At 64.8% G+C, this 115,343-nt stretch carries 93 protein-coding genes and 1 other RNA gene (2 of these 94 running past the window's edge); 43 read left to right on the top strand and 51 right to left on the bottom strand.

What is annotated here, in order from left to right:
* From LL964_RS02820 to LL964_RS02830, 3 genes are all read left to right on the top strand, one after another.
* Window positions 1-944, top strand: the 3' portion of a protein-coding gene (locus LL964_RS02820) for a TonB-dependent receptor (protein WP_146092303.1). Its footprint begins 1,255 nt before the window's first position; 944 of the gene's 2,199 nt are visible here — the last part of the coding sequence; its start codon lies off the left edge, out of view; it ends in the stop codon at window positions 942-944.
* A gap of 109 nt (window positions 945-1,053) precedes the next feature.
* Window positions 1,054-1,629 carry a nicotinamide riboside transporter PnuC gene (gene pnuC / locus LL964_RS02825; RefSeq protein WP_104584990.1) on the top strand — a complete coding sequence of 192 codons (576 nt, stop codon included), beginning with the start codon at window positions 1,054-1,056 and terminating at the stop codon, window positions 1,627-1,629.
* Window positions 1,630-1,733: 104 nt separating this feature from the next.
* Window positions 1,734-2,462, top strand: a complete 729-nt coding sequence (locus LL964_RS02830) for a UTRA domain-containing protein (protein WP_104584992.1) — start codon at window positions 1,734-1,736, stop codon at window positions 2,460-2,462.
* A 74-nt stretch (window positions 2,463-2,536) separates the two neighbouring features.
* On the opposite strand, the gene LL964_RS02835 is transcribed toward LL964_RS02830, so the two are convergent.
* The 19 genes from LL964_RS02835 to xerD all read right to left on the bottom strand — a co-directional run bounded on the left by LL964_RS02835 (window position 2,537) and on the right by xerD (window position 31,719).
* A complete protein-coding gene (locus LL964_RS02835; protein ID WP_104584994.1) occupies window positions 2,537-3,376 on the bottom strand; it encodes a glycosyltransferase family 2 protein in 840 nt (279 codons plus the stop codon).
* A complete protein-coding gene (gene gspD, locus LL964_RS02840) occupies window positions 3,373-5,685 on the bottom strand; it encodes a type II secretion system secretin GspD (RefSeq protein ID WP_104584996.1) in 2,313 nt (770 codons plus the stop codon). Before gspD ends, LL964_RS02835 begins: the two co-directional genes overlap by 4 nt.
* Window positions 5,682-6,488 carry a type II secretion system protein XpsN gene (gene xpsN, locus LL964_RS02845; RefSeq protein WP_104584998.1) on the bottom strand — a complete coding sequence of 269 codons (807 nt, stop codon included), beginning with the start codon at window positions 6,486-6,488 and terminating at the stop codon, window positions 5,682-5,684. Before xpsN ends, gspD begins: the two co-directional genes overlap by 4 nt.
* On the bottom strand, window positions 6,478-7,131 hold the full coding sequence (gene gspM, locus LL964_RS02850; protein WP_104585000.1) for a type II secretion system protein GspM: 654 nt from the start codon (window positions 7,129-7,131) through the stop codon (window positions 6,478-6,480). The genes xpsN and gspM overlap by 11 nt, the downstream gene beginning before the upstream one ends.
* Complete coding sequence (locus LL964_RS02855; protein ID WP_104585002.1) at window positions 7,115-8,236, bottom strand: PilN domain-containing protein; 1,122 nt, start codon at window positions 8,234-8,236, stop codon at window positions 7,115-7,117. Before LL964_RS02855 ends, gspM begins: the two co-directional genes overlap by 17 nt.
* A complete protein-coding gene (locus tag LL964_RS02860) occupies window positions 8,233-9,084 on the bottom strand; it encodes a type II secretion system minor pseudopilin (protein WP_104585004.1) in 852 nt (283 codons plus the stop codon). The genes LL964_RS02855 and LL964_RS02860 overlap by 4 nt, the downstream gene beginning before the upstream one ends.
* Window positions 9,081-9,716 (bottom strand): type II secretion system protein J, encoded by a 636-nt coding sequence (locus tag LL964_RS02865; RefSeq protein ID WP_104585006.1) that lies wholly within the window; start codon window positions 9,714-9,716, stop codon window positions 9,081-9,083. Before LL964_RS02865 ends, LL964_RS02860 begins: the two co-directional genes overlap by 4 nt.
* Entirely contained in the window at window positions 9,713-10,129 is a 417-nt protein-coding gene (gene xpsI, locus LL964_RS02870) for a type II secretion system protein XpsI (protein ID WP_104585008.1), read from the bottom strand. The genes LL964_RS02865 and xpsI overlap by 4 nt, the downstream gene beginning before the upstream one ends.
* Window positions 10,126-10,635, bottom strand: coding sequence for a type II secretion system protein XpsH (gene xpsH / locus LL964_RS02875; protein WP_104585010.1), 510 nt, complete (start codon window positions 10,633-10,635; stop codon window positions 10,126-10,128). Before xpsH ends, xpsI begins: the two co-directional genes overlap by 4 nt.
* Window positions 10,636-10,644: 9 nt before the next feature.
* Window positions 10,645-11,076, bottom strand: coding sequence for a type II secretion system major pseudopilin GspG (gspG, locus tag LL964_RS02880; RefSeq protein WP_104536305.1), 432 nt, complete (start codon window positions 11,074-11,076; stop codon window positions 10,645-10,647).
* A 243-nt stretch (window positions 11,077-11,319) separates the two neighbouring features.
* Window positions 11,320-12,537: a type II secretion system protein XpsF gene (xpsF, locus tag LL964_RS02885; RefSeq protein ID WP_104585014.1), complete on the bottom strand. Its 1,218-nt coding sequence runs from the start codon at window positions 12,535-12,537 to the stop codon at window positions 11,320-11,322.
* 169 nt (window positions 12,538-12,706) lie between these two features.
* The gene (gene gspE, locus LL964_RS02890; RefSeq protein WP_167395175.1) at window positions 12,707-14,434 is read right to left on the bottom strand and encodes a type II secretion system ATPase GspE; all 1,728 of its coding nucleotides are present in this window, start codon (window positions 14,432-14,434) and stop codon (window positions 12,707-12,709) included.
* 130 nt (window positions 14,435-14,564) lie between these two features.
* Window positions 14,565-16,448 (bottom strand): S8 family peptidase, encoded by a 1,884-nt coding sequence (locus LL964_RS02895; protein WP_104585584.1) that lies wholly within the window; start codon window positions 16,446-16,448, stop codon window positions 14,565-14,567.
* Between the two features lie 221 nt (window positions 16,449-16,669).
* Window positions 16,670-23,242, bottom strand: a complete 6,573-nt coding sequence (locus LL964_RS02900; protein ID WP_104585018.1) for an ESPR-type extended signal peptide-containing protein — start codon at window positions 23,240-23,242, stop codon at window positions 16,670-16,672.
* A 1,096-nt stretch (window positions 23,243-24,338) separates the two neighbouring features.
* On the bottom strand, window positions 24,339-24,482 hold the full coding sequence (locus LL964_RS02905; RefSeq protein ID WP_167395176.1) for a hypothetical protein: 144 nt from the start codon (window positions 24,480-24,482) through the stop codon (window positions 24,339-24,341).
* A gap of 7 nt (window positions 24,483-24,489) precedes the next feature.
* Window positions 24,490-24,565, bottom strand: a non-coding RNA gene (locus LL964_RS02910) — sX9 sRNA.
* A 375-nt stretch (window positions 24,566-24,940) separates the two neighbouring features.
* Window positions 24,941-29,107, bottom strand: coding sequence for a phosphoribosylformylglycinamidine synthase (gene purL / locus LL964_RS02915; RefSeq protein ID WP_104585020.1), 4,167 nt, complete (start codon window positions 29,105-29,107; stop codon window positions 24,941-24,943).
* A gap of 425 nt (window positions 29,108-29,532) precedes the next feature.
* Window positions 29,533-30,339, bottom strand: a complete 807-nt coding sequence (locus LL964_RS02920; protein ID WP_104585022.1) for a DsbC family protein — start codon at window positions 30,337-30,339, stop codon at window positions 29,533-29,535.
* A gap of 408 nt (window positions 30,340-30,747) precedes the next feature.
* Window positions 30,748-31,719 (bottom strand): site-specific tyrosine recombinase XerD, encoded by a 972-nt coding sequence (xerD, locus tag LL964_RS02925; protein WP_104585586.1) that lies wholly within the window; start codon window positions 31,717-31,719, stop codon window positions 30,748-30,750.
* A gap of 176 nt (window positions 31,720-31,895) precedes the next feature.
* Here xerD and LL964_RS02930 point away from each other — a divergent pair, with 176 nt between their 5' ends.
* The gene (locus LL964_RS02930) at window positions 31,896-32,396 is read left to right on the top strand and encodes an RDD family protein (RefSeq protein ID WP_104585024.1); all 501 of its coding nucleotides are present in this window, start codon (window positions 31,896-31,898) and stop codon (window positions 32,394-32,396) included.
* Window positions 32,397-32,452: 56 nt separating this feature from the next.
* Here the strand turns inward: LL964_RS02930 and LL964_RS02935 are convergent, their stop codons facing one another.
* The 3 genes from LL964_RS02935 to lptF are packed head-to-tail and all read right to left on the bottom strand — an operon-like array spanning window position 32,453 to window position 34,955.
* Window positions 32,453-32,764, bottom strand: coding sequence for a hypothetical protein (locus tag LL964_RS02935; protein ID WP_104585026.1), 312 nt, complete (start codon window positions 32,762-32,764; stop codon window positions 32,453-32,455).
* Window positions 32,765-32,769: 5 nt separating this feature from the next.
* A complete protein-coding gene (gene lptG / locus LL964_RS02940) occupies window positions 32,770-33,876 on the bottom strand; it encodes an LPS export ABC transporter permease LptG (protein ID WP_104585028.1) in 1,107 nt (368 codons plus the stop codon).
* Window positions 33,873-34,955, bottom strand: a complete 1,083-nt coding sequence (gene lptF, locus LL964_RS02945; protein WP_104585030.1) for an LPS export ABC transporter permease LptF — start codon at window positions 34,953-34,955, stop codon at window positions 33,873-33,875. Before lptF ends, lptG begins: the two co-directional genes overlap by 4 nt.
* A 107-nt stretch (window positions 34,956-35,062) precedes the next feature.
* Between lptF and LL964_RS02950 the strand changes: the two genes are divergently transcribed.
* From LL964_RS02950 to LL964_RS02960, 3 genes are all read left to right on the top strand, one after another.
* Window positions 35,063-36,547 (top strand): leucyl aminopeptidase, encoded by a 1,485-nt coding sequence (locus LL964_RS02950; protein WP_104585032.1) that lies wholly within the window; start codon window positions 35,063-35,065, stop codon window positions 36,545-36,547.
* 121 nt (window positions 36,548-36,668) lie between these two features.
* Window positions 36,669-37,094, top strand: coding sequence for a DNA polymerase III subunit chi (locus LL964_RS02955; protein ID WP_104585034.1), 426 nt, complete (start codon window positions 36,669-36,671; stop codon window positions 37,092-37,094).
* 198 nt (window positions 37,095-37,292) lie between these two features.
* Window positions 37,293-40,133 (top strand): valine--tRNA ligase, encoded by a 2,841-nt coding sequence (locus tag LL964_RS02960; RefSeq protein ID WP_104585036.1) that lies wholly within the window; start codon window positions 37,293-37,295, stop codon window positions 40,131-40,133.
* A 121-nt stretch (window positions 40,134-40,254) separates the two neighbouring features.
* On the opposite strand, the gene LL964_RS02965 is transcribed toward LL964_RS02960, so the two are convergent.
* The 4 genes from LL964_RS02965 to pssA all read right to left on the bottom strand — a co-directional run bounded on the left by LL964_RS02965 (window position 40,255) and on the right by pssA (window position 43,510).
* On the bottom strand, window positions 40,255-41,388 hold the full coding sequence (locus tag LL964_RS02965) for a pectate lyase family protein (RefSeq protein ID WP_104585038.1): 1,134 nt from the start codon (window positions 41,386-41,388) through the stop codon (window positions 40,255-40,257).
* Window positions 41,389-41,802: 414 nt separating this feature from the next.
* Window positions 41,803-42,285 (bottom strand): ribosomal protein S18-alanine N-acetyltransferase, encoded by a 483-nt coding sequence (gene rimI, locus LL964_RS02970; protein ID WP_208621380.1) that lies wholly within the window; start codon window positions 42,283-42,285, stop codon window positions 41,803-41,805.
* Complete coding sequence (locus tag LL964_RS02975) at window positions 42,282-42,740, bottom strand: alanine acetyltransferase (RefSeq protein ID WP_104585042.1); 459 nt, start codon at window positions 42,738-42,740, stop codon at window positions 42,282-42,284. Before LL964_RS02975 ends, rimI begins: the two co-directional genes overlap by 4 nt.
* On the bottom strand, window positions 42,737-43,510 hold the full coding sequence (gene pssA / locus LL964_RS02980; RefSeq protein WP_104585044.1) for a CDP-diacylglycerol--serine O-phosphatidyltransferase: 774 nt from the start codon (window positions 43,508-43,510) through the stop codon (window positions 42,737-42,739). The genes LL964_RS02975 and pssA overlap by 4 nt, the downstream gene beginning before the upstream one ends.
* Window positions 43,511-43,629: 119 nt before the next feature.
* On the opposite strand from pssA, the gene LL964_RS02985 reads away from it, so the two are divergent.
* The 3 genes from LL964_RS02985 (at window position 43,630) to LL964_RS02995 (ending at window position 46,510) form a co-directional block, all read left to right on the top strand.
* Window positions 43,630-44,031, top strand: a complete 402-nt coding sequence (locus LL964_RS02985) for a DUF4124 domain-containing protein (protein ID WP_146092304.1) — start codon at window positions 43,630-43,632, stop codon at window positions 44,029-44,031.
* Window positions 44,032-44,208: 177 nt separating this feature from the next.
* Window positions 44,209-45,903 (top strand): proline--tRNA ligase, encoded by a 1,695-nt coding sequence (locus LL964_RS02990; RefSeq protein WP_104585046.1) that lies wholly within the window; start codon window positions 44,209-44,211, stop codon window positions 45,901-45,903.
* A gap of 142 nt (window positions 45,904-46,045) precedes the next feature.
* Complete coding sequence (locus LL964_RS02995) at window positions 46,046-46,510, top strand: H-NS histone family protein (RefSeq protein ID WP_104585048.1); 465 nt, start codon at window positions 46,046-46,048, stop codon at window positions 46,508-46,510.
* Window positions 46,511-46,569: 59 nt separating this feature from the next.
* Here the strand turns inward: LL964_RS02995 and LL964_RS03000 are convergent, their stop codons facing one another.
* Entirely contained in the window at window positions 46,570-47,829 is a 1,260-nt protein-coding gene (locus tag LL964_RS03000; RefSeq protein ID WP_104585050.1) for a threonine/serine exporter family protein, read from the bottom strand.
* 155 nt (window positions 47,830-47,984) lie between these two features.
* Here LL964_RS03000 and LL964_RS03005 point away from each other — a divergent pair, with 155 nt between their 5' ends.
* The 4 genes from LL964_RS03005 to LL964_RS03020 all read left to right on the top strand — a co-directional run bounded on the left by LL964_RS03005 (window position 47,985) and on the right by LL964_RS03020 (window position 51,589).
* A complete protein-coding gene (locus tag LL964_RS03005) occupies window positions 47,985-49,097 on the top strand; it encodes an MlaE family ABC transporter permease (protein WP_104585052.1) in 1,113 nt (370 codons plus the stop codon).
* An 85-nt stretch (window positions 49,098-49,182) separates the two neighbouring features.
* On the top strand, window positions 49,183-50,019 hold the full coding sequence (locus tag LL964_RS03010; protein ID WP_104585054.1) for an ABC transporter ATP-binding protein: 837 nt from the start codon (window positions 49,183-49,185) through the stop codon (window positions 50,017-50,019).
* 2 nt (window positions 50,020-50,021) lie between these two features.
* Window positions 50,022-50,948, top strand: a complete 927-nt coding sequence (locus LL964_RS03015; protein WP_104585056.1) for an MlaD family protein — start codon at window positions 50,022-50,024, stop codon at window positions 50,946-50,948.
* A complete protein-coding gene (locus LL964_RS03020; RefSeq protein WP_104585058.1) occupies window positions 50,945-51,589 on the top strand; it encodes an ABC-type transport auxiliary lipoprotein family protein in 645 nt (214 codons plus the stop codon). The genes LL964_RS03015 and LL964_RS03020 overlap by 4 nt, the downstream gene beginning before the upstream one ends.
* Before the next feature lie 452 nt (window positions 51,590-52,041).
* On the opposite strand, the gene LL964_RS03025 is transcribed toward LL964_RS03020, so the two are convergent.
* On the bottom strand, window positions 52,042-52,638 hold the full coding sequence (locus tag LL964_RS03025; RefSeq protein ID WP_104585590.1) for an alpha-ketoglutarate-dependent dioxygenase AlkB family protein: 597 nt from the start codon (window positions 52,636-52,638) through the stop codon (window positions 52,042-52,044).
* Window positions 52,639-52,763: 125 nt separating this feature from the next.
* On the opposite strand from LL964_RS03025, the gene LL964_RS03030 reads away from it, so the two are divergent.
* Window positions 52,764-54,413 carry an electron transfer flavoprotein-ubiquinone oxidoreductase gene (locus LL964_RS03030; RefSeq protein WP_104585060.1) on the top strand — a complete coding sequence of 550 codons (1,650 nt, stop codon included), beginning with the start codon at window positions 52,764-52,766 and terminating at the stop codon, window positions 54,411-54,413.
* A 17-nt stretch (window positions 54,414-54,430) separates the two neighbouring features.
* On the top strand, window positions 54,431-56,497 hold the full coding sequence (locus tag LL964_RS03035; protein ID WP_267190321.1) for a glycoside hydrolase family 99-like domain-containing protein: 2,067 nt from the start codon (window positions 54,431-54,433) through the stop codon (window positions 56,495-56,497).
* Window positions 56,498-56,538: 41 nt separating this feature from the next.
* On the opposite strand, the gene LL964_RS03040 is transcribed toward LL964_RS03035, so the two are convergent.
* Both LL964_RS03040 and LL964_RS03045 read right to left on the bottom strand, forming a co-directional pair.
* Window positions 56,539-57,168, bottom strand: coding sequence for a CoA transferase subunit B (locus LL964_RS03040; protein ID WP_104585064.1), 630 nt, complete (start codon window positions 57,166-57,168; stop codon window positions 56,539-56,541).
* On the bottom strand, window positions 57,168-57,899 hold the full coding sequence (locus tag LL964_RS03045; RefSeq protein ID WP_104585066.1) for a CoA transferase subunit A: 732 nt from the start codon (window positions 57,897-57,899) through the stop codon (window positions 57,168-57,170). The genes LL964_RS03040 and LL964_RS03045 overlap by 1 nt, the downstream gene beginning before the upstream one ends.
* 134 nt (window positions 57,900-58,033) lie before the next feature.
* On the opposite strand from LL964_RS03045, the gene LL964_RS03050 reads away from it, so the two are divergent.
* Complete coding sequence (locus tag LL964_RS03050) at window positions 58,034-59,380, top strand: phosphohexomutase domain-containing protein (RefSeq protein WP_104585068.1); 1,347 nt, start codon at window positions 58,034-58,036, stop codon at window positions 59,378-59,380.
* A gap of 47 nt (window positions 59,381-59,427) precedes the next feature.
* On the top strand, window positions 59,428-60,831 hold the full coding sequence (locus LL964_RS03055; RefSeq protein WP_104585070.1) for a mannose-1-phosphate guanylyltransferase/mannose-6-phosphate isomerase: 1,404 nt from the start codon (window positions 59,428-59,430) through the stop codon (window positions 60,829-60,831).
* Between the two features lie 298 nt (window positions 60,832-61,129).
* Here the strand turns inward: LL964_RS03055 and LL964_RS03060 are convergent, their stop codons facing one another.
* The 5 genes from LL964_RS03060 to rfbB form a co-directional block, all read right to left on the bottom strand.
* A complete protein-coding gene (locus tag LL964_RS03060) occupies window positions 61,130-62,296 on the bottom strand; it encodes a nucleotide sugar dehydrogenase (RefSeq protein ID WP_104585073.1) in 1,167 nt (388 codons plus the stop codon).
* 340 nt (window positions 62,297-62,636) lie between these two features.
* Window positions 62,637-63,536, bottom strand: coding sequence for a dTDP-4-dehydrorhamnose reductase (rfbD, locus tag LL964_RS03065; protein WP_104585075.1), 900 nt, complete (start codon window positions 63,534-63,536; stop codon window positions 62,637-62,639).
* Entirely contained in the window at window positions 63,533-64,090 is a 558-nt protein-coding gene (gene rfbC / locus LL964_RS03070; RefSeq protein ID WP_104585077.1) for a dTDP-4-dehydrorhamnose 3,5-epimerase, read from the bottom strand. Before rfbC ends, rfbD begins: the two co-directional genes overlap by 4 nt.
* Window positions 64,087-64,974 carry a glucose-1-phosphate thymidylyltransferase RfbA gene (gene rfbA / locus LL964_RS03075; protein WP_104585079.1) on the bottom strand — a complete coding sequence of 296 codons (888 nt, stop codon included), beginning with the start codon at window positions 64,972-64,974 and terminating at the stop codon, window positions 64,087-64,089. The genes rfbC and rfbA overlap by 4 nt, the downstream gene beginning before the upstream one ends.
* A gap of 63 nt (window positions 64,975-65,037) precedes the next feature.
* The gene (gene rfbB / locus LL964_RS03080) at window positions 65,038-66,093 is read right to left on the bottom strand and encodes a dTDP-glucose 4,6-dehydratase (RefSeq protein WP_104585081.1); all 1,056 of its coding nucleotides are present in this window, start codon (window positions 66,091-66,093) and stop codon (window positions 65,038-65,040) included.
* Between the two features lie 227 nt (window positions 66,094-66,320).
* Here rfbB and LL964_RS03085 point away from each other — a divergent pair, with 227 nt between their 5' ends.
* The 11 genes from LL964_RS03085 to LL964_RS03135 all read left to right on the top strand — a co-directional run bounded on the left by LL964_RS03085 (window position 66,321) and on the right by LL964_RS03135 (window position 79,628).
* Window positions 66,321-67,067, top strand: a complete 747-nt coding sequence (locus tag LL964_RS03085) for an electron transfer flavoprotein subunit beta/FixA family protein (protein ID WP_104585083.1) — start codon at window positions 66,321-66,323, stop codon at window positions 67,065-67,067.
* A complete protein-coding gene (locus LL964_RS03090; RefSeq protein ID WP_104585085.1) occupies window positions 67,067-68,011 on the top strand; it encodes an electron transfer flavoprotein subunit alpha/FixB family protein in 945 nt (314 codons plus the stop codon). Before LL964_RS03085 ends, LL964_RS03090 begins: the two co-directional genes overlap by 1 nt.
* Before the next feature lie 15 nt (window positions 68,012-68,026).
* Window positions 68,027-69,013, top strand: coding sequence for a lysylphosphatidylglycerol synthase transmembrane domain-containing protein (locus LL964_RS03095; protein ID WP_104585087.1), 987 nt, complete (start codon window positions 68,027-68,029; stop codon window positions 69,011-69,013).
* Between the two features lie 103 nt (window positions 69,014-69,116).
* On the top strand, window positions 69,117-70,505 hold the full coding sequence (locus tag LL964_RS03100) for a UbiA family prenyltransferase (RefSeq protein ID WP_104585089.1): 1,389 nt from the start codon (window positions 69,117-69,119) through the stop codon (window positions 70,503-70,505).
* Window positions 70,505-71,806, top strand: coding sequence for an FAD-binding oxidoreductase (locus tag LL964_RS03105; protein ID WP_104585090.1), 1,302 nt, complete (start codon window positions 70,505-70,507; stop codon window positions 71,804-71,806). The genes LL964_RS03100 and LL964_RS03105 overlap by 1 nt, the downstream gene beginning before the upstream one ends.
* Window positions 71,807-71,808: 2 nt before the next feature.
* Window positions 71,809-72,537 carry an SDR family oxidoreductase gene (locus LL964_RS03110; protein ID WP_104585092.1) on the top strand — a complete coding sequence of 243 codons (729 nt, stop codon included), beginning with the start codon at window positions 71,809-71,811 and terminating at the stop codon, window positions 72,535-72,537.
* Between the two features lies 1 nt (window position 72,538).
* A complete protein-coding gene (locus LL964_RS03115; protein WP_104585093.1) occupies window positions 72,539-73,483 on the top strand; it encodes an NAD-dependent epimerase/dehydratase family protein in 945 nt (314 codons plus the stop codon).
* 22 nt (window positions 73,484-73,505) lie between these two features.
* On the top strand, window positions 73,506-74,813 hold the full coding sequence (locus tag LL964_RS03120; protein ID WP_104585095.1) for an NAD(P)/FAD-dependent oxidoreductase: 1,308 nt from the start codon (window positions 73,506-73,508) through the stop codon (window positions 74,811-74,813).
* The gene (locus LL964_RS03125) at window positions 74,810-75,220 is read left to right on the top strand and encodes a GtrA family protein (RefSeq protein ID WP_104585096.1); all 411 of its coding nucleotides are present in this window, start codon (window positions 74,810-74,812) and stop codon (window positions 75,218-75,220) included. The genes LL964_RS03120 and LL964_RS03125 overlap by 4 nt, the downstream gene beginning before the upstream one ends.
* A 516-nt stretch (window positions 75,221-75,736) precedes the next feature.
* The gene (locus LL964_RS03130; protein ID WP_228329368.1) at window positions 75,737-77,029 is read left to right on the top strand and encodes a hypothetical protein; all 1,293 of its coding nucleotides are present in this window, start codon (window positions 75,737-75,739) and stop codon (window positions 77,027-77,029) included.
* Between the two features lie 640 nt (window positions 77,030-77,669).
* Entirely contained in the window at window positions 77,670-79,628 is a 1,959-nt protein-coding gene (locus tag LL964_RS03135; protein WP_146092306.1) for a hypothetical protein, read from the top strand.
* A 49-nt stretch (window positions 79,629-79,677) separates the two neighbouring features.
* Here the strand turns inward: LL964_RS03135 and LL964_RS03140 are convergent, their stop codons facing one another.
* From LL964_RS03140 to LL964_RS03175, 8 genes are all read right to left on the bottom strand, one after another.
* Window positions 79,678-84,177, bottom strand: coding sequence for a glycoside hydrolase family 99-like domain-containing protein (locus LL964_RS03140; RefSeq protein ID WP_228329369.1), 4,500 nt, complete (start codon window positions 84,175-84,177; stop codon window positions 79,678-79,680).
* Window positions 84,177-85,514 (bottom strand): ABC transporter ATP-binding protein, encoded by a 1,338-nt coding sequence (locus LL964_RS03145; protein ID WP_167395177.1) that lies wholly within the window; start codon window positions 85,512-85,514, stop codon window positions 84,177-84,179. The genes LL964_RS03140 and LL964_RS03145 overlap by 1 nt, the downstream gene beginning before the upstream one ends.
* The gene (locus LL964_RS03150) at window positions 85,504-86,343 is read right to left on the bottom strand and encodes an ABC transporter permease (RefSeq protein ID WP_425478129.1); all 840 of its coding nucleotides are present in this window, start codon (window positions 86,341-86,343) and stop codon (window positions 85,504-85,506) included. Before LL964_RS03150 ends, LL964_RS03145 begins: the two co-directional genes overlap by 11 nt.
* On the bottom strand, window positions 86,343-87,539 hold the full coding sequence (locus tag LL964_RS03155; RefSeq protein WP_104585102.1) for a cystathionine gamma-synthase: 1,197 nt from the start codon (window positions 87,537-87,539) through the stop codon (window positions 86,343-86,345). Before LL964_RS03155 ends, LL964_RS03150 begins: the two co-directional genes overlap by 1 nt.
* Before the next feature lie 90 nt (window positions 87,540-87,629).
* On the bottom strand, window positions 87,630-89,000 hold the full coding sequence (locus LL964_RS03160) for a pyridoxal-phosphate dependent enzyme (RefSeq protein WP_104585103.1): 1,371 nt from the start codon (window positions 88,998-89,000) through the stop codon (window positions 87,630-87,632).
* A 235-nt stretch (window positions 89,001-89,235) separates the two neighbouring features.
* Window positions 89,236-89,454: an HP1242/YdcH family protein gene (locus LL964_RS03165; RefSeq protein WP_019237985.1), complete on the bottom strand. Its 219-nt coding sequence runs from the start codon at window positions 89,452-89,454 to the stop codon at window positions 89,236-89,238.
* 339 nt (window positions 89,455-89,793) lie between these two features.
* Complete coding sequence (locus tag LL964_RS03170; RefSeq protein WP_104585106.1) at window positions 89,794-90,684, bottom strand: coiled-coil domain-containing protein; 891 nt, start codon at window positions 90,682-90,684, stop codon at window positions 89,794-89,796.
* Complete coding sequence (locus LL964_RS03175) at window positions 90,681-91,064, bottom strand: DUF4398 domain-containing protein (protein WP_104585108.1); 384 nt, start codon at window positions 91,062-91,064, stop codon at window positions 90,681-90,683. The genes LL964_RS03170 and LL964_RS03175 overlap by 4 nt, the downstream gene beginning before the upstream one ends.
* Before the next feature lie 98 nt (window positions 91,065-91,162).
* Here LL964_RS03175 and LL964_RS03180 point away from each other — a divergent pair, with 98 nt between their 5' ends.
* Entirely contained in the window at window positions 91,163-92,296 is a 1,134-nt protein-coding gene (locus LL964_RS03180; protein ID WP_003484093.1) for a PilT/PilU family type 4a pilus ATPase, read from the top strand.
* Window positions 92,297-92,946: 650 nt separating this feature from the next.
* Here the strand turns inward: LL964_RS03180 and maiA are convergent.
* Both maiA and LL964_RS03190 read right to left on the bottom strand, forming a co-directional pair.
* Window positions 92,947-93,609 (bottom strand): maleylacetoacetate isomerase, encoded by a 663-nt coding sequence (gene maiA / locus LL964_RS03185; RefSeq protein WP_104585109.1) that lies wholly within the window; start codon window positions 93,607-93,609, stop codon window positions 92,947-92,949.
* 31 nt (window positions 93,610-93,640) lie between these two features.
* The gene (locus LL964_RS03190) at window positions 93,641-94,630 is read right to left on the bottom strand and encodes a fumarylacetoacetate hydrolase family protein (RefSeq protein ID WP_104585111.1); all 990 of its coding nucleotides are present in this window, start codon (window positions 94,628-94,630) and stop codon (window positions 93,641-93,643) included.
* A gap of 375 nt (window positions 94,631-95,005) precedes the next feature.
* Between LL964_RS03190 and LL964_RS03195 the strand changes: the two genes are divergently transcribed.
* The 3 genes from LL964_RS03195 to LL964_RS03205 all read left to right on the top strand — a co-directional run bounded on the left by LL964_RS03195 (window position 95,006) and on the right by LL964_RS03205 (window position 97,404).
* Window positions 95,006-96,388 carry a DEAD/DEAH box helicase gene (locus tag LL964_RS03195; RefSeq protein WP_104585113.1) on the top strand — a complete coding sequence of 461 codons (1,383 nt, stop codon included), beginning with the start codon at window positions 95,006-95,008 and terminating at the stop codon, window positions 96,386-96,388.
* A 135-nt stretch (window positions 96,389-96,523) separates the two neighbouring features.
* Window positions 96,524-96,877 carry a 6-carboxytetrahydropterin synthase QueD gene (gene queD, locus LL964_RS03200; protein WP_104575655.1) on the top strand — a complete coding sequence of 118 codons (354 nt, stop codon included), beginning with the start codon at window positions 96,524-96,526 and terminating at the stop codon, window positions 96,875-96,877.
* A 191-nt stretch (window positions 96,878-97,068) separates the two neighbouring features.
* The gene (locus LL964_RS03205) at window positions 97,069-97,404 is read left to right on the top strand and encodes a phasin family protein (protein WP_104585115.1); all 336 of its coding nucleotides are present in this window, start codon (window positions 97,069-97,071) and stop codon (window positions 97,402-97,404) included.
* A gap of 297 nt (window positions 97,405-97,701) precedes the next feature.
* Here LL964_RS03205 and bioD read toward each other — a convergent pair whose 3' ends face one another.
* Window positions 97,702-98,376: a dethiobiotin synthase gene (gene bioD / locus LL964_RS03210; RefSeq protein WP_104585117.1), complete on the bottom strand. Its 675-nt coding sequence runs from the start codon at window positions 98,374-98,376 to the stop codon at window positions 97,702-97,704.
* A gap of 314 nt (window positions 98,377-98,690) precedes the next feature.
* Here bioD and LL964_RS03215 point away from each other — a divergent pair, with 314 nt between their 5' ends.
* Both LL964_RS03215 and LL964_RS03220 read left to right on the top strand, forming a co-directional pair.
* Entirely contained in the window at window positions 98,691-99,173 is a 483-nt protein-coding gene (locus LL964_RS03215; protein ID WP_104585119.1) for a GAF domain-containing protein, read from the top strand.
* Window positions 99,170-99,562, top strand: coding sequence for a TfoX/Sxy family protein (locus tag LL964_RS03220; RefSeq protein WP_104585121.1), 393 nt, complete (start codon window positions 99,170-99,172; stop codon window positions 99,560-99,562). The genes LL964_RS03215 and LL964_RS03220 overlap by 4 nt, the downstream gene beginning before the upstream one ends.
* A 101-nt stretch (window positions 99,563-99,663) precedes the next feature.
* Here the strand turns inward: LL964_RS03220 and gph are convergent, their stop codons facing one another.
* Window positions 99,664-100,314 (bottom strand): phosphoglycolate phosphatase, encoded by a 651-nt coding sequence (gene gph, locus LL964_RS03225; protein ID WP_104585123.1) that lies wholly within the window; start codon window positions 100,312-100,314, stop codon window positions 99,664-99,666.
* 175 nt (window positions 100,315-100,489) lie between these two features.
* A complete protein-coding gene (dinB, locus tag LL964_RS03230; protein ID WP_104585125.1) occupies window positions 100,490-101,566 on the bottom strand; it encodes a DNA polymerase IV in 1,077 nt (358 codons plus the stop codon).
* 333 nt (window positions 101,567-101,899) lie between these two features.
* Between dinB and fabA the strand changes: the two genes are divergently transcribed.
* Window positions 101,900-102,415, top strand: a complete 516-nt coding sequence (gene fabA / locus LL964_RS03235) for a 3-hydroxyacyl-[acyl-carrier-protein] dehydratase FabA (RefSeq protein ID WP_104585127.1) — start codon at window positions 101,900-101,902, stop codon at window positions 102,413-102,415.
* Window positions 102,415-103,623, top strand: coding sequence for a beta-ketoacyl-ACP synthase I (fabB, locus tag LL964_RS03240; protein WP_104585129.1), 1,209 nt, complete (start codon window positions 102,415-102,417; stop codon window positions 103,621-103,623). Before fabA ends, fabB begins: the two co-directional genes overlap by 1 nt.
* 87 nt (window positions 103,624-103,710) lie before the next feature.
* Here the strand turns inward: fabB and LL964_RS03245 are convergent, their stop codons facing one another.
* The 3 genes from LL964_RS03245 to LL964_RS03255 all read right to left on the bottom strand — a co-directional run bounded on the left by LL964_RS03245 (window position 103,711) and on the right by LL964_RS03255 (window position 107,713).
* On the bottom strand, window positions 103,711-104,367 hold the full coding sequence (locus LL964_RS03245; RefSeq protein ID WP_228329370.1) for an SH3 domain-containing protein: 657 nt from the start codon (window positions 104,365-104,367) through the stop codon (window positions 103,711-103,713).
* A 127-nt stretch (window positions 104,368-104,494) separates the two neighbouring features.
* Window positions 104,495-106,519, bottom strand: a complete 2,025-nt coding sequence (locus LL964_RS03250; protein WP_104585131.1) for a M3 family metallopeptidase — start codon at window positions 106,517-106,519, stop codon at window positions 104,495-104,497.
* A 90-nt stretch (window positions 106,520-106,609) separates the two neighbouring features.
* A complete protein-coding gene (locus LL964_RS03255) occupies window positions 106,610-107,713 on the bottom strand; it encodes a PLP-dependent cysteine synthase family protein (RefSeq protein ID WP_104585133.1) in 1,104 nt (367 codons plus the stop codon).
* Between the two features lie 91 nt (window positions 107,714-107,804).
* Here LL964_RS03255 and LL964_RS03260 point away from each other — a divergent pair, with 91 nt between their 5' ends.
* The 6 genes from LL964_RS03260 to LL964_RS03285 form a co-directional block, all read left to right on the top strand.
* Window positions 107,805-108,254: a CopL family metal-binding regulatory protein gene (locus tag LL964_RS03260; protein WP_104585135.1), complete on the top strand. Its 450-nt coding sequence runs from the start codon at window positions 107,805-107,807 to the stop codon at window positions 108,252-108,254.
* 222 nt (window positions 108,255-108,476) lie between these two features.
* Window positions 108,477-110,252, top strand: a complete 1,776-nt coding sequence (locus tag LL964_RS03265; RefSeq protein ID WP_104585137.1) for a copper resistance system multicopper oxidase — start codon at window positions 108,477-108,479, stop codon at window positions 110,250-110,252.
* 2 nt (window positions 110,253-110,254) lie between these two features.
* Window positions 110,255-111,685 (top strand): copper resistance protein B, encoded by a 1,431-nt coding sequence (locus LL964_RS03270; protein ID WP_104585596.1) that lies wholly within the window; start codon window positions 110,255-110,257, stop codon window positions 111,683-111,685.
* Window positions 111,686-111,927: 242 nt separating this feature from the next.
* Entirely contained in the window at window positions 111,928-112,452 is a 525-nt protein-coding gene (gloA, locus tag LL964_RS03275; RefSeq protein ID WP_104585139.1) for a lactoylglutathione lyase, read from the top strand.
* Window positions 112,453-112,777: 325 nt separating this feature from the next.
* Window positions 112,778-113,536 carry a hypothetical protein gene (locus LL964_RS03280; protein WP_104585141.1) on the top strand — a complete coding sequence of 253 codons (759 nt, stop codon included), beginning with the start codon at window positions 112,778-112,780 and terminating at the stop codon, window positions 113,534-113,536.
* Window positions 113,537-113,643: 107 nt separating this feature from the next.
* Window positions 113,644-115,343: the 5' portion of a peptidoglycan-binding protein gene (locus LL964_RS03285; RefSeq protein WP_104585598.1), read on the top strand. It continues 172 nt past the right edge of the window; only the first 1,700 of its 1,872 coding nucleotides appear in the window; its start codon is at window positions 113,644-113,646; its stop codon lies beyond the right edge, outside the window.

Consider the following 115,343-nt stretch of genomic DNA (forward strand, 5'->3'; position numbering starts at 1 on the left):
ACCGCGATCCGGACGTCTTCGCGCAGACCGAGGTGCCGTTGGACCCCAAGCAACGCCGCCTGGACAGCCGGCAACGCGCGCTGGTGCTGGCCGACCGCATCGGTCTGGGCACCCGTTGGGAACTGTCGCTGGGCGCACGTGCGGTTCGCCTGGACGAACGCAGCTTCGACCGCGATGGCGTGCTGGAACGGCGCACGCGCAAGGACACCGTGCTGCCGCAGGCCGCGCTGCTGTTCAAGCCGCAGCAGAACGTGTCGCTGTATGCCAGCTACGCCAAGAGCCTGGCCGCGGGCGGCACCGCACCGTGGTTCGCCGACAACGCCGATGAGATCCTGCCGCCCACCAACGCCTACCAGCTGGAAACCGGCGCCAAGATCGCGTTGGCGGGAGTACGCCTGGGCGCGGCGCTGTTCGACATCCGCCAGGCCTATCAGTTCACCCAGCCGCAGGCCGATGGCGGACTGCTGTTCGTGCAGCAGGGCCGGCTGCACAACCGCGGCCTGGAACTGTCGGCCGACGGCGCGGCGACCGAGCAGCTGCGCCTGTTCGCCAGCATCGCCGCGATCCGCGCGCGCGCCGAGGACACCGCCATTGCCGATTACGAAGGGCATCAGGCCATCAACGTGCCCAAGTTGCGCGCCAGCGTGCAGGCCGACTACCGCGTCCCCGGCGTGGAGGGCCTGGCGCTGCTGGCAGGGGTGCAGTACAGCGGACGCAAGTTCGCCGACCGGCTCGGCAATGCCAGCGTGCCGGCCTACGCCGTCGCCAACCTGGGGGCACGCTATGCGGCGCCCATCGGCGGCCTGGCCACCACCTGGCGCGTGAACGTGGACAACGTGTTCGACAAGCGCTACTGGCGCGATTCCGGCGAGTATCAGGGCGATGCCTACCTGTTCCCCGGCGCACCGCGAACCGCACGCCTGACGGTGCAGGTGGATTTTTGAGGCCTGCTGCCCCCATCCGCCCTTCGGGCACCTTCCTCCGCAGGCGGGGGAAGGATGTTTGCACGGGGTGCGCCTCTCCCACCGCTGTCCACTTTCCATCAGGCATTGCATGTCGTTGCTCGAATCCATCGCCGTCGTGATCAATCTGCTGGGCGTGTGGCTGACCGCCCGACGCATCCGATGGTGCTGGCCGGTCGGCATCGTCGCAGTGGCGCTGTATGCGTGGTTGTTCTATCAGTGGAAGCTGTACTCGGACATGTTGCTGCAGGGAGTGTATGTGCTCACCCAGCTGTATGGCTGGTGGCGCTGGCAGGACCGCGGCACCGCCGATACGCGCATTCGCCCGTTGCCGATACCGCAACGGGAGTTGTGGCTCTCGCTGGGCATCGGCGCGGCTTTCGCGGCGGCGCTGGGCGCATACATGCACCATCGCACCGACGCGGTGCTGCCGTGGCTGGATGCGGCGCTGGCCAGCTTCAGCCTGGTCGCCAGCGTCTGGGCCGCGCGCAAGCGCATCGCCAACTGGGTGTTGTGGATCGCGCTCGACTGCATCTACGTGGGAGTGTTCCTCAGCAAAGGGCTATACCCCACTGCCCTGCTCTACGCCGGCTTCGTTGCGCTGGCCGTGTATGGTTGGCGCAGCTGGAACGCGCAACGCGCATCGCAGCCGATCCTCGCACCGTGAGGCAAGGCCGGTTCGCGGCCGCTTTCTTTCTTTACCATCGTCGCCTTCGGGTTCCTGGTCATCGCCTTGCACATGCTGTGTGTCATCCCGCGGCCGAGCGCCGCATGAGCGTCTCGCGCCAAGCCACCATCACCGATGCCATCAGCGCTCAGATCGCTGCCGGCGCCTGGGGCCCGGATCACCGCCTGCCGGTGGAACGCGAGCTGGCCGAGCGCTTTGGCTGCACCCGGATCACCTTGCGTGAGGCCCTGCAGCAACTGGAAGCCGAGGGCCGCATCTATCGCGAGAACCGCCGTGGCTGGTTCGTCAGCGCCCCGCGCGTGCGCTACGACCCCACCAGCATCGCCGGGTTCATGCAGTACGTGGCCGCGCAGGGGCGCAAACCGCGTACCGAACTGTTGAGCGCGACCCGCCAGCCCGCCGGTGCCGCCTTCGCGGCAGCGCTCAGGCTGCAGTCGCGCTACGAGGATGTCTTCGTGCTGCAACGCCGGCGCTGGATCGACCGCCGCGCGGTGCTGTTGGAAACCAACGTGGTGCTCGCCGCCTGGGCACCCGGATTGCTCGAACACGACCTGGCCGGCTCGCTCTCGGCCGTGTTCAACCAGAAGCTGGGGCTGTTCCTGAGCCGCGCGCAGCTGTCGATGCATCCGGCCGGGCTGGATGCCACGCAGGCCACGCTGTTGCAGTCCACCACCGGCACGCCGTGCTTCCGCCTGCAGCGCGTAAGCTTTGCCGAGGACGGCCAGGCGGTGGAACTGGACATCGAATCCTGGCGCCACGATGCGCTGGATGTGGTGGTGCGCACCGAAGCGCCGATGCGCGTGGCGCTGTAGCGCCGGGATTCGGGATTCGGGATTCGGGATTCGAGGGCGAGCGTGCTCGTGCTGCCATCTTTTCTGCGGGACGATTACGCGTCGAACAGCGTGCGCTGCGGATCCGGCGGCGGCAGGTCGGCCAGCAACTGGCTCAGCTGCTCGCGCTGGGCGCGTAGCGGGTCGTGCATGAGGAAGCTGGCCAGGCGCGCGTGCCAGGCCGGCCAGCGCGTGGCCAGCGCTTCCATGTCGCCGTCGGCCGGGAGGGCTTCGTGCGGCGAAGCCACGAAGGCCGTGTCGCACAGCACGTTGCGCCAGCCCAGGCCGCCCATGCGCAGGCTCAGGTCCACCAGCGCGGCATACCAGGAACCGTAGCTGCTGGCATCCAGGCCGCCGGCCTTGCGCCGTGCACTGCCACGCAACAGCACCGCATGGCCAACCGCCGAGGGCAGTTCCGGGTGCAGCGGCGGCATCGCCGCGCAGGCGGCGGCGAGCCGTTCCGGTGCGTCGGGCGGCGCATTGAGTTCGCCCAGCCGCGGCCAGCTGCAGGCTTCGCCCACATTGCTCCAGGGCGTAGCGGTGGCGATGGCGGCGTCGCGTGCGAAACACGCGCTCAGCAGGCCCAGCCAGCCCGGCAGCGGGCAGGCATCCACGCCCAGCACCGCCACATCGGCATCGCCGCAGGCGCTGAGCATTTCGTCCAGATGCGCCACCGCGCCGAGCATGCGCTGGCGGCGGGTGTGATGTGCCTGCAACTGGGTGCGCGCCAGCCAGTGTTCGATCACCGCGCGCCCGCGCGGACCGGCCTGCGCATCGTCGGCCAGCCACACCCGCGTGCCGGCGGGCGTGGCGGCATCCAGCGCGCCCAGGCAGGCATCCAACGCCTCGTCGTCGGTGCCCACCGGCACCAGCACGACGGGCAGTGCTGCACTCATTGCGCCTTCTGGCTGGGTTTCAACGGCTCCATGGCCTTGAATTTCTGGCCGTACTCGTCGGTGAGATTGCGCGCTTCCTGCGGGTTGCGCACGATCGACGGGGTGATCAGCACGATGACTTCGCGGCGGTCGGTGTCTCTGGTCTTCCGACCGAACAAGGCGCCGACGACCGGCAGCTTGCTCAAGAACGGGACGCCGGCGCTGCCATCGTTCGTACTGTCGTTGATCAGGCCTGCCAGCATCATGGTGTCGCCGCTCTGCACGGCTGCTTCGGTCTTAACTCGACGCGTGTTGATATCGACGTTGCATGCAGCACTGTTGACAGTGGTGGTGGTCGCCGCAGTACACGCATCGGGGCGCGGACCTGGCGAGCTGACTTCCTGCACGATATCCAGGAACACCATGCCGTCCTTGGTCACACGTGGACGCACTTTCAGGATCACGCCGGTGTCGATGTATTGCACCGACGAAAAGCTGCTGTCGCTGCCCAGCCCGGTATTGATCGACGTTGAATTGATCGGAATACGCGAGCCAACATTCAGCGTGGCCTCGGCGTTGTTTCGCACGAAGACCGAAGGTGTCTGTAGCAAACGCACGTTGGTGACGGTATCCAGCGCAGTAATGACTGCCGCAGCATTCTTGCCAAGGAACGTCCAGGCAGCGCCGCCGTTGGTTACTCGACCGGCGATGTCACCCCATATGTTGCGCCCTGCCGCACTGGGAAGCCCCGCGCCACCGAACCCATTGGTGATCGAATCTGGAGCCGCATTCACCGCATTCTCGAAAAACCAGTTCACGCCGTACTGCAGCCGTCCGGTCAGCGTCACCTCCGCCACCTGCGCCTCGATATGCACCTGCATCGGCATCACATCGAGCTTTTCGATGACGTCGCGAATGGAATTCCAGGACTGCGGGGTGGAGCGCACCAGCAGGGTGTTGGTTTCGGCCACGGCCGAGACGCCGACCTTGTCGCCCTCCACCTCCAGCGTCACCGCGCCATTGCCGTTGCTGCGCGGCGACAGTTGCAGGCTGCCGTTGCCCAGGCCGCCGCCAGTACTGCCGCTGCCCATGCCGCTGCCGCCACCGAACTCACCGCCAACCGTGCTACCGCCATTTTCGCCGATGCTGCCACCGGTCAGGCCGGAGCTGCCGCCCATGCTGCTGTCGCGATTGCCCAGCTGCCCGCCCAGCACGCTGGTCTCTGCACCCGGTGCCAGCGAGGCGCTGGAGTCGCCGCCGTTGCCGCGCCCGCCGCCGAACACTTCCGCCAGGCGATCGGCCAGGTCCTTGGCCTTGATGTATTTCAGCTCGTAGGAGAACAGCCGCACGCCGCCGCCAGCGCTGTCGATGCGGTCCAGCCATTGCTGGATCTGGTCCAGGTAGCGCGGCTGCGGGGTGATCACCAGCACCGCATTGGCGTTCTCCAGCGGCATGAAGCGGAACATGCCGGCGCTGGGTGTCTTGCTCTGTTCGCCGAATACCTTTTCCAGATCGGCGGCGACCTTCTCGGCCTTGCCGGACTGGATCGGGAACACGCCCACCGACATGCCCGACAGCCAGTCCACGTCGAAGATCTGCACCGTACGCAGATAGTTTTCCAGCTCGGCGCGGGTGCCGCCCAGGGTGATCACGTTGCGCGCCGGGTCGGTGCCGACGATGGCGTTCGGGCGCGCGTAGGGCTCGAGCACCTTCTTCATTTCGCTGGCCGAGATGTACTTCAGCGGCACCACGCGCACCTCGAAACCGCGCGCGGCCGAGGGCGAGGCGGTGCTGGGCGCCACCGTGCCGGCCAGCGCCTGATCGGCCGGCACGATGTTGTAGCGGCCACCGTTGAACACCATGCGGGCGTTGTTCCAGCCCAGCACCATCTCCAGCAGGTTCAGCGCCTGCGCGGGCGACACCGGATTGGGCGTGGCCAGGGTCACGGTGCCCTGCACGCCGGGGGCGATGACGTAGTTCTGCCCGAGCATGTCGCCCAGGATCGCCTTGACCACGGCCTGCAGCGATTCGCCTTCGAAGTTGAAGGTGGCGCTGCCGCTGCTGGCCATGCCCAGCGTGGGCGCCGGCGCCGACGCGGCGCTCTGGTTGATCATGGCGCCGCTGCCGCGGCGGATCACCGGGCCGGGCCTGGCGCTGGCATTGCCGTCGGCACGCTGCTCGGCGGGGGTCTGGGTGGCGCCGGCGGCGCCGACCTGCGGATCCAGGCGCGCATTGCGGCGCACGTCCGGCGGCGGAGTGGTGGCGCAACCGGCCAGCAGGCCAATCAGCAGGGACACGGGAAACAGGCGCGGCGTCATGCGTTCACTCATTGGGTCTGACCGGGGGTAGAGCCGCTCTGGCGCTGCTGTTGCAGCTGGCGGCGTCGGGCTTCGATGCGTTCGCGGATGGCCCGCATCTGATCGTCGGAGGGGCGTGGAGCTTCCTGTGCGCCATCGCTGCGCTGCGGCGGCACGGTCGGCGGGGGCTGGCCGCCGGGCTGTTGCTCGGGCGGCGCGGCCGGTTGTGGCTGCGGCTGCGGCATCGTCGCGGCGGCATCGGCGGGCGCGCCTACGCCGGGCGCCGGCAACGGCGGGGTGCCAGCGGGCGCACCTCGCGCGGACGCGTTGGCGGTCGGCGGCTGCCCGCCCTGGCCGTTGAACACGTGCAGTTCCAGGGTCTGGGTGCCGCCCGGGCCCTCGATGGTGGCGCTGCGCGGTTGCAGGGCGAGCAGGCGCCAGCCCTTGACCGCCTCGCCGCCGAGCTGCACGCGCACCGAATCCTGCGGGTCCAGGGTCAGTGTGGCCATCTTGAAGTTGTCGGTCAGCAGCACACCGGTCAGGCGCACCGTCGAGGCGGCGCCGCTGCCGTCGTTGCCGGACAGGAAGAACGGATGCGGCAGACGATCTTCGGCGAACACCGGATGCGCGGCGATCTCCGAGTATTTCCCGAACTGCCCCAGTCGCTCGGGCGCCGGTGCCGGCAGCGTGGGCAGGCGCTGCACCAGTGCCGGATCGTCCGGCAGCAGCTCCACGCGCTTGCCCAGGCCGGCCACGGCCAGGATGCACACCAGCAAGGCCCAGCCCACCACGGTGGCCAGCAGCCAGGTCCTCAGACCGATCAGGTCAAGACGCATCGCTGGCCTCCGTAGTCTCGGCGGCAGCCGGCGCGGCCTCGGTGTTCAACGGCGCAGCGCTGGCGCCCGGGCGCAGATAGCCGGCCAGTTCGAACGCGATATCCAGGCCGTTGCCGCTTTCGTTGGGCGAGAGCTGGTAGCGCTGCGCCATCACGTTGAGATTGTCCACGAACAGGCGCGGGCTGCCGTTCTCCAGGCTGTACAGCACCGAGGCCAGCTCCGGTGTGCCGCAGCGCAGGCGCACCTGCACCGCCACGCGGGTGAAGCGGCCCTTGCTTTCCGGCTGCAGCGGCGAACGGTTGCTGATGGCGCAACTGCGGTTGCCGGGGCTGGCTTCCACCACGGCGCGCTCCAGCCGTTGCACCAGCCCGGCCGAGGCCAGCTCGGCGGAGGTTTCCGGCAGGAACCCCGGCCGGCTCTCCAGGGTCTGGCGTGCCTGTTGCAAGCGCTGGCTGACCTGCGGCGCCTGCTGCAATTGCACGCGCACACGCAGCTCGCGTTCGCGTAGTGCCTGCAGTTCGTCCTGTGCGGCGATCATCGGCTGGGTGAACCACGGATGCACCAGCACCAGATAGGCCACGCCGAGGACCAGCAGCAGCAGGCCCAGAGCGATCCAGCGATCGCGCTTAACGCTGCGCGGCATCGGCGGCCTCCTTCGCATCCGGGCCGACCAGTTCGGCGGTGATGGTGAAACGATCGACGTTGCGGCCGGCATCGCTCTGCAGCACGCCGGTCAACGACGGCGTGCGCCACAACGGCGAGCCTTCCAGCCGCCGTACCAGCGAGGAAGCCTCGTTGCTCAGGCCGATCAACTGCAGTTGCCCGCCTTCGACCGAGAATTTCTCCAGATAGGTGCCGCCCGGCAACCGCCGGCTCAGTTCGTCCCAGATCTCCACCGAGGTCGGGCGCGTGGCGCGTTGCTGCTGGAAGAACGTGGCGCCCTCCACCAGGTCCATCAGTTGCTGGCGTTCGGCAGCCACCTGCCGCGCGCGCGCAGCGTTGGACTGCACCTTGGCGCGCAGCTCGTCGGCGGCCTGCCGGCGGTTGTCCAGCAGCAGCCAGCCGGCCACCGCCAACAGCACCAGCGCGGTGGCCGAGAGCAGCAGGTTCCAGCGCTGCATCGGGTCGCTGCGGCGCAGCCGGCGCGCCGGCGGCAGCAGGTTCACCCCCAGCGGCGCGCCCTGCGCATCGGCCACGTCGATGCCGGACAACGCGGTCGCCCAGGCATCGGGCACGCCGGCCTCGCCATCGATCATGCGCCGCGGCACCACCACCAGTTCGGCATCGAGCTGGCCGTCTTCGCGCACATCGAGCACGCGCGCATCGAAATACACCTGATCGGCAGTGAACGGGGTCTGCCGGTCGATCTCGAAGCGCGCCACATCCTGCAGGCGCGCCGCAGCCGCAGCCGGCAACCGCAGTGGACGCCGCAACGCCTGCGCCGCCGGCAGCAGCCAATGCCGCGGCAGGCCGTCCAGCGCGGTCGGCAGCACGCTGTTGACCTCGTGCGGCTGCACCGGCCACGGCAGGCTGGCGATCGTCTCGCGGCTCTGATCGCGCTGACGCAGCAGCTGCAGACTGTCGCCGTCGAGCTGCAACAGCAGGCGCGCCTGCGACAGACCCAGCTGCCACTGCCAGCGCTGCGGCAGCCACGCCAGCAGCGATTGCTGCCACCAACGCCAGAAGCCGCCGGCGCCCGGCATGGCGCGTACGCCGATACGACCCAAGGTGTCCCGCCATGCGGTCATTGCACTGCTGCTCCCTCTTCCCAACGCAACACGGTATAGGCCGACCCCGGTAACGCGGACGCGCTGATGGACACGACCGCCCGCAACACTGCCTCGCGTCCCTGACTCAGTCGCGCCCGGCTCTCGATACTATAAGTGTCAGAGCCACCGACCGTCGCCTCGCTACCCGGCAAACCCAGCGGCGCGTCACGCTGCGCCAGCAGCTGCCGTGCGTCCAGGCCCATCGCCGTCAACACCGGGCCCGGCGCGAAGCGCGCTTCCGGACGCGAGCGACCGCTGTACAAGGTGAGGTTCGGCAGCAGCTTGCGATACAGCTCGCCATCCATGCCCAGCACCAACCGCAATTCGCCCAGGGTTTCGAACGGGCTGTCCTTGGCGCCATAGGGTAGGCCCGCATCGGCGTAGTCGCGATCTTCCGCGCCGCCGCCGGGCTGGCTCAACGAATCGCCATCGCGCCAATCGACGATGGCGCCGGCGATGCGCGTGTCGCGGCCTTGCTCGCCATCCACCGCACGCACCAGCGCGGCGAGCAATGCCGGCTCGGCCATGTTCAGATCCACCTTGCCGCTTTCGTCGACGATGCGGATCTCCACGCTGGCCTGGTCCATCTGCCAACGATAACGCCGGCCGTCTGCGCGCCAGCGCGCCTGGGTATCGGCGCTGCGCAAGCGGAACAGCGCGTACTCCAGGCCGGCGCGCGCGTATTCCTGCGCCTGCGCGCCATTGCGCAGCATGTTGCCCTGCAGCGCTTCCACGCGTGCGGTCAGCGCGAACGCACCGATCATCGCGGTGAGCAACGCGATCAACCACAGCACCAGCACCAGCGCTGCACCGCGCATCGCGCTCATTGCCCGGCTCCCGGGTTGCTGGATTGCGGCAACGCCACCACCAGCGGCGGCCAGGCCGTATCGTCGCTGCGGATCTCGATGCGCACCAGCAGGGGAAGACGGTCGTGCCATTCCCATTGCGGCAACCAGGCGCTCAGGCGTCCGTTCTGCGGATCCATGCCGCGATAGCGAAAGCTCACCTGCTGCACGCCATCGGTCAGTGTCTCCGGCGGCAATGCCTTGCCTTCTTCGATCGACTTGCCCGATTGCAACATGGTCAGCGCAATCTGCAGGCTGCGCCGCTGCCCGTCACCGGCCACCGACAGATCGTGCAGGTAGGGGCCGCCGCGGCCCAGGTAGTCCGGCACGTCGGCGGCAAACCGCATGCGCTGCGGTTCGCCGACGAACAGCATCGGCTGCTGGCTTTGCGGATCGATGCTCATCGCCAGCGGCAACGCGGCGGCCAGCCGCCGGCGCAGGAACTCCTCGACCGCGCGCATGCGCTCGCTGCGTTGGGCGATGGCTTCGCCGCGCTGGCTCACCGCGCTGGCCGAGCGCAAGGTGGCGAAGGCCAGCGCCAGCCCGCCGACCAGCAGCATGGTGGCCAGCAGCACTTCGATCAGGGTGAAGCCGGCGCTGCGCGCACGCGTCATAGCGCGCTGTCCTGCGCGGTGGGCGCAACCAGCCGCAAGGTGCGCCACTGCAGCTTCTGGCTGGGCGCCTCGCCCCAACGCACCACCAGGGTCAGTTGCAGCAGCCGGTTCGCGCCGGGGGCCACCGGCGCCTGCGGGTTGCGGCGCGGCTCCTCGTACGGGCGCACGTCCATCGACCAACGGAAATGCCCGTTCTCGAAGCTGCCCTGCTGCTGTTCGGGCACCAATGGCTTCTCCATGCCTTGCGCAGCCAGCAGCGATTGCGCGTGCAGCGTGGCGCGCGTGCCTTCGTCGGCCGCACGCACCTGACGTGCGGCACCGGACAACGATCCCAGCAACAGACTCAGCGCCAGCGCGAGCAAGGCGAAGGCCACGATCACCTCGATCAGGGAGTAGCCGCGTTGTCGCCTCATGGCGCGGGCGTCCGCAACGGACCGGAACGCACTTCACCGGTGATCCAGCCCACGTCCACGCGCCAGCGCGCGTCCTTGACCTGCAGATCGATCCGCCCGCCGGTGGAAGCGCCATCGGGAAAGAACTGGATCGCTCCCTGATCCTGCCGCGACTGCACCTGGCGCGCACCGGTGAAGCGCACGTCCAGCGAAGACGGCAGATCGCCATGATGACCGCCGGGCGCTTCCCAGCGGCGTTGCATCGGATCGATCAGAAACCGCTGCGGAGTGCCGGTGGCGATGGCCTGGGTGCGCGTGTAACGCAACTGCGAGGCGATCGCCTTGCCGGCGGTGCGCAGGCGCATGCCGTCGATGCCGCCGTTCAGGGCGGCCGCCGCCAGCACGCCGGCCATGGCGACCAGCGCGATCACCAGCAGCATTTCCAGCAACGAGGTGCCGCGCGCGCGTCTGCGGCCGGGGCCGAACACTGCGGGAGGGCAACGCAACGGCGGACGCGCACGGCACATGGACGCGGCTTATTGGTACTTGATGTCCGCGTCGTAGCTGCTGCCGCCGGGGCGCCCGTCCTTGCCCAGGCTGATCAGGTCGAACGGCTGCCCATCGCCCGGCACGCGGTATTCGATGGTGTGGCCCCACGGATCGTTGAGTTCGACCGGCTTGGCGTACGGGCCCAGCCAGCCGCTGCTGCCGCCGGGCTGGGTGACCAGATCGTCGAGCTTGCTCGGCAGCTTGCCGGTGTCCAGCTGGAAGTTTTCGATCTTGCCGGCCAGGGTCTGGATCTGCGACTTGGCCAGATTGGCCTTGCCGCGATCGGCACCGCCGAGCACGCGACTGCCGACCAGGGTGAGCACCGCACCGATCAGCACGATGACGATGATGATTTCCAGCAGGCTCATACCGGCCTGGCCTGCACGCGACGGACTGCGGGTGATGGAACGCTTGATCATGAACGATTTCCTTGCACGTCGATGAAGAATGCTGCCGCCAATACAAGACAGGGCGACCAGAGCAATGGTTCCCGCCCATGCACAGGACGGTCGCCGAAAAAATGGGGCACCATCGTCGGCCGCTGCCTGTGGCCGGCGCGGCGCAGCGCACGCGCGCCAGCATGCCGCATGGCGATCGCGCTGCCCACAGCGACATCGCAGCCGCGCACTGCGCGTGCCTGCAGGTCGGCCGCGCCGCCGCGACTAGCCGATGGCATTGGTGAGGTCATACAGCGGTACCAGCACCGAAATGATGACCAGGCCCACCACCGAGGCCAGCACCAGGGTGATCAGCGGCACCAGCGCGGCCAGCGCGCGATCGATGGCCTGCGCGGTTTCCAGTTCGAACGTGTCAGCGGTCTTGAGCAGCATGGTATCCAGCGCGCCGGATTCCTCGCCGACCTGGATCATCTGCAGCGCCAGCCGCGGAAAGCGCTTGCCGCGCGCCAGCGACATCGACAGGCCATGGCCGTTCTTGACGTCGTCGGCAGCGGCAGCAACGTCGTCGACCAGGGCGGTATTGGACATCACGTTGCGCGCGATGCCGATCGCCGCCAGCAACGGCACACCATTGCGCAGCAAGGTCCCCAGGGTGCGCGTGAGGCGTGCGGTTTCCAGCCGCGCGATCAGGCTGCCGACCACCTTCTGGCGCAACAGCCATTCGTCCAGCGCCGCCCGAAACGCCGCATTGCGTCGCTTGCGATCCAGCCACAGTCCCAGCATGCCCGGCACCACCACCAGCACGATCCACCAGTCGCGCACCAGCAGCCCCACGCTCAGCACCGCCTGGGTGAACCAGGGCAACGCCACATCCAGGCTTTCGTACATCTGCGCGAACTGCGGCACCACGTAACCGAGCAGGAACAGCAGCGCGCAACCCACCACCGCCAGCAGGATCGCCGGATAGATCAAGGCGTTGATGACCTTGCCCTTGAGCGCGCGACTGCGTTCCAGGTAATCGGCCAGCCGCTGCAAGGTGTCCTGCATGCTGCCGCCGGCCTCGCCCGCGCGCACCATGTTGATGTAGAGCTTGGAAAACAGCCCGTGCTGGCGTTCCAGCGCCGAGGACAGCGGCGCACCGCCGCGCACGGTGTCGCGGATGTCGCCGATCACCCGCCGGCTCTTGTCGTCCTCGGGCAGGTCCATCAGGATCGACAGGGCGCGGTCCAACGGCTGCCCGGCACCGATCAGCGTCGCCAGTTGTTGGGTGAACTGCACCAGCGCAGCATTGTCGAATGGCTTCTTGCGCAGCAGCATGCGCAGCGAGGGCGAATCGTTTTCGCCGGTGGCCAGGCGGGTTTCCACCGGCAGGTGGCCCTGTTCCTGCAGGCGCAGCGCCACCTCGGCATCGCTGGCCGCTTCCATCTGGCCATCGAGCATTTCGCCGTGCGCGTCCAGCGCTTTGTAGCGGTAGAGGGGCATCAGGGCGAGCCGGGACCGGGGACCGGGGACCGGGGACCCGGGAAAAGCTGTTCACTGCCGCACTGAAACTTGGCAGCGCGATGGTCAGCGAATACAACGTACCCCGCAGCGCCATTGCCTCGGCTGTTCCCGGGTCCCCGGTCCCCGGTCCCCGGTCCCGGCACCATCCTCACGCATCCTCCGTGACGCGCAGTACTTCCTCGATGGTGGTTTCGCCGCGCAGGGCCTTGGCCAAGCCGTCTTCGTACATGGTGCGCATGCCCGCCTGGCGGGCGAGTTGTTCGATCTCGCCCATGCCGGCGCGACGCATCACCGCACGGCGCAGTTCGTCGTTCATCACCAGGAATTCGACGATGGTGGTGCGGCCCAGATAACCGGTCGGCGCGGCGGCCGACGGGCGCGGGCGATACAGGAAGATCTCGCCCTCCGGCTGCAGGCGGCGCAGATCGAACTTCTCGATCTCCTCCGGCGCGGCGGCGTAGCGTTCGGCATTGGCCAGATCCAGCTTGCGTACCAGCCGCTGCGCCAGGATGCCATTGATGGTGGAGGTCAGCAGGTAATCCTCCACCCCCATGTCCAACAGGCGGGTGATGCCGCCGGCGGCGTTGTTGGTGTGCAGCGTCGAGAGCACCAGGTGGCCGGTGAGCGCGGACTGGATGGCGATGCGCGCGGTTTCCAGATCGCGCATTTCGCCGATCATGATGATGTCCGGATCCTGGCGCACGATGCTGCGCAACGCATTGGCGAAATCCAGCCCGATCTGCGGCTTGGCCTGGATCTGGTTGATGCCTTCGATCTGGTATTCCACCGGATCTTCGACGGTGATGATCTTGACGTCGGCGGTATTGAGCTGGCTCAGTGCGGTATACAGCGTGGTGGTCTTGCCCGAGCCGGTGGGGCCGGTGACCAGCATGATGCCGTGCGGCTGCTCCAGCACCTTGCGGAACTGCGGCAGGAATTCTTCGGTGAAGCCGAGCTTGTAGAAGTCGAACACCACCGTTTCGCGGTCGAGCAGACGCATCACCACGCTTTCGCCATGCGCGGTCGGCACGGTGCTGACGCGCAGGTCCAGTTCCTTGCCCTGTACGCGCAACATGATGCGTCCGTCCTGCGGCAGGCGGCGCTCGGCGATATTGAGCTTGGCCATGATCTTGATGCGGCTGATCACCGCGGCGGTCAGCTTGGCGGGCGGGCTTTCGCCCTCCACCAGCACCCCATCCACGCGGTAACGCACCTTGAGCCGGCTTTCGAACGGTTCGATGTGGATGTCGGAGGCGCGCAGCTCCACCGCGTGCTGGATCACCAGGTTCACCAGGCGGATCACCGGCGCTTCGGAGGCCAGATCGCGCAAGGCTTCGATATCGTCGCTGCTGTTGGCATCGCCATCGGCGGTTTCCACGATGGTGCCCATCGCGCTGCGGCCCTGGCCATACCAGCGCTCGATCAGGTCGTCGATTTCCGAACGCAGACCGACCTGCAGGAACAGTGCACAGCCGGTGGCCAGACGCACTGCGTCGACGGCGTAATCGTCGTATGGGTCGGCGATCCACAGATCCAGCCGGCCATCGCGTTCGCCCACCGGGCACAGGTGGAATTGCTTGAGGAAGCGCAGCGACAGCCCCTGCACTTCGGGCAGCATCTCCGGCGGGGTATCGCCGAGTTGGCGCGCATCCATCAGCGGCAGGCCAAGCACATCGGCGCAGGTTTCCGCATGATCGCGCTCGGACACCAGGCCCAGGCGGCCCAGCAAGGCCAGCAGCCCCATCCCCGATTCGGCCTGCAGCTGACGCGCGCGCAACAGATCGGTGTCCTTCAGACGACGGCGTTCAAGCAGCGCTTCGACGATGCGCGTCTCCGCGCTTCGATGCTCAATTGGATCGACGGCAACCGCGTTCACACTCGTCTCCACTGGTCCGGCGCCGACTGTAGCAGTTTGCCGCGACGATCAAGCGCGCGTCGTTCGATCACCCTGAAAAACGATGCCCCCGGTGATTGGCCGGGGGCATCGGTCACACTATTGCTCGAGCTTACTGTCGCGCGACGAGCGTCACCTTCGCATAGTCCATCGCGCCGACCAGCTTGATGTAGTAGGTCCCTGCCTTGGGCGCAGTGAAACGGACGGTTTCGCTGTTGCCGGGACGGGTCGACTTGGCATCGAAGCTGGTGTTGCTGGGCTCGGCTTCATGGCTGACATAGACCGACACGTCGCCGGTGCCGCCATAGGTCATGAAACTCAGCACCGCACCGGCCTTGGCTTCGAAACTGTATAGCGTGGAACTGGCGTAGTCGCCGCTCAGGCCGGTCAGCGGCACCTTGTTGGTCAGGGCGATGGCGGTCGGTGCGCAGCTCTCGGTCTCCGGATCGCAGGGCTCTTCCAGTACCGCTTCCAGTGCGGCCTTGGCATCGACGATGCCGCTGCCGATCGGCGTTGCGCTGGGCGGGGTCACCGGAAAACGGCGGCTGGTCTGCTTGAGCAGGGCTTCCACCGCGGCCGGCGTCAACGGACCTTCGCCCAGACCGATCGCTGCGCTCTGCACCAGGGCCACGATGCCGGCCACGTGCGGCGATGCCATCGAGGTGCCCCCCAGCCCCAGGTAGGTGTAGGAACCGGACGTCGGCGTGGTGGCGCCGGTGTAGCCTGCCTGCCAGACATAGCCGCCCGGATTGCCGTCCACGCTGCCGCCGCCGCCAGGACCGGACAGATCGACCTTGCTGCCGTAGTTGGAGTAGTAGGCGATGCCGCCAGTGATACGGGTCGCACCCACCGTGATGGTGTTGTTGCAGCTGGCCGGCGAGTAGTCAGCCGCGTCGTCGCTGCTGTTGCCGGCCGCCACCACCACGGTGGTGCCGCGCGCGACCGCGCCATTGATCGCCAGCTGGGTGGCCGCATCGCAGGCCCCGCCACCGCCCAGGCTCAGGTTGATCACTTCGGCCGGATTGGTGTTGGCCGGGATCCCCTGCACCGTGCCGCCGGAGGCCCACACGATGGCATCGGCGATATCGGAGGTGTAACCGCCGCAGCGGCCGAGCACGCGCACCGGCAGCACGGTCGCCCTGGGCGCCACGCCGGCCATACCGACGCTGTTGTTGGTCGCCTCGGCCACGGTGCCGGAGACGTGGGTACCGTGCCAGGAGCTTTCCTGTGCCACCGAACCGGGGTAGCAGACATTGTCGGCCTCTTCCCAATCGCCGTAGTCCAGCGCGCCGGGAACCCGGGCATCGGTCGGACGGCGCGAGATTTCGGCATCGGAGATGAAATCGTAGCCTTGCAGCAGATTGCCGGCGAAGTCCGGATGGCCCGGCAGGATGCCGGTATCCAGCACCGCCACCACCACGCCCGCACCCTGCGACAGATCCCATGCCGCCGGCGCATTGATGCCGCCGGTGGGGTTGCTCAGGTGCCACTGGTACTGCGCGTACAACGGGTCGTTGGGAACCAGCTGCGGGCTCACGTCGGTGGCGGCCACGCTCTTCCGAATTTCCACCGGACGCAGCATGCGATCGATCTGCACATCGGCCACGACAGGATCGTTCTTCAGCTCCACCACCACCTTGTCCACCTGCGCGGGGGTCAGGGTACTGGACAGCTTGATCAGGTCCGAACCGATTCCCAGCTTGCGCACATAGGTCGCCTTCGCGGCGGCAGCGGCGCTGCGTGCGCCCGATGCGGCACCGACGCGGCCGACGGCGGCCTGCACGGCACTCAGCTTGCTGTTGCGATCGGTCGCGGCGGCCGAATCGTCCTTGTAGCGCACGATCAGGCGGCTGCTGAAGGCGGCACCGGCAGGGGCTGCCTGGGCCGGTTCCTTGACCAGCAGCTTGGGCGCCGCGGCCAAGGTGCCGGAAGCACCGAGGGCCATCATCAGAATGGCGCCGGTCAGCGGAGTGAGGCGGAAAGTCTTGTCGATCACGGTGAAGTCCTCTTCGTGTTTTTCGTCAATCAGGCTTGGAGCAGCGTCGAAAACGCAGCGCAGCCGTGGTACGGCCCGCTGCCTCTTGTCGATCGCTCCTGATACGGCCATCCCTGCATGCGGATCCGTTGGCTGGCCTAGCCACGGTCCCTGCCCGCCCCCTCAGGCCCTGCCCTGCCGCGACGGCGCGCAACCGCGCCGTCGCGTTGATGCAACCGCGCTTACCAACCGAAACCGGCACCCACGCCGATGGAACGGTCATCGCCACTGAGCGCACCGCCCACGGTCAGGGTGGCGCGCGGGCTGATCGCACGCTGGTAGCCCACCGACAGCGCCGATTCGCCGTTCTGGAAGCCGACGCCGGCACCGATGCGGTTCTGCGATGCGATGCCCGCCACGCTGGCGGACATGTTCAACATCGCCGAGCTCATCGCGCCCTGGCGGTCCAGACGACGGTTCTGCCGACGCAGACGGTCTTCGATATCGCCCTGGTAGCTCTGGAAGCTGTCGGCCATCGCGCTGTAGCGGCTGTCGGTGTAGCTGTTGGCCGCGGCGACCCCGCTGTCCAGTTGCCCCTTGTTCACCGCATCGGTGGCGCGCGTTCCGGCGGCCACATTGGCCACCTGACGCTCGCCGCCCACACTCCCCACCGACACCGTGTTGGCGCGGTCGGCGACCGAACCCTGGCCCAGCGCCACTGCACCCTGCGCGGTGGCGCGCGCGCCCTGGCCGATGGCCGTGCCCGATGCCGCTGCGACCTGCGCGCCTTCGCCCAGCGCCACCGCATTGGTCGCCGCTGCCGCGATCTGCGTGTTGGCGCCCACCGCGGTGCTGCCATCGGCGTTGACGCGCGCATTGCTGCCGATCGCCGTGTCGTTGGGACCATGCGCGTAGGCGTTGTTGCCGATGGCGGTGCCGGTGACGTGATTGGCGACCGCCGCGTTCCCCACCACCGTGGGCGTGGCGGCCGGCGTGATCGCACCCACCACCGCCGCAGTCGGCGTGCCCTGCACGCCGGCCGAGACATTGCTGACCGGGGTGGAGACAGGCGCAACCGGCACGCCCGTATTGCTCGGCGGCGTCGGGCGCGGCGCCATGGCGACAGACCGCCCATCGAGTTCGCTGACCCTGCTGTCCAGCGCAGTCAGCGCCGCACCCACGTTGTTGTAGCTGGCACCCTGGATCACGTAGGTCGGCGCCACGAAGACGCCTTGCGCACCGATCGCCGCACCGCCGCCGAGGAAGCTGGCCGCATTGCTCAGCGACTGGAACAACTGGCCGCCGTTGATCGCATCGGTACTGGCATCGGCGATCGCACCGGCGCCAACGTTGACGATACGCCGCGTCGCCGGGCCACCGCGGCCATTGCCGCTACCGACCGACACCGTATTGGCATCATAGGTCCGCGACCCCGAGCCCAGGGCCACCGAATCGGCGCCGCTGGCACCGGCATTTGCGCCTAGGGCCACGGCATTGCTGCCGCTTTCGCGCACGAACGAGTTGTAACCCAGCGCAACGCCGTTCTCGCCGATCGAATTGGTCTGGCGGCCCATCGCGGTGCTGTTGATGCCGCTGGCGCTGCTGTCCACGCCCATCGCACTGGCACCGGTGGCCGAAGCCCGGCTGCCGGACGCGATGGCCACGCTGCGTGCGCCGGTCGCTGCAGCCCCGGAACCTGCGGCCGTGCTGCGCTCGCCGTTGGCGGTGGCCACGGCATCGCCGGTGGTCTTGAACATGCTGCTGGTGGTCTGCACATCGGCCGACAAGGCATCCAGCTGGCCCTTGTTGACCGCATCGGTCGCCGCCTGGCCATCGCTGACGTTGACGATGCGGCGCGTCGCCGGACCGCCGCGCCCATTGCCGCTGCCGATCGACACCGTGTCGGCCTCGTAGGTCCGCGAACCCGCACCCAGCGCCACCGAATTGGCACCGGTGGCACCGGCGTTGGCGCCCAGGGCCACGCCATTGACCGCGCTCTGGCGCACGAACGAGTTGTAGCCTACCGAGACCGCGTTCTCGCCGATCACGTTGACCTGCCGGCCGACGCCCGTGCTGTTGATACCGGTGGCCGATCCGTCCACACCGATCACGCTCGCACCGACCGCGTCGGCGCGGCTGCCTCCGCCGACTGCCAGCGTGTTGTCGGCCAGCGCGGCCGCGCTCTGTCCCAGCGCGCTTGCGTTGGCGCCATCGGCGTACGAGTTCCAGCCGATCGCCGTGGTGTAGTCGTCGGTGGCCCAGGCGCCCGCGCCGAACGCAGCGGCGCCGGTGCCGGAGGCACGCGCAGGAATGAAACCGCCGAACGTGCTGCCGCCCACCGCCACGCTTTCCGCACCGGTCGCTTCGCTGAACTCGCCCACGGCCACGGCGCTGACGCCTGCCGCCCGCGCCGAGGCACCCACCGCAGTGCTGTAATCGCTCAATGCCTCCGCGCCGTAACCCAGTGCCGAGGAAAGCCTGCCGGTGGATTGGCTGTAACCGCCGAACGCGGCGCTGGCCACGCCCGACGCGGTACCGCGGAAGCCCACCGCCGTGGCCTGGTTGTCGGACGCCACCGCCTCGCTGCCCAGCGCCGTGGTGTAGGTGGACACGGCCTGTGCACCGGCACCATTGGCGGTGGCGCCGATGTCGCTGGCCTGCGCGTTGCTGCCGACGGCGCTGCTGTTCTCGCCCAGGGCCTGGGCATTGCTGCCCACCGCCGCGCTGCCGGCACCATTGGCCAGTGCGCTCACGCCCAAGGCGGTACTCGCATCGGCCACTGCCTGGGCACCGGAGCCCAGTGCGGTGCTGCGGTCGCCGATCGCGTTGGCACCCTCGCCTGCCGCCAGTGCGTTGTCGCCCTCGACATAGGCGCCGGCATCGCTGTCGTCGCTGCCGCTGGCCTGGAAGTACTTGCTGGTGGCCTGGCCGGCTTCGGCCACGGCATTGAGCTGATCCAGGTTCACCGCATCGGTACCCTGCGTGCCGGCGGCCACGTTGGTGATCTGACGCTCGTTGCCGGCACTGCCCACCGACACCGCGAAGTCGCGATCGGCCACCGAATCGGCGCCCAGGGCCACGCTGCCTTCGCCCGAGGACTCGGCGAAATTACCCAGTGCGGTGCTGTTGAGGCCCGGCGCCCACGCCGCGCCACCGACTGCGGTGGAGAAATCGCCGGAGGCTTCGGTCGGCAACAGGCCGAGCAAGGCGCCGCCGACCGACACGCTGTTGTAGCCACTGGCCACGCTGCCCTGGCCTGCCGCGATGCTGTAGGCGCCGGTGGCGCTGGCATCGCCGCCCACGGCGACCGCGCTGGAGCCGCTGGCAGTGCTGAAGTTACCCAGGGCCGTGCTGTTGAAACCGCTGGCGGTGGAGTAGCCGCCCAGTGCGGTGGAATAGTTGGCGGTGGCCTCGGCGCCGAAACCGAATGCAGCAGCGCTGGTGCCGTTGGCGACGCTTTCCGCACCGACCGCAGTGGCCGATTCGCCATTGGCGCTGGCGAAATACCCCACCGCGGTGGATTCGCTGCCCTCGGCCTCGCTCAACGCGCCGGCAGCCAGCGAACCGTCGCCATAGGCGCCGGCCGCCGCACCCAGCGCGGTGCTCTGCGCACCGGCCGCTTCGCTTTCCCCGCCCACCGCCACGGCGTAGTCGCCGCCGGCCTGGCTGAGCGCGCCGTTGGACACGCTGCTGAAACCGCTGGCAACGGCGTTGTAGCCGGCCGCGCTGGCGTATTGCGCACTGGCGCTGGCACCGCTACCGATCGCCACCGCACCGATGGCAGTGGCCTGGCTGCTGGCGCCGAAGGCGCTGCTGTAATCGCCGTCCGCCGTCGCGTCGGAACCGGACGCCGTCGCATCCTCGCCCTGCGCCACGGCCGTGCCTGCGCCGGTGCCGGCATACAGGCGCGCGGTATTTTCGGCAGCGCCAGCCACGGCATTGAGCTGGTCCAGGTTCACCGCATCGGTACCTTCGGTACCGGCCGCCACGTTGGTGATCTGACGCTCGCCGCCGACCGTGCCCACCGACACCGTGTTGGCGCGATCGGCGAGCGAGCCTGCGCCCAGCGCGACGCTGTTGTCGGCAGGGGTGTACGCATCGCTGCCGAGGCTGACGCTCTGCGCGCCCGAAGCGTTGGATTGCCAGCCCAGCGCGACGCTCTCGTCGCCACCCGCGTAGGATTGGCCGCCAAGCGACGTGGCGGCCTGGCCAGCCGCGACTGCATAGGTGCCCACAGCGATCGACGCGAGGTTGGTTGCAGACGCATTCGCGCCCAGCGCCGTGCTGTCATCGCCGTAGGCGACACTTTCGGTACCGATGGCGGTGCCACCGTTACCCCACGCCACACTGGCAAGGCCCAGCGCGGTCGACGCGGTCCCGTTGCCGATGCTGTCGTAGCCGATCGCCGTTGCACCGCGCTCATTTGCGACGCTGTAGCCGCCGACGGCAGTGCTGGAAGCTCCCAGTGCCCTGCTGTCGGCACCGAGCGCGGTAGCGTGGATACCGCTGGCGCTGCTGTAGGCCCCCACCGCCGTGGCGTAGACGTCGCTGGCGCTAGCGTAGCTGCCAACGGCTGCGGCACCCGTCGCAGCGGCCTGACTGCTTGCACCGAATGCAATGCTTTCGTCGCCCGACACGTTGCTGGAGGCGCCCAGCGCAACGCTGTCGGTGCCGCCGGCATTGCTCTGCGCACCGATCGCGATCGCACGTTCGCCGCCACTGAAGGTGGTGTTACCGATCGCAATGGAGCCCGTACCACCGGCACCCGTACTGAAGCCCAGCGCCACGCTGCCCTCGCCGTACGCGGTACTCTCCGCACCGACCGAGGTGCTGGTGTCGCCCCATGCCACGCTGGCGAAGCCCAACGCGGTGGATTCGAGCCCGTTGCCGATGCTTTCGAAACCGATCGCGGTGGCGCCGCGGCCTTCGGCCACGCTGGTGCTGCCGACCGCCGTGCCATAGAAGCCCGACGCCGTGCTGTCCGCGCCCAGCGCGGTGGCGTAGCGATCGCTGGCGATGCTGTTGAAGCCCACCGCGGTGGCATTGTTGAAATTGGCCACCGCACCGCTGCCGACGGCGGTGGTGTTGATGTCCGATGCAATGCTGCTGGAACCCAGCGCAGTGCTGTAATCGCTCAGCGCCGACGCGTTGGAACCGGCCGCCACGCTGTCGACACCTTCGGCAAGCGCACTGCCGTCGCCGGTGGCAGCGAAGCTGCGGGCCGTGGCCGAGGCCACATCGGACACCGCGGTGAGCTGCTGCAGGTTCACCGCGTCGGTGTCCTCGGTACCGGCAGCGACGTTGGTGATCTGACGCTCGGCGCCGGCTGCGCCCACCGACACCGTATCGGCGCGGGTGGCCACCGAATTGGCGCCCAGCGCCACCGAGTTTGCGCCGCGCGCGGTGCTGTAGCTGCCCAGTGCGGTACTCAAGTCGCCGCTGGCCCAGGATTCCGGGCCTATCGCCGTGGCCTGCTCACCCGGCGCGTAGGCGAAGTAACCCACGGCGGTGGCGTTGGTCCCCGACGCTTCGCTCAGCGTACCGGTCGCCGTCGTGTTGGTGCCCGAAGCGATCGCGCCGGCGCCCAGCGCCGTCGACGCTTCGCCGCTGGCCTGGGTCTGCACGAAGAAGCCCAGCCCTGGAATCAGATCAACCGGACCGCCCACTGCGGTGCTGCTGGTACCGCTGGCGCTGGTCTGGGTGCCGACGGCAGTGGCGTAGTCGCCGCCGGCATTGGCCACCGCACCGAAGGCGGAGGCTTGCGCGCCAGCGGCATAGGCGCCGACACCAAAGGACGATGCTGCAAAACCGTCGGCGCTGGCGCTGGCACCGACCGCAGTGCCGCCTACCCCGGCGCTAGTGGCACCGGTGGTCACGGGCACGCCGCCGTTGGTGACCAACGGCTCGCCGTCTGCATTCACCGCCGCGCCGCCAACGGCCACGCTGGCCGGGCCGTTGGCCTGTGCGTTGTGGCCGAACGCCGCGCTGTTCTGTCCGGCCGCCAGCGCGTTGGCGCCCACGGCGGTGGCATTTTCCGCCACGGCATTGGCACCGGTTCCCAAGGCGACGGTCGCCGTGCCGATCGCATTGGCAGCATCGCCTGCAGCCAGCGCGCTGTCGCCTTCGACATAGGCGCCAACGCTGTCCTGACCCGCGCTTGCCTTGAAGAACGTAGCGGTGTCTTCAGCCACATCGGCCACGCCCTGCAACTGCGCGACATTCACCGCGTCGGTCGCATTGACACCGGCGGCCAGGTTGGTGATGCGGCGCGTCGCGGGGCCGCCGCGGCCATTGCCACTGCCGATCGACACCACGTCGTCTTCGTGGGTACGCGAGCCTGCGCCCAGCGCGACCGAATTGGCGCCAGTGACGCCGGCATTGGCGCCCAGCGCCACGCCGTTCTCGCCAGCCTGGCGGACGAAGCTGTTGTAGCCGATGGCCACGGCGTTTTCACCAATGGCGTTGGTCTGGCGACCGATCGCGCTGCTGTTCACACCGGTGGCGCTGCTGTCGGCGCCAGTTGCGACCGCGCCGGTGGCGCTGGCACGGCTGCCGGCACCGATGGCGGTGGCCTTGCCGGCAGGTGCAGAGGCGCCACGGCCGACTTCGACCGATTGCGCAGCGGCATCGATGGGGGCGACGAGTCCTGCGCTACCCAGCGCCAGGGCGATTGCGGCAGTCAGTGCCAGGCTGTGCCGGCGGTCGATGAGCGAGGCCTGAGCGACTGCTCCAGGGCTGTCGCCGCTGGCCAATTCCGAGGCCACGGTCCACACGCCCAACGATTTGTTCCAGACCTTGCGATAAATCCGATTCATCGACTACGACTCCTGAGTTGTTGGGACTGGTTAGTGACAAACCCCCACCATCGAGCGGCCGACCGCACCGTGCGATTCCCCGTGGTTGCTGGCGCTATGGACCTGCCGGCGGGTGGAAGTTGTACCTGCACCCTGGATAGTCAAAAAGTGAACGCTACCCAACCATAGAGCTGCGCGAAGTGTTAACAGCCGCCAAATCAGGCGTCAAGTTTTTGACAGGAAGCGAAGATAAGCGTGCTTTTTGTCACACTTCGGCTTGCTTTTATTATTTTTTTGATAATTCTTTGGAAAACAGAGACCTACGTCGTGTCTCATGAGACATTTTCGGACTGAATAGCTGTGCCCGCTGCGGACAAAAAGAGTCCGCCGACAGGACGCCAGCAGGCTGGGTTGCGCAAAACCTTGGTCGGCCGCGGCCGCGTCCAGCGCCACCGTCTTCACGCGTCTGAACTGCCGTCGCCGTATCGCGGGGCGCAGACCCGCGCCAGAGAATCGGCGCGACCCGTGCACAACGTCACGGGCGACGGATCCCTGACGCCATCGGAGCTTCCCCTGCAACGCACCCTGGGCGACCGCTCGACACTGCTGGGGCTCGAGTGAAACGATGAAACGCCGGTGCCGGAACGCCTCGAGGCGCCGCTATGTCCACTGAGGCTGGATTGGCGCGACCACCCGACGTACCGCAACACCTGGCCGCTCGCGTCGAAATCGACACCGCTTAAAATGCGGTGTCGGTAGTGGCATCGAGAGCGACTGACTGCGCGCGCCAGCGGCATTCGTGGCCCCTCCTTCGCGCATTCCATTGCGCAGCGGATCCCGTGTCCAGGTCGCTGCGCACCAACGATCATGGCGCTATCGCTGCAATAGGCACCGCACGTCCCGGGGAGTGCCACTGATTCCTGCCAGCATTGCGCTGCGCACTTGCAGAGTTCCATTCCACCTCTGCGTAGTACGATCGCGCTCGGTGCGATATCGACGCGCCTGCCCAGGCGCCCGGCACCGGCGCTTCGCGATGCGATGCCGGCTCGGATAGTGCCAAGTCCGACAACTCACGTACGCACAGCGGTTTCCAAGGGCGCCTGCACGCTTTCCGCGCTCATTCCAGGGCTTTGCGGCGCACGGGAAGGCCCGGATCGAAGCATTCGATGCGTGATGAATCGAGGCGCCCATCATGCGACACGATCCACTGCCTTGCTTCATCCAGACGCTGGATCGCACGGAAGCCGGCGACCAGAGTCATTAAGAGCGGCTAACAGAACGTAGCGAGCAGTCGTCAGGTGGGTGCAGACGGCGCGGAGCAACCGGAGTGTACAAGTGGTACATGCCGATTCCGAACACCGGCCGCGCCCGCCTGACGGCTGCACAGTAGCTTTGTTAGCTTCTCTAACTTTCATTTGCCATGGATCGCAGACGTAGCCACGCGAGATGATCGCCGCAATATCGCTTTCGTCGCGCTAATTCACGACACCCCCGCGTGCCGGAAGGCACTACTCAGGGACTGCGTGCCGAGCTCGCAAACCGCTTCCTTGTTTCACTGCCGGGGCGTTGGCAGGCCCATGCATGCTGCGCCCTCTCGCGCCATGGCGCCTGCAGGCCGCGGCGCTCGCCAGCGTCCGCAAACGACAACGGCCGGAAGGACGCCCACCCGGCCGTTGCGATCACCATTGTCCGTGCGGCATGTGCGTTCGGATCGCCCGGTCAGCCGCACCACACCCGCGCGTTGCGGAACATGCGCAACCACGGGGATTCTTCCCCCCACTCCGCCGGATGCCAGCTCAGGTTCACCGTGCGCGGCGTGCGCTCGGGGTGCGGCATCAGGATGGTGGCGCGGCCGTCGGTACTGGTCAGGCCGGTGATGCCGTCGGGCGAGCCGTTCGGATTGAGCGGATAGCGCGACGCGACGACACCGTCGCCATCGATATAGCGCAAGGCCACGCGTGCGGCGGCCTGGTCCACGGCGGTATCGAATTCCGCGCGCCCTTCGCCATGCGCCACCGCCACCGGAATCCGCGAGCTGGCCATTCCGCGCAGGAAGATCGACGGCGACTCCACCACTTCCAGCAGCGCGGTGCGCGCTTCGAACTGTTCGCTGCGGTTACGCAGGAAACGCGGCCAATGCTCGGCACCGGGGATGATGTCCTTGAGCTGGCTGAGCATCTGGCAGCCGTTGCACACGCCCAGCGCAAACGTGTCGCTGCGCGCAAAGAACGCGGCGAAGGCGTCACGCAAGGCCGAGCGTTCCAGGATCGAGGTGGCCCACCCGCGGCCGGCGCCCAGCACGTCGCCGTAGCTGAAACCGCCGCACGCAGCGAAGCCGGAAAACTGCGCCAGATCCAAGCGCCCTGCGATCAGGTCGCTCATGTGCACATCGAACGCACGGAATCCCGCACGCTCGAAGTTGTAGGCCATTTCGATCTGCCCGTTGACGCCCTGCTCGCGCAGGATCGCCACCTTGGGCCGCGCGCCGGTGGCCACGAACGGCGCGGCCACATCCTCGGATGGATCGAAGGACAGCGTCGGCCGCAGGCCGGGAGCCTTGAAATCGCGTGCCAGCGCGCGCTCTTCGTCGGCGCTGTCGGGGTTGTCGCGCAACTTCTGCATGGCATGGGTCACCGACCACCACGCGTCGAACAATTCCTCCCAGCGCCATTCGGCCAGCACCCTGCCCTGACCGCTCACCCGCACGCGCGGCGTGCCGGTGGGGCGCGCGATGCGCTGGGCGCATTCGGTCAGCGCATGCCGCTCGACCAGGTCCGCGAACACCGCGCGGTCTTCGCTGGCGATCTGCACGACCGCACCGAGTTCTTCGTTGAACAGGCTGCGGAACGCATCCTCGCCCCAGGCATCGAGCGTGATGTCCAGGCCCTGCCGTGAAGCGAACGCCATTTCGCACAGCGCAGCGAACGCACCGCCGTCGCTGCGATCGTGATACGCCAGCAGCAACCCGCTCTGGCGCGCATCGCGGATCAGCTCGAAGAAGCTGCGCAGCCGCTGCGCATCGTCCAGGTCCGGCACCTCGCCACCGAATGCCGGCAGCGCCGCGTCGTCGGCGTACACCTGTGCCAGCACCGACCCGCCCAGGCGCTGCTTGCCGCCACCGAGCCCGATCAACCACAGCTCGCTCTGTTCGTCGTTGCGCAACAGCGGCGTCAGCTGGGTACGGACATCGCTTACCGGCGCAAACGCACTGATGATCAGCGAGACGGGGGAAACGCTCTTGTGGGTGGTGACGGGACCCGGGTCCCGGGACCCGGGACCCGGAACAGCAGGATCGACGGCGACGGAGGCGCCATCGGCGAGCGACGCAGAATCACGCTCTTGCGTTTGCGGTTGCTTTTCCCGAGTCCCGGGTCCCGGGTCCCGGGTCCCGCCTGTCACCCACTGCGCCTGCATCGACAGCGAATCCTTGCCCACCGGAATGCTCAGCTCCAGCGCCGGGCACAGCTCCATGCCGATGGCGCGCACCGCGTCGTACAGCAGCGCGTCTTCGCCGGCATGACCGGCGGCGGCCATCCAGTTGGCCGAGAGCTTGATGCTGTCCAGCGCCTGCACCGGGGCGGCGCACAGGTTGGTGATCGCCTCGCCGACCGCCATGCGTGCCGATGCCGCCGCATTCAACAACGCCAGCGGCGCGCGCTCGCCGATCGACATCGCCTCGCCTTCGAGGGTCTCGAAACCAGCCAGCGTGATCGCGCAATCGGCCAGCGGCAGCTGCCACGGTCCGATCATCTGTTCGCGTGCGGTCAGCCCCCCCACGCTGCGGTCGCCGATGGTGACCAGAAAACTCTTCGACGCCACGGTGGGATGCGCCAGCACACGCAGGCCGGCCTCGTGCAAATCCAGCCCAGCGGTCTGCAGCACCGGCCACTGCGGCGCGGCCGGATGCACCGTGTCGCGATGCAGCTTCGGCGGCTTGCCGAACAGCACGTCCATCGGCAGGTCGATGGGAAGGCCGGGACCGGGGACCCGGGACCCGGGTCCCGGGACAGCAGGATCGGCGGCGACGGACGCACCACCGGCGGACGAAGCAGAATCACGCTCTTGCGTTTGCTCTTCCCGGGTCCCGGGTCCCGGGTCCCGGGTCCCGAGAGATCCCGTGTCCCGAGTCCCGGCGTCCAACGTCCCATACCCCACCACCAGCCGCTCCTCGGCCGTGGCCACACCCACTGCGGCGAACGGGCAGCGTTCGCGGGCGCAGATGGCGGCGAATTCGTCCAGGCGCGCCTGCGGCACGCCGAGCACATAGCGTTCCTGCGATTCGTTGCACCACAATTCCAGCGGCGACAGCGACGGATCGTCGCTGAGCACGCGGCCCAGGTCGATGATGCCGCCCACCCCCGAATCGTGCAGCAGCTCCGGAATGGCGTTGGACAGGCCGCCCGCACCCACGTCGTGGAACCAGCGGATCGGGTTGTCGCCCCCTAGCGCAACGCAGCGGTCGATCACCTCCTGGCAGCGGCGTTCCATTTCCGGGTTCTCGCGCTGCACGCTGGCGAAATCCAGCGCCTCGGCGCTGTCGCCGGCGGCCACCGAACTGGCCGCACCGCCACCCAGCCCGATCAGCATCGCCGGGCCGCCCAACACGATCACCGCATCGCCCGGCTGCAGGCGCAGCTTCTCGACCTGGCGACGATCGATCGCGCCCAGCCCGCCGGCCAGCATGATCGGCTTGTCGTAGGCGCGGGTCAGGCCCTGCCCTTCGGCCAACTCGAAACTGCGGAAATAGCCCAGCAGGTTCGGCCGGCCGAATTCGTTGTTGAACGCGGCGCCGCCGAGCGGACCTTCGAGCATGATGTCCAGTGCCGGCGCCATGCGCGGGTTCAGCGCGCGCGGTGCTTCCCACGGCTGCGGCAGCGTCGGGATGCGCAGGTGCGAAACCGAAAAACCGGTCAGGCCGGCCTTGGGCTTGCCGCCGCGGCCGGTGGCGCCTTCGTCGCGGATTTCGCCGCCGGCGCCGGTGGCCGCGCCGGGGAACGGTGCGATCGCAGTCGGATGGTTATGCGTTTCGACCTTGATCGCGAACGCCGACGGCAGCACCGCTTCGCTGCGGTATTCGCCGGTGGCAGGATCCGGGCGGTAGCGCGCGGCCGGCACGCCTTCGACCACCGCCGCATTGTCGCTGTAGGCCGACAAGGTGTGCTGCGGGGTCTGCTGGTGGGTGTGCTTGATCATGCGGAACAGCGAGCGCTCCTGCGGCTTGCCGTCGATGGTCCAGCTGGCATTGAAGATCTTGTGCCGGCAATGCTCGGAGTTGGCCTGCGCGAACATCATCAGTTCGACGTCGGCCGGGTCGCGACCCAGCGCGGCAAAACGCTCGCGCAGGTAGTCGATCTCGTCCTGCGCCAGCGCCAGGCCCAGGTCGCGGTTGGCCTGTTCCAGCCCATCCAGCGGTACGCGCTGCAGCTGGCCCGGGTCCGGCACGTTGAACAGCGCCTCGGCGGCGGCGGCCGACCCCAGCAAGGACTGCGTCATCGGGTCGTGCAGCAGCTTGGCCACGGAGGCCTGCGCTGCGGCATCGTGCGGCCAGCCCGCCAGATCGATGCGGGTACCGCGTTCCACCCGCTGGATCGGCTGCCCGGCTCCGCGCACCAGTTCGGTGGCCTTGCTCGACCACGGCGACAACGTGCCCAGGCGCGGCACCACGTAACGCGAGGAGGCGTCCTCGGCACGCGGCGCCGGGTCGGCTGCGGCCTGCAGGATCCGCTGCAAGGTGGCCTGGTCGGGCGATTGCCCGGCCTCGGCGCGGATGAAGTAGACGTGCCAGGCGCCAGTGATGCGCAGCGCGGGAACGAGGGTTTGCAGGCGGGTTTCGAGCCGAGCGCGGCGGAACGGCGAAAGGGCGGAAGCGCCCTCGAGGACCATCATGTCCGGGGAACCGTGTCAGAAACGGGGCCGATCATTGTAACGGAGGTTGGTCGGAGCCGGCCGGCTGGCTGGCCGGGATTCGGGATTGGCGGCTCACGGGCTCGACCACTGGCGTATCGCTGGCTGCATTACGGTGCGCCGTCCAAGGGCGGCAGCGTGGCGCACGCCACCGCCACGACGCCGATGCTGCCCGTGTAGACGACGCAGTGGGAGCAGGCTCCGCCGCAACTCCTCGCTGCATTTCCGCGCCTGCCCATGCCCGGCCACCCTGTTGGCCGCCACACGCTGCCCGCAGGCCATCCGTGCAACTGCGCTCCCGTCAACGACAAAGGCCGGGACGCAGATGCACCCGGCCTCCTTTGTCTGTGACAACCACCGCGGCACATCTGCCAGCGGCGCACCGCCAGCCCGAACTGCGCCAGACCTTAGCGGCTGCCACCGGCGGTGGTCACCGCACGCTTTTCCAGCGCCTCGCGCAACTGCGCCGGCGGCAGGTAGCCGCCGAGCTGGGTGCCGTCGGGTGCGAAGATCGCCGGGGTGCCGTTGACGCCCAGCCGCTGGCCCAGCGTGTATTCCATCGATACCGGGTTCTTGCAGTCCTTGGAGGCGACCGGCTGGCCGGACTTGGCAGCGGTCAATGCCTGCTTGCGATCGGCCGCGCACCACACCGCGATCATTTCCTTGTGGTCCTGGCTGCCCAGTCCCATGCGCGGAAACGCCAGATATTCCACCGCGATGCCCTGCTTGTTGAGCTCGCCGATCTCGCTGTGCAGCTTGCGGCAGTAGCCGCATTCCACGTCGGTGAAGACCGTCACGGTGTACTTGGGATTGGCCGGCGCGAACACGATGCGATCGGCCTTGGGCACGGTCTCCAGTTGCTTGCGGCGATACGCCAGCAAGCCAGGGCTGGCGGCGAACTGCTTGTTCTGGATATCGAAGGGCTGCGCCTGGATCAGGTAACGCCCGTCATCGCTGACGTACAGCACCTGACCGCCGACCACCACCTCACGGAATCCGGGGAACGGCGCGGCACCGATGTAATCGGGCTTGAAGTCAGGGTCCAGCGCCTTCAGCGCGCTGCCCACGCGTTGGTCGACATTCCCGGCGGCGGCGGCGGCGGCGGTGGGGGCGGCGGCTGGCTTGGCGGCATTGCTTGCCGCAGGCTGCGAGGATTGCGCGCAAGCGGTGAGGCTGATTGCGCCTAGCAGCGCGGCGATGGCAAGACGATACATTCACGCATCCAGTGGAATGGGGTGGCTCGATTCTCGCACAGCGCAGATGAAGCCTGGCAGCGGGCGCGACAGTGGGTTCGCTCCCGGCGCGATACCTTCACGACGCCCGGCCCGTCGTCCCTGCCGCAGCACGGACCGCGTTGCCGCAGCTCTGGCGAGCATCCCCTGCGGCCGGAGCGCATGCTGCCCACCCAGGCCGGAGCGGATGCAGGGTCGGCCCGGCCTGATACGTTCCAGAGGATTCACACCAATGGCGACCGCGATCACGGCATGCCGGGTCCGGAGCAGGCCCCGGGAGTCGAACGGGGCGCACGTGCGACCTACGCCGGCGTCAGGCGCCCGATGCCAGACCATCCTCCAGCCTGTGACCGTTCGTCGCGGCACGATCCCGTGCCCAAGGGGTACTTGCTAGCCGCGCGGATGGTGCCGGGCATGCAGTGTCTGCAGGTGCGCGCGTGCCACCAGCGTGTAGATCTGGGTCGTCGAGAGCGAGCTGTGGCCCAGCAGCATCTGCAGCGCGCGCAGGTCTGCGCCACGGTTGAGCAGATGCGTGGCGAAACTATGCCGCAAGCCATGCGGGCTCACCGTGGCAGGGTCGATGCCGGCCAGCGCCGCGTAGCGTTTGACCAGCGACCAGAAGTGCTGGCGGCTGGGCGGCTGGCGGGCCGCGTCGATGAACAAGGGGACTTGCCCGTCCACTGCGGGCACCGCCTTGCCGGCGGCCAGCAGCGGGCGCGCATCGCGCAGGTAGCGCTCCAGCCAATGCTGGGATTCTTCGCCCAACGGTACCAGGCGCTCCTTGCTGCCCTTGCCGGTGACCCGCAGCACGCCCTGACGCAGGTTGACGCCCACTGCCGGCAGCGTGACCAACTCGCTCACGCGCAGCCCGGCCGCATACATCAGCTCGAGCATGGCGCGGTCGCGCAACCCCAGCGGCGCCTGGAGGTCGGGGGCCGCCAGCAGGGCGTCGATCTGGGTTTCGGTCAACGCCTTGGGCAGCGAGCGTGGCAGGTGGGGCGGGTCCAACAACGCGGTCGGGTCGTCGCCGCGCACGCCATCGCGCAGCAGCAGCCCGTAGAACGCGCGCAAGGTGGACAACAGCCGGGCGTTGCTGCGCGGCGAGTAGCGCGCCTCGGTGCGCCAGCGCAGATAGTCGAACAGCGCCGACCGATCCACCCCGTGCAAGCCGCCGGCCGCGCCGTTGCGCCAGCGCGCCAGCCCTTCCAGGTCGCGCCGATAGCTGTCCAGCGTCTGCCGTGCCACGCCGTTTTCGGCCCAGAAACGGTCCAGAAACCGCTCGATGGCGGCGGCATCGGCGGCCTGCAGCGGCGGTAGCTGCTGGGTGAGCTGACGGCGTTCGGCGGGGGTGCTGGCGGACATCGCGACAGCATAGAGCGCAGGACGCCGGACGCGCGAGGCACCGCATGCCATGCGTGACATGCCGCGACGCACCGCCGGCCCGATGCGCCGCCACTGGGGCACGGCATGCCGAGCGGGAGGTAGGTGCTGCCGCAGCGCGGCGTTGTTGCAGCGCCGGCGCCGGCTATGCTCGTGCCATGACATCGAATCCCGCGCCCCACGTCGCCCGCCCACCTGCCCTGCTGGGTTGGCGGATACTGGCCCTGTGTTACGACCTGTGGCCGGCGCTGGCGCTGTGGATGCTGGTGTCCACCGGTTTCACGCTGGGTTTTACCCTGGCAGGACACCCCGCACGCCAGAACATCGCTCCCTTCAGCGCATGGCAGTGGCTGCTGTGGCTGTGCTGCTGGATCGTGGCCGGCACGTACGCCACGGTCAGCTGGCGCCGCGGCGGGCAGACCCTGGGCATGCGCCCGTGGCGGCTGCGACTGCAGGAGCCACGCCCCACCTGGCGACAGGCCTGGACGCGCTATGCGGTAGGCACGCTGTCGCTGGCCCTGGGCGGCGCCGGATTCTGGTGGGCCTGGCTGGACCGCGACCGCCTCACCTGGCACGACCGGGCGAGCGGCACCCGGCTACACCGCACGTCCAAGTCGTTGGATGGCGGTGCACATCGCGTGCGGACAGCACCTGATTGACGCTGCCATCGGGTCAGTTGTGGCGCCATCGAGCGATCGCGGCCTGGATCATTCGATCAGTGTCGTCTACCGTGAAAACGCGGAAGGGCGCGCGCGATCCATGCCTGCACCAGACTGCCCAACAGATACAGCACCACCAGGAAGGGCGGCACCAGGACGAGGTAACTCGTCAGCCAGGACAGACCACCTAGCCAGGCATCCGCGCCGATCGCATCCAGCAGCGCGAGCTGCGGGGTGAGCGGCAGCTGCAGCATCACAAATCGTCCCTTATCGTCGCCATCGGCCTGCTGAGCGATCCACAGGCACAGCGACATGGGCATCGCATACAGCACACACAGTGCGACGCCGAACACACTGGGGCGCCACACCCGGCTCAACTACTTCGCCGCCGGAACAACCAGGCCGACACCCCCAGCATCACCATCGGTGGAATCGCATAGGCGATGCGGTAGTCCAGCTTGAGCGCGCCGGCCATGCGGCCGAAGAACAACTGCAGCAGCCAGAAGCCGAGGGCGAACAGAATGCCCAGGAAGAGCCGCTTGCCCAGGCCGCCGCTGCGCAGCGAACCGAACGAGAACGGGATGGCCGCCATGCACAACGCCAGCACGTTCACCGGGTAGAACCAGCGGCTCCAGTACTGATCTTCGTAATCGCGCGCATCCAGCCCGTTGCGGCGGCGGTACTCGATGCTCTGCGACAGATCGTGCGCGGACAGATTGCGCGGCTTGGCCAGCCCGGCCGCCAGCGCAGCCGGACTGAGTTGCGATTGCCACGGCAACTGGGCGAAGGTCTCGCGTTGCACCGAGCGTTCCTGGAAGGTGTCGCGACGCACATTGCTCAAGGTCCAGGCACCATCGCGATGCTCGGCCACCGCGGCATGCGTCAGCTGCCGCACCCGGCCGCTCGCGTCCAGCTGGTAGAGCCGTACATCGTGCAGGGCCAGCGCGGTGCCGCCTCCGTCGAGCAACTTCTCTTCGCCGCTCATCGCATTGAAGAAGGTGTCGCCCTCGCGTGCCCATAATCCGGAGTAGCGCGCCATTGCCATATTGCTGTTGTAGCGGGCGCTGGTTTTGAGCGTGTCTGCTTGGTTCTGCGCCCACGGCCCCACGGTTTCGCCGCTGATCACCATGCTGGCGGTCAGCAGCGCCATGGCGGCCACCACCGAGGCGGACATGCGCTTGCGCGACACGCCCAGAGCCCGCAATGCGGTCAGTTCGGAGGTGGCCGCCAGTTGCCCCAGCCCCATCAGCGCACCGATCACCGCGGCGGTGGGGAACAAGGTGTAGGCGCGACGCGGCACGGTGTAAGCCACATAGGCCACCGCGTGCCCGAAACTGTAACTGCCCTGGCCGATATTCTTGGCCTCGCTGGCAAACGCATTGACCAGGTCCAGACCCAGCAGCACCGCCCAGGTCAGCAGCACGGTGAACAGCACCGCACGGCCGACGTACCAATCGTGCACCCGCGGCATCAGCCTCATGCGCCCGCCCTCGGCCGGCGCACCCGGCCATCGCGGGAATAGGTCCAGATCGCGACCGCCAGCAGGGGCAGCGTCAACCACCACAGGCCCAGCGCCGCCGGGGTCTTGCCGTTGGCGATCCACTGGGTGCCCACGATCATCAGATTGGTACCCACCATGTACGCCAGGAAGGCCAGCATGATCCGGCCGTAGCGCTGCTGCCGCGGCGCACTGCGCGATAGCGGCAGGGTCAGCAGCGCGAAAGCCAGCGCCATCAGCGGCGGGGCCAGCCGCTCATGCAGTTGCGCGCGCGCCGCCGGACGTTCATCCGACAGCAGTTGCGTGGTCCACATCACCTCCGGATCGTTGGCGTCGCGGACCTGGGTGCGATCGGGCAGGGCCACGTCGTTGCTGGCGAACTTCATCAAACGGTAGTCCAGGGTGTGGCCGGCGGCCGGGCCTTCGATGCGGTAGCCGTCCTCCAGCCGCAGATAGCGGTCGGTCTTGCCTTCGAAGAACATCGCGCCGCGCTGGGCGGTCACCACGTCGATGCGGTCGTCCTTCTGACGCTGCAGAAAGACCTTGCCCAGACCCTTGCCATCGGCGGAGATGGTGGTCAGGTAGACCACGCCGCCGCCAGAGAGCGGGGTGAACTTGCCCGACTCCAGCCCGGCCATCAGCACGCTGCGATTGGCGTCTTCCAGCATGCGTTCGGCGGTACGGCTGGCCCAGGGGCCCAGCCACAGCGAACACAGCCCGATGATGGCCACCACCGGCAGCACCAGCATCAGCATGGGCCGCAGCATGCGCCTGGGGCCGACGCCAATGGCGGTGATCACCGCCATTTCCGAATCACGGTACAGCCGCGCCAGCGCCAGCAGCAGGCCCAGCATCAGCGCCAGCGGCAGGATGATGGGCAGGTAGGCGACGAATTGCAGGCCCACCTGCGACAGCAGCAGGCGCGCCGGGATGCGGCCGTCGGCGATATTGCCCAGGATATCCACCAGCACGCCGCCAACGCTGACGACCAGCAGCACGATCAGGGTGGCCAGGAAGCTCTGGGTGAAATCGCTGAGCAGGTATCGATCGAGCTTCGGCATGGGGTGGGCTTGTTTTAAACTCTCGGATTCGTTCGCGGCACCGCCAGCCTATCCAGGCCGGCGTAAACGGCTCGCGATTGTACGGATTTGCCTACGGAATCTGATCAATGGCCCTGCAATTCACCCTGAACCAAGACGCGCCGGCGAGCGCTGACGTCGACTGCATCGTGGTTGGCGTGTTCGCCGACAAGACCCTCTCGCCCGCCGCCCAGGCGCTGGATAGCGCCAGCCAGGGCCGTCTCACGGCCTTGGTGGCACGCGGCGATGTGGCCACCAAGACCGGCGCCACCACCCTGCTGCACGACCTGCCCGGCGTTACCGCCCCGCGCGTGCTGGCGGTGGGCCTGGGCGATGCAGGCAAGTTCGGCGTGGCGCCGTACCTCAAAGCAGTCGGCGATGCCACCCGTGCGCTCAAGACCGGGCCGGTGGGCAGCGCCCTGCTGACCCTGACCGAACTTCCGATCAAGGCCCGCGACGCGGCCTGGAACATCCGCCAGGCGGTGGTGGTCAGCGACCATGCCGCCTATCGCTACACCGCCACGCTGGGCAAGAAGAAGGCCGACGAGCGTGGCCTGACCACCCTGGCGATCGCCGGCGACGACGCCCGCGCGCTGGCAGTGGGCATTGCCACCGCCGAAGGCGTGGAGTTCGCCCGCGAGCTGGGCAACCTGCCGCCGAACTACTGCACCCCGGCCTACCTGGCCGAGACCGCTGCCGCCTTCGCCGACAAGGTGCCCGGGGCCGAGTCCGAGATCCTGGACGAGCAGCAGATGGAAGCGCTGGGCATGGGCTCGCTGCTGTCGGTGGCACGCGGCTCGGCCAACCGCCCGCAGCTGATCGTGCTGAAGTGGAACGGTGGCGGCGACGCGCGTCCGTACGTACTGGTCGGCAAGGGCATCACCTTCGATACCGGCGGCGTCAATCTCAAGACGCAGGGCGGCATCGAGGAAATGAAGTACGACATGTGCGGTGGCGCCAACGTCATCGGCACCTTCGTGGCCACGGTCAGGGCCGAGCTGCCGATCAACCTGGTGGTGGTGGTGCCGGCGGTGGAGAACGCCATCGACGGCAATGCCTATCGCCCGTCGGACGTGATCACCAGCATGTCGGGCAAGACCATCGAGGTCGGCAATACCGACGCCGAAGGCCGCCTGATCCTGTGCGATGCGTTGACCTACGCCGAGCGCTTCAACCCCGAAGCGCTGGTGGACGTGGCCACCCTGACCGGCGCCTGCATGGTGGCGCTGGGGCACCAGACCGCCGGCCTGATGAGCAAGCACGACGACCTGGCCAATGAACTGCTGACCGCTGGCGAGCACGTGTTCGACCGCGCCTGGCGCCTGCCGCTGTGGGACGAGTACCAGGGCCTGCTCGACTCCACCTTTGCCGACGTCTACAACATCGGCGGCCGCTGGGGCGGTGCCATCACCGCCGGCTGCTTCCTGTCGCGCTTCACCGAGAACCAGCGCTGGGCGCACCTGGACATTGCCGGCGTGGCCAGCGACGAAGGCAAGCGCGGCATGGCCACCGGCCGTCCGGTCGGGCTGCTGACCCAGTGGCTGCTGGATCGCGCCGCCAGCGGCGCGGCGTGACTGGGGAATGGAGATTCGGGATGCGTGCAAAGCGCACGCATCCCGCCGTCCGTAGCAGTGTGCTCACGGCCATGACCCGCCGTTGCCAATCCCGAATCCCTCTCAACGAATCCCCGCCCTGATGCCCCGTGCCGATTTCTACCTGATCGCCAAGCCGCGCTTCCTCAACGAACCGCTGCGGCTGGTGTGCGAGCTGGCGCGCAAGGCCAACGACGCCAACCTGTCCACGCTGATCCTGGCGCGCGACGCGGAGCAGGCCGAAGCGCTGGACGACCTGCTGTGGGCATTCGACGACGAGGCCTACGTGCCGCACCAGATCGCCGGCACCGACGACGAGGACGAATTGGCCCCGGTGCTGATCGCCGCGCCGGAATTCGCCGCCCCTTCCCGACCGCTGGTGATCAACCTGCGCGACGACCCGTACCTGGGCGCCTGCGACCGCGTGCTCGAAGTGGTCCCCGCCGACCCCGCCGCCCGCGAACCGCTGCGCGAGCGCTGGAAACAGTACAAGGCCCTGGGCCTGGAGCTGACCAAGTACGACATGTGAGTGCGGCGGGGATTGGGGAGTTGGGATTGGGGATTCGTAAAGCAGATCTCGCGTCTCCAACGACTGCATCCAACCTCAAACGGCCGATCTTCGCTCCGCAGCACGAACACCGACGTTGATGAGTGGATTGCCGGTGACTCTCGCCGGCCCCATGACGCAACCGATCCCGACTCCCGAATCACGAATCCCAGCCCCTCTATGACCACCCTCGCCCCCAGCTACGACCCCGCTACCTTCGAATCGCGCCTGTATGCGCAGTGGGAGGCGGCCGGCTACTTCGCACCGTCCGGCACGGGTGAGCCCTACACCGTGTTGCTGCCGCCGCCCAATGTCACCGGCACGCTGCACATGGGCCATGCGTTCCAGCAGACGCTGATGGATGCGCTGGTGCGCTATCACCGCATGCGCGGCTGCGACACGCTGTGGCAGGTGGGCACCGACCATGCCGGCATCGCCACCGAGATGGTGGTGTCGCGCAACCTGGCGCTGGAAGGCAAGGGCGAAACACGCGATTCGCTGGGGCGCGAGGGCTTCATCGCCAAGGTGTGGGAATGGAAAGCGCAGTCCGGCGATACCATCGAACGCCAGATGCGCCGGCTGGGCACCTCCAGCGACTGGTCGCGCAGTACCTTCACCATGGACCCGCAGCCGTCGGCCGCAGTCAACGAAGCGTTCGTGCGCTGGTACGAACAGGGCCTGATCTATCGCGGCCAGCGCTTGGTCAACTGGGACCCGGTGCTGAAGACCGCGATCTCCGATCTGGAAGTGGAAAACGTCGAGGAAGACGGCTTCCTGTGGTCGATCCGCTACCCGCTGGCCGATGGCGTGAGCTACGAACACGTCGAGTACGATGCCGACGGCAACGAGACCCTGCGCGAGATGCGCGACTATCTGGTGGTAGCCACCACGCGCCCGGAAACCATGCTCGGCGATACCGCGGTGATGGTGCATCCGGAAGATCCGCGCTACCGCAGCTTGCACAGCGCACGCATCGTGTTGCCTCTGACCGGGCGGCACGTGCCGGTGATCACCGACGATTATGTCGACCGCGCCTTCGGCACCGGCGTGGTCAAGGTCACGCCTGCGCATGACTTCAACGATTACCAGGTCGGTGTGCGACATTCGCTGCCGATGATCAACCTGTTCACCGTAACCGCGACCATCAACGAGCAGGCGCCGGAGCGCTATCGCGGCCTCGACCGCTACGACGCACGCAAGCTGGTGCTGTCCGAGCTGGAAGACCTGGGCGTGTTGGTGGAAACCAAGCCGCACAAGCTGCAGGTGCCGCGCGGCGATCGCACCGGCCAGGTGATCGAGCCCTATCTCACCGATCAGTGGTTCGTGAAGATGGACGCGCTGGCCAGGCGCGGGCTGGAACTGGTCGAAAGCGGCCAGATTCAGTTCGTGCCGCCGAACTGGATCAACACCTATCGCCACTGGATGGAGAACATCCAGGACTGGTGCATCAGCCGCCAGCTGTGGTGGGGCCATCGCATCCCGGCCTGGTTAGACGCCGCTGGCACGTGCTATGTGGGCCATGACGAGGCCGAAGTGCGCGCGAAACACGGCCTGGGTGCCGACGTCGCGCTGCATCAGGACAGCGACGTGCTGGAAACCTGGTTCTCTTCGCAGCTGTGGCCGTTCTCCACGCTGGGCTGGCCGGATGCGAACGCGATGGCCGAGCGCGGATTCGACCGCTACCTGCCCTCGTCGGTACTGGTCACCGGCTTCGACATCATCTTCTTCTGGGTGGCGCGCATGATCATGGCCACCGACAGCTTCACCGGCCAGGTGCCGTTCCGCGATGTCTACATCACTGGCCTGATCCGCGATGCGCAGGGCCAGAAGATGTCCAAGTCCAAGGGCAACGTGCTCGACCCGCTGGACATCATCGACGGCATCAGCATCGAGGACCTGGTGGCCAAGCGCACCAGCGGACTGATGCAGCCACGCATGGCCGAGAAGATCGAGAAAGCCACCCGCAAGGAATTCCCGGACGGCATCATCGCCCACGGTGCCGACGCGCTGCGCTTCACCATCGCCGCACTCGCCACGCATGGCCGCGACATCAAGTTCGACCTGGGACGTGCAGAGGGCTACAAGAACTTCTGCAACAAGCTGTGGAATGCCACGCGCTTCGTGCTGATGAATAGTGAGGGCGCGCACTTTGCCGGCGTGCCGCAACCGCGCACCGAAACGGAAAAGTGGATTCTGGCGCGCCTGGACCAGGTCACTGCGGACACCCACGCGCATTACGCCAACTACCGCTTCGACCTGCTCACGCAGGCGTTGTACGAGTTTGCCTGGAATGCGTTCTGCGACTGGTTCGTCGAGCTGTCCAAGCCGGCGCTCAGCGATGCCATGCAGGACAGCGAAGCTGCCGCCAGCACGCGCCACACCCTGCTCTACGTGCTCGAAGCCCTGCTGCGCCTGCTGCATCCGCTGACCCCGTTCGTCACCGAAGAACTGTGGCAGCAGGTCGCCCCGCGCCTGGGCATTACCGACGCCACCATTTCCCTGCAGGCATTCCCGCAGGCCGGTGACCTCGACACCAGCGCGTATGCCGGTGCGGAAGCCGATGTCGAATGGCTGAAGTCGATGGTCTCGGCGCTGCGCCGCGTGCGCAGCGAATTGAACGTGCCGCCGTCCAGGCAGGTCCGCCTGCTGCTGCAGTCCGGCAACGGCGACGACCATGCGCGCATTGCCCGCTTCGCGTCGCAGCTGTCCTTCCTGCTCAAGCTCGAAGCGATCGACTGGCTGCAGGCCGGCCAGGACACGCCGCCATCGGCCACCGCCATCGTCGGCGAACTGACGCTGCTGGTGCCGCTGGAAGGCCTGGTCGACATGGAGGCCGAGCGCACCCGTCTGGACAAGGAGATCAAGCGCGTGGAAAGCGAGATCGGCAAGTGCAACGGCAAACTGGGCAATGCCACTTTCGTGCAGAACGCACCGGCGGCGGTGGTCGAGCAGGAACGTGCACGCCTGAACGACTGGACGGTGCAGCTGACCGGCCTGCGCGAGCAGCGCGCCAAGCTCTGAGGCAAATACGGATGTCGCTGCACGGCAGCGGCATCCGTAACGTACGACGCCCGCAGCGGGTGCGGGCGTCGTGTGGTGCATTGCGGCGCCGCATCCAGCGCGGCACTGCGTGGAGCGGCGGTTACAGCTTGCCGGCGCCAGCCTTGGCCTTGACGTCGGCAGCCACCTTGTTGGCCGGCAGCAGACTGTAGGTGTACGGCGGCTTCCAGCCGATATTGCTGTTCCACGAGCAGCTCAGCGCCTTGCCATTGAGCAGGGAACCCTGGTCGCGGTAGACGCTGCCCTTGTAGTCGGCAGCGATTTTGTCGCAATTGCTCACGCCGCTGATGTCGAAGGCATTGTTCTCGGAGAAGATCTTCGATTCCTTGCCCACGCCATGCGCATGCGAGAACGGGTACACCTTATGACTGGTGCTGCCCACGTGGTAGTTGTTGTACAGATGCACCTGGCCGAAGCGCACCCGCGGTGCGCGCGCGGAGATGTTCTCGAACAAGGTGTTGTGGATGGTCACCTTGAGCTTGCCGCTGTCGAGGCTCGAGTGACTGTCGCTGGAGCCGATCAGACCGTTCTTCTCGTGCGACTTGAACGCCGAGTAGGAGACGGTGACGAAGTTGGCGCCTCTCTTGACGTCCATCGCGCCGTCGTGGTGCTGCTTCGGACGGCCGTTGGCGGTGCCGTTCTGGTCGTCGGTGCGGCGGCCATCGGTGAAGGTGACATGGTCCACCCACACGTTATTGGCGCCTTCCACGGTCAGGCCATCGTACTCGGCGTTCCAGTTGCCCTTGTCGCCGTCGTCGGCATCCCAGACCGGCTCCGGATCCCACGGGTTTTCGATGGTGAGGTTGCGGATGATGACGTCGTTGGCCTTGACGTACAGATAGCCTTCGCGAATCTCCGCGTTGCTGGTGATGCCGATCAAGGTGGTCTTGGTCGGGATGTCCAGCCGCGCACGCGACTTCATGTCCGAGGTCTTGGTGTAAGGCTTGCCCTCGCTGATGTCGATGATGCCGCTGATCTTGATGATGCGCCCATTGCTGCCAACGCTGGCCTTCAAGGCGTTCTTCAGCTCTGCCGCGTTCTTGACCGTATAGATGTTGGCGGCTGCCGCTTTCGAGCCGCCCTTGGTGCCGCCGTTCTGTGTAGCCCAACCGGTGGTCGCCACTTCCAGCGCCGGATCGGCACTTGCGACGCCGGTCAGCAGCAACGACCCGGCAAACAGCGACGCAGCGGCCGCCGTCGAAAATTTCGACTTCATCTTGGTGTCTCCCTCAGTGGGTTCGATACGCCGCGCAGCAGCGCATGCCTCGTCTCTCAGAATCGGAACGTACTTTTCATCTATGTAATGTTCAGTTCCGATTGACCGATAGTAGGAGCATCGCAATCGCTTGTATCTAGGCAATGCATAGATGTGCACGCACAGTCACGCAAACGGTTGCGGGACACGTGCAAGAAGACAAATCGCAGGAGTGAGGACACATCGAGACAAGGTCATGGACACTGCAATGCAGCATGCGAACTTGGCCACGCTGCGCCAGCGAGTAAACGCCACAGCAGTGCAATCGGTTGCCGCTGGCAGTGCGCCTGCATGCGGATGCCTGGCCGCCCATGCGGTCGTAGGCAGCAGTGATTCACGGTGCTCGGCGGCGCGATCGGCGCGCCGCTCCAAGGCTCAGGAATAGCCTTCGAAGAACAGCTCGATCGCCATCACCAGTGCATCTTCGCGCCCGGTGTGGGAAGGGTAGTAGCGCGGGCGTCGCCCGATTTCGTTGAAGCCCTCGGAGTGATAGAGCGCAATCGCCGAGGGATTGGAGGGGCGCACCTCCAGGAACGCGCGGCGCGCACCGCGATCGCAGGCGCCCTTGATCAGCGCGCGCAACAGCACCCGCCCATATCCTTGCGACTGCGCTTCCGGTGCGATGCAGACATTGAGCACGTGCGCCTCGTCGGCCGCGACGCTGATCACTCCGTAGCCGATGATCCGGCCGGCCTGCTCCATCACCCAGCCCGGATACCCGGCCTGCAGGCAGTCGCGAAAAATGCTTCGGGTCCAGGGAAACGGATAGGCACGCTGCTCGATCTCCATCACCACGTCCAGATCGCCCTCGCGCATCGCGCGCAGCGAGGTGGGCAACGGGGCGTTCATTGCGCTCACGCCGGGCCTTGGCGACGCCGCAGCGCGCGCAACTGCGGCCAGAGCGCACGTTTGGCGGCCGGGTTGCCACGCAACTCGGACAGCGGCCAGGATGCCATCAAGGCCTGGGTGGCCGGATCGCCCGGGTTGCAGCCCGATGCCCGCAGCAACGCCATCTGCAGGCGGTCCGGCAGTCCCACGCGTCCGCGGCGCACGGGGACGGCGGAGGTGGCTGGCACAGGCGGCAGCGCCGGGGCAGGCGCCTGTCGACGTACCGCAGGCGTCACCTCCGGCGCTGCCGGTTGCGCAGCATGCGGCGCACGTGCCGGTGCGGCGGCAGGCGTGTCCTGGACCATCTCCACCACGGCCGGCAGCGTCTCGACGCTGTCGCGGTCCAGATACACCGTATGTCCCATCGCCTGCAGGCACGACACCTGCAGGTCGGACCATGTCGGCATGTGCGCCGGCTCGCTCATGGCAGCTCGGGAACGCGTCGCCAGCGCCGCCACAGCCACATCGCCGGGCCGGACGCCGCATACAGCACGCCGATCACCAACAAGGCGCGCGCCAGATCGATCACCAGCAGCGCGATCACCACCGTGGCGATGGCCAACGCCAGGAACGGCACCCGGTCGGCACGCGGCCCGCGGGCACCGCCCTTGAAGCTCCAGAAGCGGATCCGGCTGACCATCAACAACGCCGCGACCACGGTGACCGCCAGCGCCACATAACGCAGCTGTTCGCCATCGAACCCCAGGCTGTCGTCGGCAAATGCCCACACGAAGGACATCATCAGGCCGGCCGCTGCAGGACTGGCCAGGCCGATGAACCAGCGCTTGTCGACCACCCCGACCTGGGTGTTGAAGCGCGCCAGCCGCAACGCAGCGCACGCCGCATACAGGAAGGCGGCCGACCAGCCGACCCGGCCCATGACGCTGCTGTCGTACTTCAGCGCCGACAACGACCAGTGATACATCACCAGTGCCGGCGCCATGCCGAAGCTGACCAGATCGGCCAGCGAGTCGTACTGCACGCCGAATTCGCTGCTGGTATTGGTCAGGCGCGCCACCCGGCCGTCCAACCCGTCCATCACCGCTGCCACGAATACCGCCATGGCCGCCTGCACGAACTGGCCATTGGCGGCGGCGATGATGGCGTAGAACCCGGAAAACAGCCCGGCCGTGGTGAACAGGTTCGGCAGCAGGTAGATCGTGCGCGAGCGCGGAGGCGGTCTCATTTCATCCATCCGCCAAGTGTAGGGCCTGAGGTCCGTTCGGGGGTAGCGCGCTGCCCCGCCCTGCGATCGCTTGCCAGGGCGGGCCACGGATGCTGCAATCGCGGCGGGAATCATCCAGGGGAAGCCATATGCACCTGTCGTCCGGGCTCTGCGCCCTGCTGATGCTGGTCAGCGCCGCCGCCGGCGCCACCGATCTATACAAGTGGAAGGACGCCAAGGGCGTGACCCACTACACCGAAACCCCGCCGCCCACCGGCCAGCGCTATGAAGCGCGCCGGATCGACGCACGCAACGGCACCGCCACCGTCGCCGCTCCCGAGGCCGCCCCCCCCGAATCGGCCGAGTGCCTGACCGCACGCCGTAACCTGGAGCTGCTCAGCGGCAAGGGCGAGGTCTCCATGGCCGCCGGCGCCGACGGCAAACCCGGCGCCGTGCTGGACCCGCAGACCCGTGCCGCCCAGCGCAATCTGGCCGATGCCGCGGTCAAGGCGTACTGCAAGCCGGCCACGACCGGCGCACCGGCCACCTGAGTTCGGAAGCGCCGCAGCGCCGGCGGCCGCCCGGCGCGATGCCGCCGGCCTGCAACGCCGGTGATCTGGACCTGACGCGCCCGCCCTGCCTTCGGGCAGGGTGGCATTGCAGCGCCGCCGATGACCGGCAGGGCGGGACACTGGCAAACTACGGGTTTTCCGCCCAAGCGAAGCCCGATGCGTCTTTCCCAGTTTCACCTGCACACCACCAAGGAAACCCCGGCCGACGCCGAGCTGGTCAGCCACCGTCTGATGCTGCGCGCGGGCATGATCCGCAAGCTGGCTTCCGGGCTGTACACCTGGTCGCCGCTGGGCCTGCGCGTCCTGCGCAAGGTCGAGGCCATCGTGCGCGAGGAAATGAACCGCGCCGGCGCGGTGGAGGTGCTGTTCCCCACCATCCAGCCGCGCGAACTCTGGGACGCCACCGGGCGCTGGGAAAAGTTCGGCGGGCAGCTGCTCAAGATCAAGGACCGCAAGGAGCAGGAGTTCTGCTACAGCCCCACCGCCGAGGAGGCCGCGGCCGAATACGCGCGCCAGGAGATCAACAGCTACAAGCAGCTGCCGCTGAACTTCTATCAGATCCAGACCAAATTCCGCGATGAGATCCGCCCGCGCTTCGGCGTGATGCGTGCGCGCGAGTTCCTGATGAAGGACGCCTATTCGTTCCATCTCACCGATGCGGACATGGCCCGCGAGTACGAGAACATGAAGGCGGCCTACACCCGCATCTTCACCCGCCTGGGGCTGGAGTTCCGCGCGGTGCAGGCCGATTCCGGCGCGATCGGCGGCGACGCCTCGCAGGAATTCCATGTCATTGCCGCCTCGGGCGAAGACTCGCTGGCGTTCTCCACCGGGTCCGATTACGCGGCCAACGTGGAAACCGCCAGCGCCGCCCTGCCCGGCCCGCGTCCGCAGGCCGGGCAGGCCATGCATCAGGTCGCCACGCCCATCCAGAAGACCTGCGAGGATGTCGCCCAGTTGTTGGGCATCGCACTGCAGCGTACGGTCAAGTCGGTGGCAGTGATGACCCCGGCCGGCTTCGTGCTGGTTCTGGTGCGCGGCGACCATGCCGTCAACGAGATCAAGCTGGCCAAGGTGGCCGGCCTGGCCGACTACCGCCTGGCCAATGAGACCGAGATTCGCGACCACCTTGGCTGCGAGCCCGGCTTCCTGGGGCCGGTGAACACCGCACGCCCGGTCCGCGTGGTCGCCGACCGCGATGTCGCTGCGATGGCCGATTTCGTCGTCGGCGCCAACGTGGCGGGCGCCCATCTGGCCGGCGTCAACTGGGGCCGCGACCTGCCGGAACCGGAAACCGTGGCCGATGTGCGCAACGTGGTCGAAGGCGAGCGCGCCGCCGACGGCGGCGAGCTACGCCTGGCCCGCGGGATCGAGGTCGGCCACGTGTTCCAGTTGGGCAGCCAGTACGCTCAGGCCTTGCAGGCCACCGTCATCGACGAGAGTGGCAAGGTGGCGGTGATGAAGATGGGCTGCTACGGCATCGGTATCTCGCGCATCGTGGCCGCGGCGATCGAGCAGAACCACGACGACGCCGGCATCGTCTGGCCCGCGCCGATGGCGCCCTGGCAGGTCGCAGTGTGCGTGATCAACCCCAAGCAGGATGCACAGGTGGTCGCGGCCGCCCAGGCGCTGCTGGACGAACTGACCGCCGCCGGCATCGATGCCGTATTGGACGATCGCGGCCTGCGCCCCGGCGCGATGTTCGCCGATATGGAACTATTGGGCATTCCGCATCGGGTCGTGGTCTCCGAACGCGGACTGGCCGCCGGAACATTTGAATATCGCGCGCGTACCGCCGATGCCGCGGAAAATCTGGATAAGGCCGGATTATTCTCCCGCCTGGGGCGCTGATAACCGATCGAGCCCATCCCGATCGGATGAACGCGATGCGCCAGATTATTCTGGCGCATTTGTCATACCGGTTTTCTGACATTATGATGGCCGCCATTGCCACGGATCGGCATTCTTTTCTCTCTCATCTTCCGGAGTAGTGATGTCGATCGATCTCACCGGCCTGTCGGCCAAGCAATTGGCGGCACTGATCAAGAATGCAAAGAAGCAGCATACCGTGGTCGCCAGGCGCGCCCCGATCGCCAAGGTCCGCTCGCAGCTGACCCGCGCCGCCAAGGCGCAGGGTTATTCCATCGAGGAATTGTTCGGTAGCGCCGCCGGTGCTGGCCCGGGTCGCCCGGCTGCTGCCGGCAAGCCGGGTCCGCGTGCCGGCCGCAAGCTGGGCAAGGTGGCGCCGAAGTACCGCAATCCGGCCAACCCGCAGGACACCTGGACCGGCCGCGGCAAGCAGCCGCGCTGGCTGGCCGAATTGACCGCCGCCGGCAAGAAAGTGGAAGACTTTCTGATCAGCAAGACGGGCGGCGCTGCGAAGAAGGCGCCGGCCAAAAAGGCCTCGGCACGCAAGGCGTCCACCAAGCGCGCCACCAAGAAAGCCAAGGCCGCCTGATCCGTCTCCAATAAAAACGCCGGTATTGCCGGCGTTTTTTATTGAGCGCTGTTCTACCCTCATAAATTCTTGCGGGCCGGAATCAACAGATTGCCGAACAGCAATCCGGCCATCAATGCCATCACGATATTTGTGACCGCCAGCAATGCGGCTTGTCCGACGCTGACGTCCTGTTGCTGCACCAACGTCAGAAATCCTCTCAGACTGACGCTACCGGGAACCAGCATGATGATGCCCGGCAACCGGATCAATGCGCCCGGCCGTTGCACTACCCGTCCGAACAGATTGCCGGCGGCGGTCAATGTCATGGCAGAGGCGAAGACTCCCGCCGGCCCGCCCCAGGCATGCCCTGCATAACGCGCAATGACATAACCGGACATCGCCGCAGCCATGATCCACAGATAATCGCGCCGGTTGGCCTTGAACAACACCGCGAATGCATAGGCCGCCACCAGCAGCGAGGCCCATTCCACCCAGCCGGCCTGGGGACGCAGGGCCGCCACCTGCGGATGCAGCCCGACCAGTTGGGTCAAGGTCACCGCGATCACCGCGCCCACCGTCAGCTTGAGCACCGTGGTCACCGCCCCGGCCAGGCGCGCGGTGCCCGAGACCCAGTGCTGGCTGGCCAGCTCGTTGAAGGCATTGGTCAGCGACATGCCCGGCAGCAGCACCACCAGCGAGGCGATGATCACCGTGTTGAGATTGAGCGGCCCGAGCAGCGCAGCGACCGTCGCCGCCACCACGCCGGCCAGCAGGCCGGCCAGCGCTTCGCCGGCCTCCTTGGTGGCCGGTCGCCGGTCGGTGTACTGGGTGAGCAGGCCGATCGATACCCCGATGCCGCCCGCCGTGGAGATATCCAGCCACGGCAGCTTCCACAGCCCGGCCACCCCGGCGGCGGCCAGGCCGAAGGCCAGTACCTGCAAGGCCTTGCCGCGTCGATCGACCTCGCGGTCCAGCCGGCGCAAGGCGGTGTGCCCCTGCGCGATGCTCATGCGCCCGTTGGCCACGCTGTCTGCCACGTAGTCGGCCACGCTGAGCTTGTAGAGATCGTTCTCGCCGGGAGCCAGCCGGATCACCCGGGTGATGTCGCTGGACCCGATCGCCTTGGTCGGGTCGCTGAAACTCAGGATGATCCCGGTCGGGTTGGACCAGGGCTCACAGTCCAGGCCCAGCTTCTGCGACAGACCGACCACCGCCGCCTCCAGCCGCTGTGCCGTCGTGCCGTAGGAATGCAGGCGCCCGGCGATTTCCGAAACGAAGGCCACTCGCTGGGCATAGGTAGCGCTGGCGGACGGGAGAACGACGGTGGCAGCGGACATGCGTGGCGGGTCGGAGCGGTAGGACGCCGTCTGGCGAGAGCGCCAGTGTATGCCGCAGCGCCTGCCGTCGGCGTCCTCGTCGCCGACCGTTTCGATCGCGCCCCCATCTTTCGCTCACATCGTCCCTGTATGCTGACGCCACGGACAGGCCACTCATGATCAAACCGCAACCTCCCCGCCTCGAACAAGACCCGCAGGATCAGACCCAGGTGCGCCTTGGCGGCAGTTGGGTCCTGGCGACCGCCCTGCCCCAGGCAGAACTGCTGCAGGCCGTGCCTGACGGGGTGCGCCGCATCGACGCGCGCGAGATCGGGCAACTGGATTCGGCCGGCGTCCTGCAGCTATTGCGCTTCGCCAGCCGCATGGGGCTGAAGGAAGATGCCATCGATTTCCGCGACGAGCACCAGGCCCTGGTGTGCACGATCGAGGAACTCAACGACGAACGCCCCAAACCCAAGCGCGACTACGGCTTCGTCGCGGCGCTGGACCGCCTGGGTCGGGCCACCCACGGCGTCGGACAGGACATCCTGGAGCTCAACAGTTTCCTGGGCGAGAACCTGGTCAAGATCATGCGGCTGATCCACGAGCCGCGCCGTTTCCGCCTGACCTCCACCGTGCACCACATGGAGCAGGTGGGCCTGGACGCGGTGCCGCTGGTGGTGCTGCTGTCGTATCTGGTGGGCGCGGTGATCGCGTTCCTGGGCTCGACCATCCTGCGCGACTTCGGCGCGGAGATCTATGTGGTGGAGCTGGTGAGCATCGCCTTCCTGCGCGAATTCGCCGTCCTGCTCACCGCGATCGTGCTTGCCGGACGCACCGCCAGCGCGTTCACCGCACAGATCGGCGCGATGAAATCGCGCGAGGAAGTCGATGCCATCCGCACGCTGGGTCTGGACCCGATCGACCTGCTGGTGATTCCACGCCTGCTGGCGCTGATCCTGACCCTGCCGCTGCTGACCTTCATCGCGATGATCGCCGGCCTGGCCGGCGGCGTCACCGTGGGTGCGTTCGACCTGGACATCCCGCCGCAGATGTATCTGGCGCGCATGCATGAAACGATCCAGCTGCGGCATTTCCTGGTCGGCCTGTCCAAGGCGCCACTGTTCGCACTGGTGATCGGCCTGATCGGCTGCCTGGAAGGCCTGAAGGTCAGCGGCACCGCGCAATCGGTGGGCGAACGCACCACCTCCTCGGTGGTGCAAACGATTTCCTTGGTCATCATCCTCGACGCGATCGCGGCGTTGTGGTTCATGAAGATGGGGTGGTGATGGGGCCGGGATTCGACATTCGGGATTTGAGATTCGGGCAGAGCAGGCGCAAAGCGCTTGCACTGGCATTCGGGAGAAAAGTGCTTTGACCAATCCCCAATCCCCACTCCCCAATCCCGGCCCGGACGCCGACGACGACCAGCTGGCGATCTCCGTGCGCGGGCTCACCAACCGTTTCGGCAGCCAGACCGTGCACGAGGACCTGGACCTGGACGTGCGCCGCGGCGAGATCCTCGGCGTGGTCGGCGGCTCGGGCACCGGCAAGTCGGTGTTGATGCGCAGCATCCTGGGCCTGCGCGAACCCGACGCCGGCAGCATCCAGGTGCTGGGCGCGGATGCGCGCTCGGGTCGCTTCGCCGACCGCCAGCACATCACCCGCAATACCGGCGTGCTGTTCCAGGATGGCGCGCTGTTCTCGTCGATGACCGTCGGCGAGAACGTGCAGGTGCCACTGAAGGAACACCATGGCGAATTCCCGGAGCGCTGGTACTTCGAGCTGGCGCTGCTGAAGATCAAACTGGCGGGTTTGCCGGCCGATGCGCTGGACAAGCTGCCCTCGCAGCTGTCCGGCGGCATGCGCAAGCGCGCCGGTCTGGCGCGTGCCCTGGCGCTGGATCCGCCCCTGCTGTTTCTGGACGAACCCACCGCCGGGCTGGATCCGATCGGCGCGGCCGCCTTCGACCGTTTGATCCGCACCCTGCAGCAGGCACTGGGTTTGACCGTGTTCCTGATCACCCATGACCTGGATACGCTGTATGCCATCTGTGACCGCATTGCGGTGCTGGCCGATCGCAAGGTGATCGCCAACGCGCCGCTGGCCGAGGTCGAGCGAATCGACCACCCCTGGATCCAGGACTATTTCCACGGTCCGCGCGCGCGCGCCGCGCGCGCGGCCAAGACCGACTCCACCGAGACCGCCTGAGCATGGAAACCAAAGCCAATTACGTCCTGATCGGCGCCTTCACCATCGTGGCCGGCCTGGCCCTGCTGCTGTTCGGGCTGTGGGCCGCCAAGTACTCCTCCGACCGTACCTGGCAGCAGTACCGGGTGGTGTTCCGCGAGGCGGTCACCGGCCTGTCTGTGGGGAGCCCGGTGCAATACAACGGCATCGCGGTGGGCTCGATCACCGAACTGACCTTGGCGCCGAACGACCCGCGCCAGGTGGTCGCGCATGTGCGGGTCAATTCCACCACCCCGATCAAGAGCGACACCCGCGCCAAGCTGGCCATCACCAGCCTCACCGGCCCGTCGATCATCCAGCTCTCCGGCGGCACGCCCGAGGCGCCGTCGCTGACCACCATCGACAAGAGCGATGCGCCGATCATCCAGACCACGCCGTCGGCGCTGCAGAACATCACCGATACCGCCAACCGCATCGTCGAACGCATGGATCAGATGCTGTCGGACAAGAACGTGGCCAGCATCTCGGCCACGCTGCAGAACCTGGAAAAGATCAGCGGTGGCATCGCCGATCGCGACGAAGGCATGCAGGCGCTGATCGTCAGCGCGCGCGATGCCGCGCGCAATCTCGACACCACCCTGACCACTACCAACGGCACCATCAAACGGCTGGACCAGAACCTGGTACAGCAGTTGCCGGGCATCCTGGAGAAGCTCGACGCCACCCTGGTCAAGCTGGATTCGGCCGCCGGCAACGCCGACAACATCCTTGGCGAGAATCGCGCCGCCATCAACAGCTTCGCCACCGACGGCCTGGGCCAGCTCGGTCCCACGCTGACCGAATTGCGCGGCCTGATCCGCGACCTGCGCCGGGTCAGCGACAAACTGGACAACAACCCTGCGCGCTACCTGCTCGGCCGCGACGCACCCAAGGAGTTCGAACCGAAATGACTGCCATGCGCCTGTTGCGTCCCTTGTTGTGCATGTCGTTGCTGGCCTTGGGCGGCTGCTCGGTGCTGACCGGCGGCGACAAGAAGCCGGCCACCATCTACGCGCCCACCGTGCGCGTGACACCCAACCCCGACTGGCCACAGGTGAGCTGGCAGCTGGTGGTGGCCAAACCCAGCGCCGCGCGCGTCATCGACAGCCCACGCATCAATGTGCGCCCGACTCCCGGTGAACTGCAGGTCTACCACGGCGCAGGCTGGGCGCAGCCGGCCACCGACATGCTCGAAGACAGCGTGGTGCGCGGCTTCGAGGACTCCGGCAAGATCGCCGCGGTGGCTCATATCGGCACCGGCATCCGCTCCGATTACAAACTGGCGATCGATCTGCGCCGGTTCGAATCCGATTACGCCGGCCAGTCGCTGCCGTCGGCCACGATCGAGCTCAACGCCAAGTTGCTGCATTCGGCCGATCAACGCGTGGTCGCCTCGCGCACCTTCCTGGTCGCGCGCCCTTCCAGCGGCACCGAGACTGCCGCCGTCGCGGCGGCGTTCGAGCAGGCGCTGACCCAGGTGACCACCGAGCTGGTCGGTTGGACGCTGACGACAGGACAGCAGGACAACGCGTCCTTGCCGCGCACGCCGTAGACCGAAGCGTCGTTCCATACCGACGCGCCATCCGTCTGCATCAACGCGCCATTCTGCATTCCACTCGAGAGCCCCCTCCTCACGCGGAACCGGATCCAGCTTCCCTTCTCCCGCCCGCGGGAGAAGGTGGCGTACAGCGCTCGATAGCCCCCGTCCCCCTCGCGCAGAGCCAGATCAGCCTCCCTTCTCCCGCCCGCGGGAGAAGGTGGCGCGCAGCGCTCGATAGCCCCCCTCTCGCGTAGAGCAAGATCAGCCTCCCTTCTCCCGCCTGCGGGAGAAGGTGGCGTACAGCGCTCGATAGCCCCCGCCCCTCTCGCGTAGAGCCAGATCAGCCTCCCTTCTCCCGCCTGCGGGAGAAGGTGGCGCGCAGCGCCGGATGAGGGCAAACAGGGCAAACAAGCCCTCTCCGCAACCCAGCCCCGGCCATCCGTCACCCGCCATGCACCACGGCCTCAACCCGCGGCAGTAGGCGCGACCTGTCGAAACGTCAGATTGATCCGCTCCCCGACCAGCCGCGCCGTTCGCGGCAAGGCGTGCCGGTAGTGTCGCTGGGTGTCGCCACCCATCAGCAGCAGATCGCCATGGCCCAGCTCCAGGATCTGCTTCAATGACGCATCGTTGCGATGTTTGAACGCAAACCGCCGCCGCGCGCCCAGACTCAGCGACGCGATCAACGGCTGCGCGCCCAGCTCCGGCTCGTCGTCGCTATGCCAGCCCATCGCATCGCTGCCGCTACGGTAGCGGTTGATCAGCACGCTATTGAATCGGTGCCCGGTGTCGGCCTGCAACTGCGCACGTACCGGCTGCAACGCATCCAGCCACGGCTCCGGCGCGAACCGTGTGCCCGAGTAGCGGTAGCTGGCCTCGGCATCGCCGATCCAGCTACTGAGCCGCGGCGAATCCACCACCCGCCCGAACATGCGGATGCGATGTACCTCCCAGTGCACCTGGGCCAGCAAGGTCTGCAGCAGCGCATCGGCCTGCGCGGCCGGCAGCCAACCGCGCGTCCACCTGATATCCGCTCCCGGCAAGACGACCCGAATGCTCATGCGCCGCACGCTAGCACGTGCGGCCGGACGACGCCGTCGCCCGCGGATGAATCGGGGCGATTTGCCGCCATCACATGCAATCCCGGAAAATGCGCATCAGCCATCGAGCCAACGGGAGCGGAGCAATGTCGGTAACGGGAGTCGGCGCACAGGCGCCAGAGGCGGTCGAGCGTGACGTCATGGAGTACGACGTCGTCACCGTCGGTGCCGGTCCGGCCGGGCTGTCGTTCGCGATCCGGCTCAAGCAGCTCAACCCCGAGCTGAGCGTGTGCGTGATCGAGAAATCCAGCACCATCGGCGCGCATATCCTGTCCGGCGCGGTGATCGAGCCTGCCCCCCTGGACGCGCTACTGCCGGGCTGGCGCGACAACCCGCCGCCGATCTGCGTGGCCGCCACCGACGACGAATTCTGGTTCCTCGGCAAGGACAGCGCGCGCAAGTTCCCGGTAGTGCCACCGGGCATGCGCAACCACGGCAACTTCATCGTCAGCCTGGGCGCGATGTGTGCCTGGCTGGCACCGCAGGCCGAAGCACTGGGCGTGGAGATCTACCCCGGCTTCGCCGCCGCCGAAACGCTGCACGACGACAGTGGCCAGGTGGTCGGCGTGCGCATCGGCGACATGGGCATCGCAAAAGACGGCTCGCACAAGCCTGGCTACACCGCCGGCATCGACATCCGCGCCAAGGTCACCGTGCTGGCCGAGGGCGCGCGCGGTCACCTGACCAAGCGCCTGCTCAAGCGCTTCGACCTCACCGCCGACAGCGATCCGCAGGGGTATTCGATCGGCATCAAGGAGCTGTGGCAGGTCCCCGAAGGCCGCGTCAGCCCGGGCAAGATCGTACACACGCTGGGCTGGCCGGCCGACAACCGCACCTACGGCGGCAGCTTCCTGTATCACCTGGACAACAACCAGATTGCGCTGGGCTATGTCAGCGGGCTGGACTACAGCGATCCGAAGTACCAGCCCTGGGAAGCCTTCCAGCAGTGGAAGAACCATCCGCTGATCAAACCGCTGCTGGAGGGCGGCAACATCCTGTCCGCCGGCGCGCGTGCCATCGTCACCGGCGGCTGGCAATCGCTGCCGAAAACGGAAATGCCCGGCGCCCTGCTGATCGGCGACACCGCCGGCCTGCTCAATGTGCCCAAGATCAAGGGCACCCATCAGGCGATCCGCAGCGGCATGCTGGCCGCCGAACATCTGGCGCAGTCGCAGCTGGCCCCGCAGGGCTTCGACGCCAAGCTGCGCGCCTCCGATGCAATGGCCGAGCTGAAGCAGGTGCGCAACATCAAGCCCGGCTTCAAGAAGGGACTATGGTTCGGCCTGCTCAACGCCGCCTGGGAAACCGCGCTCAAGGGCGCCTCGCCTTGGACACTGAAGAACAAGCCGGACTGGTCTGCGTTGCGCAAGATCGGCGACTACGAACAACCCAAACGCGATTACGGCACCCGCGAACTGGCGCCGCGCGACCGCCTGCAGGCGGTGTACTTCGCCGCCACCGAACACGACGAAGACCAGCCGGTCCATCTGCAGGTGCTGGATACCGACATCTGCGCCACCCGCTGCGTGCAGGAATACGACAACCCCTGTACCCGTTTCTGCCCCGCGAACGTGTATGAAATGGTCGCAGACACCGCCAGCCCATCCGGCAAGCGGCTGCAGATCAACGCCGCCAACTGCGTGCATTGCAAGACCTGCGACATCAAGGACCCATACGAAATCATCAACTGGGTCACCCCGGAGGGTGGTTCGGGCCCGAACTACCAGAACCTGTGAACCCGCCTCCTCGCTCGATGCAGACCCGCGCCCGTACCCGTCTGTTCGGCCTGCTGCGCGCCGCGTTTCGCGCCATGCCGCTGGACGAAGCAACACGCGACCGTTGGCGAGGCTGGTTTCTGGACCGGCATGCCGACTGGGTTCCGGAACCGGCGCGTGGCCGCACCGGCCACGACGTGTCCCGGCGTCCGGCTGCGCGCAGCGACCAAGCCGCCATCGGTCATGTGCCATATCGTGCCCAGGCGCTGCCGATAAACCTTCCGGCCAGTCTGATCGCCTTCTATCTGCCGCAGTTCCATCCGATACCGGAAAACGATGCGTGGTGGGGCAAGGGATTCACCGAATGGCGCAATGTCAGCCGTGCGCTTGCGCAGTTCGAAGGACATCAGCACCCTCGACTTCCCGCAGATCTAGGCTTCTACGATCTTCGCAATCCGCAGATCATGCGTGAGCAGGCGCGGCTGGCACAGGAATACGGCCTTGCCGCGTTCTGTTTCTACTTCTACTGGTTCGCCGGCAAGACCTTGCTGGAAATGCCTATCCGACAGTGGCACGCCGATGATTCCATCACGTTGCCGTTCTGCCTGTGCTGGGCCAACGAAAAGTGGGCGCGGCGCTGGGACGGTCGTGGCGACGACATCCTGATCGATCAGGCGCATGGTGCCGACGACGATCTCGCTTTCATCGCGCACGTCGCTTCCTACATGCGCAATCCGACTTATCTGCGCGTGGAGGGCCGCCCGCTCCTGCTGGTGTATCGACCCAATCTACTCCCAGAGCCTGCACAGACCGCGGCGCGTTGGCGAGCGTGGTGTCGCGACAATGGCATCGGTGAGATCCATCTGGCTTATGTGCAGGGTTTCGAACGCCCGGATCCACGCGATATCGGATTCGATGCAGCGGTCGAATTTCCTCCCAACATGAGCACCCCGCCATCGGTCACGGCCCGGCAGCGCCTGCTGAATCCGGAATTCTGTGGTGAAGTACTGGACTGGCGCGCGCTCGCGAGCGAAATCGAGCAGCGTCCACTACGCGAATACACGCTGTATCCGGGCGTGAATCCAGGTTGGGACAACGAACCGCGTCGCTCCGGAAAAGGTCGGGTCTATCTGCATGCATCGCCTCGCCGCTATCGGGACTGGCTCTCGCACACCGTGTGGCACCGCCTCGTCGACGCACCGGCTGCGCATCGTCTGGTGTTCATCAATGCGTGGAACGAATGGGCGGAGGGCGCCGTCCTGGAGCCGGACATGCGTCTCGGGCATGCATGGCTGGAGGCAACGCGTCAGGCGTTGACGCGTCCGGTCGAGAGCGAGCCGGCACCGAACCGGCAGCGCGCCTGCGTGGTCGTGCACGCATGGTATCTGGATGTTCTTGACGAGATTCTCGATGCGCTTACGCACTCGGCCGTCCCATTCCGGCTGATCGTCACAACCGATCTGACCTTGGTCGAGCAGGTCCATCAAAGCCTGCGCCGGCATGGCATCGAAGCAGAGGTGGAAGGCTTCGAGAATCGAGGCCGCGACATCCTGCCGTTCCTGCACATCGCCAACCGTTTGCTCGACGAAGGCGAGCATCTGGTGTTGAAGCTGCATACCAAGAAGTCGACGCATCGCGATGATGGCGACGCGTGGCGGCGGGAGATGCTGGCCGTGTTGCTGGACGGGGAGCGCGTGGACGCAATCGTCGGCGCCTTCGCTGCTGACCCACAGCTTGGGCTCGCCGCGCCAAGGGAACACCTGCTGAAGGTCACAGACTTCATCGGCGGCAATGCCGATGCCTTGGATTATCTCGCCGTTCGCACCGGCACGAGCACGGTGACCGAGCATGACCTGTTCGCCTCCGGCAGCATGTTCTGGGCAAGACTCGACGCCTTGCGCCCGGTACTGGATGCGCATCTGCAGCCCGACGACTTCGAGAGCGAGCAAGGCCAGATCGACGGTACCCTGGCGCATGCGATGGAACGTTTCCTGGGCCACGCTGTCACCGAATCAGGGCATCGGCTCGCCGCAATCGAAGGCCTGCTGGGAAACAACGCGCCGGCCTCGGCTACGCCCTATCGCTACGCACGCAAGGCGCCGTAGCGGCGGCGCCTTGCTCCCGGTACACGGGTTCGACCGCGATCTCAGGCCCGGAATTCCGCACCGGTCTTGGTGCGTAGCTCGGACAGCTCCACCCCATCGGCAGCCTCCACCAGCACCAATCCGTCGGCGGTGACATCGAACACCGCCAGGTCGGTGATGATGCGGTCCACCACCCCGACGCCGGTCAGCGGCAGGTCGCATTCGCGCAGGATCTTGTGGCTGCCGTCCTTGGCAACGTGTTCCATCAGCACAACCACGCGCTTGACGCCGGCCACCAGGTCCATCGCCCCGCCCATGCCCTTGACCATCTTGCCGGGCACCATCCAGTTGGCCAGGTCGCCGCGGTCGGTGACCTGCATTGCGCCGAGAATGGCCAGGTCGATGTGGCCGCCACGGATCATCGCGAACGAATCGTGGCTACCGAAATAGCTGGCGCCCGCACGCGCAGTGACGGTCTGCTTGCCGGCGTTGATCAGGTCCGCATCGACGTCGTCCTCGGTCGGAAACGGGCCGATGCCGAGCAGGCCATTCTCCGATTGCAGCCAGACATCCACGCCGGCGGGGATGTGGTTGGCGACCAGGGTCGGCAGGCCGATCCCCAGGTTGACATAGGCGCCATCGGTCAATTCACGTGCCGCACGGGCGGCCATCTGATCGCGGGTCCAGGCCATCAGTTGTCTCCCTTGCGCACGGTGCGCTGTTCGATGCGTTTTTCCGGCGTGGCGTTGAGCACCAGTCGATCGACATAGATGCCGGGCAGATGCACCTGATCCGGATCGATCGCGCCCAGCTCCACGATCTCTTCGACCTCGGCAACGCAGACGCGCCCGGCCATCGCGCAGGCCGGGTTGAAGTTACGCGCGGTCTTGCGGAATACCAGGTTGCCGGCCGTATCGGCCCGCCACGCCTTGACCAGCGCGACATCGGCTCGCAGTGCGGTTTCCAGCACGTAGTGCTTGCCGTCGAATTGCCGGGTTTCCTTGCCGTCGGCCACGATGGTGCCGTAGCCGGTGGCCGTGTAGAAAGCGGGAATTCCCGCGCCGCCTGCACGCAGGCGCTCGGCCAACGTGCCCTGCGGGTTGAATTCCAGCTCCAGCTCGCCAGCCAGGTACTGGCGCTCGAATTCCTTGTTCTCGCCCACATAGGACGAAATCATCTTGCGGATCTGGCGCGTGGCCAGCAACTGGCCGAGCCCGAAGCCGTCCACGCCGGCGTTGTTGGAGATCACCGTCAGCCCGCTCACCCCGCTGTCGCGTACCGCCGCGATCAGGGCCTCCGGGATTCCGCACAAACCGAAACCGCCCACTGCCAGGGTCTGACCATCGGCCAGGATCCCACTCAGCGCCGCCCCGGCATCGGCATGGCGTTTGCCGCCTGCCGTACCACGTCCATCGTTGCCCATCACCGCCCTCACCTCGCTGATGCGAAGCGGCCATTCTATCCGCTGACCGTTCCCTGTCCCTGGTCGCAATTCCGCCACACCCAAGACACGGCGCACCCGCTAAACTCGGTTGTCCCCCATCCCAGGAATCGCCCATGACGCTACCCGCCTTCAAGGCCTACGACATCCGCGGCCGCGTGCCGGATGAACTCAACGAGGACTTGGCCCGCCGCATTGGCGTGGCACTGGCGGCGCAGCTGGATCAGGGGCCGGTGGTCCTGGGCCACGACGTGCGCCTGGCCAGCCCGGCGCTGCAGGAAGCACTCTCGGCCGGTCTGCGCGCCAGCGGCCGCGAGGTCATCGACATCGGTCTGTGCGGCACTGAGGAGGTCTATTTCCAGACCGATTACCTCAAGGCCGCCGGCGGCGTCATGGTCACCGCCAGCCACAACCCGATGGACTACAACGGCATGAAGCTGGTCCGCGAGCAGGCGCGACCGATCAGTTCCGATACCGGCCTGTTCGCCATCCGCGACACCGTCGCGGCCGATACCGCCGCACCCGGTGAGCCCACAGCCGCCGAGCACAGCCGCACCGACAAGACCGCCTACCTGGAGCACCTGCTCAGCTACGTGGACCGCAGCACGCTCAAGCCGCTCAAGCTGGTGGTCAATGCCGGCAACGGCGGTGCCGGCCTGATCGTGGATCTGCTCGCCCCACACCTGCCGTTCGAGTTCGTCCGCGTGTTCCATGAGCCCGATGGCAACTTCCCCAACGGCATCCCCAACCCGCTGCTGCCGGAAAACCGCGACGCTACTGCCAAGGCGGTCAAGGACCACGGTGCGGACTTCGGCATCGCCTGGGATGGCGACTTCGATCGCTGTTTCTTCTTCGACCACACCGGCCGCTTCATCGAAGGCTACTACCTGGTCGGCCTGCTGGCCCAGGCCATCCTGGCCAAGCAGCCGGGCGGCAAGGTCGTGCACGACCCGCGTCTGACCTGGAACACCGTGGAGCAGGTCGAGGAAGCCGGCGGCATTCCGGTGCTGTGCAAGAGCGGGCATGCCTTCATCAAGGAAAAGATGCGCAGCGAGAACGCTGTCTACGGCGGCGAGATGAGTGCGCACCATTACTTCCGCGAGTTCGCCTACGCCGATTCGGGAATGATTCCCTGGTTGTTGATCGCCGAGCTGGTATCGCAGTCCGGCCGCTCGCTGGCGGACCTGGTCGAAGCACGCATGCAGAAATTCCCCTGCAGCGGCGAGATCAATTTCAAGGTGGCCGATGCCAAGGCCTCGGTGGCCCGCGTGATGGAGCATTATGCGCACCTGTCGCCGGAACTGGACTACACCGACGGCATCAGTGCCGATTTCGGCCAATGGCGCTTCAACCTGCGCAGCTCCAATACCGAGCCGCTGCTGCGTCTGAACGTGGAAACGCGCGGCGATGCCGCACTGCTGGAAAGCCGCACGCAAGAGATTTCCGATCTGCTGCGCGGTTGATTTACCTCTCTCCCACCCATAGACGCACTTTGGAGTCTCCCCCGCCCATGAGCGACGTCCTACCCATCATCCTGTCCGGCGGTTCCGGCACGCGCCTGTGGCCGCTGTCGCGCGAATCCTATCCCAAGCAGTTCCTGCCCCTGATCGGTGACAAGAGCATGCTGCAGTCCACCTGGCTGCGCGCTGCTCCCGTCGCCGGCCATGCCCCCATCGTGGTCGCCAACGAAGAACACCGCTTCATGGCCGCCGAGCAATTGCAGCAGCTGGGCGTGAAGCCATCGGCCATCCTGCTCGAACCCAAGGGCCGCAATACTGCCCCCGCCATCGCGGTTGCCGCGCTGGAAGCCACCCGCGATGGCGCCGACCCGTTGCTGTTGGTGCTGCCGTCGGATCACGTGATCGGCAACGAGGCCGCCTTTCAAGCCGGGGTGAAAGTTGCTGCTGAAGCGGCAGCGCAGGGCAAGTTGGTCACCTTCGGCATCAAGCCGACCGCACCCGAGACGGGCTACGGCTACATCAAGGCCGGTGCGGGCGCTGGTGTCAGCGCGGTCGATCGCTTCGTCGAGAAACCCGACCTGGCCACCGCACAGAGCTACCTGGCCAGCGGCGAGTACTACTGGAACAGCGGCATGTTCCTGTTCCGTGCCTCGCGCTACCTGGAAGAATTGCGCAAGTTCCATCCGGCCATTGCCGATGCCTGCCAGCAGGCCTGGCAGAATGGCAAGCGCGATGCCGACTTCACCCGCCTGGACAAGGACGCGTTCGGGGCCAGCCCGTCGGACTCGATCGACTACGCGGTGATGGAAAAGACCGCCGACGCGGTCGTCGTGCCGCTGGATGCAGGCTGGAACGATGTCGGCTCGTGGTCGTCGCTGCTGGATGTGTCCGAACAGGATGCCCAGGGCAATGCGCATCATGGCGACGTGATCCAGCTGGATTGCCGCAACACCTACGCCTATGGCTCGCGGCTGATCGCCATGGTCGGCCTGGAGGACGTGGTGGTGGTCGAGACGCCGGATGCTGTGCTGGTCGGTCACCGCGATCGCATCCAGGAGGTCAAGGACGTGGTCGGGCGGATCAAGACCGACGGCCGCTCCGAGGCGACCTGGCACCGCAAGGTCTACCGTCCGTGGGGCGCTTACGACTCGATCGACATGGGCCAGCGTCACCAGGTCAAGCGCATCACCGTCAAGCCGGGCGCCGTGCTCAGCCTGCAGATGCATCATCACCGCGCCGAACATTGGATCGTCGTCAGCGGCACTGCAGAAGTCACGCGCGGCGAAGAAGTGTTGCTGCTGACCGAAAACCAGAGCACCTACATTCCGCTCGGCGTCACCCACCGCCTGCGCAACCCGGGCAAGCTGCCGCTGGAACTGATCGAAGTGCAGTCCGGCAGTTATCTGGGCGAAGACGACATCGTGCGTTTCGAGGACACCTACGGCCGCGCCTGATCGGGCACTCGAGGTAGACGGCAAGATCGACGGCGGCCAATGGCCGCCGTCTTGCGTTGTACGCGGCTTACTCGGATCGCAACACGCCACGCGTCTGCAGACCAGAGGGCGCCTGCCTGCGTTGGCTGCATCGCACACCCCTGCGTGCGGGCGACGCCGCTGCAGCGCCCGCATTTGATACCGGCCGAATGCAATCGACGCTCGCCTAGGGGCCCAAACAGCGCCGCATCGGGTGCTGCCTGATGCATGGCATGGACGAGTGGCACCGCCCCCCGCCCGCGCCCAGCGGCTGCCCCGCTCAGTTGTCGCCGAACAGATCGCGCGTATAGACCTTGTCCTGCACGTCCTGCAACGCCTCGGCCATGCGGTTGCTGATGATGACGTCGGCCTCGCGCTTGAACGCAGCCAGGTCGTTGACCACGCGCGAGCGGAAGAACTCCGGATCGCTCAGGGTGGGTTCGTACACGATGACTTCCACGCCCTTGGCCTTGAGACGCTTCATCACCCCCTGGATGCTGGACGAGCGGAAATTGTCCGAACCGGCCTTCATGATCAGGCGATAGATGCCAACCACCTTGGGATGGCGCCGCAGTACGTCGGCGGCGATGAAATCCTTGCGCGTGGTGTTGGAATCGACGATTGCCCGAATGATGTTCTGCGGCACGCTCTGATAGTTGGCCAGCAGCTGCTTGGTGTCCTTGGGCAGGCAGTAACCGCCGTAGCCGAACGAAGGATTGTTGTAGTGGCTGCCGATGCGCGGATCCAGGCAGATGCCTTCGATGATCTGGCGGCTGTCCAACCCGTGGGTAAGCGCGTAGGTATCCAGTTCGTTGAAGTAGGACACCCGCATCGCCAGATAGGTGTTGGCGAACAGCTTGATCGCCTCGGCCTCGGTCGGCTCGGTGAACAGCACCGGCACGTCGGGCTTGAGCGCGCCTTCCTGCAACAAGCGCGCGAAGGTTTCCGCACGCGCCGAACGCTCGCCGACGATGATCCGGGACGGGTACAGGTTGTCGTACAACGCCCGGCCTTCGCGCAGGAATTCCGGCGAAAAGATGATGTTGTCGGTGCCGAACTGCGCACGCAGCTTGGCGACGTAGCCGACCGGGATAGTCGACTTAATGACCATCGTCGCCTGCGGGTTGATCTCCAGCACCTTGGCGATCACCACCTCGATCGAGCCGGTGTTGAAGTAATTGGTGTCCGGATCGTAGTCGGTGGGGGTGGCGATGATCACGAACTCGGCGCCGGCAAACGCCTCGTTGGCATCCAGCGTGGCCTTGAAGTTCAGGCCGCCCTCGGCCAGCGCAGCCTCGAGCTCCTTGTCGACGATCGGCGAGCGGCCTTCGTTGAGCAGCTTGACCTTGGCCTCGACGATGTCCAGCGCCACGACTTCATGGCGCTTGGCGAGCAGCACGCCATTGGACAGGCCGACATAGCCAGTACCCGCGACAGCGATCTTCATTGGAATTCCTTGCGATTTTGGATGGGGGGAGGAAGCAGCGCGCTGCGCGCAGATCCTGGCGTGATGCCGGCGCGGCCGAGCCCGCTATGGGCCGCCGCGCCGCTGGGGGACACGCGAGAACTGCACGGTGCCGACCAATGCAACGCGGTGCACACGGATGCACGCATCCAGCCCGTGCATCGCGCGACGCGCCCGCTTCGGCGGCACATCCACGTCGACCACGACCTGCATGAAGCAGCTCGCCGGCCTGGCGTGGACCAGTCCCGATGGTAGCCGAAGCGAGAGGCAAGCTATGAGTCGGTGCTGAAGCCGCATCGGGCCATGACACCACTGAAGACGCTCAATCCTGGGCGAGCGTGTCCAGCACCTGGCTCAGTCCGTCCTGCCAGTCGGGCAGACGGACGCCGAAGGTGTCCTGCAGGCTCCGGGTATCCAGCCGCGAATAGGCCGGGCGCGTGGCCGGCGTGGGATAGTCGGCAGTGGCGATCGCTTCCACGCGCGGCGCGCGTGCGATCAGGCCGCGCGCGCGCGCTTGGGCAAAGATGGCTTCGGCGAAACCGTGCCAGCTGGTCTGCCCGGCAGCGGTCAGATGCCACACGCCGGAAGGTTCGCCCGGTTGGCGCAGCGCATGCGCGGTGATGTCGGCGATCAACGCCGCCGGGGTCGGCGTGCCGATCTGATCGGCGACCACGCGCAGCACGTCGCGCTCGGCTCCCACGCGCAGCATCGTGCGCAGGAAGTTGTGTCCGTGCGCGGCGTAGACCCAGGCAGTGCGGAAGATCAGATGCCGACCGCCGGCCGCCTGCACCGCCTGTTCGCCGGCCAGTTTGCTCTGCCCGTACACGCCGAGCGGCGCGGTGGCGTCGTCCGGCCGATAAGGACGCGTGCCCTGCCCATCGAACACATAGTCGGTCGAGTAATGGACCAGCGGCACACCGGCACGCGCGCACCATTGCGCAATGACCGCTGGCGCCTCGGCGTTGGCGCGGAATGCCGCATCGCGCTCCTGCTCGGCACGATCGACGGCGGTGTAGGCGGCTGCGTTGACGACGCGAGTTGGCGCAAGCCGATCCAGCAAGGCCCCTAGACTTTGCGGCGCGTCGAAGTCGGCGACCTCACACGCGGCACCGTCCGGCAACCGACCACTGCGCGTGCTGGCCAGGATCGGGCCATCGCCTGCCAACGCCCGCAGCAATTCCGTGCCGACCTGTCCACTGGCTCCCAGTACCAACGTCGTCATGCTGCAAATACCGGCAGACGCTCATCCGGCACATCCGCCAGGAAAGGCGCCGCGGCATCTTTGGCCGAGAGCACCGGATCGCTGATCGGCCAGTCGATCCCGATCGCCGCATCATCCCAACGCACACCCGCGTCGGCTTCCTTGACGTACACATCCGTGCACAGATAGCTGAATACCGCGCGCTCGGAGAGCACTGCAAAGCCGTGCGCGAAGCCTTCCGGAATCCAGAACTGCTTCTTGTTCTCCGCACTTAGCATCACTGCCTCCCATTGACCGAAGGTCGGCGAGCCGCGGCGAACATCCACGGCGACGTCATAGACCTCACCTTCCAGGACGCTGACCAGCTTGCCCTGCGGACGCGGCCACTGGTAATGCAGGCCACGCAGCACGCCTTTGGCTGAGGTCGACACGTTGCTCTGCACGAACCGGGTCGGCAGGTTGTGTTGACCAAAGCGATCGGCATTCCACGTCTCGAAGAAGTATCCGCGCTCGTCGCCGAACACCGCCGGCTCGATCACCACACAGCCGGCCAACTTCGTTTCAATCACTTTCATGGAACAACTCCTCTCACAGCCAATTCGTGCAGATACTTGCCGTAGTCGTTTTTGCGCAAAGGCGCTGCCAGACGTTCCAGTTGCTCGGCATCGATCCAGCCCTGTCCAAACGCGATCTCTTCCGGGCAGCACACCTGTAAACCCTGACGCATCTGAATGGTCTCGATGAAGTTGGCTGCTTCATGCAGTGACTGATGCGTACCGGTATCCAGCCATGCATAGCCGCGCCCCAGCGGCTCAAGATGCAGGTTGCCCGCATCCAGATAGCAGCGATTGAGATCGGTGATCTCCAGCTCACCGCGTGGCGATGGCTTCAGCGCAGCCGCATAATCGCTGGCCTTGCCGTCGTAGAAGTACAAACCGGTTACCGCGTAGTTGGAGCGGGGTTTTTCGGGCTTTTCGGCGATATCGATGACCTTGCCTTGCTGATCGAATTCGGCAACGCCGTAGCGCTCCGGGTCGTTGACCCAGTAACCGAAGACGGTGGCACCCTGCTCACGCGCATCCGCGCGGCGCAAGGTATCGGTCAGGCCATGCCCATGGAAGATATTGTCGCCCAACACAAGGCAGCTCGGCTTGCCGTCGACGAACTCGCGACCGATCAGATAGGCCTGCGCCAGACCGTCAGGGCTGGGCTGCACGGCATACCGGATATTGATGCCCCACTGTGAGCCATCGCCCAGCAGCGCCTGGAACAGCGCCTGCTCGTGCGGCGTGTTGATGATCAGGATGTCGCGGACGCCCGCCAGCATCAGTACGCTGAGCGGGTAGTAGATCATCGGCTTGTCGTACACCGGCAACAGCTGCTTGCTGACGCCCTTGGTGATCGGGTACAGGCGCGTGCCGGAGCCGCCGGCCAGAATGATGCCTTTACGTTGTGTCATCAGGTATGTCCTGTTGAGGCCCGCACACGCTTGCATGCGCGGGCTCTTGCCTAAGAGCTCGTGTTACGCTGCGGCGCCGATCCGTTCCAGCCGATAGCTGCCATCCAGCACGCCCTGCACCCAGGCCTGGTTGGTCAGGTACCACTCCACTGTCTGCGCGATGCCTTGCTCGAAGGTATATGCAGGTTCCCAACCCAGCTCGTTCTTCAACTTGGAGGCATCGATCGCGTAGCGACGGTCGTGTCCGGGGCGGTCGGTGACATGGGTGATCTGGCTCGCACGCGGCTTGCCGTCCTCACGCGGGCGGTGCTGATCCAGCAGCGCACAGATCGCCTGCACGACCTCGATGTTCTGGCGCTCGGAGTTGCCGCCCACGTTGTAGGTCTCGCCGACCTGGCCCTTGGCCAGCACGGTGCGGATCGCCTCGCAGTGGTCGCTGACGAACAACCAGTCGCGCACCTGCTTGCCATCGCCGTACACCGGCAACGCCTCGCCGGCCAGCGCCTTGGCGATCACCAGCGGAATGAGCTTTTCCGGGAAATGGTACGGGCCGTAGTTGTTCGAGCAGTTGGTGGTCAGTACCGGCAGCCCGTAGGTGTGGTGGAACGCGCGTACCAGGTGATCCGAGGCGGCCTTGGACGCCGAGTACGGAGAATTGGGCGCATACGGCGTGGTTTCGGTGAACTTGCCGGTCTCGCCCAGCGTGCCATAGACCTCGTCGGTGGACACGTGCAGGAACCGGAAGGCCTCGCGACGCGCATCCGGCAGCGCCTTCCAGTAGTCGCGTACGGCCTCGAGCAAGGCCAGGGTGCCGACGACATTGGTCTGGACGAACGCGCCAGGGCCTTCGATCGAGCGATCCACATGGCTTTCGGCAGCGAAGTTCAGCACTGCGTCCGGCTGGTGTTCCTGCAGCAGACGGGTCACGAGTGCGCCGTCGCCGATGTCACCCTTGACGAAGACATGGTCGGCATTGCCTTCCAGCGACGTCAGCGTGTTCAGGTTGCCCGCATAGGTGAGCGCGTCGAGATTGATCACGCGGATCCCACGCGCGACCGCCTCGAGAACAAAATTTCCGCCGATAAAACCGGCCCCGCCGGTCACTAGCCAAGTCGCCACTGTCTACCCCTCCTGGTCGCGCGCACTGCGCTGCGTTTTCAAACCACACAGGATATACGGTCTGAGCAATCCCGGGCCTACGCATTGCCCAAACAATGCTCGGAAGTGTTGCACCGCAACATCCATACGCCATCGCATGGTGCGCCCCTCCCGGTTAGAATGCCCGCACTCCCGAGCCTGCCGCCGCGGCCGGGCCTTCCCGCAATAGCTGAAGGATCTCGTACACGATGAAAATCCTCGTCGCCTACAAGCGCGTGGTGGACTACAACGTCCGCATTCAGGTCAAGCCCGATGGCTCCGGCGTGGTCACCGACGGCGTCAAGCTCTCGCCGAACCCGTTCGATGAAATCGCCCTGGAAGAGGCTCTGCGCCTGCGCGACGCTGGCATCGCCACCGAGGTGGTGGTCGCCACCCTGGCGCCCGCCGATGCGGCCGCGCACCTGCGCAACGGTCTTGCCATGGGCGCCAACCGCGGCATCCATGTGGTCACCGATGCCGCCGTTCAGCCGCTGACCGCCGCGCGCGCGTTGCTCAAGTTGGTGGAGAAGGAACAGCCGGACTTGGTCATCCTTGGCAAGCAGGCCATCGATGACGACGCCAATCAGACCGGCCAGATGCTGGCCACCCTGTGGGGTCGCCCGCAGGCGACCTTCGCCGGCAAGCTCGTCGTTGCCGATGGCAAGGCCACGGTGACCCGCGAGGTCGACGCCGGCCTGGAAACGCTGGAGGTGGACCTGCCGGCGGTGATCACCACCGATCTGCGCCTGAACGAGCCGCGCTTCATCAAGCTGCCCGACATCATGAAGGCCAAGAGCAAGCCGCTGGAAACCCTGGCGTTTGCCGATCTCGGGGTCGCGGCGCATGACAGCCTGACCACTACCCACTACGCGGCGCCGTCCAAGCGCAGCCGCGGAGTGATGGTCAAGGATGCCGCCGAACTGGTGGCCGCACTCAAGCAGAAGGGGTTGCTGTAATGACCAAGGTTCTAGTCGTCGCCGAACATCTCAACGGCCAGCTCAATGCGGCCACCGCCAAGACACTGAGCGCCGCACAGGCGATCTCGGCCGAATCCATTGATGTGGTCGTGCTGGCCGCCGACCCAGCAGGCGTTGCCGCACAGGCCGCGCAGCTGGCCGGCGTCGCGCGTGTATTGACCGTGGCCAACGCGGCCAACGAACACGCCATCGCGCAGGTGCTGGGACCGCAGATCGCCCAACTGGCGGGTCAGGGCTACACCCATGTCTTCGGCCCCTCCACCACCTTTGGCAAGGATCTGATGCCGGTCGTGGCGGCATTGCTGGGCGTCAACCAGATCTCCGATCTGATGACTGTCGAAGACGCGTATACCTTCAAGCGCCCGATCTACGCAGGCAACGCCATCATCACCGTCAAGGCCCCGGCCGAGCAGATCGTGGTCGCGACAGTGCGCAGCGCGTCCTGGCCGGAAGCGGCCAAGGGCGGCAGTGCGGCGGTCGAGCCCGTCACGGTTAATGCCACGCTGCCGACGCATAGCCGCTTCATCGGCCTGGCGGCCGGCAGCTCCGACCGCCCCGACCTGCAGAGCGCCAAGCGCGTGGTCTCCGGCGGCCGCGGCGTGGGCTCGGCTGATAATTTCAAGCACATCTATAGCCTGGCCGACAAACTCGGCGCCGCCGTTGGCGCCTCGCGTGCGGCCGTGGACGCCGGCTATGTACCGAACGAGCTGCAGGTCGGCCAGACCGGCAAGATCATCGCGCCCGAGCTGTACGTGGCGATCGGCATCAGCGGGGCGATCCAGCACCTGACCGGCATCAAGGACGCCGGCACGATCGTTGCGATCAACAAGGACCCGGAATCGCCGATCTTCGAGATTGCCGACATCGGGTTGGTGGGGGATTTGTTCACCCTGCTGCCGGAGCTGGAGGCTGCGCTGGGCTGAGGCCCTTCTGCTGCAATGGATTCACCTTTGCCTTCCAGCATCGACGGTGCCTCAAGATTGCGGCACCGTCTGGATTATCTGGCCGCCTTCGTGTTCCTGCTGTGCGCGGGGTACGTCGCCGTATTGGTTTGGGTGGACCACGGAAACGGGACCTTTTCGCGGCTGAGCGAGGTGTGGCGGTTGATGTCGCTCGCGATCGTGCCCGTCTCCATCACGTATCTGTTCCGGTACTGGCGTTGGCACTGGCTCCTCCGCCGCAAGGGGCATCACGTGCCAGTACTACCGGGCCTGGCTGGCTATCTGGCGGGCTTTGCCCTGACCGCAACGCCCGGCAAGGCCGGCGAACTGATGCGGATCCGCTATTTCGCGCGCATGGGCATCCCGGCCGAGCGCACGCTGGGCGTCTTCATCTTCGAGCGCGCGTCCGACCTGCTGGTCATCCTGTCCTTGTCGCTGCTGGCTGCGTCGGTATTCCCAACCCTGGGCACCCTGGTGACCGTGGTGCTGGGATTTATCTGTGCGCTGTTCGGCGCGGCGGCGTGGCCCGCGCTATCGAATAGCCTTGCACGCGTGCGAGAACGCCTTCCCGGCCGCTGGTTGCGACGCCTGGCCCGCCTTGGCCTCGCGGCCGCACTGGAGCTGCGTAGTTGCCTGGATCTGCGCGCGTTCGGGCAAAGCATGTTCGCCGGATTCTTCGCCTGGGGACTGACATCGGCTGTGTTCGTGAGCCTGTGCGCTGGTATGGGCTTGCAGCTGAACCCCATGGTCGCGCTCGGTATCTATCCACTCGCGATGCTGATCGGCGCATTGTCGTTCGTTCCCGGTGGGGTCGGCACCACCGAACTGGCCATTGTGTTGATGCTCAATCGGCTTGGGATCTCTACGCCGGACGCAATTGCGGTCGCCGTCGCGGCGCGCCTGGTCACGCTCTGGTACGCCATTGCCGTCGGCGCGGCGGCCATGCTGATCGCAGAATTCGCATCGAGGGAAGAAGCGGGTTGATCGACTAGGTATAATCGCGGCCCCGCAATGGATCGCCAGGCAGTCGATGTCCGTCCCTACCAGCAGCTCCACCCGTCCGGCGGTTTCAGGACGCGCCCTTTGCGTGGATCTGGATGGCACGCTTTTGAATTCCGACATCCTCTACGAGTCGGTGCTGGCCCTGATGGCGCGAAATCCGCTGTACCTGTTCTTGCTGCCCCTGTGGCTGCTGCGCGGCAAAGCGGCGCTGAAGCGGGAACTTGCCTCGCGCGTCGTCCTGCCTGCGGGGACCCTGCCCTACAACCACCAAATGCTGGAGCTGCTGCGCACCACGACACAGCGCCCGCGCGTGCTGTGCACGGCGTCCGACGCACTCCTGGTGAAGCCTATTGCAGACCATCTGGGCCTGTTTGAGCAGGTAATCGCCAGTGATGGCAAGCGAAATCTGTCCGGTCGCAACAAGGCAGATGTGCTGGTGGAAGCGTTTGGTCAGGGCAACTTCGATTACGCAGGTAACGGCAGTGTGGATTTGCACGTGTGGGAAAAGGCCGGTGGCGCCTGGGTCGTCAACAATGGCGCTGCACTCGCCAAGGCCGCTGCGCAGCGGACGACCGTGCATGCGCATTGGCCGGCTCCGCCGCGTGCCCGTGCATGGCTGAAGGCGTTACGCCTGCATCAGTGGCTGAAGAATCTGCTGGTATTCGTTCCCTTGCTGACCGCGCACCGCTTCCTGGATCTGGAATCGGTGATGCAGTCCGCGCTTGCGTTAGTGGCGTTCGGGCTATGCGCCTCCGGCGTCTATGTGCTCAACGATCTGCTGGACCTGACGCCTGATCGCCAGCACCCGCGCAAGCGAAAGCGCCCGTTTGCGGCAGGTCGCCTTCCTCTCTTGCAGGGCCTGCTGGTCGCCCCTACGCTGACCGTCGCTGGCATTCTGCTATCGCTGGCATGCAGCATCGAGTTCACCCTGGTACTTATTGCCTACTACGTCATGACATTGGCGTACTCGCTGCGCTTGAAACGCATCGTGATGATCGACGTCGTGCTGCTCGCGGCGCTTTATACCGTGCGCATCATCGGCGGCGCCATGGCGATCGGAGTCGAACTGTCGTTCTGGCTGTTGGCGTTTTCGATGTTCATGTTCCTGTCGCTGGCCCTGCTCAAGCGCTATACCGAACTGCATGCCATGTTGAGCAGCGGCAAAACCAGGGCCAGTGGTCGTGCCTATTCGGTGGAGGATCTCTCGCTGCTGCAATCCATGGGCGCGGCGGCTGGCTACATCGCGGTGATGGTGATGGCGCTGTACATCAACAGCCCCGAGAGTGTGGAGCTGTACCGCAATCCCAAGCTGCTCTGGCTGGTGTGTCCGGTGCTGCTGTATTGGGTGAGCCGGGTCTGGATCATCGCCCATCGCGGAGAGATGCATGATGACCCGATCGTATTCGCTGCCACCGATCGCGTCAGCCAGATCGTTGTGGTGCTGTGCGGGTTGTTCGCCCTGAGTGCCATCTGATGACGGCGGGGCAGTCCTGGGGGCGCTATCCCAGAGCACACCAGACACTGCTACCGATCCACGATCGTGCGGCGCGTCTGCCGGCCTTCGATGGCTTTGCCCTGCCCCGTGGCAATGGACGCAGTTATGGCGACAGCTGCCTGAACCCGGATGGCGCACTGCTGTGCGCACGCGGACTCGATCGTTTCATCTCATTTGATCCGGGCAATGGCGTCCTGCGCTGCGAGGCGGGAGTCACCCTTGCCGAAATCATCGAGCTGGTATTGCCGCAAGGCTGGTTCCTGCCTGTGACACCCGGCACTCGCTACGTCACCGTCGCCGGCGCGATCGCCAACGACGTGCATGGCAAGAACCACCATCGCACCGGCAATTTTGGCCACCATGTGCGCGCATTCGAGTTGCTGCGCAGCGACGGCGAGCGGCGGCTGTGCACCCCGGATGACGCCGATCTCTGGTTTGCGGCCACAGTGGGAGGCCTAGGCCTGACCGGCCTGATCACCTGGGCCGAAATTCAGTTACGCCGTGTCGGCAGTCCCACGCTGGAAGCAGAAAATATCCGCTTCGGCTCGCTCGACGAATTTTTCGCCTTATCGGCCGCATCTGCCGACAGCCACGAGTACAGCGTGGCCTGGATCGATTGCCTGGCAAGCGGCAAGGCACGCGGACGCGGGCACTTCACCCGCGCCGATCACTGCACCGGGCTTGCCCAGGAGCGACCGAAATCGCCAGGCGCAGGCCTGTCCATGCCGGTCACGCCACCGATTTCGTTGGTGAACAAATTATCCCTGCGGCCTTTCAATGCGCTTTACTACTGGCGCCAGCCGGCACCGCACAAACGCTTCGTCAGCCATCTGTTGCCGTTCTTTTACCCGCTGGACGGCATCCGCGACTGGAACCGGATGTACGGCCCATCCGGTTTTCTGCAGTATCAATGCGTATTGCCGCCCGCAACCGCACGGGACGGGGTCGACGCGCTGCTTGCCGAGATCGCGCGCAGCGGCAGCGGCTCGTTCCTGGCAGTGCTGAAAGAGTTCGGCAACATACCTTCCATCGGCATGCTGTCTTTCCCGAGGCCCGGGACGACGTTGGCATTGGACTTTCCCAACACCGGTCCTGACGTACTCCGCCTGCTCGAGCGACTGGACCGCATCGTCGACGAGACAGGCGGCGCTCTGTACCCTGCCAAGGATGCACGTATGGCTGCACAGTCGTTTCAGCGTGCCTACGGCCGCTGGCGCGAGTTCGGCAACTATCTCGACCCACGTTTTTCTTCCAGCTTCTGGCGCCGGGTCACGGAGTAGACATGCAACGCGTCCTCATCATCGGTGCCACCTCGGCCATCGCCGAAGCAACCGCCCGACGCTACGCCGCACGCGGGGCGGCCATCCATCTGCTCGGCCGACAGGCAACGCGCCTGGAGACGATTGCGACTGACCTCACGATCCGCGGCGCCCGAAGCAGCTTTGGCGTGCTGGATGTCAACGACAATGCACGTCATGGCGACATTCTGGATGCTGCCTGGGCTGCATTGGGCGGCGTCGATATCGTGTTGATAGCGCATGGCACGCTGCCGGAACAGGCTGCGTGTAACGCATCGGTCGAACTGTCGCTTCGTGAGTTTGCAACCAACGGCACTTCCACCATTGCCCTGTGCGCGGCGATTGTGCCGCGACTGACGTCGGGCGCCACGCTTGCAGTCATTTCTTCGGTGGCGGGAGACCGCGGCCGAGCCAGCAACTACCTCTACGGCAGCGCCAAGGCGGCTGTGACTGCGTACCTGAGCGGTCTGGGCCAGCGCCTGCGCCCGGAAGGCATCAACGTGCTCACGATCAAGCCGGGCTTCGTCGACACCCCCATGACCGCGGCTTTCAAAAAAGGCGCACTGTGGGCAAAGCCGGACCAGATCGCCAAGGGAATCCTCGGTGCAGTGGACAAGCGTCGCGCTGTGGCCTATCTGCCAGCATTTTGGTGGGCCATCATGCTGGTGATCAAAAACATACCCGAATTCGTTTTCCGCAGGATCAAGCTCTGACATGACCGACAAACACGCCAAGATCGTCATCACCGGTGCCGCAGGGCTGGTCGGCCAAAATCTGATCGTCGAGCTCGAACAACAGGGCTACACCCAGCTGGTGGCAATCGACAAGCATGCGCACAACCTTCAGATCCTGCGCGAGTTACATCCTGCCGTGCGCGTCGTGCATGCGGACCTGGCCGAACCGGGCGAATGGGCCCGCGAGTTCGAAGGTGCGGCCTGCGTTGCCCAATTGCATGCACAGATCACCGGAAAGACCACCGAGCTTTTCACCCGCAACAACCTGGTTGCCACCTCGCACGTACTCGACGCCTGCAAAGCGGCCGAGGTGCCTTTTGTAGTGCATATCAGTTCGTCGGTGGTGAATTCGGTCGCTGTGGATGATTACACCAACACCAAGCGCTCCCAGGAACAGATGGTGGTGAGCAGCGGCTTGCGTCACTGCGTGCTGCGGCCAACGCTGATGTTTGGCTGGTTCGATCCAAAGCATCTAGGCTGGCTGTCGCGCTTCATGGCCAAGACGCCCGTCTTTCCGATCCCGGGCGATGGCAAGTTCATGCGTCAACCGCTGTACGAACGCGACTTCTGCCGTTGCATTGCCAAATGCATCGAGCGCGAACCCAACGGCGAGGTCTACGACATCGTCGGTGATACCCGAGTCGATTATGTCGACATCATCAAGACCATCAAGCGAGTCAAACGCCTGCATACGCTGATCGTGCATATTCCTATAGGTTTCTTTGCCTTCCTGCTGCGCGTGTATTCGATCTTTAGCAAGAAACCCCCATTCACGGCCGACCAGCTCAAGGCGCTTAGCGCCGGCGATGACTTCAAAGGCGTCAATACCGAGAAATTCTTCGGCGTGCGCCAGACGCCATTCGAAGATGCGATCCGCGAAAGTTATACCGACCCGCGCTATAGCCACATCGTACTTAAGCGCTGAACTGTCACCAAGAGATAAACACATGAGCTCATTCGCGATCGTCGGCAGCGGCCCCATGGGCCTAATGGCTGCCATGGAACTACTGAAGAAAGGTCATCAGGTCGATGTATACGAACGCGATGACCGGATCGGTGGCATGTCCGCCGATTTCGATTTCGACGGCCTGCGCATCGAGCGCTATTACCACTTCATCTGCAAGACCGATTTCCCGCTGTTCAAGCTGCTTGAGGACCTAAAGCTGTCCGACCGCCTGCATTGGACCGACACCAAGATGGGTTACTACTACCAGGGCAAGCTGCACAAATGGGGAACGCCGTTCGCCCTGCTCGGTTTCCCGCATCTGGGACTGGTCGACAAGATCCGCTACGCGCTGCATGTCATGCACACTAAGGGTATCAGCGACTGGACCGCGCTGGATAAGGAGAACGCACGCGACTGGATTACCCGCTGGATCGGCCCCAAAGCCTACAAGGTGATGTGGGAAAAGGCGTTCGCGCTGAAGTTCTTCGAGTATCAGAACGCGCTCTCCGCCTCGTGGATCGGCACCCGAATCAAGCGCGTGGCGTTGTCGCGGCGTAATCTTCTCAACGAAAGCATGGGCTATCTGGAAGGTGGCTCGGCCGTTCTGCTGCAACGCATGGCAGCAGAAGTTGCACGTCTCGGCGGTCGCATCCTGCTGTCGCGGCCGATCGAGGAGGTCGCCTCGGCCGACGTCCAGGTCACCGGCATCCGCACCCGCGACGGCCACCATCCCTACGACGGCGTCGTGTCGACCGCGCCGATCCAGTACGTGCCAGGCATGGTGCCCGGCCTGCCCAAGACATTTGCCGACCAGGTCGGTGCGATCGAGAATATTCCGGTCGCCTGCGTGATCCTGAAGCTATCTAGGCCGGTCAGCGAAAACTTCTGGATGAACATCAGCGACGACCGGATCGCCATTCCCGGCCTGATCGAGTACAGCAACCTCAACCCCGGCAACGGCCCCGGTGAGCACATCGTGTACGCGCCCTACTACATGCCCAAGACCCATCCGAAGTGGCAGTGGAGTAACGAGCAGTTGATCGACGAGGTCATTAGCTACCTGCCGATGATCAACCCGGACTTCAAGCCGGAGTGGATCCGCGCCACTCATTGCCATCGTTACGAGTACGCGCAGACCATCTGCCCGCCCGGATTCCAAGGCATGCTACCGCCCATGAAGACACCGCTGCGTGGATTCTTCATGGCAGACACCGCCTACTATTATCCGGAAGACCGTTCTATCAATGAAAGCATCGCCGTTGGCGCGAAGCTCGCTCACGTCGCGGCAGAAGGGATGACGTCAAGGTGATCTCTCGACAGTTCTTACTGTTTCTAATCGCAGGGAGCATAGCCGCAGCTGTAAATTTTGGCTCTCGCCTTGTCTTTAGTGGGTGGATGCGCTACGTCCCAGCAATTATTTTGGCTTACTGTCTAGGCATGATTACGGCCTTCATACTCAACAAGGTCTTGGTTTTCCAAAAAGCACAGAACGATCTCAGCCATCAGATGACTTGGTTTCTCATCGTCAACTTGGCCGCAGTATTGCAAACAATTATGATCAGCTTGGCACTCTCCCGTTGGTTACTACCTGCCCTGCAGATCAACTTCTATAACGAAACAGTAGCACACGCCTTTGGCGTTGCTGTGCCTGTGATTACTAGTTATTTTGGGCATAAGTACTTTTCATTTTCGTCAAACCACCGCGGTGAAAATTAAATAGATAGTAGATCGACGAGCGAACTAATCAGCTGAACGACGCCGACCACCATCAAGAACCATAAGTCGAAAACAATGAATCAGTCACGTCCACTCCACTTAAACCGTCGCCCCATGGATAGCCCGATTCGGATCGCAACTTATCTTCTTACGCTATCATTGGGTTTAGTGCTGCTTTACTGTGCAAGTTTAGCCGCCCCATACCCGTATACAGACGACTGGATGTATGCAAGTGCGCCCTCCATTAAATATGTGAATGACTTCATACATTGGATCTTCAGCCAGCATGTAGATCATCGGATACCCTTTCAAAAAGCAAGTCAACTCCTTTTACTTCGCTTATCCGGCTTCGATTTCCGCTGGCTGATTGCACTTAACATCGCTCTAGCACTAGGCACATGCACGGTTTTCGTCGAACTTTGCCGAGTATGTCGCGGACACCGGTCATGGATGGATTTATGCGTCCCACTCATAGTACTTAATCCGGCGCTGCCACCTTATCTGTGGGGCTTCCAGATGCAGTTTGTGATTCCGACCCTTGCGATCGGAGTTTCTATGCTGCTTATGGTTACCCGTACGCATCAGAAGGATTTTAGTCACGTCGCATTTGCAAATCTTGCCGCCGTGGTTGCAGCTTTTAGCGGAATGAACGGCGTCATTGCCGCAAGTATTTCAGTGATAGCCATCGCCTTGATGGTCTGGCGTGATCGGAACGCGATACCACTTAAAAAATCGGTCGTTGCCGCTGTCTTGGGGAGCTTGGTGCTTATTATTGCACTTTGGCTTACCTGGACACCTTCTACACGCACCAACAGCTCCCTGGTATCCGTCAGCTCGCTGCTGACTGCCATGCAAGCCCTTACCTCTGCAGGACTAGCTAGCTGGCTATATGCCTCCCCAAGTTGGAAGATGGCCTTCAATGCATGCATCCTGTTACTCGGAACAGCGGCTATAGTCTGGCAGTTCTACCTTTCACCCAAGAACTGGCTTCCGCTGTGCGTGGTTGCTGCTCAATCTTTTTCCTTGCTTCTGGCAGCGGCGCTTGGCAGATCGGGCCCTGAAGGATGGACCTGGATGCATGCGCTGCACTATGGATTCATAGCAGCGGGGCTGTCAGTTTCCGCGCTCGCTGCGATCAGCGCTAGTGGAGGGTTACGTGCCCTAGCCTTGCCTATCATCATCTTTGTCGGCTATGCGAACTACGTCAACGGTGCATGGCGGGTCAGGACCATGCATGAAACACACGAACACATTAAGTCCACCTTTGAAGCACTGAATACCGAATATGATGTCCAGCGCTTAACACGCGAATACACACTTGATTTCTGGTGGATAAAGAACGACCCTAAAGGAATATCGACAGTTTCAGATGGTATTCGCTCAATCCGCAAACTGGGATACTGGCTACCCAAGCCGCTTGATCGGGTAAAAACCCTCATCGAGCCAAATGATCCGATGATCATTAATCAGTACTGTAACGTTGAGACGCTTCAGGTTGAACGGTTAGGGGAATTAAAGGTCCTTCGCGTATCTGGCTGGCTATTGCGCGAAGACCGTCAAGCCCTCTCGAAGGCTCCTGTTTGGCTGACATTGAGAGATAAGGCTAGCAATCAGAGGTGGAAATTGCCACTTGATCTGAGCGAAGTGAGGAGCGATCTCGCACCTGGTCAGATTTCTGCTGGTTTCCAATCTGTAGCTGATATTACTGATCTGCCGGACAGCCCTCTTCCAATTACGTTGGATTATTACAACAATGGACATCGCGTCATCTGCGATAATGGCCGCGCCACAGAAAGCATCTCGAGATAATTTGCAGACCATGGCTACACCACTCTTCTCGATCAGCCATATCACGCCGCAATGTTACTCTAAAGCATTTGATAGGTTTATGTTATCCAGACACACATAGATGGCGCGCTGAGAAATCACCCGCGAAATTCCACAGTATTCAGCGCATCAACACACTTTGAAGTTTTCGGCTATCAATCCAGCTTAAAAGATAGCCAATCCCAACCTTTTCTCCTGCACCGACTCCCGACGCGATGCCTTGGCCCCATTCGCTTTAAAGGTGTGTCAGATGGCATAGTCTTGTTCGAGCTTCAACATTTCGCGGTTATTTGAGATATTAAATAAAAACTTTCGCCTAATGAAATATCTATTATAGAAAAACAGCAATAATTATTCATATTCAACATTCTTAATATGAGTAATAAGACGGCCTTTAACCACGCACGCCCAACCGATTCCGGCGTCAATTGACGAAGACACAGAAAAACACTTAGGGAGCCAATGATGCTAAGGTGGCAAATACAGTTTTTCGCTCAAGACCCACTGGCGTCAAATATCGAGCATTTGGCAATTACCAGCACTGTATTTTTTGCTCGCCAAATCCAGATCTCTAGTCATCTTAGCAAAGCTTGGATGCAGACGAATCTCCAAGGAGTCCGCAGTGCAGGCCAAATCCCTAAAAACCATAAAAGTCACACGCTCCACAACATATTTTTGTCTTTTCTTGATTATCTTAATTTTTTCAGCGCGTCTGTTCACTTTAATGAGCGGAGGCAGCTCCATTCCATTCTGGGACCAATGGGGGGGCGAAAATTCAATATTCACTGCATTTGAAAATGGCACCTTGTCCCTGAAGGAAATGCTCGCCGCACATAACGAGCATCGAATCTTTTGGACACGACTACTCACACTGGCTCTATACGAAATAAATGGCCAGCAATGGGATAATCAAGTCGAATCCTTTGCCTCCAATCTAATCTACTGCCTAGCACTTGCCATACCTGTGGCGGTGGCATCAACCAACTGCGGCAGCCATCAAAAAATTTCCGTGGCGGCATCAATCATACTGATGGGAACACTCCCTTTTGGCTGGGAGAATACATTAGTTGGCTTCCAAAGCCAGTTTTACATAAATTCGCTATTAGCGTTCACCGCCATTGCGGTCGTATCATTTGGCGGAATCGGATATCGGACAGTAGTGCTTCTTAGCTTACTTATTCTGGGATCTTTTGTATCCATGGCAAATGGCGTACTTACGGCGTTCGCTTGTGCTGGATTATTGATTTGCCGCGGAGTTGTTCAACCTAGCTTATTTCGTCGCGGACTGGCTTTAGCCGTATTTGCAACATTTCTTGGAATTGCAGGCTTCATCGCCACTCCTTCACCTTCCCACCATACGGCGTTGAAAGCTCAGGACTTCTTCGAATTCATTCATGCGCTATGGATAACGAGCAGCTGGCCTCTCCCCCCTGGACTTGGTCAGCTGGTATTACTGATACCAGCAGCATTTTGGATGACAATAATCGGGCGCGATCGTCAGAGTTCCGCAGATTATTTTTTCCTTGGCCTCAATGCTCTTGGCATGTTGAATGCAGTAGCAATTGCATACTCACGCGGACATGACTTAATCGAAGTTACATCCCGTTACACCGATACAGTACTACCTTCGAGTATCGCTACGATTTACTTCGCATCTCGGCTTGTTTGTTCTGGAGTACGCGGAGCTACCACTCGTTTTATAGCTTATGGTAGTTACCTGACGATTTTTCTCGCCATCATTGGGCAATCTTATCTTCAATGGTCAAAGCTGGAGGAACGAGCATATATGCTTCGGATGTCGACAGTAAACACTGCAAAATTCCTCAATGGAGACGAGGAAGCATTTCGAAACAAACCAAATGGTCACGTCCCTTATCCCGACCCAGCACAACTTGGCAAAAGCCTTCGTAGCAGTGAACAAAGTGCTTCATTACCAACTGCTGTTCTTGGTGCGCGCGCTCTCTCAGGTCGATACCCCTACAAGACGGGACGTTGCCAGGTTATCACGCGACAGAAAGACCATTTCTCGACCATTTCGGTTAATTGCAGCGGACGTAGCTCAGTTAGCCCTGAAGATATTTCAATCGCAACTGGACGGCTATCTAGTTTCTTAATGCTGCTTCGCCAAGAAGCAGACCTAACGGTCTTTCCTCGAGGTAAGCCTACATCTGCGCCCAAGCTCACCGGGAATAGCTGCGCGATCGATGCAGTCAACGAACAACCCTCAAATCAACTTCCGATAGCCTCGTCATCCGACATACCAATCCGACTTTCGGGCTGGACTACGCCGGCGCACTTCAATTTTTCGAAGATCAGCTGGCCCTCGCTGAAAATAATCTTATCTAATAACGCCCAATCCTATCTATTTGATGCTGGACATCTACGAACTCGTCGGACTGATGTTGCCAACTTCCTCAAAAACAAACGTTACGTTTTCAGCGGCTTTGACGCGTACATCGATACCAGAGACGTGAATTTTGGCAAATATCGAGTGATACTGAACAACGGATCCTCCTCCTTTTGTGATACGGGTCATGACGTAATCATTAGTGCGCCTACAATTCCATTTGTACGCTTCTGATAAAAATGACTCGCTCTTCAAATAAGAGCGAGTCTGCTGACTTTTTTTGCTAGGCTTTGTGCAAGGTCGGCTTGGCGTAAGCGTATGTCTTGAAAGAGCCGTAGGCTTCGGTAAATGGTGTATTACTGGAAGCAATGTAATATCCCGACGAACATGTCGCGATACTAAAGCATCGTTCTATCGCGTGCGCTAGCGTTCCATCCACCTGCCCGGCCTCAGGTTCAAAATCTTCGCGTGTCAACTCCAAATCAATAATGGACTGGATTGCCTCTATACGAGCGTAGAACATCGAGCCGGCAGCGAACATTGCAATGGCAGGATCGACAGGATCGCTATGCATCTGTCGCGACAGACGATGCACCGCATCAGCGTTCGCGCCCCAATAGGTCGTCATCGGTAAAATATGCCCATCGGGCGCGGAGAGACCCAACTCTGGCTGCTGGCGGAATGCATCAAAGTTACGGGCGGCCAGATAGGGATCCAATAGCTTGTCGAGCATGTCTCGCCGCCACGACTCGCCGTCCTCACGGTGGAGCGAACGCTTGGTGTGCAACTTCAATACCAGTGACTCGGAAGCGTCTAGCGTCTTTAGGGCTTCCAGAAAAGGCAGAATGTCACGGCCGTGGTTCTCGTAAACTTGCACATCCCCGTCTATTCCCGCATCGGCAAGTCGCGCCTTTACATCCTGCACATTACGAGCGACTGTCGAGATTACAAGACGATATGGTACGGTCCACGCGGATAGTGACGCCAACATCTCAGGAAGAAGTTCTGGATAGAAGGCGTGGATAATCACCACCACCCGCTCCGGCGTGCGCGGCATAGGCACACGACGTAGTGCCTGCCGAGTCGCTTCCAGATATGCATATCCGTAGCGACGATCCGGCTCCAGGTGCGCGCCCTCAGCCCACTCATTCCAAGCATTAACAAACACTAGGGAATCGCCCCGCACCGGGTACTGACGGGCATAGTCAATTGCTCCTCTTAGCCAGGTGCGATAGCGTTCCGGAGTGGAACGGGCAACTGTATAACCTTTACCCGGCTTGCGCGCGTCATTATCCCAGCCAGGGAAAACGCCTCGGATCAGGTCGTATTCCGGCTTTGCCTCGGCAAATGCGCTGCTAACGACGTCGGCATAATCAACCACGTTCCCCTGGAAGCCAGGATTCACAATCTCCAATTCGTGATTAATCGAAGGCAAACCCGCCGCGACTTTATGAGGTGGAAATTCAACCGCAGCGTCAAAGCCGTATTCACGCGGATCAAGCTTGTCAAACTGCACCATACAGATGAACAGCTCACCGATTCCCACTTCGCGACAATGCTGCCGCCAACGTTCCAAGGTTGCGCCAGCATCAGGCAGCAATGAGGGTCGATAAAGAATGACTAACGGGCGCCCATCAACACGGATATAGCGTGAATCCCTTAGCAGAGGCTCCAATTCGGTGATAAAGGCGCGGTCGTCTTCAGCACTGTAATCTTGAGCGATGAGCACATCGTTCTCAAGTCCATCCCAGCGGCGGGTCCAATTTTCGTTCGCCCAGCAAATACAGAAAGGCAGGTCGATATCAGAAGCGAGTAGCTGATCGAGCGGGCGCTCCATAAGCCGCTTACCAGCAAACCAATAATAATGGAAGCAAAAGCCTTCAATGCCATACAACTTCGCCAGCTCCGCCTGGCGGCGCATAACATCGATCAGACGCAAATCGTAGAAACCAAGTTCACCCGGTAAATGGGGCTGATAATGCCCCACGAACTGCGGAACTGCTTTGCTGACATTCGTCCACTCGGTGAAGCCGCGCCCCCACCATGCGTCATTCTCGGGAAAGGGATGAAACTGCGGGAGATAGAAGGCAATGACACGCGCAGCGTTTGCGCGGGGATCAATCCCGGCTGCAATACCGACATACTCACTTTCAGACGGTTTGGGCAACTGCAGGATGGCTTGCGTGTAACGACGCAAGAAAGAATCGCCGCCGTCCTCAACAGACTCCGACGCAGGGGACAACACAATCTCTTGCGGCTGATCAGGCTGGCGGGCGGCCAACCAGTTCCTGTAAACATTGGTCCTCCCAAATACACTAGGCATCAGCCGAAAGGATGCGGATTTGATTGACTGGCGGGTCGCCTCCGAAACAGGAAGCGCACGATAAATGCGGCGCAGGCTACGTCCAACTAATTGCCTAACGAATTGTGGGCGAAGCATATTTCTGAGCACTCGCAATGGCATGGTAATCCGCCAACTAGTTGATGCCAGCAGCCGATCCAGTTCAGCTGCACGCTCTGACGCCAGACGAAGCGATTGCTCATATATTCCAAGCGCATCCTTGGTTTCAATCAAATCGCGCCCTAGCCTGACTTCGGTCTCTCGAGCTTGCTCAGCAAGCTGAAACATCCTCTCCAGAATTGTGTTGTTTCTTTCTAGCGCACGATTACGTTCAGCACGTGCCTCTATCAACGACTGAATCTCGGCATCCTTGAGCTGATCGCTTCCTGCAAGAGCCTGTATTTCTGCATCCTTCAACCGCTCACGTTCCGCACTCGCAGCTAATAGAGCCTGGATCTCCAGCTCCTTGAGACGAAGCTTTTCAGTTAACGATTCACGTAACGCTTCCACTTCCATTTCCCTTCGTTTTTCTGCCTCCTCAGTGGCCGCTTTATGCTGCAGAATCTCTGCGTCTTTTAGCTGCTCCTTCTCAGCATTGATTGCCAACTCGGCCAAAAGTTGCGCTTGCCTTTGACGAAGTGCATCGCCATCGTCTAGGCCTTCCTTGATTCCTTCCTGAAAATGGCGACTGATATCGCTAATTCGCTGCGCAGTATCCGACATCAAGGAATTCCAATCCCTTGACATCCTTCCCACATCAGGCAGCGATCGTAAATTGAAGTTTGAAAAACCCTTCAGACCTAGCCCACTATCTCGCCCATAGACCAGGCGTGTGACCATGCCATCCAGATCGATGAAACGCTCGATGTCGCCCTCTCCAACTGGTGTACCCATCATGTCCATCAGTAGCCGGAGCAGCGTCGGGAGATGAAGATGAGAAATATCTTCAGGCGCGCCTAGTGCAACCAACGAGGTAAATGAGCCAATGATGGCGCGATAAATCAAATAGGGTAGCTCAAGCTCCCCATGCCATACCCATTCCAAATCGATGAACTGGTGACTACCATCTTTTAGTTGCATTAGATTACGCGGCAGAGCATCCAAGGCCCAGCCCGGGAGCATGCCGGCACCCGTGGAATCACCTGCAACTTCGACCTCGTGTAGCAGGGCATCCTTCCATTGCCCCAACCATTCGGCCACCTCAGCAGCGGTCCAACCATCGCTCGTTACTATGGCTTCCAATGCCTGACTGTGTATCCGTCCGTATAGAAAAGGCTCAGGCAGCAACCGCATACTAATAGGTCGAGAGCGCTCAACGTTATCATCTTCCGCAAGGCGACTGCGGACGACTTCTATTTGGCTACCACTTATGCTCGATTGAAACTGGACCTGCTTACAAAATACCGGGACGCGTTCGCTAGCATAGTGCAGTGCCAGGGGTACAGGTCCGCTATTGGAAACTGAAACAGCCCGTTTACGAGCTACCACCAAAAATGAATTGGACATGTCAGCCAGCAAACCGTTGCGACCGATCACCGTCCAAGCACGCTCCAGTGCGAATAGTGGAGCATAGGGAAGCTGTGGGTCGCTCGATGCACTCTGGCTGGCGAGAGAACTTGGATCGAACTGCGGGTAAGAGCCGTCGTAACCTGCTGGGAAAACTACCGCACTAGGAAACTTGTAATCAGGAAATGGCAATAAGAAATCAGTATGCTCGAAACCTGCGTCTTGAAGCATTCTCGTCAGCTCAAGCCGACCAAAAGTCACTACGGTTTTTTCACCATAGTTATCCGAAACGCCATACATGGCTTTACCGACATGGTCTTCCGGCATGCCAGCCAGATACTTAAGGCCCAATTGATTTTCGATCGCGACAACCAACACACCATCGTCAGCCAGCAATGAGTGCGCCTTACGCAGCCAAGTAGCTGTGGGATCTGCAGCCTTGCCATAGATCCTCGAGTACTCAAGGACGCCGATGAGCGTCACTGCGTCAAACGCATCTTCAGCCGAAAAGTTCTCTAGGACATCGTTCACCACCTGCACATTCGGCAAGTCACGACAACGTGACGCAGTGATTCGCGCGCGACGCTGGCTGCCTTCCAATGCAACCAATTTAGTTCCGAGCTCACCCAAGTAGCGGGAAATAGCACCACAGCCTGAGCCGACCTCCAGAACACGGCCACTCAGCACATCTGCCAAAGGACGCAAAAGGTTCGCACGGCTGGCACTAAGGTGATAGCGCGATGGCCAGTCGATCTGGTGTTCAGATAATGAGCGCGAAAACAATGAGACGTCGTCGCAACCAGCTATCGCTGCAGCTACTCGCTGCTCCGCTTCATCACCATCGCTATAGCCGAACTCTTCTGCCTGATCTTTAGGTAGCCAGACTCCTTCAGACAGTATATATGCGCTTGCTATTCCCACATACGAGTTAGACATTAACTTGCCAATCCTTGTTGAGCGGCCAATTTAGGACGAATCACAGCTCCAACGTCACTGAATCCGACAAATCCTTCCGAAATGACCTGGAAGTGGATCGAATCGTAGCGCCTATCGTGAGGAATCACATCATCGCCCTGTCGACTGGCAACGCCAACGGAAATAAAGTAATCGCCACTCCCCAATCTACATTCAAAGTCGACATCAATTCGTATGACACTTCCCACAGCGCCTAATTGCGCCATCTCGACAATTTCTTGCATCTCAGTGTTGGTCGCATAAACAGTCACACCCTCGGTGTTCTTGATGGTAAGACCAAGCACTGGGCGCATTACTTCTCGTTCGAAACGAACAGCAAGACTTAGACAGCCGGCCTCGCCGCTAGAAACGACCTGGGGAAACGGCTGGGCGCCAACTTGCAGATAAAAATCTTGCAGGATGGCCGCTCGATCCCCCCAGCGATATTCATGGGGATTGTAATTTGGATGACCAGAAAATGGATCGCTTCCTGCGGGCGGCACCGCTAAGAATTCAGGCTGGCTTTCCACCTCGCCGCTGCCTTCAATTTTTACCGAGGTCTGCAACGGACGACTTTTTCCGAAGAGCAGGTCCATATAGTGGTGCACCACTTTTTTTGGCGCGCCATCCATCAGCAAACGGCCTCCATCTAGAAGTACCGCGCGATCACAATGCGTAACAATTTGCTCAGTGGAATGAGATACGAACAGGATGGACGTACCTTGCTCACGCAACTCGCGTAACCTTGCAAAACACTTCGACTGGAACTTCGCGTCACCTACCGCGAGCGCCTCGTCCACTACCAGAACGTCCGGGGTGACATTGATAGCCACGGCGAACGCTAGGCGGACAAACATACCGCTGGAATAGGTCTTTACAGGTTGATCGATGAATTCGCCGATATCAGCAAATTCCGTAATGTGCTGGAAGCGCTCCTCAATCTCTCTGCGCGAAAGACCAAGGACCGCGCCGTAAACGAAGACATTCTCTCGTCCGGTGAACTCTGGATTGAAGCCAGCTCCAAGCTCCAGCAGAGCGGCGACCCGCCCATTTACAACCGCAGTGCCCGTCGTAGGTGCCAATGTGCCGCAAATAATCTGCAAAAGAGTCGATTTACCGGAACCATTACGCCCGACGATACCTACGCTTTCCCCCTTCCCCACGTTAAAGCTAATCGCGTCAAGCGCGTGAAACTCACGGAACCACTGAGCCTTGCGTTCATTCGGACTCAGCATTTGCATCAATCGATGATACGATTTCTGGTAAACAGGAAACACCTTGCCAATATTATGAACCTGGATAATCGGCTCAGATGACATCCGCAAATCCTCTACGGGTCGCCTTGAACCATGCAAATCCTGCATAGAACACGATCATCGCGATGCACATGTAAATCCCCAGGCCAATAAAATTTGGCAAGTTCCCCCAGAGTGCTACTTCGCGCGCCTGGTCAATAATGAAAGTTAGCGGATTCAACTTAAATACCAGTTCAAAGTTCTCAGGTATCGCCTGCTCCGGGATCATGGCCGAAGACAGAAACAACAGCGCAGTAGAAAGTACCCCGGTAACCTGGGTGATATCTCGGAAGTACACTCCAAGTGAGGCTAGGAACCAGGACACTCCTAACCCGAGTACTACCAATGGCAGCAATACAACCGGAAGCAGTACGATGGTCCACGATATCTGTCCATCCATAGCTAGCCGAAGCAGCGCAAACACGACTGTGTTCATTAGCACATGGAAAAGAGCAGACACGACCATCGGCCAGGGCAGAATTTCAAGTGGAAATATGACCCGTTTGACGAAATTCGGATTACCCATAATCAAGTATGGTGAACGGCTTAAACATTCAGCAAAAAAGCCATGCACGATCAAGCCAACGAACAGTACCAATGAAAAGTGCGCTTGGCCTTCGGCAACTTGCGGCCAACGGCTTTTCATAATTGAGCCAAACGCAATCGTGTAGACGATCAACAGCAAAAACGGGCTTATCAGCGACCATAGCAAACCAAAGCTGGCTCCACGATAGCGGCCCAATACTTCACGCTTGGACAATTCCAATGTTAGGTCCCGACGCTCTCTAAGTGCATCAAAAGGGCCAAGTACTAACCTTGTTAGACGCCCTCGACCGAGTAAAGTCCGGATCATCAAAAACTTCCCTCTTGTAAAGCGAATTTCAAATCCCCCCGCAGATCCCCCACATCCTCAACCCCCACGCTCAGCCGCACCAGCGCATCGCTGATGCCAAGCTGGTCGCGGCGGGCCACGGGGATGGAGGCGTGGGTCATGACGGCTGGATGGTTCACCAGACTTTCCACGCCGCCAAGCGATTCGGCCAGGGTGAACAGTTCGGTCTTTTCGCAGAAACGCTTGGCTGCGTCGAACCCGCCCTTCAGGACGATCGAGACGATGCCGCCGAAACCCGTCATCTGCCGCTTTGCCAGCGCGTGCTGCGGATGCGACGGCAGGCCGGGATAGATCACCTTGTCGATGGCCGGGTGGGTTTCCAGCCATTGCGCCAGCGCCAGGGCGTTCTCGCAATGTGCGCGCATGCGCAGCGGCAGGGTCTTGAGGCCGCGCAGGGCGAGGAAGCTGTCGAACGGGCCTTGGACGCCGCCGATGGAGTTCTGCAGGAAGGCCAGTTGCTCGGCCAGTTCGGCGTTGTCGCCGACCACCGCGATGCCGCCGACCATGTCCGAGTGGCCGTTGAGGTACTTGGTGGCCGAGTGCACGACGATGTCGGCGCCCAGGCCGAGCGGGCGCTGCAGCATCGGCGAGGCGAAGGTGTTGTCGACCACGATCAGCAGGCCGTGCTTGCGGGCGATGGCGCCAATTGCCGCGATGTCGACCAGCTTGAGCATCGGGTTGGTCGGGGTTTCGATCCAGACCATCTTGGTATCGGGACGAATTGCGGCTTCGAAGGCGGCCGGGTCGGTCAGGTCGACGAAGCTGAAATCCAGGCCGGCGGTGCGGCGACGCACGCGCTCGAACAGGCGGAAGGTGCCGCCGTACAGGTCGTCCATCGCCACCACGTGGCTGCCGGCGTCCAGCAGTTCCATCACCGTGGAGGTGGCGGCCATGCCGGAGGCGAAGGCGAAGCCCCGCGTGCCGCCTTCCAGTGCGGCCACACAGCGTTCGTAGGCAAAGCGCGTGGGGTTGTGGGTACGCGAATACTCGAAGCCCTGATGCTCGCCCGGGCTGGACTGCGCATAGGTGGACGTCGCATAGATCGGCGGCATCACCGCCCCGGTGCTGGGGTCCGGCGACTGTCCTCCATGGATCGCCAGCGTCGCGAGCGATAGCGCGCGCTCTCCGTCATGGCTATGAGTGGTGCGGTTGGACATGGAGGTTCCCGGAAAAAGTGGGCGATTGTAACAAGCAGGACTGAATGCCCCTTGCCATGCGTCTCAAGCGAGCGCGCACGGCGACGGGCGTCACTGCACGCGGCGGCGCAGGTAGTTGAGCAGGTCGATGCGGGTGATCAGGCCCAGGAACTGCTTGCCGTCCATGACAATGGCCACCTGGCCACGATCGAACACCGGCAGCAGCGCTTCGATCGGCGAGGCGACATCCAGGCGATCGAGTTTGCTGACCATGGCGGTGGAAATCGGGTCGCGGAAGCGTGCCTCGTCGCCATACACATGCAGCAGCACGTCGCTCTCGTCGACGATGCCGACCAGTTCGCCGTCGTCGATCACTGGCAACTGGGAGACATCGTAGAGCTTCATACGCTGGTAGGCGGTGGTCAGCAGGTCCTTCGGCCCGACCACCACGGTGTCGCGCTTGTTGTACGGGCGCAGGATCAGGTCGCGCAGGTCGCCGTGCTGCGGGCGCTCCAGGAAGCCGTTGTCCAGCATCCAGTAGTCGTTGTACATCTTGGACAGATACTTGTTGCCGGTATCGCAGACGAACACCAGCACGCGCTTGGGCGTGGTCTGCTCGCGGCAGTACTTCAGCGCGGCGGCCAGCAGGGTGCCGGTGGACGAGCCGCCAAGGATGCCCTCCTTGGCCAGCAGCTCGCGCGCGGTGTGGAAGCTTTCCGCGTCGGTGATCGAATAGGCCTTCCTGACCCGCGAGAAATCGGAGATGTCCGGCAGGAAGTCCTCGCCGATGCCTTCGACCAGCCAGCTGCCGGACTTCTCGCTGACCGTGCCCTCTTCGATGTACTGGGTCAGGATCGAGCCAACCGGGTCGGCCAGCACCAGTTCGGTGTGCGGCGAGGCGCTGGCAAAGGCGCGCGACAGGCCGGTCATGGTGCCGGAGCTGCCGCAGCCGAACACGATCGCGTCGAGCTGGCCGTCCATCTGGGCCAGGATCTCAGGACCGGTGCCGAACTCGTGCGCGGCCGGGTTGTCCGGGTTGCCGAACTGGTTGATGAAGTAGGCGCCCGGGGTCTCGGCGGCGATCCTGGCTGCCAGGTCCTGGTAGTACTCCGGGTGCCCCTTGGCCACGTCCGACCGGGTCAACACCACGTTGGCGCCCATGGCCTTGAGGTTGAAGATCTTCTCGCGGCTCATCTTGTCCGGCACCACCAGGATCAGCTGGTAGCCCTTCTGCTGCGCCACCAGCGCCAGGCCCAGGCCGGTATTACCGGCGGTGCCTTCCACCAGGGTGGCGCCGGGCTTGAGGTCGCCGCGCCGTTCGGCCGCTTCGATCATCGACAGGCCGATGCGGTCCTTGATCGATCCGCCGGGATTGTTCGCCTCCAGCTTGAGGAACAGCTCGCAGACACCGGTGTCCAGGCGCTGGGCCTTGACGATCGGCGTGTTGCCAATCAGTTCGAGTACGGAGGAATGGATCGCCATCGGGATATCGTCGCTGCGCCGCGCGGGCTAGACCGGGCATTATCCGTCGAACGGCCGGTGAATGCTCATTCAGGCAGCAGTGAGATCGACAGCGCCTTGAAAAGCAGGCTCGGCTGCGACGCGCGGCACGCAGCCCCCGACCATTGAATCCACAAAAAAGACGCGGACGGTGGCAAGCCGACGAGGAGGCCGCCACCGCCCGCGACGGTGAACTTGTTCTAACGCTGGGGAAGGATCAGTGCGTCAGCTGGTCGTACATCCGGGTGAGCTTCTCTTTTGCCTGCAACTTCTCGCGCTTCATCTGGCCCAAGGTCACGTCGTCGATCGGGAGCACCCCGAGTTCGGCATCCATGCACTTCTTGTTCAATAGCTTGTGGCGTTGGTAGAGCTGCTTGAACTCGGGATCGGACTTCATCAATGCATCGATTTCGGTCTGCGGTTGCCCTTCGAACATGGCGTTACCTCCTTCACTTAAAACAAGAACGCCCCGGCCGTTGACGGCACGGGGCGCAGCTTGGGAATGAAGGACCAGCGCAGTGCAGAAGCCGACTCACAGGCGAAACCACCCACTGTCCCACCGTTGTGCGTCGTTGCGTGCCTCTGCGTCACTGGCCTGGCCCTCCGTACTTCCCGGGCAGCGGAGTTGCTGCCCGGAGGTACGACCCTACGCCGGTCGCGGGAGTGGTTCAAGGCCGGAACGGTCGCTTTTGGCAATGCCTGGGCGATTCGGTGACTGCGGTTCAACCAGGCGTCATGCCCCGGTTAAAACACCTTAACTTCCAGACACTTGCCATCAAGGCGCGATAACGACCTCGGCCGCGCGGGTCTTGCTGGCAGCGCCCTTGTTGCCGCTGATCTGCAGCCGCGAGGCCGCGACCCCGCCGGCCACCAGAGCATCGCGGAGTGACTCGGCACGTTTGCGGGCGGTGGCCGCATCGCTGTCGAAGCCGACGATGTTGACCCGGCCCTTCTTGCCGATGTTCAGGTACTCGGCCAGCGCCTTGGCCTGGCCCGCGGCATCGCCGGACAGCGTGGCCTTGCCACCGAAGGCGCCGCTGCCCAATGAGAACACCTCGCCCCGGCTGTCGAACTTGGCCGGCGGCAGCTTGGCGCCGGACACCAGTTCGGCTTCCTCGTGCGCGAGCTGTACGGCCTTCTGCTGGGCGGCATTGAGCTTGGCGGTCTGCTTGCCGGCCACGCTGTTCAAGGCCAGCTCGGCGTCCTGCCGCGCCAGCACCTCCTGTTCGGCGGCCAGGCGGGCCTGCTCGGCGGCCTCGGCCTGGATCTGCGCCTGCACGCGCAGGCGTTCGGCTTCCTGGCGCGCGCGCGAGGCGTCGCGGCGGCTGGCTTCGATCAACAGATCGTTGCGGGTGCTTTCCAGCCGGTCCAGCTCGCGCCGGGCCAGCGCGGTGCGGGCGGTCAGCTCCGCGATCTCCACCCGGCGGTCGGCCAGGAACAGCAGTTCGTCGCGGTCGCGGCGCTTGGCCTCGGCCAGGGCCGCCACGGTCTGCTGTGCCTGCAGTCGCTCGTAGCGGGCCAGCTCACTGGTCTGCGGGTCGCTCTGCAGGACTGCCAGCCGCCGGTTCAGTGCATCGGCCTGGGGGTCGTCCTTGGCCGCCAGGGCCAGCGGCGGCAGGGCTGCCAGCCCCAGCACACCGAGATACAGCAGGGGGCGCAAGGTCATCGGGCGCCCTCCCCGGTATTGAGGGTGGTCTGCAACTGTGCCACTTCCCTGCGGCGTTGCTCCAGTTGGGCGCTGACCACGGCCTGCTCGCTGCGCGCCTTGGCCAGATCGGCGTCGGCGGCAGCACGCAGGGCGATTTGCGGCACCTGCTTGCGCTGGCGCTTGTCCAGTTGCGCCTGCTGGGCCTGCATCAGCTCCTGGCGAGCCAGATTGACCAGGTCCGGGGCGTACTGGTCGGCATCGGCCTGGGTGGCGCGTTGCACCGCCTGTTCGGCGGCGATGAGTTCCGGCGCCACCTGGGCGTTTGCCGGAGCGGACAGAACCATGAAACAGGCGATGCCATACAGGGATCGCCGCAAGTATGCGAAGCTAGCCGTCATTAGGGGAGCCGTAGCGAGAAGTCTCGAGCACGGCCATTGTCGGAAGCCTGCGGCGGACTTGCAACGAGACGCTGCTGTTTGTTGGGGAACCATTGCGCATGGATATCGGCTACTTCCTGAAGCTGATGACCGAAAAGAATGCCTCGGACATGTTCTTGACCACCGGCGCGCCGGTCTACATCAAGATCGAAGGCAAGCTCTACCCGCTCGGCAATACGGGGTTGCCGCCGGGAATGGTCAAGAAAATCGCCTACTCGCTGATGGACGAAGGCCAGGTGCCGCAGTTCGAGCGCGAGCTCGAGCTGAACATGGCCATCGCCCTGCCCGACGCCGGCCGCTTCCGCGTGAACGTGTTCAAGCAGCGCGGCGAGGTGGGCATGGTGATCCGCGCCATCCGCAGCCGGATTCCCAGCATCGAGGAGCTCAACCTGCCGCAGGTGCTCAAGGACGTCATCATGACCCCGCGTGGGCTGGTGCTGGTGGTGGGCTCGACCGGCTCGGGCAAGTCGACTTCGCTGGCCTCGATGATCGACCACCGCAACAGCACTACCACCGGACACATCCTCACCATCGAGGACCCGATCGAATATCTGCACAAGCACAAGATGTCGATCGTGAACCAGCGCGAGGTCGGTCTGGATACCCACGCCTTCCAGAGCGCGCTGAAGAACGCCATGCGCGAGGCGCCGGACGTGATCCTGATCGGCGAGATCCTGGATGCCGAGACCATGGAGGCGGCCATCGCGTTCGCCGAGACCGGGCACCTGTGCCTGGCGACACTGCACTCCAACAACGCCGACCAGACCATCGAGCGCATCCTCAACTTCTTCCCGGAAAGCGCGCACAAGAACGTGTTGATGAATCTGGCGCTGAACCTGCGCGCGGTGATCTCCCAGCGCTTGGTCAAGGGCGTGGACGGGCGCCGCCGGCCGGCCACCGAGGTGCTGCTCAACACGCCGATGATCCGCGACCTGCTGCGGCGCGGCCAGGTGCACGAGGTCAAGCAGGCCATGGAGGAATCGCTGGAAGAAGGCATGCAGACCTTCGATCAATGCCTGTTCCGCATGGTCAAGTCGGGCGAGATCGAGCAGGAAGAAGCGTTGCGCGCAGCCGATTCGCGCGACGGCCTGGCGTTGAAGTTCCGCCTGTCCGAAGGCGGCTCCGGCGAACACGATCCGTATGCCGATTACGAGGCGGCTGCGGCACCGAAGATCAGTCACGGATTCATTTGATCGGTTCGGCCGGGCTGAGCGGTGGTCTTGTGGTGTTGGGAGCTGTTGGCTTCTGGTCGTCGAGGGTAGGCGCCGATGCGACAGCCCCCCCCTCATCCGCCCCTGCGGGGCACCTTCTCCCGCAGGCGGGAGAAGGAGATCGGTAGTCCTGCGGTCGCTTTGGGGACGCTGCCTTGCCTGCGCCATTCGGTGCCAGGCCACTGGGATAGGCCGCTCATCTGCGAGGTCGGCGCGATCTCTCCCCCCTCATCCGCCCCTGCGGGGCACCTTCTCCCGCAGGCGGGAGAAGGAGATCGGTGGCCGTGCGGTCGCTTTGGGGGCGCTGCCTTGCCTGAGCCGTTCGGTGGCAGGCCGCTGCTAACGGCGCTCTTCTGCAAGGTCGACGCCCCCCCTCATCCGCCCCTGCGGAGCACCTTCTCCCGCAGGCGGGAGAAGGAAAAAAGCGGTGGCCGCGTGGTGTTCCAGGGTGCCGGCGTCGAAACGTTGAAACCTGTATTGCGGTGCCGGCCTGCATTGCGCTGTCGGCTTGTACTGCGCTGTCGGCCACGCGTGGCGACATCCGCCCGGATCGGGTGCGTGCCTGCTTGCCCTTCTCCCGTTCTACGGGAGAAGGTGCCCGAAGGGCGGATGAGGGCTGCAACGCTGCGCCCCTACACCACCGCGTCGACCTGCTTTTCCGGTCGCGCCGCGTCGAAGGCCGGTAACTGCAGGCAGGCCTGCTCGATGCGCCGCAGGGTCGGATAGGGCGCCAGGTCGACTTCGAACCGGTGCGCGTTGTAGAGCTGCGGAATCAGCACGCAATCGGCCAGGCCGGGCGTATCGCCATGACAGAAGCGCCCGGTCCGCGCATCGCGCGCCAGCTGGGTTTCCAGCGCCGCGAAGCCGCGCTCCATCCAGAGCCGCGTCCACTGCTGGCGTCGTGTGGCGTCCAGCGTGAACTCTCGTTCCAGCACCTGCATGACGCGCAGGTTGTTGAGCGGGTGCACATCGCAGGCGATGAGCTGGGCCAGCGCGCGCACCCGGGCGCGCTCGGCGGGCGCGCCCGGCAGCAATGCCATGGTGTCTGCGAACGCCTCTTCCAGATAGTCCAGGATTGCCAGCGACTGCGTGATCACCACCTCGCCATGCCGCAAGGTGGGCACCAATTCCTGCGGATTGAGTTGTGCATAGGCAGGCGCATGCTGCTCGCCACCGTCGCGCACCAAATGTACTGGGCGGGCGATGTAGTCCAGCGCCTTCAACCCGAGCCCGATGCGCACGCGATAGGCCGCGCTGGAACGCCAGTACGAAAACAGTTCCAGGGCCGCGCTCATACGCGAGCGCCCGCCGCCGCTGCGCCGCAGGTCACGGCAGCGGCTGCCGTTCGACGCGCTGCTCGATCGCGCCGAAGAGGCTGCTGCCGTCGGCGGCGAACATCTCGATGCGCACCTCGTCGCCGAAGGACATGAACGGGGTACTCGGCTTGCCGTCGCGCAAGGTCTCCACCACGCGCTGTTCGGCGAAACACGAGGCACCCAGCGTCGTGTCCTGGTTGGCGATGGTGCCGGAGCCCACGATCGTACCGGCCGACAGCGGCCGGGTCTTGGCGGCATGCGCCACCAACTGGGCAAAGTCGAACTGCATGTCGTTGCCGGCCTCCGGCGCGCCGAACCAGGCGCCGTTGACGTGGGTCACCAGCGGCAGATGCACCTTGTTGCCGCGCCAGGCATCGCCCAGTTCGTCGGGGGTGATGAACACCGGCGACAGCGCCGAACGCGGCTTGGACTGCAGGAAGCCGAACCCCTTGCCGAGCTCGGCCGGGATCAGGTTGCGCAGCGAGACATCGTTGACCAGGCCGATCAGCTGGATGTGCGCGGCCGCCTGCTCGGCCGAGGCCCCCATCGGCACGTCGTCGGTGATGACCACCAGCTCGGCCTCCAGATCGATGCCGTACTCCTCGCTGACCACCTTGATGGCATCGCGCGGGCCGTAGAACCCGGCACTGGTGGCCTGGTACATCAACGGGTCGGTATAGAAGCTCTCGGGCACCTCCGCATTGCGTGCGCGGCGTACCCGCTCCACGTGCGGCAGGTAGGCGCTGCCGTCGACGAATTCGTAGGCGCGCGGCAGCGGCGCGGCCAGTGCCTGCGGATCCAGGTCGAACACGCCATCGGCGCTGCCGTCCTCCAGCGCATCGGCCAGGGCATTCAGCCGCGGCGCGATGTTGCTCCAGTCTTCCAGCGCACGCTGCAGGGTGGCGGCGATGCCGGTGGCGCGGACCGCCTTGCCCAGGTCGCGCGAGACCACGATCAGGCTGCCATCACGGCCGCCTTCCTTCAGGGAACCTAGCTTCATGATCTTCCTGTGCAGTGACGGGTTGGCCGATTGTACGGCCTGCCGCAACATCCGTTACACCTGAAACAGCTGAAGCGTGGCCTACTGCGAATCCCGCTTTTTGTGCAGCGCGCCAAACACGCGTACACTTGCCGGGTCTGCATGCGGCCGTCCGTTTCCCTCTGGGACCGCCGGCGAGGCCAGGATCGGTCGATCCGCTCGCCCGCCCCACCCGACGCCTTTCGTGGTGCCGACAAACCCGTCGCGTCCTATCGGGTTGATCCACCATCTCGCAGCGCGGTTCACGGGAACGCTCCGAGCCTCACCTTTTTGCATCTGCAATGCGTTCGCGCTCCGGGCCCGGCCTGGCGGCGGCGCTTTACTTGGAGCTTCCTGATGTCATTCGAATCCCTGGGCCTTGCGCCCTTCCTGCTGCGCGCATTGGCCGAGCAGGGCTACGAGACCCCCACCCCGATCCAGCAGCAGGCGATCCCGCTGGTGCTGGAAGGCCACGACCTGCTGGCCGGTGCGCAGACCGGCACCGGCAAGACCGCGGCGTTTGGCCTGCCGCTGCTGCAACACCTGGGCACCTCGCCGCAGGCCGTCAACGGCCCGCGCAAGCCGCGCGCGCTGATCCTGACCCCCACCCGCGAACTGGCTACCCAGGTGCATGACAGCCTGCGCGGCTACAGCAAATACCTGCGCATCCCCAGCGCGGTGATCTACGGCGGCGTGGGCATGGGCAACCAGCTCGATGCGCTGCGCCGTGGCGTTGACCTGCTGATCGCCTGCCCGGGCCGCCTGATCGACCATATCGAACGCCGCAGCGTGGACCTGTCCGGCATCGAGGTGCTGATCCTGGACGAGGCCGACCGCATGCTGGACATGGGCTTCCTGCCCTCGATCAAGCGCATCCTGGGCAAGCTGCCGCGCCAGAACCGCCAGACCCTGCTGTTCTCGGCGACCTTCGAGGAGAACATCAAGCAGCTGGCGCTGGAATTCATGCGCAACCCGATGCAGGTGCAGGTCACCCCGAGCAACACCGTGGCCGAGAGCATCACCCACCGTGTGCACCCGGTCGATGGCGCGCGCAAGCGCGACCTGCTGCTGCACCTGCTGGCGCAGGACAGCCGCGAGCAGACCCTGGTGTTTGCGCGCACCAAGCACGGCAGCGACAAGCTGGCGCTGTTCCTGGAGAAGTCGGGTATCAAGACCGCGGCGATCCACGGCAACAAGAGCCAGGGCCAGCGCATGCGCGCATTGAGCGACTTCAAGGCTGGCCGGGTGACCGTGCTGGTGGCCACCGATATCGCCGCGCGCGGCATCGATATCGACCAGCTGCCGAAGGTCATCAACTACGACCTGCCGATGGTGGCCGAGGACTACGTGCACCGCATCGGTCGCACCGGCCGTAACGGTTCCACCGGCGAGGCGATTTCGCTGGTGGCCCAGGACGAGGCCAAACTGCTGCGCCAGATCGTGCGCATGCTGGGCCGCGATGTGGAAATCCGCGACGTGCCAGGCTACGAGCCCCAGACCCCGATCCGCTGGGGCAACAGCGCGCCGGGCCGTGCCGAGCAGCCCGGTGGCGAGCGCGCACCGCGCAAGAGCCATGCCCGTCGTCCGCACGGCGAGGCGCCGCGCCATGCGCATGCAGGTCCGAAGAAGCCCGGCGGCCAGCGCAACGGCGGTCCGCGTCAGGCCAACGCCGGTACGGGTGCAGGACGGCGCGACGGCGGACGTGGCGGCAACGGCCGTCCGGCCAACCGCGGCGTCTGAACGTTGCGCCTCGGTTGACCACAAGGGCCGCGATGCGGCCCTTGTTTCGTGCGTCCCTGCCCGACCGAGCCCTTGCGTGATCCGGCGCGGTGCCGGTGCACGCCCTTCCCTCTCACTGCTTGCCGAATCATCGCCATGGACATCTTCAAGGTATTCACCCTGGAAGCCGCGCACCGGCTTCCGAATGTGCCGCCTGGGCACAAATGCGCCCGCCTGCACGGGCATTCGTTTCGGGTCGAACTGCATGTCAGCGGCGAACCGGGCGCAGAGACCGGCTGGATCATGGACTTCGGCGACATCAAGGCGGCCTTCCAGCCGATCTACGAGCGCCTGGACCACCACTATCTCAACGACATCGAGGGACTGGAGAACCCGACCAGCGAGCGGCTGGCGATCTGGATCTGGAACCAGCTCAAGCCGGCACTGCCGCAGCTGAGCGAGATCGTGGTGCATGAGACCTGCACCTCCGGCTGCCGTTATCGCGGTTGATCCCTGCGCACTTGCACTACCCGAGGCCGCCGTACGGGCGGCCTTGTCGTTTTAGCGACCTCGCCAAACCCTTGAATCCAAAGACATTCCAAAGACGTTTTGAAAAACTTCAGGAAACGTGTTGCGTTGCAGCAATCGCGGTGTATGCTGCAACGCAACAAACGGTCACGGCTTTCCCCAAGGGGTTCGCAATGTCGGCGCAGTTCGAAAACAGCTTCACCAGTCAGTTCGCCTCTGCGGCAGCACGCGCCAACCAGTTGGCGTTGGACACGCTGGAGCAGAACGTCAACGCGACCACCCGCTTCTTCGGTGAGTTCGCACAGGCCCGCGATCTGGGGGCCTACCAGACACTCTGGCCGAAAGGACTGCAAGTGGCCCGCGACAACCTGGAACGGCTGGCATCGGCCAACCAGGAAGTGGTCGGGATGGGGCTGAAGATGTCCGGCGAATTCGGACAATTCGCCAAGCAACACTTCGAACACGGCGGCGATCCGGCTGGCGCGAGCGCCAAGAGCCGGCGCAGGTAACGGCCAACACAATTCAGCGTCTTTGCATGGGTCCCTCCCCCCATGCAATCCGGCCCGACAGATCCCTCCCTCTGTCGGGCTTTTTTATTGCCGCCTGCCGCTGGCATGGAGGCGCTGCGTACGGGCCGCGGCTGCGGCCCGGCAGGCCGCGGTCAGTGGGCAACGATGGCGAAGACGGCCGCACAGGAAGCCAGCGCACGGCGGCGCGGACGCAGCCCACCAGCGGCGGCGGCTCCGCTCGACCATGGCTGATCCGGCTGCCGGTGTGGACGCGGCATGCGCACAGCCCACCTGGGCCTACACCGGCAACCGCAGCTCCTGCGCCTGGCTGGCGGCATCGGCGCCGGGGCGCCAGCGGATCCGTCCCCAGCACGGCATCGCCAGCCGTTGGCCGAGCATGCCGATGTTCTCCTCGATGCGCTCCATCTGCGGATCCACTTCGTTGGCGATCCAGCCGATGCACTCCACTCCATCGGCGGCGATGGCCGCCGCGGTCAGGCGCGCATGGTTGATGCAGCCCAGCCGTACGCCGACCACCAGCACCACCGGCAGACGCAGCGCGCGCACCAGGTCTGCCTGATCCAGCGCTGCGCTCAGCGGCGCGGCCCAGCCGCCGACGCCTTCGACCACCACCTGCTGCGCCTGCGCACGCAACTGCGCGAAGGCATGGACGAGCGGCTCCAGCGACAGGCTCACCCCTACCTCGGCGGCAGCCAGTTCCGGCGCCAACGGTGCGGGCAAGGCATAGGGGTTGAGCGTGGCGTAGTCCGGCTGCGGATTGCTGGCCGCCTGCAACGCCAGCGCATCCTCGTTGCGCCAGCCCTGCGGGGTGTGGTCGCAGCCGCTGGCGACCGGCTTCATCCCCACCGCGGTGTGCCCGCGTGCGCGCAGGGCATGCAGCAGGGCGGTGCTGGCCATGGTCTTGCCGATGCCGGTATCGGTGCCGGTGACATAGAACGCCGGGAACTGCATGCGCCTTGATCCTGCGGCTGCGCCGCGATTGCCGTGAGGGCGCGCAGCATAACGCGGGTGTGTGCGGCGGAATCGGGAATCGGGAATCGGGAATCGGGATTCGGGATTCGGGATTCGGGATTCGGGATTCGGGAACGGATCGGATCGGATCGGATCTGGATCTGGATCTGGATCTGGATCTGGATCTGGATCGTCAGCCTTTGACATGCTTGCCCGGATGGCGATGCTGCTGGAGAACAGCGTCCGCCGCGGCGGCGCGTTGCGGCCGTTCCGGTCGCAACGCCGCGACAGACCCCGGCTGTTAAACTTCGCGCATGTTCGCCACCTCATCGCTGACCGGCAGCAAGCCGGAACAATATGCCCAGCTCACCGCGCAGGCCCAGGCCCTGGTGCACGGCGAGCCGGACCGGATCGCCAATGCCGCCAACCTGGCAGCGCTGATCTTCCACGCGCTGCCATCGTTGAACTGGGCCGGCTTCTACTTCTACGACGGACGTGAGCTGGTGGTGGGGCCGTTCCAGGGCCTGCCGGCCTGCGTGCGCATCCCGCTGGACAAGGGCGTCTGCGGCGCGGCTGCCAGCACCCGACAGACCCAGCGCATTGCCGACGTGGATGCGTTCCCCGGGCATATCGCCTGTGATTCGGCATCGCGTTCGGAGCTAGTGATCCCATTGGTCAAGGGCGACGCACTGATCGGCGTGCTGGACCTGGACAGTCCGGAGCTGGACCGCTTCGACGGCGAGGATCAACGCGGCCTGGAAGCGATCGCGCAGGTGTTCGTGAGCGCAGTGGCGTGACCACCGAACGGATGCGCAACATCGGCCCCAAGAGCGCCGCATGGTTGCGCCAGGTCGGCTTGCGCACGCGACAGGATCTGCAGGCGGTGGGCGCGGTGGCAGCCTTCGCCAAGGTGCGCCGTGCCGGCTTCAAACCCAGCCTCAATCTGCTGTATTCGCTGGAAGGCGCACTGGCCGATTGTCACTGGCGGGACGTGCCCGACGCGCGTCGCCAGGCCTTGCTGGCCGAATACGAGGCGGCCAGCGCACTGCTGCCGCCCCGCGGGCGAGCGGTCGGCGGGCCGGTGGAAACCGTGCACTATGCGCGCGCTGACGACCACGAGGTGCATGCCGACACGATCGAAGCCGACGACGACGCTGCGGACCCGGACCAGACGCGCAGCGACTGAGTGGCTGTACCCGGGCGCGGCGGCCGCACGCCTCTTTTCCACGCCACTGCAGCGACCCTGCCGCCTCGGCGCTGTGCGGGAACTCCCCGTCGACGGTGCCGTCAGGTCAACGCAAGCAATTGACGCATGTCATCGACGATCGCCACCGCACCGGCGCTGTGCACATCGAAGCCGCGCAGATATCCATAGCGCACCATCGCCAATGGCATGTTGGCGGCCTTGGCCGCCGCTGCATCGGTACCCGAATCGCCGACCATCAGGCAGTGCCGCGGTGCGCACTGAAACTGCCTCGCCAGATGCAGCAACGGTGTCGGATCAGGTTTGCGCTGCGGCAGTGAATCGCCTCCGAGCACCGCACCGAACAGCGCGGCGATGCCCAGGTGCTCCAGCAACGGGGCGATGAAGCGCGCGGGCTTGTTGGTGCACAGCGCCAGCGTTGCACCGGCATCGCGCAGCCCGTGCAATGCCTCGGCAACGCCGGGATACAACTGCGGGTTACGCAACAAGCTGGCGGCATAATGCCGCATCATCACCGGCATTTCCGCCGCGGCATCATGCGTTGCGCCGGCTTCGCGCAGCGCCGTGGCGAGCAATACCTTCACGCCTTCGCCGATCCAGCAGCGAATGGTGGATTCGCTGAACTGCCGCAGGCCCAGCTCGTGCAAGGTGGCGTTGAGGGCATAGGCAATATCGGAGGCGCTATCCACCAGGGTGCCGTCCAGATCGAAAATCACCAGCGGGTACGCAAACATGCAGTGGCCTCGTGCGGGGGAGCAGACACAGTGTAAGAGCTGGCGCTGCACGGCGCGTTGCCGCGGATACGGCGATGCATGGCCGCGGAGCAGTTGCCGCAGCCCAGCGACCGTTGCCGATGGTGCCGACCAGTGCCGCCCGCTGACGCGCGATCGACGCGCCACATGGCGTGCGTTACGCCTGCGGCAGTTCGCCGAACAGTTGCCCCTGCACGGCGCCCTCTGTGGAATCGCTGAAACCGCTGATCCCCACGCCGACCAGGCGGTAGCGCGTGTCCGCGGGAAGCTCGACGCGCCGGGTCAACGCAAGCGCGATCTGCGCCAACGCCTCGCACGAGGCGGGCGGCTGTTCGGGCGTGTGGGAGCGCGTCAGGATGCGAAACGCGGAGGTCTTCAGCTTCAATACCACGGTGCGCCCGATCCGCTCGGTGCGACGCGTGGCATGCCAGGTCTTTTCGGCCAGACGCAGGATGTGCGGGCCGAGCGCCTCGAGAGCGAGGTCTTCGCTGAAGGTGTCCTCCGAGGATACCGATTGCACTTCCTGGTCCGGCTCTACCGGACGCTCGTCGATGCCGCGCGCGCGGCGATACAGGCTCTGTCCGAAGCTGCCGAAATGCGCCTGCAATTCCTCCAGCGGACGTGTGCGCAGATCGGCAACGGTGACGATCCCCAGCGCCGCCAGCTTGGCGTCCATCACCTTGCCGACTCCGGGAATGCGATTGACCTTGAGCGGCAGCAGGAACGCATCCACCCGGCTGGGGGCGATGACGAACTGTCCATCGGGCTTGCGCCAGTCCGAGGCGATCTTGGCCAGGAACTTGTTCGGTGCGATGCCAGCCGATGCGGTCAGCCGGGTTTCGTCGCGGATCTGGGTGCGGATCAGTTGCGCGATCTCGCTGGCGAGCTGGATGCCGCTCTTGGCCTCGGTGACGTCCAGATACGCCTCGTCCAGCGACAGTGGCTCGACCAGATCGGTCTGCCGGTGGAAGATCTCGCGCACCTGGCGCGACACCGCCTTGTAGCGCGCGAAATCCGGAGGCACGAAGATCGCATCCGGGCATAGACGTTCGGCGCGCAGCGCAGGCATGGCCGAACGGATCCCGAACACCCGCGCCTCGTAAGAGGCCGCACAGACCACCGAGCGCGCGCCGCGCCAGGCCACCACCACCGGCTTGCCGCGCAGGCTTGGATCGTCACGTTGTTCGACGGAGGCGTAGAACGCATCCATGTCCACGTGCACGATCTTGCGCATCAAGCTGACGTCTCTCCACAGGTGTTGGCCCATGATAGATCAGCGGCGTCTCACGCCTTGCGTGCGCACCGGCCGGGCGCCCGCGAAACGGACCCGACCGTCGTCGATCGTGTTTGGAGTGCGCTCCGCCTCCCGGCATGTCTCCATGCAGCCCGTTGCGGCGACGGCTCGCGTGCTGAGGATCCTGGCCCTGCACCCAACCGCTGCCTTCCGCAGCGCATCCCGCCTTGAAAACAGCACGCAGGCGTACGGATAAAACGTTTGATTGAACCGCGCGCCCTCATGCACCCTTGCCGGCCTCGCCTTTCGATTGCCTGCAGGAAACCGTTCGTCATGACTCGTCAAAGTACGTATTCGCGCGATCAATTGTTGGCCAGCGCGCGTGGGGAATTGTTCGGACCCGACAGCGGTCGGTTGCCGAACGACCCGATGCTGATGTTCGACCGCATCACCGAGATCAGCGACACCGGCGGCGCGCATGGCAAGGGCGTGATCCGCGCAGAATTCGACGTGCGCCCGGACCTGTGGTTCTTCGGTTGCCACTTCATCGGCGACCCGGTGATGCCCGGCTGCCTGGGACTGGACGCGATGTGGCAGTTGACCGGCTTTTTCCTGACCTGGATCGGCGCACCCGGCCGCGGCCGCGCCCTGGGCTGCGGGGAAGTCAAGTTCACCGGCCAGGTGCTGCCCAGCGCAACGCTGGTGCGTTACGAGATCGATATCAGCCGCGTGATCAACCGCAAGCTGGTGATGGCGCAGAGCGATGCGCGCATGCTGGTGGATGGACGCGAGATCTACACCGCCAAGGACCTGCGTGTGGGCATGTTCACCTCGACGGAGAGCTTCTGATGCGCCGCGTCGTCGTCACCGGAATGGGCATCAATTCGTGTCTGGGAAATGATCTGGACACCGTTTCCACCGCATTGCGTGAAGGCCGATCGGGCATCACCGCGCTGCCCGATCATGCCGACGCCGGCCTGCGCAGCCAGGTCGGCGGCGCGGTGGCGCTGGATCTGGAAGCGCTGATCGACCGCAAGCTCAAACGCTTCATGGGCGATGCGTCGGCGTATGCATACCTAGCCATGCGCGATGCGATCGCCGATGCCGGCCTGAGCGCCGAACAGGTCAGCGATGTGCGCACCGGCGTGATCGCCGGCTCCGGCGGCGGGTCCAGCCAATGGCAGGTGGAAACCGCCGACCTGCTGCGTGCCCGCGGTGTGCGCAAGGTGGGCCCGTACATGGTGCCGCGCACGATGTGCTCTGCCGTGTCCGCCTCGCTGGCGACTGCGTTCAAGATCCGTGGCCTGAGCTATTCCTTGTCTGCGGCCTGCGCCACCTCGGCGCATTGCATCGGCGCGGCGGCGGACCTGATCCGCCACGGCGCGCAGGACGTGATGTTCGCCGGTGCCGGCGAAGAGCTGCACTGGACCATGAGCGTGATGTTCGATGCGATGGGCGCGCTGTCCACCGGCTTCAACGACCGCCCCGCCGTGGCCTCGCGTCCCTACGATGCGCAGCGCGACGGATTCGTCATCGGCAGCGGCGGCGGCATGCTGGTACTGGAAGACTACGATCATGCGATCGCGCGCGGTGCGCGCATCCATGCCGAATTGATCGGCTACGGGGTGACCTCCGATGGCGCGGACATGGTCGCGCCCAGCGGCGAAGGCGCGGTGCGCTGCATGCGCATGGCCCTGCAGGGCCTGGATCGCCCGATCGATTACCTCAATACCCACGGCACCTCCACGCCGCTGGGCGATGTCACCGAACTGGGCGCCGTGCGCGAGGTGTTCGGCGACGATGTGCCGCCGCTGTCGTCGACCAAGGCGCTGTCGGGTCACTCGCTGGGATCGGCGAGCGTGCACGAGGCGATCTTCTGCCTGCTGATGCTGCGCGACGGTTTCATGGCCGGTTCGGCGCATATCGACGAACTCGATCCACGCGCCAACGGCTTCCCGATCCTGCGACAGACGCAGGCGGCGACCCTGAACACGGTGATGTCCAACAGCTTCGGCTTCGGCGGCACCAATGGCACCCTGGTGTTCGGCCGGGTGTAATGCGGTGCAGGGCGAACGATGCGGTTCTCCGGGCGCGCGGATGCGCTATGCATCCGCCATCCACCCCCTACGTTCTGTTCGCCGCTCTTAGTCCCGCAGCCGGTCGCAATCCTCCAGCGCGGCCTGAACGCCGACGGGCCGGCCATCCGCGCCCCTGACCGCGTTCCGTTCGGCCGCCCGTTGCCGGTTGCGACAGTCCTGGCGCTTGTCCTGCAAGGCCTTGGCCGCGTCGATCTCGGCCCGCTCGCGGCGGGTCCGTTCGGTGTTCTCACGCGCTTGCCGCTTGGCGCGCCGTGCAATGGACGCCTCGCCAGGGTGCGACAGGCCCTCGCCGGGCGCCAATACTTCCAGCTCCGGCGAGGTTTCCGGCAGATGGTGGCGCCACAGCGCGCGCTCGCTTTCCACCGTCCATTCGCGGCCGCGGTAATGCGCATCCCAATACGGGTCCAGTGAAAACGCGATTTTGGGAACCACGTCGGTGAGCTCGCCGCGTTCCAATGCGATTGCCTGCGCGGGCAGCCACCCGCGCGCATCGGGGCCACGCACATCGCACCACCTGCCGTTCTTCAGGCACCCATGGACGGTGAGCGCGTGACCAGCGCGGACTTCGCCCACGCGCTGGTATTCATCGCCCGGGCCGGCACGCAGGGCTGCCAGGCGATTGGCATGCCCGGCGTGCTGCGCCACCGCCGGCACAGCCACCGCCATCACGACCACCACACTCCATGACAGATGTCGCTGCATTGCACGCTCCTTGATGTACCGATCCCTTCATGCAAGCGGGCGAGGGGCCACCACGCGATTGCGTCCATACGCGGGGCCATCGCACTGCGATGCCAACCTGGCGACGTCAGGCGTGGTGCAGAAAGGATCAACCCGCCATGCCGTTATGCCGCAGCAATGCATCGATGGTCGGCGCGCGACCACGGAAGGCACGGAAATTGTCCGCGGCACTGCGGCTGCCGCCACGCGACAGGACTTCGTGGCGGAAACGTGCACCGGTCTCGGCCACCTGTTCGGGCGCCTCTTCGAATGCGGCGTAGGCATCGGCACTGAGCACTTCGGCCCATTTGTAGCTGTAGTAACCGGCCGCGTAACCGCCGGCGAAGATGTGGCTGAACTGATGCGGGAAGCGATTCCACGCCGGCGGACGGTTGACGGCGACTTCGTCGCGCACGCGCTCGATCAGCTTCAGCACGCTGTCCTGCAGCGGGTCGAAACTGCTGTGCAGCTGCATGTCGAACAAGGCGAATTCGAGCTGACGCACGGTGAACATGCCGCTCTGGAAATTGCGCGCGGCCAGCAGGCGGTCGAACAGGTTGCGCGGCAGCGGTTCACCGGTCTGCACATGCGCGGTCATCGTCTGCACCCGCTCCCATTCCCAGCAGAAGTTCTCCATGAACTGACTGGGCAGCTCCACTGCATCCCATTCCACGCCGTTGATGCCGGCCACGCCGAGTTCGCCGATGCGGGTGAGCAACTGATGCAGGCCATGGCCCATTTCATGGAACAGCGTGGTGACCTCGCCATGCCGGAACGTGGCCGGCGCATCGCCGCTGCCGCGGCCGAAGTTGCACACCAGATACACCAACGGCGTCTGCACACCGTTGGCGGTGTCGCGGCGGTTGCGGCAATCGTCCATCCAGGCACCACCGCGCTTGCCTTCGCGCGCGTACAGGTCCAGATAGAACTGGCCCGCCAGCGCGCCCTGCGCATCTTCCAGGCGGTAGAACCGCACATCCGGATGCCAGACCGGCGCGCTGTCGGGTTTGACGGTGAGCCCGTACAGGCTGTGGATCACATCGAACAGGCCGGCCAGCACTTTGGGCTCGGTGAAGTACTGCTTCACTTCCTGCTCGGAGAAGCTGTAACGCGCCTGCTTGAGTTTTTCGCTGGCGTAGGCCAGGTCCCAGGCCTGCAGTTCGTCCAGACCCAGTTCGTCGCGGGCGAAAGCCTCCAGTTCGGCACGGTCGCGTTGCGCATGAGGTTTGGCGCGGGCCGCCAGATCGCGCAGGAAACCCATCACCTCCTCCGGGCTCTGCGCCATCTTGGTCGCGATGGAATAGTCGGCGTAGCTGGCAAAGCCGAGCAGGTGCGCCAGCTCCGCGCGCAGCGCGAGGATGCGGTCGATATTGGCGCTGTTGTCCAGCGCCGCATCGCCGAATTCGGAAGCGCGTTCGGCGTTGGCGCGATAGAGCTTTGCGCGCAGCTCGCGACTGTCGGCATCGCTCTGCACCGGCAGGTAGCACGGCATCTGCAGGGTGAACTTCCAGCCCGGCACGCCGTCTTTTTCTGCGGCCGCGCGCGCGGCGGCGATCACTTCGGCCGGCAGGCCGGACAACTGCGTTTCATCGTCGGTGACATACGACCAGGCATCGGTGGCATCGAGCACGTTCTGCGAGAACTTCGCCGCCAGCGCCGACAACTCTTCCTGGATCTGCGCAAAGCGCGCCTTGTCCGCGTCATCGAGCTCGGCACCACCCAGGCGGAAATCGCGCAGCGCGTTGTCCAGCACCTTGCGACGCGCGTCGTCGTAGTGGGAGGCCTCCGGCGATTGCGCCAGCGCCTTGTACTGCGCGTACAGCGCAAGGTTCTGGCCCAGCGCACTGCCGAAGCGGCTCACCTTGGGCAGATTGCTGTTGTAGGCCTCGCGCAGCTCCGGGGTATTCATCACCGCCTGCAGATGCCCCACCTGCCCCCACGCACGCCAGAGCCGCTCGGTGGCATCGTCCAGCGGCACCACGAAGCTGTCCCAACGCACCGGGCTGACCTGCTCGGCAATCTTGACCGCCGCCTCGGCCTCGGCCAGCAGCTGGTCGATCGCCGGGCCCACGTGTGCGGGTCGGATCGCATCGAAGGACGGCAGTCCGGAGAGGTCGAGCAAGGGGTTGGTCATGGAGCGCTCCGGCGGTGAACGGATCAGGAGAAGGGACGAGCGAACAAGGCAGGAGCTGGCCTGCCCTTGCCTACCGCAGCGATATGGCGGTCATTCCAGCGCAGCACAAGGCAGTGGCGGCAGCGCGCCGCCATTCACTGCGCTGGCGATGGCCGCGTCGCTGTCGGTGATGTCGATGGCGCGTGCCGCGTACCACGCAGGGTCGTAATAGCTATGCGCGTAGCGCTCGCCGGCATCGCACAGGATGGCGACGATGGAGCCCTGGCGGCCGTCCTCGCGCATCCGTTGCGCCGCCTGCAGCACGCCGACGAAGTTGGTGCCGGTGGAGCCGCCGACGCGGCGGCCCAACGTGGCGCTGACGTAACGCATCGCCGCCAGGCTCAGTGCGTCGGGCACTTTCACCATCGCATCCACGCAGGTGGCGATGAAGCTGGGCTCGACCCGCGGCCGGCCGATACCTTCGATGCGCGAGCCACCGGTGATGGCCAGCTCCTTGGGGCATTGCCCATCCACCGCACGGCAGTAACCGTCGAAGAACACCGACACTTCCGGATCGGCGCACAGGATACGGGTGGCGTGGCGCCGGTAGCGCACATAGCGCCCCAGGGTGGCGCTTGTGCCGCCAGTGCCGGGACTGCAGACGATCCATTCCGGAATCGGGTGCGGCTCCTCGGCCAGCTGCTTGAAGATGGATTCGGCGATGTTGTTGTTGGCGCGCCAGTCGGTGGCGCGCTCGGCGTAGGTGAACTGGTCCATGAAGTGCCCACCGGTCTCGCGCGCGAGCTGGTGCGAGGCGCTGTCCAGGTCGCAGGCGCGCTCCACCAGATGGCAACGCCCGCCCTGGAATTCGATCGCGGCGATCTTTTCCGGCGAAGTGGAAGCCGGCATCACCGCGATGAAGGGCAGCCCCAGCAAGCGCGCGAAATAAGCCTCCGACACCGCGGTGGAACCGCTGGAGGCCTCGATCACCGGCCGGCCTGCGCGCAACCAGCCGTTGGTCAGCGCGTACAGGAACAACGAACGCGCCAGCCGGTGCTTCAGGCTGCCGGTGGGGTGGCTGGACTCGTCCTTGAAATACAGGTCGATGCCTGGATAGCCGGGCAGGTCCATGGGAATCAGGTGGGTATCGGCCGATCGGTTGAAATCGGCCTCGATCTTCTGGATGGCGGCGGCCACCCACTGGCGCTGCGACATGGCAGGACGGTGTGGCGAAGGAAGCGTCGATTCTACCGCTGCCGGGCGCACGCCCGAGGCGGGCGGTCATCGGGCGGACAGCCAGGGGCCGGTGGTATGCTCGCCGCTCCCGTCCGATCCGTCGTGCGTGCCCGTGCTGCCTTGCCTGCTTCGCCTGCTGCTGTGCCTGTGCCTGGTCGCCAATACGGCCACCGGTGCGTGGGCGTCGGTGGGCATGGCGATGCCGCAGATAGACACGCAACAGCCGGCTGCAACAGCCGCTGCGCACGCAGCGGTCGGGCACGCGGTAAGCGTGGATGCCATGCCCTGTCATGCGCACGAGCCACCGACGGCGATACAGGCCGAGACGTCCAAGCAGCCGCACGCGGCCGACTGCTGCAAGCTGCGCAGCTGCGACTGCCTGCAGCATTGCAGCCTGGCGCTGCTGACTCTGCCGGCGGTACCGGCGGGCCTGCCCGGCCGGCCGGACCTGCCGTCGATTCCCGCTGACGGGCGCGGCAGCCCGGTCCCCGAACAGCCGGTTCGACCTCCCATCGGCTGAGCGCAGCCCGCGCAGGGTGGCACCCAGCGTCAGCTGCGTGTAGCGGTCGCGGGGACCTCCCTGCCTGGCGTGTACGCGCCCGCTCCCCGCGTCGTCCATGCCTGCCGCCGCTTCGCGCGGAGGTGTCGGCTGCCCTGCCCGCTCTTCGCCCTGCATCGATGGATGCGGGATTTCTCAGCGATGCGTTGCGTCTGCCGCTCCGGCGGGCGCACCGGAGGTGTCATGTCGTCCGCTATTCCTGTCGTTCCTCACACTGTCAGCTCCGGGATGAGCCGGCGCCGTTTCGTGCAGGGCCTGGCCCTGGGTGGCATTGCTGCCACCGGCCTGTGGCGCGGCGATGCGCGCGCTGCCGGCGCCATGGCCACGCCGATGCTGCGCGGCAGCAGCCACGCGCTGCAGATCGGCCAGATGCCGGTCAATCTCACCGGGCGTACCCGCCCTGCGATCACCGTCAACCAGAGCCTGCCGGCACCGATCCTGCGCTGGCGCGAGGGCGACACGGTGAGCGTGCGCGTGCGCAACACGCTGACCGACCAACCCACCTCGGTGCATTGGCACGGGCTGCTGTTGCCGGCCAACATGGATGGCGTGCCGGGTATGAGTTTCGACGGCATCGCGCCGGGCCAGGAGTACCACTACCGCTTCGCGCTGCGCCAATCCGGCACCTACTGGTACCACAGCCATTCGATGTTCCAGGAGCAGGCCGGCCTGTATGGCGCCATCGTGATCGACCCGCTGGCGCCACCGCCGTATCGCTACGATCGCGAACATGTGGTGCTGCTGTCGGACTGGACCGACCTGGACCCGGCCGCACTGTTTCGCCGCTTGAAGCAGATGCCCAGCCACGACAACTACGCACAGCGCACGGTGGGCGATTTCCTGCGCGATGCGCGCGAAGACGGGCTGCGCGCCACGCTGGCCGATCGCGGCATGTGGGGGCGCATGCGCATGACCCCCACCGACCTGTCCGACGTCAACGCCAATACCTATACCTACCTGCTCAATGGCGTGGCGCCGGCGGGCAATTGGACCGGCCTGTTCGTCCCCGGCGAGAAAGTGCTGCTGCGCTTCATCAATGGATCGTCGATGACTTACTTCGACATCCGCATCCCCGGCCTGCGCATGACCGTGGTGGCCGCCGATGGCCAATACGTGCATCCGGTCAGCGTGGACGAGCTGCGCATTGCCGCGGCCGAGACCTTCGACGTCCTGGTCGAACCCATCGGCCAGGACGCCTTTACCCTGTTCGCGCAGGACATGGGCCGCACCGGTTTCGCCTGCGGCACGCTGGCGGTGCGGCATGGCCTGCAGGCACCGATTCCCGCACTGGATCCGCGCGCCATCCTGACCATGCAGGACATGGGGCATGGCGACGGCATGCACCACGACGGCCATGCCATGCACGGCGCCGCCGATGCACGCGCGATGGCAATGCCGATGCACGCGCATCACGTTGCGCAGGCGCATGCCAGGACACCGCACCATGCCGCCAGCGAAGCGGGCAACCCGCTGATCGACATGCGCAGCAATGCCACCACACCGCGCCTGGACGACCCGGGCGTAGGCCTGCGCGACAACGGCCGCCGCGTGCTGCGCTACGGCGACCTGCACAGCCTGTTCGAGGACCCGGATGGACGCGAGCCGGGGCGCGAGATCGAACTGCATCTGACCGGGCACATGGAAAAATTCGCCTGGTCCTTCGACGGCGTGGCATTCGCCTCGGCCGATCCGTTGCGCCTGCGCTACGGCGAGCGGCTACGCATCGTGCTGGTCAACGACACCATGATGCAGCACCCCATCCACCTGCACGGCATGTGGAGCGACCTGGAAGATGCAGACGGCAATTTCCAGGTCCGCAAGCACACCATCGACATGCCGCCTGGCACGCGCCGCAGCTATCGCGTGCGCGCCGACGCGGTGGGTCGCTGGGCCTATCACTGCCATCTGCTGTACCACATGGAAGCGGGCATGATGCGCGAAGTGCGGGTGGAGGCATGAACATGCGCGCACTACGTTCGCTGGTGGTCGGCACCTGGTTGTTCAGCGCATCGCTGGCCGCGCAAGAACACGCGCATGCTGCGACGGGTCCGGCCGTTCATGGCGATCATGCAGCAGCGCTGCAGGCCGATGGCATGGCGGACGCACCCGCCTCGCAAGGCATGCAGGCGATTCCGCCCGAGGCGTCGCCAACCGCTCGACAGGCCATGCCTACGATGACGCATACGCACGCTCAATCCACTGCCGGTTCGCCGGCGGTGCCGGATGCGTCGGTCACGGCTGCGGACGAGGCTGCCGCACGCCCGGCGGCGGCGCCAGCAATCGGGGCTGCAGAACCGCAGACCCAGCACGACGGCAGCGCAGCGCCGATGGATCACTCGCACATGGACCATGCCGGCATGGACCATGCCGTCATGCATCGCGCCGACATGGACCACGGCGCAATGGAGCATCAGGCGATGGGCCATGATTCCAACGAACACGCCACGGAGAGTCGAGCTGCAACGGAGCACACTACGACGACACCGGATGTGACGACACGTGGCGCGATGAAGCACGAGATACATCCCGCCACGCCGGCTCACCGCGTCACGCCGCAGCACGCGATGACCCACGACACGATGCAGCACGATTCCGCCGTGCATGACGGCATGGAGCATCATGCGATGGACCATGGCGCGCACGCCGCACCGATGCACGCATCGCCAACTGGAACGGGGTTGCCGCGCGAGCCGGTTCCAGTGCCCACCAGCGAAGAGATCGCCGCCGCCTTCGCGCCACTTCAGGCACATGCGATGCACGGAATGGGCATCAATCACTATGTGCTGCTCGATCGCCTGGAAGCGGTCGACACCGATCGCGGCACGGGCCAGGACTGGGAAGCGCGCGCCTGGATCGGCGGCGATATCGACCGGCTCTGGCTGCGCAGCGAAGGCGAACGCGCGAACGGCCGTACGCAATCGGCCTGGCTGGAAGCCTTCTACGGTCACGCCATCTCGCCGTGGTGGGATCTGCTCATCGGCGCACGCCAGGATCTGGCGCCGGGCGACCGTCGCAGTTGGGCCGCCATCGGCCTACAGGGCCTGGCACCGTACAAGTTCGAGACCGAAGCCACCCTGTATCTGGGCAACGGCGGTCGCGCCGCGTTGCGCCTGGAAGGCGAATACGAGGTCTTGCTGACCAATCGCCTGATTCTGCAACCGCGCGTGGAAGCCGACATCGCCCTCACCGATGACGAACGCCGCGGAATCGGCACCGGCCTGGAGCAGGTGGAAGCCGGTGTGCGGCTGCGCTACGAGTTCACCCGCAAAGTCGCACCGTACATCGGCTGGGTGCATACCCGCCGCTTCGGCGATGCTGCTCAACGCGACGCGGTCGCAGGCGAGCGGCCGCGCGAGAGCCAATTCGTCGCCGGTATCCGCCTCTGGTTCTGAGGCGATGCATGCACGTCGCCGCGCCTGCGATGCCGGACGCGCCGATGCACTTACGGTGCCGGCAAAGCGCGCGGCGCGATCGATTTGGCGAATCGCCTCATCGTTCGATAGAGAGAACGCATACGCAGCGACATGCCTCGGCAAGGCCACGCATGACGCAGACACATCGCCCACCTCCCCCTGGCTAAACTACTCACCCCACGCGCCTGGCCCGCGCGCACGATTCGACCGAGGAGACCACAATGCCTTTGACCGAGCTGCAACAGGTACCCGGCGTCAGCGCCGCCCCCAGTGACACCCAGGGCTTCGTGTTCAACCACACGATGTTGCGCGTCAAGGATGCGCAACGTTCGCTGGACTTCTATACCCGCGTGCTGGGCTTCCGCCTGCTCGATGCCCGCCACTTCGCGGATGCGCAATTCAGCCTGTATTTCCTGGCCTTGTTGCCCGGCACCACCACGATTCCCGAACAGGATGACGAACGGCGGCTGTGGATGGCCGGCATTCCCGGCGTGCTGGAGCTGACCCACAACCATGGCACCGAGGCCCAGGAGGGGGCGGTGTATCACGACGGCAACAGCGACCCGCGTGGCTTCGGTCATATCTGCGTGTCGGTGCCGGACATCCACGCCGCCTGCGCACGCTTCGACAGCCTCGCCGTGCCCTATCAGAAACGCCTGGAAGAGGGCCGCATGAAGCACCTGGCCTTCATCAAGGACCCGGACGGTTACTGGGTGGAGATCATCTCCAACACGCCGCTGGCATAGGCCCCTTCCGCCTGGACGAGGCGCGGCGCAGCGCGGCGCCTCGCGCGCATGCCATCCATGCGTACGTGAAGAGTTCGTGCATCCGCTGCCGCACCCCTGCCTGCATGATGCGCGCTCCAGCCCCACGGATGGACACGTCCCCGGGCTGGGGTAGACTTTTTCCGCCCTTCGCAACGGATGCACCCCAATGCTCGTCAGGAAGATTCCACTGATCCTTGCGCTGGCGACGATCGCCGCATGCAAGCCGCCCCCCCCGGACGCCGCGGCCCCGAAGGCAAGCACTCCCAGCACCGTCCCCCACCCTTCAGACAAGGAAGCCACTTCCATGCAGGATGCGACCCAGGGAACGACCCAGCACTTGCAGCCGCCGCGCCCGGACAGCGTGCTGTACTTCATCAGCAACGTCGATGGCGACGGCGCCCTGTCGTACGAGGTCGCCAACGGCAGCTGGATCAACTACTGGTACGGTTTCGAATTCGCCCTCGGCGGCACGCGCTACTACACCGGTTTTGCGTGGGAAACCCCCGAGCGTTACGGGGCCGAGCGCGAGAATCACTATCCCGCACCGGACGCCAAGGTGACCCTGGCCCACGCCACCTTCGTCACCAGCGAACCCGGCAGCAAGTCGCCATGGAAGCTGCTGGGTGCCGAGCCGTATATCGGCGAGTTCGGCGGCATGGAGCAGGCCAATACCATCGACACCACACGCAAGCCCCAGACCCACGTCACCGACGATGGTCGCCTGGTGCTCGCGCTACCGACCTGGAGCCTGCAGTCCGGCATACGCATCCTGTCCTACGACCTGCTGGCGTTCAATCCGAAGGAGACCGCCGAGGTCGACGACACGCATTGGACCTATGTGGGCAATCTGCCGGCCGGCCAGGACAATAGCGCCAACTGCGGCGAGGATGCGCCCGGCAGGATCGCCTGCGTGAAGAACGGCAGCACACTGGCATTCGTCCAGCAGTCGGGGCTGCCGGACATCCGCATTACGCTCTCCGGTGATCCCTCGGCAACCGGGCGTGACGCGACGGTCCAATACCGGTACGATGCGGCCCACAAATCGTATTTGCCGACCCCCTGACACAGAACCAAAGGAATTGGTTCGGGCGGCGTACCGCTGCAGCCGCCGGGCTGCGGCACTCAATGAAAGGACGATGAGCGATGCCGACGAATTACTCGCGAGCCGAAGTGCTCGACATTATCGAACGTGAAGCGCAAGAGCGGAACATTCCGCGCGATGACTTCTTTCGTTTCGCCTATGCGGAAACAGGCGGTAGTTTCGACGAATTGGCAAACCGTGGCCCCAACGGTGCCAAGGGCTTGTTCCAGTTCACGCCACCGACCGCTGCCGAGTACGGGATTGCAGGGCGCGAGCTGGATGCAGTGGTCAATACCGATGCAGCCGCCCGCCTCTATCTGAACAACCGCAACGCCCTGGTGGACCGGCACGAACGCGATGGCCGGCCCTACCTGTCGGGCAAACCCGAGCCCGATGGCCTGGACATGTACATGGCGCACCAGCAGGGCGCCGGCGGCTATCGTTCCCTGCAGGCAGCGCTGACCACCGGGTCGTTCAGTCTCGACAGCACGCGCGCCAACATCCTCAACAATATCGGCGGGAGAGAGCTGCAGTCCCTGACCGGCGTGGATGCGGCCACGTTCAGGGGCATGTCCGACAAGGACATGGCGCAAACCTTCATCCGCTACTGGGATACGAAGATGGACCGTATCCACCTGCCGGAAAAAGGGATCGAGCCGCTGTCCGGACAACGGCCCGCTCCGGCGCCGGCCCAGGCAACGCCCGCGCCGCAGGCACCGCCTGCACAGGCTGCAACCCAAGGCATCGCGCTGAGCGCGGCCTATGAACTGACGAACAAGTACGACCACGTGAAGTACGGCCTGGGCGCCAAGGACCCGGACCAGGGACGGGTCGATTGCTCCGGCTGGGTGGTCGAGATGCAGAACGCCACCATGGACGAAATCAATCGCGGCGCGGGAAGGTCGGTCTTCAGCAAGGCCGAGAAGTTCAGCCCGGGCTTCGATAGCGCATCCGAATTGCTGCGCAAGGCCGAGCACCGCTCGGGTGTGCTGATCCAGGGCCAGGACGTCACCGCCGACAAGCTCAAGGAGGGCATGATCATCGGCGAGGACAACGGCGCCAAGAGTTGGGATGCGGGCCGCTACAAGGGCATCGACCACATCACCATGGTGGTGCGCGACCCCAGGGATGGGGAGCTGAAGATCAGCCAGTCGCGCGGCGGCGAGGGGGTCGAACTCAGTTCGCTGGAAACCTATCTGCAACGCAAGCACGCCCAGGGCGTCAAGCTCTTCGCCAGCGACCCGCTTGCCGAGGCGCGCGATCTGCTGCAGACCCGTAGCCAGGACAGGCAGCAGTCGCACGGCACCGCGACGCAGCAACCCACACCCGCATCGGCTGGCGCGGGCAGCCCCGGGGTGCTGCGCGAGGATGCGCACGGCGCCGAGGTCCAGAAGCTGCAGCACACGCTGCAGCAGCTCGGCTACAAGGACGCCAGCGGCAATGCCTTGCAGGCCGACAGTGCGTATGGGCCACGCACGGGCGAAGCGGTCAAGGCGTTTCAGCGGGCGCACGGCCTGCAGGACGACGGCATCGTCGGCCGCGATACCTGGAATGCCCTCAGGCAGGCCGAGAAAGCGCCGTTGCTGTCGGAGAAGACCAATCCCGACCATCCGCTGTACAACCAGGCGGTCGGCAAGCTGGAGCAGCTGGGCCCGCAGGCATTCCCCAACCGGCGCGCATTGGAAAACGCGGCTGGCGCACTGGCTTTCGAAGCCAAGGTCGGCGGCATGCAGCGCATCGACATGGTGGTGCAGAGCAAGGACGGCAGCGGGCTGTTTGCGGTGCAGGG

The sequence above is a fragment of the Xanthomonas melonis genome (genome assembly GCF_020783655.1).
In the GTDB taxonomy this organism is placed as follows: Bacteria; Pseudomonadota; Gammaproteobacteria; order Xanthomonadales; family Xanthomonadaceae; genus Xanthomonas; species Xanthomonas melonis.

Bases quoted from the DNA above. Each gene is read 5' to 3' on its own strand.
- pnuC (WP_104584990.1), top strand. From the start codon at position 1,054: ATGTCGTTGCTCGAATCCATCGCCGTCGTGATCAATCTGCTGGGCGTG.
- LL964_RS02830 (WP_104584992.1), top strand. From the start codon at position 1,734: ATGAGCGTCTCGCGCCAAGCCACCATCACCGATGCCATCAGCGCTCAG.
- LL964_RS02835 (WP_104584994.1), bottom strand. From the start codon at position 3,376: ATGAGTGCAGCACTGCCCGTCGTGCTGGTGCCGGTGGGCACCGACGAC.
- gspD (WP_104584996.1), bottom strand. From the start codon at position 5,685: ATGAGTGAACGCATGACGCCGCGCCTGTTTCCCGTGTCCCTGCTGATT.
- xpsN (WP_104584998.1), bottom strand. From the start codon at position 6,488: ATGCGTCTTGACCTGATCGGTCTGAGGACCTGGCTGCTGGCCACCGTG.
- gspM (WP_104585000.1), bottom strand. From the start codon at position 7,131: ATGCCGCGCAGCGTTAAGCGCGATCGCTGGATCGCTCTGGGCCTGCTG.
- LL964_RS02855 (WP_104585002.1), bottom strand. From the start codon at position 8,236: ATGACCGCATGGCGGGACACCTTGGGTCGTATCGGCGTACGCGCCATG.
- LL964_RS02860 (WP_104585004.1), bottom strand. From the start codon at position 9,084: ATGAGCGCGATGCGCGGTGCAGCGCTGGTGCTGGTGCTGTGGTTGATC.
- LL964_RS02865 (WP_104585006.1), bottom strand. From the start codon at position 9,716: ATGACGCGTGCGCGCAGCGCCGGCTTCACCCTGATCGAAGTGCTGCTG.
- xpsI (WP_104585008.1), bottom strand. From the start codon at position 10,129: ATGAGGCGACAACGCGGCTACTCCCTGATCGAGGTGATCGTGGCCTTC.
- xpsH (WP_104585010.1), bottom strand. From the start codon at position 10,635: ATGTGCCGTGCGCGTCCGCCGTTGCGTTGCCCTCCCGCAGTGTTCGGC.
- gspG (WP_104536305.1), bottom strand. From the start codon at position 11,076: ATGATCAAGCGTTCCATCACCCGCAGTCCGTCGCGTGCAGGCCAGGCC.
- xpsF (WP_104585014.1), bottom strand. From the start codon at position 12,537: ATGCCCCTCTACCGCTACAAAGCGCTGGACGCGCACGGCGAAATGCTC.
- LL964_RS02900 (WP_104585018.1), bottom strand. From the start codon at position 23,242: ATGAATCGGATTTATCGCAAGGTCTGGAACAAATCGTTGGGCGTGTGG.
- LL964_RS02905 (WP_167395176.1), bottom strand. From the start codon at position 24,482: ATGACTCTGGTCGCCGGCTTCCGTGCGATCCAGCGTCTGGATGAAGCA.
- purL (WP_104585020.1), bottom strand. From the start codon at position 29,107: ATGATGGTCCTCGAGGGCGCTTCCGCCCTTTCGCCGTTCCGCCGCGCT.
- LL964_RS02920 (WP_104585022.1), bottom strand. From the start codon at position 30,339: ATGTATCGTCTTGCCATCGCCGCGCTGCTAGGCGCAATCAGCCTCACC.
- xerD (WP_104585586.1), bottom strand. From the start codon at position 31,719: ATGTCCGCCAGCACCCCCGCCGAACGCCGTCAGCTCACCCAGCAGCTA.
- LL964_RS02930 (WP_104585024.1), top strand. From the start codon at position 31,896: ATGACATCGAATCCCGCGCCCCACGTCGCCCGCCCACCTGCCCTGCTG.
- lptG (WP_104585028.1), bottom strand. From the start codon at position 33,876: ATGAGGCTGATGCCGCGGGTGCACGATTGGTACGTCGGCCGTGCGGTG.
- lptF (WP_104585030.1), bottom strand. From the start codon at position 34,955: ATGCCGAAGCTCGATCGATACCTGCTCAGCGATTTCACCCAGAGCTTC.
- LL964_RS02950 (WP_104585032.1), top strand. From the start codon at position 35,063: ATGGCCCTGCAATTCACCCTGAACCAAGACGCGCCGGCGAGCGCTGAC.
- LL964_RS02955 (WP_104585034.1), top strand. From the start codon at position 36,669: ATGCCCCGTGCCGATTTCTACCTGATCGCCAAGCCGCGCTTCCTCAAC.
- LL964_RS02960 (WP_104585036.1), top strand. From the start codon at position 37,293: ATGACCACCCTCGCCCCCAGCTACGACCCCGCTACCTTCGAATCGCGC.
- LL964_RS02965 (WP_104585038.1), bottom strand. From the start codon at position 41,388: ATGAAGTCGAAATTTTCGACGGCGGCCGCTGCGTCGCTGTTTGCCGGG.
- LL964_RS02975 (WP_104585042.1), bottom strand. From the start codon at position 42,740: ATGAGCGAGCCGGCGCACATGCCGACATGGTCCGACCTGCAGGTGTCG.
- pssA (WP_104585044.1), bottom strand. From the start codon at position 43,510: ATGGATGAAATGAGACCGCCTCCGCGCTCGCGCACGATCTACCTGCTG.
- LL964_RS02985 (WP_146092304.1), top strand. From the start codon at position 43,630: ATGCACCTGTCGTCCGGGCTCTGCGCCCTGCTGATGCTGGTCAGCGCC.
- LL964_RS02990 (WP_104585046.1), top strand. From the start codon at position 44,209: ATGCGTCTTTCCCAGTTTCACCTGCACACCACCAAGGAAACCCCGGCC.
- LL964_RS02995 (WP_104585048.1), top strand. From the start codon at position 46,046: ATGTCGATCGATCTCACCGGCCTGTCGGCCAAGCAATTGGCGGCACTG.
- LL964_RS03000 (WP_104585050.1), bottom strand. From the start codon at position 47,829: ATGTCCGCTGCCACCGTCGTTCTCCCGTCCGCCAGCGCTACCTATGCC.
- LL964_RS03005 (WP_104585052.1), top strand. From the start codon at position 47,985: ATGATCAAACCGCAACCTCCCCGCCTCGAACAAGACCCGCAGGATCAG.
- LL964_RS03015 (WP_104585056.1), top strand. From the start codon at position 50,022: ATGGAAACCAAAGCCAATTACGTCCTGATCGGCGCCTTCACCATCGTG.
- LL964_RS03020 (WP_104585058.1), top strand. From the start codon at position 50,945: ATGACTGCCATGCGCCTGTTGCGTCCCTTGTTGTGCATGTCGTTGCTG.
- LL964_RS03025 (WP_104585590.1), bottom strand. From the start codon at position 52,638: ATGAGCATTCGGGTCGTCTTGCCGGGAGCGGATATCAGGTGGACGCGC.
- LL964_RS03030 (WP_104585060.1), top strand. From the start codon at position 52,764: ATGTCGGTAACGGGAGTCGGCGCACAGGCGCCAGAGGCGGTCGAGCGT.
- LL964_RS03035 (WP_267190321.1), top strand. From the start codon at position 54,431: ATGCAGACCCGCGCCCGTACCCGTCTGTTCGGCCTGCTGCGCGCCGCG.
- LL964_RS03040 (WP_104585064.1), bottom strand. From the start codon at position 57,168: ATGGCCTGGACCCGCGATCAGATGGCCGCCCGTGCGGCACGTGAATTG.
- LL964_RS03045 (WP_104585066.1), bottom strand. From the start codon at position 57,899: ATGGGCAACGATGGACGTGGTACGGCAGGCGGCAAACGCCATGCCGAT.
- LL964_RS03050 (WP_104585068.1), top strand. From the start codon at position 58,034: ATGACGCTACCCGCCTTCAAGGCCTACGACATCCGCGGCCGCGTGCCG.
- LL964_RS03055 (WP_104585070.1), top strand. From the start codon at position 59,428: ATGAGCGACGTCCTACCCATCATCCTGTCCGGCGGTTCCGGCACGCGC.
- LL964_RS03060 (WP_104585073.1), bottom strand. From the start codon at position 62,296: ATGAAGATCGCTGTCGCGGGTACTGGCTATGTCGGCCTGTCCAATGGC.
- rfbD (WP_104585075.1), bottom strand. From the start codon at position 63,536: ATGACGACGTTGGTACTGGGAGCCAGTGGACAGGTCGGCACGGAATTG.
- rfbC (WP_104585077.1), bottom strand. From the start codon at position 64,090: ATGAAAGTGATTGAAACGAAGTTGGCCGGCTGTGTGGTGATCGAGCCG.
- rfbA (WP_104585079.1), bottom strand. From the start codon at position 64,974: ATGACACAACGTAAAGGCATCATTCTGGCCGGCGGCTCCGGCACGCGC.
- LL964_RS03085 (WP_104585083.1), top strand. From the start codon at position 66,321: ATGAAAATCCTCGTCGCCTACAAGCGCGTGGTGGACTACAACGTCCGC.
- LL964_RS03090 (WP_104585085.1), top strand. From the start codon at position 67,067: ATGACCAAGGTTCTAGTCGTCGCCGAACATCTCAACGGCCAGCTCAAT.
- LL964_RS03095 (WP_104585087.1), top strand. From the start codon at position 68,027: ATGGATTCACCTTTGCCTTCCAGCATCGACGGTGCCTCAAGATTGCGG.
- LL964_RS03105 (WP_104585090.1), top strand. From the start codon at position 70,505: ATGACGGCGGGGCAGTCCTGGGGGCGCTATCCCAGAGCACACCAGACA.
- LL964_RS03110 (WP_104585092.1), top strand. From the start codon at position 71,809: ATGCAACGCGTCCTCATCATCGGTGCCACCTCGGCCATCGCCGAAGCA.
- LL964_RS03115 (WP_104585093.1), top strand. From the start codon at position 72,539: ATGACCGACAAACACGCCAAGATCGTCATCACCGGTGCCGCAGGGCTG.
- LL964_RS03120 (WP_104585095.1), top strand. From the start codon at position 73,506: ATGAGCTCATTCGCGATCGTCGGCAGCGGCCCCATGGGCCTAATGGCT.
- LL964_RS03130 (WP_228329368.1), top strand. From the start codon at position 75,737: ATGCAGTTTGTGATTCCGACCCTTGCGATCGGAGTTTCTATGCTGCTT.
- LL964_RS03140 (WP_228329369.1), bottom strand. From the start codon at position 84,177: ATGTCTAACTCGTATGTGGGAATAGCAAGCGCATATATACTGTCTGAA.
- LL964_RS03145 (WP_167395177.1), bottom strand. From the start codon at position 85,514: ATGTCATCTGAGCCGATTATCCAGGTTCATAATATTGGCAAGGTGTTT.
- LL964_RS03150 (WP_425478129.1), bottom strand. From the start codon at position 86,343: ATGATCCGGACTTTACTCGGTCGAGGGCGTCTAACAAGGTTAGTACTT.
- LL964_RS03155 (WP_104585102.1), bottom strand. From the start codon at position 87,539: ATGTCCAACCGCACCACTCATAGCCATGACGGAGAGCGCGCGCTATCG.
- LL964_RS03160 (WP_104585103.1), bottom strand. From the start codon at position 89,000: ATGGCGATCCATTCCTCCGTACTCGAACTGATTGGCAACACGCCGATC.
- LL964_RS03165 (WP_019237985.1), bottom strand. From the start codon at position 89,454: ATGTTCGAAGGGCAACCGCAGACCGAAATCGATGCATTGATGAAGTCC.
- LL964_RS03170 (WP_104585106.1), bottom strand. From the start codon at position 90,684: ATGACCTTGCGCCCCCTGCTGTATCTCGGTGTGCTGGGGCTGGCAGCC.
- LL964_RS03175 (WP_104585108.1), bottom strand. From the start codon at position 91,064: ATGACGGCTAGCTTCGCATACTTGCGGCGATCCCTGTATGGCATCGCC.
- LL964_RS03180 (WP_003484093.1), top strand. From the start codon at position 91,163: ATGGATATCGGCTACTTCCTGAAGCTGATGACCGAAAAGAATGCCTCG.
- maiA (WP_104585109.1), bottom strand. From the start codon at position 93,609: ATGAGCGCGGCCCTGGAACTGTTTTCGTACTGGCGTTCCAGCGCGGCC.
- LL964_RS03190 (WP_104585111.1), bottom strand. From the start codon at position 94,630: ATGAAGCTAGGTTCCCTGAAGGAAGGCGGCCGTGATGGCAGCCTGATC.
- LL964_RS03195 (WP_104585113.1), top strand. From the start codon at position 95,006: ATGTCATTCGAATCCCTGGGCCTTGCGCCCTTCCTGCTGCGCGCATTG.
- queD (WP_104575655.1), top strand. From the start codon at position 96,524: ATGGACATCTTCAAGGTATTCACCCTGGAAGCCGCGCACCGGCTTCCG.
- LL964_RS03205 (WP_104585115.1), top strand. From the start codon at position 97,069: ATGTCGGCGCAGTTCGAAAACAGCTTCACCAGTCAGTTCGCCTCTGCG.
- bioD (WP_104585117.1), bottom strand. From the start codon at position 98,376: ATGCAGTTCCCGGCGTTCTATGTCACCGGCACCGATACCGGCATCGGC.
- LL964_RS03215 (WP_104585119.1), top strand. From the start codon at position 98,691: ATGTTCGCCACCTCATCGCTGACCGGCAGCAAGCCGGAACAATATGCC.
- gph (WP_104585123.1), bottom strand. From the start codon at position 100,314: ATGTTTGCGTACCCGCTGGTGATTTTCGATCTGGACGGCACCCTGGTG.
- dinB (WP_104585125.1), bottom strand. From the start codon at position 101,566: ATGCGCAAGATCGTGCACGTGGACATGGATGCGTTCTACGCCTCCGTC.
- fabA (WP_104585127.1), top strand. From the start codon at position 101,900: ATGACTCGTCAAAGTACGTATTCGCGCGATCAATTGTTGGCCAGCGCG.
- fabB (WP_104585129.1), top strand. From the start codon at position 102,415: ATGCGCCGCGTCGTCGTCACCGGAATGGGCATCAATTCGTGTCTGGGA.
- LL964_RS03245 (WP_228329370.1), bottom strand. From the start codon at position 104,367: ATGCAGCGACATCTGTCATGGAGTGTGGTGGTCGTGATGGCGGTGGCT.
- LL964_RS03250 (WP_104585131.1), bottom strand. From the start codon at position 106,519: ATGACCAACCCCTTGCTCGACCTCTCCGGACTGCCGTCCTTCGATGCG.
- LL964_RS03255 (WP_104585133.1), bottom strand. From the start codon at position 107,713: ATGTCGCAGCGCCAGTGGGTGGCCGCCGCCATCCAGAAGATCGAGGCC.
- LL964_RS03265 (WP_104585137.1), top strand. From the start codon at position 108,477: ATGTCGTCCGCTATTCCTGTCGTTCCTCACACTGTCAGCTCCGGGATG.
- LL964_RS03270 (WP_104585596.1), top strand. From the start codon at position 110,255: ATGCGCGCACTACGTTCGCTGGTGGTCGGCACCTGGTTGTTCAGCGCA.
- gloA (WP_104585139.1), top strand. From the start codon at position 111,928: ATGCCTTTGACCGAGCTGCAACAGGTACCCGGCGTCAGCGCCGCCCCC.
- LL964_RS03280 (WP_104585141.1), top strand. From the start codon at position 112,778: ATGCAGGATGCGACCCAGGGAACGACCCAGCACTTGCAGCCGCCGCGC.